At 72.4% G+C, this 111,824-nt stretch carries 106 protein-coding genes and 2 pseudogenes (2 of these 108 running past the window's edge); 44 read left to right on the plus strand and 64 right to left on the minus strand.

Translation table 11 applies throughout. The features are described 5' to 3' along the window. Positions 1–288, minus strand: the 5' portion of a protein-coding gene (locus tag ACGF5T_RS17690; protein ID WP_356611547.1) for a carboxymuconolactone decarboxylase family protein. Its footprint begins 186 nt before the window's first position; only the first 288 of its 474 coding nucleotides appear in the window; it begins with the start codon at positions 286–288; the stop codon falls past the left edge of the window. 164 nt (positions 289–452) lie between these two features. Between ACGF5T_RS17690 and ACGF5T_RS17695 the strand changes: the two genes are divergently transcribed. Continuing rightward, positions 453–923, plus strand: coding sequence for a hypothetical protein (locus ACGF5T_RS17695; protein ID WP_356611546.1), 471 nt, complete (start codon positions 453–455; stop codon positions 921–923). Positions 924–1,030: 107 nt separating this feature from the next. Here the strand turns inward: ACGF5T_RS17695 and ACGF5T_RS17700 are convergent, their stop codons facing one another. Both ACGF5T_RS17700 and ACGF5T_RS17705 read right to left on the minus strand, forming a co-directional pair. Beyond that, complete coding sequence (locus ACGF5T_RS17700) at positions 1,031–1,759, minus strand: NAD(P)H-binding protein (protein ID WP_356611545.1); 729 nt, start codon at positions 1,757–1,759, stop codon at positions 1,031–1,033. A 97-nt stretch (positions 1,760–1,856) separates the two neighbouring features. Continuing rightward, positions 1,857–2,525, minus strand: a complete 669-nt coding sequence (locus ACGF5T_RS17705) for a nitroreductase (RefSeq protein ID WP_356611543.1) — start codon at positions 2,523–2,525, stop codon at positions 1,857–1,859. A gap of 142 nt (positions 2,526–2,667) precedes the next feature. On the opposite strand from ACGF5T_RS17705, the gene ACGF5T_RS17710 reads away from it, so the two are divergent. Then, a complete protein-coding gene (locus ACGF5T_RS17710) occupies positions 2,668–3,330 on the plus strand; it encodes an NAD(P)H-dependent oxidoreductase (protein WP_356611542.1) in 663 nt (220 codons plus the stop codon). A gap of 61 nt (positions 3,331–3,391) precedes the next feature. Here ACGF5T_RS17710 and ACGF5T_RS17715 read toward each other — a convergent pair whose 3' ends face one another. After that, entirely contained in the window at positions 3,392–3,877 is a 486-nt protein-coding gene (locus tag ACGF5T_RS17715) for a MarR family winged helix-turn-helix transcriptional regulator (RefSeq protein ID WP_356611540.1), read from the minus strand. A 189-nt stretch (positions 3,878–4,066) separates the two neighbouring features. Here ACGF5T_RS17715 and ACGF5T_RS17720 point away from each other — a divergent pair, with 189 nt between their 5' ends. Next, positions 4,067–6,067 carry a hypothetical protein gene (locus ACGF5T_RS17720; protein ID WP_366769012.1) on the plus strand — a complete coding sequence of 667 codons (2,001 nt, stop codon included), beginning with the start codon at positions 4,067–4,069 and terminating at the stop codon, positions 6,065–6,067. A gap of 41 nt (positions 6,068–6,108) precedes the next feature. On the opposite strand, the gene ACGF5T_RS17725 is transcribed toward ACGF5T_RS17720, so the two are convergent. Then, positions 6,109–7,128, minus strand: a complete 1,020-nt coding sequence (locus ACGF5T_RS17725; RefSeq protein ID WP_361013218.1) for a LacI family DNA-binding transcriptional regulator — start codon at positions 7,126–7,128, stop codon at positions 6,109–6,111. Between the two features lie 115 nt (positions 7,129–7,243). On the opposite strand from ACGF5T_RS17725, the gene ACGF5T_RS17730 reads away from it, so the two are divergent. After that, positions 7,244–8,095, plus strand: a complete 852-nt coding sequence (locus tag ACGF5T_RS17730; RefSeq protein WP_356611533.1) for a phytanoyl-CoA dioxygenase family protein — start codon at positions 7,244–7,246, stop codon at positions 8,093–8,095. Continuing rightward, the gene (locus ACGF5T_RS17735; RefSeq protein WP_356611531.1) at positions 8,088–9,524 is read left to right on the plus strand and encodes a sugar porter family MFS transporter; all 1,437 of its coding nucleotides are present in this window, start codon (positions 8,088–8,090) and stop codon (positions 9,522–9,524) included. Before ACGF5T_RS17730 ends, ACGF5T_RS17735 begins: the two co-directional genes overlap by 8 nt. 52 nt (positions 9,525–9,576) lie before the next feature. On the opposite strand, the gene ACGF5T_RS17740 is transcribed toward ACGF5T_RS17735, so the two are convergent. The 7 genes from ACGF5T_RS17740 to ACGF5T_RS17770 all read right to left on the minus strand — a co-directional run bounded on the left by ACGF5T_RS17740 (position 9,577) and on the right by ACGF5T_RS17770 (position 13,917). Beyond that, a complete protein-coding gene (locus ACGF5T_RS17740) occupies positions 9,577–10,389 on the minus strand; it encodes a GvpL/GvpF family gas vesicle protein (RefSeq protein WP_356611530.1) in 813 nt (270 codons plus the stop codon). Then, the gene (locus ACGF5T_RS17745) at positions 10,386–10,700 is read right to left on the minus strand and encodes a gas vesicle protein K (protein ID WP_356611528.1); all 315 of its coding nucleotides are present in this window, start codon (positions 10,698–10,700) and stop codon (positions 10,386–10,388) included. Before ACGF5T_RS17745 ends, ACGF5T_RS17740 begins: the two co-directional genes overlap by 4 nt. A gap of 58 nt (positions 10,701–10,758) precedes the next feature. Next, positions 10,759–11,688 (minus strand): gas vesicle protein GvpJ, encoded by a 930-nt coding sequence (locus ACGF5T_RS17750; RefSeq protein WP_356611526.1) that lies wholly within the window; start codon positions 11,686–11,688, stop codon positions 10,759–10,761. Beyond that, positions 11,681–12,148 carry a gas vesicle protein gene (locus ACGF5T_RS17755; RefSeq protein WP_356611524.1) on the minus strand — a complete coding sequence of 156 codons (468 nt, stop codon included), beginning with the start codon at positions 12,146–12,148 and terminating at the stop codon, positions 11,681–11,683. The genes ACGF5T_RS17750 and ACGF5T_RS17755 overlap by 8 nt, the downstream gene beginning before the upstream one ends. Before the next feature lie 213 nt (positions 12,149–12,361). Further along, positions 12,362–12,898, minus strand: a complete 537-nt coding sequence (locus ACGF5T_RS17760) for a hypothetical protein (RefSeq protein WP_366769013.1) — start codon at positions 12,896–12,898, stop codon at positions 12,362–12,364. Positions 12,899–13,035: 137 nt separating this feature from the next. Then, complete coding sequence (locus tag ACGF5T_RS17765) at positions 13,036–13,641, minus strand: class I SAM-dependent methyltransferase (RefSeq protein ID WP_356611520.1); 606 nt, start codon at positions 13,639–13,641, stop codon at positions 13,036–13,038. A 33-nt stretch (positions 13,642–13,674) separates the two neighbouring features. Beyond that, the gene (locus ACGF5T_RS17770) at positions 13,675–13,917 is read right to left on the minus strand and encodes a DUF5133 domain-containing protein (protein WP_356611518.1); all 243 of its coding nucleotides are present in this window, start codon (positions 13,915–13,917) and stop codon (positions 13,675–13,677) included. 262 nt (positions 13,918–14,179) lie between these two features. On the opposite strand from ACGF5T_RS17770, the gene ACGF5T_RS17775 reads away from it, so the two are divergent. Next, entirely contained in the window at positions 14,180–15,025 is an 846-nt protein-coding gene (locus tag ACGF5T_RS17775) for an RNA polymerase sigma factor SigF (RefSeq protein ID WP_383644009.1), read from the plus strand. 169 nt (positions 15,026–15,194) lie between these two features. Further along, positions 15,195–15,650, plus strand: a complete 456-nt coding sequence (locus ACGF5T_RS17780; protein WP_356611810.1) for an ATP-binding protein — start codon at positions 15,195–15,197, stop codon at positions 15,648–15,650. A gap of 39 nt (positions 15,651–15,689) precedes the next feature. On the opposite strand, the gene ACGF5T_RS17785 is transcribed toward ACGF5T_RS17780, so the two are convergent. From ACGF5T_RS17785 to ACGF5T_RS17800, 4 genes are all read right to left on the minus strand, one after another. Next, on the minus strand, positions 15,690–16,661 hold the full coding sequence (locus ACGF5T_RS17785) for a sensor histidine kinase (protein WP_356611808.1): 972 nt from the start codon (positions 16,659–16,661) through the stop codon (positions 15,690–15,692). Beyond that, positions 16,658–17,512, minus strand: a complete 855-nt coding sequence (locus tag ACGF5T_RS17790; RefSeq protein WP_366767901.1) for an MEDS domain-containing protein — start codon at positions 17,510–17,512, stop codon at positions 16,658–16,660. Before ACGF5T_RS17790 ends, ACGF5T_RS17785 begins: the two co-directional genes overlap by 4 nt. A gap of 186 nt (positions 17,513–17,698) precedes the next feature. Next, positions 17,699–18,058 carry an STAS domain-containing protein gene (locus ACGF5T_RS17795; protein WP_356611804.1) on the minus strand — a complete coding sequence of 120 codons (360 nt, stop codon included), beginning with the start codon at positions 18,056–18,058 and terminating at the stop codon, positions 17,699–17,701. Continuing rightward, positions 18,055–19,371: a GAF domain-containing SpoIIE family protein phosphatase gene (locus ACGF5T_RS17800; RefSeq protein ID WP_366767902.1), complete on the minus strand. Its 1,317-nt coding sequence runs from the start codon at positions 19,369–19,371 to the stop codon at positions 18,055–18,057. Before ACGF5T_RS17800 ends, ACGF5T_RS17795 begins: the two co-directional genes overlap by 4 nt. A gap of 267 nt (positions 19,372–19,638) precedes the next feature. Between ACGF5T_RS17800 and ACGF5T_RS17805 the strand changes: the two genes are divergently transcribed. Further along, positions 19,639–23,799, plus strand: a complete 4,161-nt coding sequence (locus tag ACGF5T_RS17805; RefSeq protein WP_356611800.1) for a SpoIIE family protein phosphatase — start codon at positions 19,639–19,641, stop codon at positions 23,797–23,799. Further along, positions 23,799–24,095, plus strand: coding sequence for an STAS domain-containing protein (locus tag ACGF5T_RS17810; protein ID WP_356611798.1), 297 nt, complete (start codon positions 23,799–23,801; stop codon positions 24,093–24,095). The genes ACGF5T_RS17805 and ACGF5T_RS17810 overlap by 1 nt, the downstream gene beginning before the upstream one ends. Before the next feature lie 81 nt (positions 24,096–24,176). Here ACGF5T_RS17810 and ACGF5T_RS17815 read toward each other — a convergent pair whose 3' ends face one another. Further along, a complete protein-coding gene (locus tag ACGF5T_RS17815; RefSeq protein ID WP_356611796.1) occupies positions 24,177–25,124 on the minus strand; it encodes a DUF389 domain-containing protein in 948 nt (315 codons plus the stop codon). A gap of 230 nt (positions 25,125–25,354) precedes the next feature. On the opposite strand from ACGF5T_RS17815, the gene ACGF5T_RS17820 reads away from it, so the two are divergent. From ACGF5T_RS17820 to ACGF5T_RS17830, 3 genes are all read left to right on the plus strand, one after another. Further along, entirely contained in the window at positions 25,355–25,852 is a 498-nt protein-coding gene (locus ACGF5T_RS17820) for a cupin domain-containing protein (protein ID WP_366767903.1), read from the plus strand. An 82-nt stretch (positions 25,853–25,934) separates the two neighbouring features. Continuing rightward, the gene (locus ACGF5T_RS17825) at positions 25,935–27,113 is read left to right on the plus strand and encodes a phospholipase D-like domain-containing protein (protein ID WP_366767904.1); all 1,179 of its coding nucleotides are present in this window, start codon (positions 25,935–25,937) and stop codon (positions 27,111–27,113) included. Between the two features lie 131 nt (positions 27,114–27,244). Beyond that, on the plus strand, positions 27,245–27,619 hold the full coding sequence (locus ACGF5T_RS17830) for an antibiotic biosynthesis monooxygenase (protein WP_366767906.1): 375 nt from the start codon (positions 27,245–27,247) through the stop codon (positions 27,617–27,619). A 100-nt stretch (positions 27,620–27,719) separates the two neighbouring features. Here the strand turns inward: ACGF5T_RS17830 and ACGF5T_RS17835 are convergent, their stop codons facing one another. The 6 genes and pseudogenes from ACGF5T_RS17835 to ACGF5T_RS17860 form a co-directional block, all read right to left on the minus strand. Continuing rightward, on the minus strand, positions 27,720–29,915 hold the full coding sequence (locus tag ACGF5T_RS17835; protein WP_366767907.1) for an FG-GAP-like repeat-containing protein: 2,196 nt from the start codon (positions 29,913–29,915) through the stop codon (positions 27,720–27,722). Positions 29,916–29,962: 47 nt separating this feature from the next. Next, positions 29,963–30,255, minus strand: a pseudogene (locus tag ACGF5T_RS17840) (hypothetical protein); the annotation flags it as partial. 87 nt (positions 30,256–30,342) lie between these two features. Further along, positions 30,343–31,122, minus strand: a complete 780-nt coding sequence (locus ACGF5T_RS17845; protein ID WP_366767908.1) for a hypothetical protein — start codon at positions 31,120–31,122, stop codon at positions 30,343–30,345. A 319-nt stretch (positions 31,123–31,441) separates the two neighbouring features. Then, the gene (locus ACGF5T_RS17850) at positions 31,442–32,776 is read right to left on the minus strand and encodes an enolase C-terminal domain-like protein (RefSeq protein ID WP_366767909.1); all 1,335 of its coding nucleotides are present in this window, start codon (positions 32,774–32,776) and stop codon (positions 31,442–31,444) included. A 43-nt stretch (positions 32,777–32,819) separates the two neighbouring features. Continuing rightward, positions 32,820–34,157 carry a gluconate:H+ symporter gene (locus ACGF5T_RS17855; RefSeq protein ID WP_366767910.1) on the minus strand — a complete coding sequence of 446 codons (1,338 nt, stop codon included), beginning with the start codon at positions 34,155–34,157 and terminating at the stop codon, positions 32,820–32,822. Positions 34,158–34,725: 568 nt separating this feature from the next. After that, complete coding sequence (locus ACGF5T_RS17860) at positions 34,726–35,601, minus strand: LysR substrate-binding domain-containing protein (RefSeq protein ID WP_356611782.1); 876 nt, start codon at positions 35,599–35,601, stop codon at positions 34,726–34,728. 486 nt (positions 35,602–36,087) lie between these two features. Here ACGF5T_RS17860 and kdgD point away from each other — a divergent pair, with 486 nt between their 5' ends. Further along, the gene (gene kdgD / locus ACGF5T_RS17865) at positions 36,088–37,014 is read left to right on the plus strand and encodes a 5-dehydro-4-deoxyglucarate dehydratase (protein WP_366767911.1); all 927 of its coding nucleotides are present in this window, start codon (positions 36,088–36,090) and stop codon (positions 37,012–37,014) included. 81 nt (positions 37,015–37,095) lie between these two features. On the opposite strand, the gene ACGF5T_RS17870 is transcribed toward kdgD, so the two are convergent. From ACGF5T_RS17870 to ACGF5T_RS17915, 10 genes are all read right to left on the minus strand, one after another. Next, positions 37,096–37,659, minus strand: coding sequence for a hypothetical protein (locus tag ACGF5T_RS17870; protein ID WP_392888343.1), 564 nt, complete (start codon positions 37,657–37,659; stop codon positions 37,096–37,098). Positions 37,660–37,815: 156 nt separating this feature from the next. Next, positions 37,816–39,432, minus strand: coding sequence for a fused response regulator/phosphatase (locus ACGF5T_RS17875; RefSeq protein ID WP_366767914.1), 1,617 nt, complete (start codon positions 39,430–39,432; stop codon positions 37,816–37,818). Then, a complete protein-coding gene (locus ACGF5T_RS17880; RefSeq protein WP_366767916.1) occupies positions 39,429–41,315 on the minus strand; it encodes an ATP-binding protein in 1,887 nt (628 codons plus the stop codon). Before ACGF5T_RS17880 ends, ACGF5T_RS17875 begins: the two co-directional genes overlap by 4 nt. Further along, positions 41,312–42,349, minus strand: coding sequence for an ATP-binding SpoIIE family protein phosphatase (locus ACGF5T_RS17885; RefSeq protein WP_392888403.1), 1,038 nt, complete (start codon positions 42,347–42,349; stop codon positions 41,312–41,314). Before ACGF5T_RS17885 ends, ACGF5T_RS17880 begins: the two co-directional genes overlap by 4 nt. Beyond that, positions 42,346–42,765, minus strand: a complete 420-nt coding sequence (locus ACGF5T_RS17890) for an anti-sigma regulatory factor (RefSeq protein WP_392888346.1) — start codon at positions 42,763–42,765, stop codon at positions 42,346–42,348. The genes ACGF5T_RS17885 and ACGF5T_RS17890 overlap by 4 nt, the downstream gene beginning before the upstream one ends. Then, positions 42,762–43,139, minus strand: coding sequence for an STAS domain-containing protein (locus ACGF5T_RS17895; RefSeq protein WP_356611772.1), 378 nt, complete (start codon positions 43,137–43,139; stop codon positions 42,762–42,764). The genes ACGF5T_RS17890 and ACGF5T_RS17895 overlap by 4 nt, the downstream gene beginning before the upstream one ends. After that, complete coding sequence (locus ACGF5T_RS17900) at positions 43,136–43,984, minus strand: STAS domain-containing protein (protein WP_356611770.1); 849 nt, start codon at positions 43,982–43,984, stop codon at positions 43,136–43,138. The genes ACGF5T_RS17895 and ACGF5T_RS17900 overlap by 4 nt, the downstream gene beginning before the upstream one ends. A gap of 616 nt (positions 43,985–44,600) precedes the next feature. Further along, the gene (locus ACGF5T_RS17905; protein ID WP_366767918.1) at positions 44,601–46,433 is read right to left on the minus strand and encodes a cholesterol oxidase substrate-binding domain-containing protein; all 1,833 of its coding nucleotides are present in this window, start codon (positions 46,431–46,433) and stop codon (positions 44,601–44,603) included. A 249-nt stretch (positions 46,434–46,682) separates the two neighbouring features. Further along, complete coding sequence (locus tag ACGF5T_RS17910) at positions 46,683–47,420, minus strand: dienelactone hydrolase family protein (protein WP_366767919.1); 738 nt, start codon at positions 47,418–47,420, stop codon at positions 46,683–46,685. A gap of 99 nt (positions 47,421–47,519) precedes the next feature. Then, positions 47,520–47,681, minus strand: a complete 162-nt coding sequence (locus tag ACGF5T_RS17915; RefSeq protein WP_366767920.1) for a hypothetical protein — start codon at positions 47,679–47,681, stop codon at positions 47,520–47,522. A gap of 171 nt (positions 47,682–47,852) precedes the next feature. Between ACGF5T_RS17915 and ACGF5T_RS17920 the strand changes: the two genes are divergently transcribed. After that, positions 47,853–48,719 carry a GNAT family N-acetyltransferase gene (locus ACGF5T_RS17920; protein ID WP_366767921.1) on the plus strand — a complete coding sequence of 289 codons (867 nt, stop codon included), beginning with the start codon at positions 47,853–47,855 and terminating at the stop codon, positions 48,717–48,719. 231 nt (positions 48,720–48,950) lie between these two features. On the opposite strand, the gene ACGF5T_RS17925 is transcribed toward ACGF5T_RS17920, so the two are convergent. The 4 genes from ACGF5T_RS17925 to ACGF5T_RS17940 all read right to left on the minus strand — a co-directional run bounded on the left by ACGF5T_RS17925 (position 48,951) and on the right by ACGF5T_RS17940 (position 51,299). Continuing rightward, positions 48,951–49,277, minus strand: coding sequence for a DUF1048 domain-containing protein (locus ACGF5T_RS17925; protein ID WP_361015139.1), 327 nt, complete (start codon positions 49,275–49,277; stop codon positions 48,951–48,953). Between the two features lies 1 nt (position 49,278). Further along, a complete protein-coding gene (locus ACGF5T_RS17930) occupies positions 49,279–49,635 on the minus strand; it encodes a DUF1048 domain-containing protein (RefSeq protein ID WP_356611758.1) in 357 nt (118 codons plus the stop codon). Continuing rightward, positions 49,632–49,958 (minus strand): PadR family transcriptional regulator, encoded by a 327-nt coding sequence (locus ACGF5T_RS17935; RefSeq protein WP_356611814.1) that lies wholly within the window; start codon positions 49,956–49,958, stop codon positions 49,632–49,634. Before ACGF5T_RS17935 ends, ACGF5T_RS17930 begins: the two co-directional genes overlap by 4 nt. Before the next feature lie 702 nt (positions 49,959–50,660). Then, positions 50,661–51,299, minus strand: coding sequence for a hypothetical protein (locus ACGF5T_RS17940; RefSeq protein ID WP_356611755.1), 639 nt, complete (start codon positions 51,297–51,299; stop codon positions 50,661–50,663). 236 nt (positions 51,300–51,535) lie between these two features. Between ACGF5T_RS17940 and ACGF5T_RS17945 the strand changes: the two genes are divergently transcribed. From ACGF5T_RS17945 to ACGF5T_RS17955, 3 genes are all read left to right on the plus strand, one after another. Continuing rightward, complete coding sequence (locus tag ACGF5T_RS17945; RefSeq protein ID WP_366767922.1) at positions 51,536–53,122, plus strand: helix-turn-helix domain-containing protein; 1,587 nt, start codon at positions 51,536–51,538, stop codon at positions 53,120–53,122. Between the two features lie 436 nt (positions 53,123–53,558). Next, positions 53,559–54,281, plus strand: a complete 723-nt coding sequence (gene uppS / locus ACGF5T_RS17950) for a polyprenyl diphosphate synthase (RefSeq protein WP_356611812.1) — start codon at positions 53,559–53,561, stop codon at positions 54,279–54,281. Further along, positions 54,278–55,750 carry an oxygenase MpaB family protein gene (locus tag ACGF5T_RS17955; protein ID WP_366767923.1) on the plus strand — a complete coding sequence of 491 codons (1,473 nt, stop codon included), beginning with the start codon at positions 54,278–54,280 and terminating at the stop codon, positions 55,748–55,750. Before uppS ends, ACGF5T_RS17955 begins: the two co-directional genes overlap by 4 nt. 62 nt (positions 55,751–55,812) lie before the next feature. Here the strand turns inward: ACGF5T_RS17955 and ACGF5T_RS17960 are convergent, their stop codons facing one another. Then, entirely contained in the window at positions 55,813–56,481 is a 669-nt protein-coding gene (locus ACGF5T_RS17960; protein WP_366767924.1) for a DUF4232 domain-containing protein, read from the minus strand. Between the two features lie 552 nt (positions 56,482–57,033). Further along, a complete protein-coding gene (locus tag ACGF5T_RS17965; protein ID WP_361015146.1) occupies positions 57,034–57,441 on the minus strand; it encodes a VOC family protein in 408 nt (135 codons plus the stop codon). Positions 57,442–57,588: 147 nt separating this feature from the next. Between ACGF5T_RS17965 and ACGF5T_RS17970 the strand changes: the two genes are divergently transcribed. After that, positions 57,589–58,593 (plus strand): winged helix-turn-helix domain-containing protein, encoded by a 1,005-nt coding sequence (locus ACGF5T_RS17970; RefSeq protein WP_366767925.1) that lies wholly within the window; start codon positions 57,589–57,591, stop codon positions 58,591–58,593. A 59-nt stretch (positions 58,594–58,652) separates the two neighbouring features. Here the strand turns inward: ACGF5T_RS17970 and ACGF5T_RS17975 are convergent, their stop codons facing one another. Then, entirely contained in the window at positions 58,653–60,437 is a 1,785-nt protein-coding gene (locus ACGF5T_RS17975) for an FAD-binding dehydrogenase (RefSeq protein ID WP_356611744.1), read from the minus strand. A gap of 393 nt (positions 60,438–60,830) precedes the next feature. On the opposite strand from ACGF5T_RS17975, the gene ACGF5T_RS17980 reads away from it, so the two are divergent. The 4 genes from ACGF5T_RS17980 to ACGF5T_RS17995 all read left to right on the plus strand — a co-directional run bounded on the left by ACGF5T_RS17980 (position 60,831) and on the right by ACGF5T_RS17995 (position 68,679). Beyond that, a complete protein-coding gene (locus tag ACGF5T_RS17980) occupies positions 60,831–62,297 on the plus strand; it encodes an aldehyde dehydrogenase family protein (RefSeq protein ID WP_356611742.1) in 1,467 nt (488 codons plus the stop codon). 143 nt (positions 62,298–62,440) lie between these two features. Then, the gene (locus tag ACGF5T_RS17985; protein WP_366767926.1) at positions 62,441–64,012 is read left to right on the plus strand and encodes a GMC oxidoreductase; all 1,572 of its coding nucleotides are present in this window, start codon (positions 62,441–62,443) and stop codon (positions 64,010–64,012) included. Next, positions 64,009–66,099, plus strand: a complete 2,091-nt coding sequence (gene betT, locus ACGF5T_RS17990) for a choline BCCT transporter BetT (protein WP_366767927.1) — start codon at positions 64,009–64,011, stop codon at positions 66,097–66,099. Before ACGF5T_RS17985 ends, betT begins: the two co-directional genes overlap by 4 nt. A 195-nt stretch (positions 66,100–66,294) precedes the next feature. Beyond that, on the plus strand, positions 66,295–68,679 hold the full coding sequence (locus ACGF5T_RS17995) for a SpoIIE family protein phosphatase (RefSeq protein ID WP_361015158.1): 2,385 nt from the start codon (positions 66,295–66,297) through the stop codon (positions 68,677–68,679). Between the two features lie 40 nt (positions 68,680–68,719). Here ACGF5T_RS17995 and ACGF5T_RS18000 read toward each other — a convergent pair whose 3' ends face one another. From ACGF5T_RS18000 to ACGF5T_RS18010, 3 genes are all read right to left on the minus strand, one after another. Then, entirely contained in the window at positions 68,720–69,361 is a 642-nt protein-coding gene (locus ACGF5T_RS18000) for a sigma-70 family RNA polymerase sigma factor (protein ID WP_392888359.1), read from the minus strand. A 190-nt stretch (positions 69,362–69,551) separates the two neighbouring features. After that, positions 69,552–70,271: a hypothetical protein gene (locus ACGF5T_RS18005; protein ID WP_356611732.1), complete on the minus strand. Its 720-nt coding sequence runs from the start codon at positions 70,269–70,271 to the stop codon at positions 69,552–69,554. Between the two features lie 230 nt (positions 70,272–70,501). Next, positions 70,502–71,533, minus strand: a complete 1,032-nt coding sequence (locus ACGF5T_RS18010) for a teichoic acid biosynthesis protein C (protein ID WP_356611730.1) — start codon at positions 71,531–71,533, stop codon at positions 70,502–70,504. A gap of 263 nt (positions 71,534–71,796) precedes the next feature. Between ACGF5T_RS18010 and ACGF5T_RS18015 the strand changes: the two genes are divergently transcribed. The 4 genes from ACGF5T_RS18015 (at position 71,797) to ACGF5T_RS18030 (ending at position 75,285) form a co-directional block, all read left to right on the plus strand. Next, on the plus strand, positions 71,797–73,248 hold the full coding sequence (locus ACGF5T_RS18015) for an amidase (protein WP_366767929.1): 1,452 nt from the start codon (positions 71,797–71,799) through the stop codon (positions 73,246–73,248). 81 nt (positions 73,249–73,329) lie between these two features. Next, on the plus strand, positions 73,330–74,007 hold the full coding sequence (locus ACGF5T_RS18020; protein ID WP_366767930.1) for a 2-phosphosulfolactate phosphatase: 678 nt from the start codon (positions 73,330–73,332) through the stop codon (positions 74,005–74,007). 78 nt (positions 74,008–74,085) lie between these two features. Next, entirely contained in the window at positions 74,086–74,703 is a 618-nt protein-coding gene (locus ACGF5T_RS18025) for a hypothetical protein (RefSeq protein ID WP_366767931.1), read from the plus strand. Positions 74,704–74,820: 117 nt separating this feature from the next. After that, positions 74,821–75,285: a hypothetical protein gene (locus tag ACGF5T_RS18030; RefSeq protein WP_366767932.1), complete on the plus strand. Its 465-nt coding sequence runs from the start codon at positions 74,821–74,823 to the stop codon at positions 75,283–75,285. A gap of 45 nt (positions 75,286–75,330) precedes the next feature. Here the strand turns inward: ACGF5T_RS18030 and ACGF5T_RS18035 are convergent, their stop codons facing one another. The 6 genes from ACGF5T_RS18035 to ACGF5T_RS18060 form a co-directional block, all read right to left on the minus strand. Next, on the minus strand, positions 75,331–75,537 hold the full coding sequence (locus tag ACGF5T_RS18035) for a hypothetical protein (protein WP_366767933.1): 207 nt from the start codon (positions 75,535–75,537) through the stop codon (positions 75,331–75,333). A 125-nt stretch (positions 75,538–75,662) separates the two neighbouring features. Further along, the gene (locus tag ACGF5T_RS18040; RefSeq protein ID WP_366767934.1) at positions 75,663–77,063 is read right to left on the minus strand and encodes an FAD-dependent monooxygenase; all 1,401 of its coding nucleotides are present in this window, start codon (positions 77,061–77,063) and stop codon (positions 75,663–75,665) included. After that, on the minus strand, positions 77,053–78,246 hold the full coding sequence (locus ACGF5T_RS18045) for an MAB_1171c family putative transporter (protein WP_356611719.1): 1,194 nt from the start codon (positions 78,244–78,246) through the stop codon (positions 77,053–77,055). Before ACGF5T_RS18045 ends, ACGF5T_RS18040 begins: the two co-directional genes overlap by 11 nt. Further along, positions 78,243–78,860, minus strand: coding sequence for a toxin (locus ACGF5T_RS18050; protein ID WP_356611717.1), 618 nt, complete (start codon positions 78,858–78,860; stop codon positions 78,243–78,245). The genes ACGF5T_RS18045 and ACGF5T_RS18050 overlap by 4 nt, the downstream gene beginning before the upstream one ends. Next, positions 78,857–79,495: a hypothetical protein gene (locus ACGF5T_RS18055; protein WP_356611715.1), complete on the minus strand. Its 639-nt coding sequence runs from the start codon at positions 79,493–79,495 to the stop codon at positions 78,857–78,859. The genes ACGF5T_RS18050 and ACGF5T_RS18055 overlap by 4 nt, the downstream gene beginning before the upstream one ends. Before the next feature lie 227 nt (positions 79,496–79,722). Next, positions 79,723–80,571, minus strand: a complete 849-nt coding sequence (locus tag ACGF5T_RS18060; RefSeq protein WP_366767935.1) for a helix-turn-helix transcriptional regulator — start codon at positions 80,569–80,571, stop codon at positions 79,723–79,725. A 240-nt stretch (positions 80,572–80,811) separates the two neighbouring features. Here ACGF5T_RS18060 and ACGF5T_RS18065 point away from each other — a divergent pair, with 240 nt between their 5' ends. From ACGF5T_RS18065 to ACGF5T_RS18075, 3 genes and pseudogenes are all read left to right on the plus strand, one after another. Beyond that, positions 80,812–81,753: an SDR family oxidoreductase gene (locus ACGF5T_RS18065; RefSeq protein WP_366767936.1), complete on the plus strand. Its 942-nt coding sequence runs from the start codon at positions 80,812–80,814 to the stop codon at positions 81,751–81,753. 158 nt (positions 81,754–81,911) lie between these two features. After that, positions 81,912–82,481 carry a snapalysin family zinc-dependent metalloprotease gene (locus ACGF5T_RS18070; protein ID WP_366767937.1) on the plus strand — a complete coding sequence of 190 codons (570 nt, stop codon included), beginning with the start codon at positions 81,912–81,914 and terminating at the stop codon, positions 82,479–82,481. 115 nt (positions 82,482–82,596) lie between these two features. Further along, a pseudogene (locus ACGF5T_RS18075) lies at positions 82,597–82,750 on the plus strand (cytosine deaminase); the annotation flags it as partial. Between the two features lie 109 nt (positions 82,751–82,859). Here the strand turns inward: ACGF5T_RS18075 and ACGF5T_RS18080 are convergent. After that, entirely contained in the window at positions 82,860–83,204 is a 345-nt protein-coding gene (locus ACGF5T_RS18080; RefSeq protein ID WP_392888368.1) for a hypothetical protein, read from the minus strand. Positions 83,205–83,279: 75 nt separating this feature from the next. Further along, positions 83,280–83,702, minus strand: coding sequence for an STAS domain-containing protein (locus ACGF5T_RS18085; protein WP_366767939.1), 423 nt, complete (start codon positions 83,700–83,702; stop codon positions 83,280–83,282). 106 nt (positions 83,703–83,808) lie between these two features. On the opposite strand from ACGF5T_RS18085, the gene ACGF5T_RS18090 reads away from it, so the two are divergent. Beyond that, positions 83,809–84,165 carry a helix-turn-helix domain-containing protein gene (locus ACGF5T_RS18090; RefSeq protein ID WP_356611704.1) on the plus strand — a complete coding sequence of 119 codons (357 nt, stop codon included), beginning with the start codon at positions 83,809–83,811 and terminating at the stop codon, positions 84,163–84,165. 14 nt (positions 84,166–84,179) lie between these two features. Here the strand turns inward: ACGF5T_RS18090 and ACGF5T_RS18095 are convergent, their stop codons facing one another. Next, positions 84,180–84,638, minus strand: a complete 459-nt coding sequence (locus ACGF5T_RS18095; protein ID WP_356611702.1) for a VOC family protein — start codon at positions 84,636–84,638, stop codon at positions 84,180–84,182. 227 nt (positions 84,639–84,865) lie between these two features. On the opposite strand from ACGF5T_RS18095, the gene ACGF5T_RS18100 reads away from it, so the two are divergent. The 3 genes from ACGF5T_RS18100 (at position 84,866) to ACGF5T_RS18110 (ending at position 88,870) form a co-directional block, all read left to right on the plus strand. Continuing rightward, positions 84,866–85,102 (plus strand): hypothetical protein, encoded by a 237-nt coding sequence (locus tag ACGF5T_RS18100; protein WP_356611701.1) that lies wholly within the window; start codon positions 84,866–84,868, stop codon positions 85,100–85,102. A gap of 200 nt (positions 85,103–85,302) precedes the next feature. Next, positions 85,303–85,956 (plus strand): YceI family protein, encoded by a 654-nt coding sequence (locus ACGF5T_RS18105; RefSeq protein WP_356611700.1) that lies wholly within the window; start codon positions 85,303–85,305, stop codon positions 85,954–85,956. A 157-nt stretch (positions 85,957–86,113) separates the two neighbouring features. Further along, positions 86,114–88,870, plus strand: a complete 2,757-nt coding sequence (locus ACGF5T_RS18110) for a SpoIIE family protein phosphatase (RefSeq protein ID WP_366767940.1) — start codon at positions 86,114–86,116, stop codon at positions 88,868–88,870. Between the two features lie 16 nt (positions 88,871–88,886). Here ACGF5T_RS18110 and ACGF5T_RS18115 read toward each other — a convergent pair whose 3' ends face one another. The 4 genes from ACGF5T_RS18115 to ACGF5T_RS18130 form a co-directional block, all read right to left on the minus strand. Next, complete coding sequence (locus ACGF5T_RS18115) at positions 88,887–89,651, minus strand: DUF1275 family protein (protein ID WP_366767941.1); 765 nt, start codon at positions 89,649–89,651, stop codon at positions 88,887–88,889. Continuing rightward, a complete protein-coding gene (locus ACGF5T_RS18120) occupies positions 89,648–90,712 on the minus strand; it encodes an NAD(+)/NADH kinase (RefSeq protein WP_356611695.1) in 1,065 nt (354 codons plus the stop codon). Before ACGF5T_RS18120 ends, ACGF5T_RS18115 begins: the two co-directional genes overlap by 4 nt. Before the next feature lie 267 nt (positions 90,713–90,979). Further along, positions 90,980–91,456, minus strand: a complete 477-nt coding sequence (locus tag ACGF5T_RS18125) for a spore-associated protein A (RefSeq protein WP_356611693.1) — start codon at positions 91,454–91,456, stop codon at positions 90,980–90,982. A gap of 159 nt (positions 91,457–91,615) precedes the next feature. Continuing rightward, the gene (locus tag ACGF5T_RS18130) at positions 91,616–92,584 is read right to left on the minus strand and encodes a DUF3500 domain-containing protein (protein ID WP_361015191.1); all 969 of its coding nucleotides are present in this window, start codon (positions 92,582–92,584) and stop codon (positions 91,616–91,618) included. 254 nt (positions 92,585–92,838) lie between these two features. Between ACGF5T_RS18130 and ACGF5T_RS18135 the strand changes: the two genes are divergently transcribed. Then, positions 92,839–93,003: a hypothetical protein gene (locus ACGF5T_RS18135; RefSeq protein ID WP_361015193.1), complete on the plus strand. Its 165-nt coding sequence runs from the start codon at positions 92,839–92,841 to the stop codon at positions 93,001–93,003. 125 nt (positions 93,004–93,128) lie between these two features. On the opposite strand, the gene ACGF5T_RS18140 is transcribed toward ACGF5T_RS18135, so the two are convergent. Continuing rightward, positions 93,129–93,704, minus strand: coding sequence for a dihydrofolate reductase family protein (locus tag ACGF5T_RS18140; protein WP_366767942.1), 576 nt, complete (start codon positions 93,702–93,704; stop codon positions 93,129–93,131). A gap of 278 nt (positions 93,705–93,982) precedes the next feature. Between ACGF5T_RS18140 and ACGF5T_RS18145 the strand changes: the two genes are divergently transcribed. The 5 genes from ACGF5T_RS18145 to ACGF5T_RS18165 all read left to right on the plus strand — a co-directional run bounded on the left by ACGF5T_RS18145 (position 93,983) and on the right by ACGF5T_RS18165 (position 101,056). Further along, positions 93,983–95,794: a methylmalonyl-CoA mutase family protein gene (locus ACGF5T_RS18145; protein WP_361015197.1), complete on the plus strand. Its 1,812-nt coding sequence runs from the start codon at positions 93,983–93,985 to the stop codon at positions 95,792–95,794. Further along, entirely contained in the window at positions 95,794–97,971 is a 2,178-nt protein-coding gene (gene scpA, locus ACGF5T_RS18150; protein ID WP_366767943.1) for a methylmalonyl-CoA mutase, read from the plus strand. The genes ACGF5T_RS18145 and scpA overlap by 1 nt, the downstream gene beginning before the upstream one ends. Before the next feature lie 12 nt (positions 97,972–97,983). Next, positions 97,984–98,988: a methylmalonyl Co-A mutase-associated GTPase MeaB gene (gene meaB, locus ACGF5T_RS18155; protein ID WP_366767944.1), complete on the plus strand. Its 1,005-nt coding sequence runs from the start codon at positions 97,984–97,986 to the stop codon at positions 98,986–98,988. A gap of 327 nt (positions 98,989–99,315) precedes the next feature. Further along, a complete protein-coding gene (locus tag ACGF5T_RS18160; RefSeq protein WP_366767945.1) occupies positions 99,316–100,179 on the plus strand; it encodes an alpha/beta fold hydrolase in 864 nt (287 codons plus the stop codon). 433 nt (positions 100,180–100,612) lie between these two features. Beyond that, entirely contained in the window at positions 100,613–101,056 is a 444-nt protein-coding gene (locus ACGF5T_RS18165) for an ATP-binding protein (RefSeq protein ID WP_392888379.1), read from the plus strand. On the opposite strand, the gene ACGF5T_RS18170 is transcribed toward ACGF5T_RS18165, so the two are convergent. Next, the gene (locus ACGF5T_RS18170) at positions 101,010–101,513 is read right to left on the minus strand and encodes a DUF2809 domain-containing protein (RefSeq protein WP_366767947.1); all 504 of its coding nucleotides are present in this window, start codon (positions 101,511–101,513) and stop codon (positions 101,010–101,012) included. The two genes, ACGF5T_RS18165 and ACGF5T_RS18170, sit on opposite strands and share 47 nt — an antisense overlap. A 208-nt stretch (positions 101,514–101,721) precedes the next feature. Here ACGF5T_RS18170 and ACGF5T_RS18175 point away from each other — a divergent pair, with 208 nt between their 5' ends. After that, positions 101,722–101,937: a hypothetical protein gene (locus ACGF5T_RS18175; protein WP_366767948.1), complete on the plus strand. Its 216-nt coding sequence runs from the start codon at positions 101,722–101,724 to the stop codon at positions 101,935–101,937. Positions 101,938–102,080: 143 nt separating this feature from the next. Here the strand turns inward: ACGF5T_RS18175 and ACGF5T_RS18180 are convergent, their stop codons facing one another. The 3 genes from ACGF5T_RS18180 to ACGF5T_RS18190 form a co-directional block, all read right to left on the minus strand. After that, entirely contained in the window at positions 102,081–103,070 is a 990-nt protein-coding gene (locus tag ACGF5T_RS18180; protein WP_366767949.1) for an MASE1 domain-containing protein, read from the minus strand. A 50-nt stretch (positions 103,071–103,120) separates the two neighbouring features. Beyond that, positions 103,121–103,951, minus strand: a complete 831-nt coding sequence (locus ACGF5T_RS18185) for a PP2C family protein-serine/threonine phosphatase (protein ID WP_356611674.1) — start codon at positions 103,949–103,951, stop codon at positions 103,121–103,123. 272 nt (positions 103,952–104,223) lie between these two features. Beyond that, positions 104,224–104,781: a pyridoxamine 5'-phosphate oxidase family protein gene (locus ACGF5T_RS18190; RefSeq protein ID WP_356611672.1), complete on the minus strand. Its 558-nt coding sequence runs from the start codon at positions 104,779–104,781 to the stop codon at positions 104,224–104,226. A gap of 141 nt (positions 104,782–104,922) precedes the next feature. Here ACGF5T_RS18190 and ACGF5T_RS18195 point away from each other — a divergent pair, with 141 nt between their 5' ends. Next, positions 104,923–105,741 (plus strand): siderophore-interacting protein, encoded by an 819-nt coding sequence (locus ACGF5T_RS18195; protein WP_356611670.1) that lies wholly within the window; start codon positions 104,923–104,925, stop codon positions 105,739–105,741. A 124-nt stretch (positions 105,742–105,865) separates the two neighbouring features. Here ACGF5T_RS18195 and ACGF5T_RS18200 read toward each other — a convergent pair whose 3' ends face one another. Together ACGF5T_RS18200 and ACGF5T_RS18205 are read right to left on the minus strand one after the other, a co-directional pair. Next, positions 105,866–106,258, minus strand: coding sequence for a VOC family protein (locus tag ACGF5T_RS18200; RefSeq protein ID WP_356611668.1), 393 nt, complete (start codon positions 106,256–106,258; stop codon positions 105,866–105,868). After that, positions 106,255–106,551, minus strand: a complete 297-nt coding sequence (locus tag ACGF5T_RS18205) for a metalloregulator ArsR/SmtB family transcription factor (RefSeq protein ID WP_356611666.1) — start codon at positions 106,549–106,551, stop codon at positions 106,255–106,257. Before ACGF5T_RS18205 ends, ACGF5T_RS18200 begins: the two co-directional genes overlap by 4 nt. 368 nt (positions 106,552–106,919) lie before the next feature. On the opposite strand from ACGF5T_RS18205, the gene ACGF5T_RS18210 reads away from it, so the two are divergent. Next, positions 106,920–107,438 (plus strand): lytic polysaccharide monooxygenase auxiliary activity family 9 protein, encoded by a 519-nt coding sequence (locus ACGF5T_RS18210; protein WP_366767950.1) that lies wholly within the window; start codon positions 106,920–106,922, stop codon positions 107,436–107,438. A gap of 149 nt (positions 107,439–107,587) precedes the next feature. Beyond that, a complete protein-coding gene (locus ACGF5T_RS18215; protein WP_366767951.1) occupies positions 107,588–108,316 on the plus strand; it encodes a chitinase in 729 nt (242 codons plus the stop codon). A 117-nt stretch (positions 108,317–108,433) separates the two neighbouring features. On the opposite strand, the gene ACGF5T_RS18220 is transcribed toward ACGF5T_RS18215, so the two are convergent. Further along, positions 108,434–109,504 (minus strand): glycoside hydrolase family 43 protein, encoded by a 1,071-nt coding sequence (locus tag ACGF5T_RS18220; RefSeq protein ID WP_366767952.1) that lies wholly within the window; start codon positions 109,502–109,504, stop codon positions 108,434–108,436. A 263-nt stretch (positions 109,505–109,767) separates the two neighbouring features. Between ACGF5T_RS18220 and ACGF5T_RS18225 the strand changes: the two genes are divergently transcribed. After that, a protein-coding gene (locus tag ACGF5T_RS18225; protein WP_366767953.1) for an alpha-N-acetylglucosaminidase crosses the window boundary here: on the plus strand, positions 109,768–111,824 show its 5' portion. It continues 163 nt past the right edge of the window; the window shows 2,057 of its 2,220 coding nt (coding positions 1–2,057); it begins with the start codon at positions 109,768–109,770; its stop codon lies off the right edge, out of view.

The following is a 111,824-nucleotide window of genomic DNA, read 5'->3' on the forward strand; positions in this document are numbered from 1 at the left end:
CTGCTCGGCCAGCTCCAGCGCCGCGCGCTCCGCCTCGGTGAACACGTTCGCCTCACGCCACGCGGCGACCAGGTTCAGCCGCAGCTGGGTCTCTCCGGCGGCGACCGCGTCCTTCGTGTGCATGTCGGTGCAGAACCCGCAGCCGTTGATCTGGCTGGCGCGGATCTTCACCAATTCCTGCGTCGCGGTCGGCAGGCCCGACTCCGCGGCGATCCTGCTGGCGGAGTTGATGTGCCTGAGGATCTTGCCCGCGAAGGCGTTGCCGAAGAAGTTGAGACGCGATTCCATGGTTTCTCCTAGCCGGGTAGGGAGTTACACACTGATGACAGTTCTGCGGGGGAATGTGTGACAGGTATGGAGGACATCGCAGGTCGGAGGGCCGTGGCGAGTACGCGGAAGCGTGGCGGCACCGTGCGTTCCCCCCTTTCGGCGCGAGGGAGGGACCACACCGAGTGAACGCCCCCGACACCGCCCCGGACGAGCCTGCCGAGCATGCGCGTTTCGCCGCCCACCTCCGCGAGCTGGCCCAGGCCACCGGCGCACGGGAGCCGGCCGTGGTGGCACGGGTCCTCGGCGATCCGGACCGGACGATGGCACGGTCCGCCGTACTGCGCCACCTGGACCGTCGGGCCGGCGACCTCCTTCCCGGTCCCGGATTCGCGGCGTGGAGCGAGGCGATGACGCGGGCGGTGGGGGACGAACCGTTCCTCACACGCCGTCTGCTGGAGTGGTCGTTGCTCCGCGTCGTGGTGCGGCAGGGGCCGTGGCGGCCGGACGACCTGCTGGGCGCGTCCGACTGGCTCCAGCTCAGGGCCGCCGCGACCGCGAACGCCGAGGTGCTCCGGCTCCTAGCGGAACGCGGTCGTACCAAGCGGATCCGCCGCACCGCCGGACTCAGCCGCGCGCGGCCGGGGGACCACTGAGCCGCGATCGCACCGGACACCGTCGCCCGCAGGGCGGCAGTGGGGCGGTGGCGCACGGTGTGGCGGGGGCCGTCGGACGACGGCCCCCGCCACCCCCGGCGGCGCACCTAGGAGAGCCAGTCGGTGTACCGGGTGGGAGCCAGGTGGGCGTCCATGTCGGTGAGGACGTCGCCCTTGACGGCCGCGAACATGCCGGCGGTCGGATCGGTGACGACCGAGCGGGTGTCGCCCTTGCGGGAGAGCGTCAGCCTGCCCAGGTCGTCGAGGGCGAAGACCTCGGGTCCGCCGATGTTGCGGATGCCGTTCAGCGGGGCGCCGACGGCGACCTCGGCCACCGCCGCGGCCACGTCCTTCGCGGCGATCGGCTGGATCGGCGTGGCGGGCAGGCGGACGTTCTCGTCGTCGGCCGTCCAGGTCAGGACCGCCTCCATGAACTCCATGAACTGGGTGGCGCGCACGATCGAGTACGGGACCCGACCGCCTCGCAGGAGTTCCTCCTGCAACACCTTGGCGCGGTAGTAGTCCAGCTCGGGCACCTGGTCGACGCCCACGATGGAGAGGATGACGAAGTGGCCCACCCCGCCGTTGCGTGCCGCGGCCAGCAGGTTGTCCATGGAGTCCCGGAAGAAGGCCGGGGACGCGTCGTCGAAGGTGGGGCTGTTCGTCAGGTTGACGACGACGTCGGCTCCTTCCATCGCCCCCTCCAGCCCCTGCCCGCTGAGGACATCGACGCCGGTCGACAGCGAGTGCGGTACCGCCTCGTGTCCGGCCGCGTCCAGCTTCTCGACGACCTGCGAGCCGATCAGCCCGGTACCACCGATCACCGCGATCTTCATGGCGTGCCTCTCCTCTTCTCCGAAAACGTGTGGCTCAGGAACCACTGTGTGGGCGGAGGAGGCAAACGGCGCTTCGAGCGCCGCGAAGGGGGGAGCGTCAGGGGCCGTCCACGAACGTGACCGTCTCCTCCAGCGCGGCCCGGCCCGTCCGGGCGGCGTGCACGGCGCTGTCCTCGTACCCGATGGACATGCCGCAGAAGAGGATCAGGTCGCGCGGGGGTGCCACGGTCTCCGCGACGGTCCTGTGGAACTTCGCCCAAGCCATCTGTGTGCAACTGTGCAGGCCCTCCGCACGCAGCAGGAGCATCACGTTTTGCAGGAACATGCCAACATCGGACCACTGCGGACGGCCCAGATCGCGGTCGATGTAGCAGAACAGCGCGGCGGGCGCCCCGAAGCACTCCCAGTTCGCGGACGCCGCCCTCTGGCGCGCCTCCGTGTCCTTGCGCGCGATGCCGAGGGCTCCGTACCGCTGCTCCCCGAAGGCCGACCGGCGTTCGCGGTACGGCGACTTCAGCTGGGCCGGGTACTGCTCGTACTCCGGTTCGTCCCAGGGGTCACCGGCGGCGAGGCGGGCCCCCGCGCGCTTCTTGAGCGCGGCCAGCGGCCCGCCGCTCAGCACGAAGGCGTGCCAGGGCTGGAGGTTCGATCCGGAGGGCGCCCAGGCCGCGGCGGACAGCACACGCCTCAGCACCTCTTGCGGGACGGGCCGGTCGGTGAAGCGGCGTACGGAGCGCCGGGTCTCGACCGCCTCGTAGACATCCATGAGGACACATCTCCCTGTCGTTCATGATCATGGTTGCGATTGCGACAGTATCATTCGCGACTATCTCGTGTATAACTAGATGCCCGAGCAGCCACAGCCCCGGCTGCCGCCGGGCACCGATACCGCTTTCTGGAGAAGCTCCATGGCCACGCTTCTGCACATCGACTCGTCCGTGTTCCCGACCGAGGCGTCCGCGTCCCGCTCCGTCACGGCCGCGTTCCGTCGCACCTGGGAGGAACAGCACCCGGAGGGCACGGTGATCTACCGCGACCTCGCCACCGACCCCGTCCCGCACATCACCGCCGACGCCTGGTCCGCCGGTTACGCCGACCCCTCCGAGCGCACCGCTCGACAGGCCGCCGCGTTCGCCGTCCGCCTGGAGCTCATCGAGGAACTGGAGCGGGCGGACGCCATCCTGATCGGCGCTCCCATGTACAACTACACCGTCCCGTCCACTCTCAAGGCATGGCTGGACAGCGTGCTCCTGATGGGCCGCACGGCCGGCGAGGCGCCCTCCGCGCAGGGCACGCCGACCGTGGTGGTCGCCAGCCGCGGCGGCTCCTACGCGCCGGGCACCCCGCGCGAGAACTTCGAGTTCGTGCAGAACTACCTGGAGGCCGTGCTCCGCAGCACCCTCGGCCTGGACCTCGACTTCATCGTTCCGGAACTCACCATGGCCCCCCGCAACCCGGCCATGTCCGAGCTCACGCCCTTGTTCGAGACCTCCCGGGAACGCGCCCACGCCGACGCCGTCACCAAGGCCAAGGAACTCACCGAGCGCCTCACCGCGAACAGCGGCGGCTGAACCCGCACGCCGAAGCCCGCACCGCCCCGGCCCACGCCGGGGCGTCCTTCGTCCGGGCGCCCTACTCCTCGCCGCCGCCCGGATGGGCGAGGCGGGTCAGCAGGCGCGTCAGCTGCTCGGAGCCCTCGGGCCCCAGGTCGGCGACCAGCCGCTCGGCGAGTGGCTCGGCGGCGACGTGGGCCGCGTCGAACAGCTCCAGCCCTTCGGCGGTGATCTCCACGGCCCGCGCTCGACGGTCCCCGGGGACGGCCCTGCGCACGGCGAGGTTCTTGCGTTCCAGGTCGTCGACGACCCGCATCACCCCCGCCTTGTCCGTCCCCGTCTCCGCCGCCAGGTCCCGCTGCATGGTGGGACCGCGGTCGACCAGCACGATGAGTACCGCGAAGTGCCGCAGTTCGAGGCCGAGCGGCCGCAGCGCCTCCGACATCAGGCCGGCCGCACGCCAGTGCGCCCGCCGCAGCAGCAGGCCGAGGGCGAAGGGCGAGGCGTCTCCGGGACGGTCGCTCGCGCGCGGCGCGGCGTCCCGGGAAGAAGCGTGAGCGGCCATGACGGCATGCTACAGCCGTCGCTTCACCCGATACCGTCTCACCTGAAACGGGCCATCCCGCCCGCGCGCCGAGGGCCGGGTCGGGCACGCGTCAACCGGTGGAGCACCGGACGTCATGTGACCATCACGCGATTCACTCGTTTGAGAGACAGGTAGCAGCAGATCCCCGGTCGCGAAGGGCGCCTGTCCATGTCACTCGGTCGGTTCCGCAGCCCGGTCGTCACGTCCCGCGCCCGCGTCGAGCGGTCGGAAGCCGTGCTGGTCGAGCAGTACGGCTCCCTCGTACGCCTCGCCTACCTGGTACTGCCGGCGTCGGCCGGACGGCACAGGCGCATCCTGACGGCCCACTCCGTGGTCCAGCGGGCGCTCCCTGGGGCTGGTGGGACGGCACCGCGCACCCCGCGGGTGCCCGCGCCGCGCCGCGGTCCCGCGTCGCCGGCGCCGGCGACGGCCGACCCCCGCAACGAGCTGCGCACGGTGGTCCTGCGGGCCGCGCTCGGCCGCGGACGGCGGGGCCGGTGGCCGCACCGGCATCGGGCCTCCCCGGGGCTGCTCCCCGCGCTGCCGATCGTGATCGGACTGCGGCTGCTGCCCCGGTCGGGCAGCTCCGAGGACATGACGGTGGCCCGGCTGCTGGCGAGCGAGCAACCGGCCACCCGGGGCGCCTACGTCCTGCGCCACATGGACCGGCTCCCGGAACCGGACGTGCTCGACGTACTGCGGGCGGCCGGGGCCGGCGATCCGGAGGGGGCCGTGCGCAAGGCGGACCGGTTACGGCTCGACGTCGGCGGCACGGTGGGTGCCGACTCCGTCTCCCCGGGCCCCAGCGAGCTGGACGCCTGCACGGTGTGGGCCCAGCCGACGGACCTGCTGCGCCGCAGGCGGCGTATCCGGGTGGCCGGTGCCGCGTTGCTCGCCGGCGCCGTCACGGCGACCGCCCTCGTCGTCCTCCACGACACACCGCGCAGCGCCTCCGAGCAGCCGGCCTCGGCACCGGCCCCGCACCTGCTGCGCCGGACGGCTCCCGAGACGTGGGCGGACACCTCCCGCGTCGACTTCACCGCATGGCCGGCCCGCGGCGACCGCACCCGCGACGACGAGCTGCTCGGTCGCGCCCTGGAGACCTGGCGGCGTCCGGCGCGCACGGCGGCGGACGTCGCCCTCGCACCCGGCACGCCGGCCGATCCCCCGCCCCGCTCCCCCCAACTCCTGTACGCGGGCGAGGTGGGCGGGCGGGCCGTCGTCCTCCTGCACGACGGCCTGCGGCTGGCCAGGTACTCCGAGGCGGTCGGCGCCGGTGACCGCGCCCCCGCGCTGTCCGTGGCCCGCGCCGACGAAGCGGACGTGACCACCGCCGCCGCGGTCACCCTGGCGGCGGACGGCGCGACCGCCCGCTACCTGCTGGCCCCCTGGATCGCCGAGGCGGGCAGCCGCGACCTGCTGCGCCCCGACCGGGCGGCGACCCCCCTCGACGTCTCCGCGACCGGCGTGACGGAGCCCGTGCCGGTCGCCCCCGTCGGGGGCGGCTGCGAGCGGCGCCCCGTCCTGCACCTGCGGTCCTCCTCCCGCATCGTGGAGGACCACGCCTTCCTCGTCGCCGACCTCGGCGGCCTCTCCCCCACCCACCTCACCTACACCCCGCTCCCCGGCAGCGGCACTCCCCCGGCCCGCCGGCCCAGGGAGGCGACCGGCACGGCCGCCCTGACCGCGTGGAGCCGACTGGCCTGTGACCTCGGCAGCCGCCCCGACGCCCCGGTCCGCGCGGTCAACCTCTGGGACTTCGCCGAGCAGCGCCTCCCCCGCGGCGGCGGACGCGTCGTGTGGTCGTGCTCCCGTGCGGTCACCTGGCGCGGGGACGGCGACGTCTCGGTGCACCTGCGCACCTCGGGGCCGATGGCCGCCCGGCCGGTGGCGCGGGAGGACGACACGGCCGCGTGCAGCAGGTTCGGCCAGCACGTGGTGGCCGGAACGCGCTGGCGCTCGCCGGGGGGCGACTGGTACGTCCTGGCGGCGGGCAGCCGCGCGGTGACGAGCCTCGGCGTCTCCGGCGACGTGAGGGCCGAGGCCGACGGACGGACCCTGGCCCGACGGGCCGCCCGCGACGCGGAGTTCGAGGTGACCGGCCGCCTGAGGACCGGGGAGGCCCTCCCCGCCCTCCCGGCGGCCCGGCCCGACGCGAACGCGCCGTGACGGGACCGGTCCCGCGCCGCGATGCGGACCGAGGCGGAGACTCAGCCGGTGCGGTGGCCGCTGCTCGCGCGCACGTCGAGGCGGTACGGGACCACGATGTCGAGGGGCGCCACCCTGGAGGCCGGGCTGTATATGCGATCGGCGAGGCACTGCAGGGCGCGCTCGGCGATCTGCCGCTTGTCCGGGACCACGGTGGTCAGCGGCGGGTTGGCGTACCGTCCGTCCTCGATGCCGTCGAAGCCCACGACGGCCAGCTCCCCCGGGACGCCGAGCCCACGCTCGTGGGCCACGTGCAGGGCGCCCAGGGCGAGTTCGTCGGTGAACGCGAAGACCGCGTCCGGCCGGGCCCCCGCGTCCAGCAGTGCCGCCATCGCCGCCGCCCCGTCCCCCCGGTGCAGCGTCGTCACGGGCTGTTCGAGGGCGGGGTCCGGCTCCAGCCCGGCGCCCCGCAGAGCCCTGCGGTAACCCTCAAGGCGCTGGCGGGCCGTCTCGTTGCGCAGATGCGGTTGCGGGCCGATCGCCGCGACGCGCCTGCGGCCCGATGCCAGCAGGTGCGCCGTCGCCTCCTCGGCCGCGAGGACGTTGTCCACGGCGACCCGGTCGGCCAGTCCCCGCGGCTGCCGCTCGCCGAGGAGGACGACGGGGACGTCACGGGACCGGTCGGTCAGCTCCTCGGGGCCGAGAGCCCAGGGGCTGATGATCAGACCGTCGACGAGACGGCCGCCGTCCCCCTCCAGGAGCCGCCGCTCCGCCTCCGGATCGCCGAAGGTCTGGTCGATGACGACGGTCCACGAGCGGTCCCGGGCGGCATGGACGATCAGGCTGGCGAGTTCGCCGAAGTACGGTGAGTACAGCTCCGGGATGGCGAGGCCGATGAGGCCGGTGCGGCCGGCCCGCAGATTGCGGGCGGCGACGTTCGGCCGGTAGCCCAGCTCGTCCAGAGCGGCCTGCACCCGCGCCCGTGTCTCCTCGGCCACCGAGGCCGAACCGCTCACGACATTGGACACCGTGCGGGTGGAGACGCCCGCCAGCGCGGCGACATCCTTCAGACGACTACTCACAGCGGACATCCTCGCACGCTGCGGTGACAGTCTCCAGAATCTTGCGGCCAGCTATTGCAACGTCGCAATCAACGTCGCAACATGGTCGCCGTCCGCACAGCGCAAGGAGGCGCACATGACCGTGCCCGTTTTTCCCGGCATCGACGTCGACGACCTGGACCTCGACGTGTCCGCACACGTGCGGGCCCTGTACGAGGACGGCATCACCGCGTGCAAGGGGGCGTTCACTCCCCAGTGGGCCGACGCGCTCGGCGAGGACGTCGCCCGGGCCTTCGAGGAGGCCCGCTCCCGTCCCGGCGGCGCGGTCGGCCGCGGACCGAACCGCTACTACGTCGAGATCCACCCCGAACAGATCAGGGGGTTCGTGGACCTGGTCGACCATCCCTGGGTGCGTTCCCTGTGCACCGCGACCCTCGGCCCCGACTACCGCATCGTGGAACTCGGTTTCGACGTCCCCCTGGAGGGCGCCGTCAACCAGCCCTGGCACCGCGACTTCCCCATGCCCGAGGAGACCCGCCGCGAACGGCGCCTCACCTCCCTCGCGTTCAACGTCACCACCGTCGACACCGAGGAGGACATGGGCCCCTTCGAGATCGCTCCCGGCACCCAGTGGGACGACAGCGAGGAGTTCGAGCACGGCATGTTCCCGCCCCGCTCCCACTTCCCGCGCTACGCGCAGCGGGCCGTGCGCAAGTACCCGAAGCGCGGGGACATCTCGGCACGTACGGCCCTGACCATCCACCGGGGAACCACCAACCACTCCGTCAAGCCCCGGCCCGTTCTCGTCCTGGGCGTCGACGGGCCCGAGGCGACGAACGGCGACCGGCACGACACCGCGGTGACCCGCGCCTACTGGGAGACACTCCCGGAGCGGGTACGGCGGCACCTGGACTGCCCGGTCGTGGAGGAACTGACGCCGGTGACGCAGAAGCACACCATCGAGGGTCTGGTCATGGGCGATGCCTGAGACCGCCACGGCCGCCCGCACCTCCGACGGCACCCGCTCGTCCGCCGGCCGGCCCACCCAGGTCTACGCGGTCGCGGCCGTGTCCGCCCTGGGCGGGCTGCTCTTCGGCTACGACACGGGCATCATCTCCGGTGCCCTGCTCCACCTCCGCGAGGATCTGGGGCTGTCCTCGCGGGGGCAGGAGATCGTCGTCAGCGTGATCCTGGTGGGAGCCATGGTCGGCGCACTGGGCTCGGGCCGCCTCGCCGGTCGCTTCGGACGGCGCCGGGTGATCCTCTGGGTGGCGGTGGTCTTCGCCGCCGGCGCCCTGGGCGCCGCCCTCGCGCCGGGGACCGGGTCGCTGATCGCCGCCCGCTTCGTGCTCGGCCTGGCCGTGGGCGGCGCGTCCAACATGGTGCCGGTCTACATCGCCGAACTGGCCCCGGCGGCCATCCGCGGCCGCCTCATGGTCCTGTTCCAGCTCATGGTGGCCATCGGGCAGTTGCTCGCCTACCTGTGCGGGTGGCTGTTCGCCGGCAGCGGCGGGTGGCGGATCATGTTCGGGCTGGCCGTCGTGCCGGCGCTGGTGCTCGCCGTCGGCATGCTGCGACTGCCGGAGAGCCCCCGGTGGCTCGTCGAACACGGTCACGAGGAAGCGGCGGCGGCCGTCCTGCGCCGCCTTCGCCCCGGCGACGCGGACGTCGCGGCCGAGATCGGCAGCATCCGCGAGGTCTCGGCCGCAGCCCCCCGCGCGGACCGCCGAGCCCTCACCAGGCCCTGGGTCCGGCCGGCCCTGGTCGTCGCCCTGGGCGTGGCGGCCTTCTCACAGCTGACCGGGATCAACGCCGTCGTGTACTACGCCCCGACGATGCTGTCGGACGCCGGGTTCGGCGACTCGGTCGCGCTGCTCACCGGCATCGGTATCGGAACGATGCTCGTCATCGCGGGAGTCACCGGCGCGATCGCCGTGGACGCCCTCGGCCGGCGCCGCACGATGCTCTGCTTCGTGCCGCTGTCCGGGCTGGCCATGACGGTGCTGGGAGCCGCCTTCCTGCTGGACGACTCACCCGCCCAGCGCTGGACCGTGATCGCCGCGCTGTTCGCCTACATCCTGTTCAACGGCATCGGCATGCAGTCGGTCGTCTGGCTCGTCGCCCCGGAGATCCTGCCGCTGAGCGTGCGCGGCCCGGCGACGAGCCTGGCCACGCTCACGGTATGGGGGTTCGACCTGCTGATCGCCGTGACCGCACTGAGCACGATCAACGCGGTGGGACGCTCGGGAACGTTCTTCCTGTACGCCGCGATGAACGTGCTGTGCGTGGTCTTCGTCGTCCTCAAGGTCCCCGAGACCCGCGGCAGGTCGCTCGAGAGCATCGAGAAGGCGCTACGGGCCCCGGGCAGCCTGCGGCGCAATCTGGAGGACACGGGCCGCCGACCGTACGGCTCCTGACGCCGTGCCGGGCACCCGGACCGTCCGACCGGGCCGGGTGGCCCCACCCGTTTCAGCCCGCCGCGTGTTCCACCGCCGCCTGGGGGCGCGTCTCGGCGAACGAGTACGGGGGCCAGGGGCCGAGGAAGCGGATGCGGAGCGCGGGCTGCCCGGCCTGCGCGTCGCTCAGGACGGCGCCGACCGAGTCGATGTCCTCGTGCCGGACGAGCAGGGCCGCGGACAGGACGTCGGTCTGCGCGGGGTCGCGGTGGCTCGCACCGCGGTCGCGCAGGTCCTCGACCACCGACAGCAGGCGACGCCGGAGTCCGGCGTGCAGCGTGTCCGCGACCTGCCCGGCCGCGTTCTTCTCGCGCTGCTCCCGCTGCTTGGCGAGCAGCCGGCGCATGCCCGGCGACCGGGCTGCCGTCCCGGTCTCCGCCGGGTCGGCGGCGGTACCGCCGGCGGCGGCCGCGGCCTCCCGGTCGAGGGTGACCTCCACGCGCAGTTCGCACCGCCCGGACAGCGCTTCCAACTGCCCGGTGACCTCCGCCTCCTGCTCCCTGACCCAGTCGCCGAGCCGCTGCTCGGCGGTGCGTCCGGACGCGGTGTCGGCCGCGACGAGGACGTTGAAGGTCATCGGCAGCACACTGCCGACCCGTTCCCAGACGGTGGTGACCGCCTCGCTCTGTTCGGCGACCCAGCGCCGTACCCGGTCGTCGTCGCCCTGGAAGGGGGTCGGCGTGGCCTCGTGCACCAGGGCGGCGACGCCGGTGCCCGGCACGGCCACCACGCTCAGGGGCCGCCCGTCGAGACCGGTGACCCCCTCGGCGGCGTCCGGCCGGTCGGGCAGCAGCGCGTACACGTACAGCGCGGTGTTCTCCGTCATCGGCCGGCCTCCTCCGCCCAGCGCTGCGGGTTGATCAGCTTGTCCACGACGTCGTCGACCACCTCGTCCAGCCCGCGGTGCAGGTCGGCGACCGAACCGACGATGCCGTGGTCCTCCTTGATCTGCTCCATCGCCTCGTCCAGTTCCAGCAGGGCGTCGGCGAGGCGTTCGGCCTCCTCCGGGGCGAGGTCGCCGCCGTCGATGCGCCGCATGGCCTGGCGGTCCAGGGCCTCCTGGATCACCTCGACCAGCGTCACGACGAGGGACAGCACCCCGTGCTTGAGGCTCTTCTCGTCGACGGTCAACGGCATGTCGTCTTCCCTTCTCTTTCCTGCACGGTCCTGCTCCCGTTCCCGCCTCCGGTACCGCTCACGCGAGGGCCGGTTCGGGGGCCGCGGACGTCAGCCACCGGAGCCAGCGCTCCGGGTCGTCGGCGGAGAGCCGGATCTCCTCGCCCGCCGTGGTGCGCAGCACGAGGACGCTCCCCTCGCCGCCGGGCCCGTACCCGGCCGCCCGCTCGACCCCGGCCACGGCCGTGGTGTCCAGGACCAGCGCGGGCCGTCCGTCCACGGGCGACTTCCAGGTGAGCCGGTCGGCCGTGAGTCGGGCCCGTCCGCCCCGCCACAACGGGCCGGACCTGCGCGGTTCCTCGTACCAGAGGTGTCCGTCGGCGATCGGCGGCTCGTCCTCCCCGGCGGACCCGGTCGGCAAGGCCGGTGCGAGGCGCCCGGCGAGGGCCTTGACGAGCAGGTCGTGCAGTGCCTCCGGTTCCCTGGCCGAGAGCAGGTCCCGCCGGCCACCGGCCGACCGGACCTCGAGGCGCAGGCGTTCCTCGCCGCCGACCGTCTGCTCCGGCTCCAGCCGGACCGCGCCCACGGCGGAGAGTTCGGTCTGCCAGAGCACCTCCCTGGGCTCCTCGCGCAGCACGAGGAGACGCTGGTCGGTGAGGTACACGGTGCCGGGCCGCCAGCCGTGGTAGACGCCCTCGGTCAGCAGGTGGCCGCCGCTCATCCGGCGGACGACGCTCTCCCCCTCGCGCAGGTCGAGGGCTCGGCGGACGGCGGAGCGCTCGGCCCAGGCGCGGGTGGCCTCGTCCCAGTTGCGCATCATGCCGTACTCCAGCATCGTCTCCATCCCGGCGATGGCCGCCCGCACCGAGACGCCGATCAGCGGGATGTCCGCGACCGCGACGATGAGGTCGAGGTGGAGGACGGCGCCCTTGTTGAGCAGCACCTCGACGAGGTCGTCCAGGGTCACTCTCGGTTCGCGGGTGGGCCGCATCGGGGTCGGGTCAGTCACGCCGCTCGGCCTCTCGTCCGCTCGCGGCCTCCTCGTCGGCCGCGCCGCCCTCCACGGCTTCCTGGCCGTCCGTCTCCTGGCGGCCCGTCAGTTCGGCCTGCCCGCCGCCGTCCCGCAACTGGGCCTGCGCACTGCGCCAGCCGCACCAGGGGCACCACTGGTTCAGCAACTGCTCGACGGCGGCGCGCTTGCCGCACGCCGGACAGGTCTCCTTCTCCTCCCGGGTCTCGCGCCACGCGGCGGTCTCCGTGTCCGTGCCGGAAGGGAACTCCAGTCCGTAGCGGGCGGCCGTCTCGAAGGAGGCGAGGGCCGCACGCAGCCGGATGCCCAGCAACTCGACCCCGGCGACCGAGACCATGATGTCGGCGTTCAGCACCAGGCCCTTGTCCAACAGGGTCTCCACCACATGCGCGAGACTTCCCTCGCCGTCCCGCCGGGGTTGCATGGGGGCCGCGCTCACCGCCGGCACCGTGCGGGCCGCCGGCTCGCGTCCAGGGGCGACCGCGGGAAACCCGCCCTCACTCGGAGTGGTCCTTCCGGGAAAGCTGCTCATTCCAGCCGCCTTACCGGTCTTCCGGCATTCATACACCGTGGCGTGTCGCATCGGATGAGCTCAGCGTCACAGGGGGGACGCGCGGAAGGGGGCCGTGATCCCCGGCAGCCGGCGGACGCGCTACTCGATCAGCGCGTCCGCGGCGATGACCAGGAGCCCGATCAGCATGTCCATGAAGCCCGCCCGGCAGGAGGACGGCCAGCCCAGCCCGGCGGTGCGGGCCGCCGAGACCCCGAACACGAACAGGGCGACGGTGTTGAACAGGAGGGCCACCTCGACCGCCGTCTCCTCCGTCCACCATTCGGCGACCGCTCCGAGCAGGAGGCACACGGTGGGCAGTACGGCGGCCGTCAGCGGCCACTCGGCCAGCACCGCCCGCGCCCTGCTCGGCTTGGCCGACCCCTCTCCCGACGCACGCCGGGCGATGACGTGCGCGTACCCGTGGGCAGCGCCGGACGCCAGCGCGGTGAGCAGGACCCACAACGCGTCCTGCCCGGGATCGCCCTCCTCGCCCGGGACGTCCAGCGCGGCCACCATGGCACTCGCCAGCACCAGACCGAAGATGCCCCTGAACAGCCAGCGTTCGGCGAGCCTCGGATGGAGGGCACCCCTCGGTGCGGCGGGCTCGGGTCGGACGTCACGGGCGCGGTCGGGCATCGCATCGCCTCGGTGCGGAGGGGGAATGGGCCACCTCATGCTCACCCGCATGTCGCCGCCCGGGACGGCGCCACGCTGACCGAGGCACCCACCGGCCCGCACGAGTGGGCCGCCCGGGACGGCACGGCCCCCGGGTGTCAGCGGCGATGGACGCTGACCGCGTAACCGCCCCCCTCGTAGGGGTCGGCGTCCCAGGTGGCGAAACGGTCGGTGAGGGAGAGGCCGGCCTCGGCGCAGTACGCGTCGTACTGCGCCAGGGTGAGGCCGGGCGGCACCGGGAGGTGCTCCCGGTCCAGGCCGAAACCGGCGACGAGGAGGCCGCCGGGGCGCAGGGCCCGGGCCAGTACGCCGGCCACGGCGGCCTCGGTGCCGGGGGCGAGCAGCGGGAAGACGTTGCCCGCCGCGACGACGAGGTCGAAGCCGGGGGTGAGTCCCGCGGCGGCCGGGTCGAAGTCCGACAGGTCGGCCTGGACCCAGGTCAGCCGCGGGGCGGTGCGACGGGCCACGGCGAGCATGGAGGCGTCCTGGTCCACGCCCGCGCCGTCGTACCCGAGTTCGGCGAGCTGGACCAGGACCCGCCCGGTGCCGCAGCCGGCGTCCAGGACGCGCGATCCGGGTGGCACCAGCGCGGCGCACAGACGCGCCTCGCCGTGTACGTCCTGACCTCGTTCGGCGAGTTCCGCGAAACGAGCGGCGTACTGCTCTCCGGACCCGCCGCCGGTCAGCTGCTCCCATCGGTTCATGACGGGAAGCCTATGCCCACCCCCGGCCGTGTCCTACGCGGCCAGGGCCTCCTCCTCACGGGAGACGCTCGTACGGTCGGCGTACTGCTCGAGCAGCGCATCGGCCGTGCGCAGGGCGTCCTCGGCCGTGCGGGCCCCGGTCATCACGCACAGCGTGTAGGTGGTGTCCTCGAGTGTCCTGCTGGTCAGGCCGGTGGGGCACACGTCGTGTTCGATGCGCGCCTGAGCGAACCGAGCCAGGACCGAGCGCAGTTCCTTCTCCGCCGGAATGATCATTGTGGTGCGTCTCCCCTCACAAACCCCGCCGGTAACGGCCTCATGGCACCTGACGGCCTCGATCGGGGACCGGGGCGTGTCAGGCAGAACACCGAATGCCCCACGCCGACAGGTCTACACCCCCCGTCACCGCGCACCTGGCGGCGCCGTCGGAGCGGCGTATGGAAAAATTATTCGTACGGCGTTGCATACACCCCCAGGCCGGGGGTATTGGCCGGGTCGCTGCTGACGAGCAGACAGCTGGAACAGGGAGGGCCCCATCATGGCGACGATGACCGCACGGATCACCGAGCACACCACCACGGGCATGCCGGAGGTGGCGGACCCGTCCAAGGTGGCACCGAAGGACGCGCGGGAGTTGTCGAAGCTCTTCTTCCAGCAGCTGACGGTCCTTGAAGAGGGCACGCCGGAATACCAGTACGCGCGCAACACCCTCATCGAGATGAACATGTCCCTGGTCCGCTTCGCGGCCGGCCGGTTCCGCAGCCGCGGCCCGGAGGAGATGGAGGACATCGTCCAGGTCGGCATGATCGGCCTGATCAAGGCCATCGACCGCTTCGAGCTGACCCGCGAGGTCGAGTTCACCTCCTTCGCGGTGCCCTACATCGTCGGTGAGATCAAGCGTTTCTTCCGCGACACCTCCTGGGCCGTGCACGTGCCCCGCCGCCTCCAGGAGGCCCGCGTCCAGCTGGCCCGGGCCACCGAGGAGCTGCGCAGCCGACTGGGCCGCAATCCCACCACCAAGGAACTCTCCGAGCTGATGAGCCTGCCGGAGGACGAGGTCGTCGAGGCCCGCCTGGCGGCCAACGGCTACAACTCCGCCTCCCTGGACGCGGCCATCAGCGGCAGCGAGGACGGCGAGTCCGCCCTCGCCGACTTCATCGGCGCCGAGGACACCGCCCTCGCCCTGGTCGAGGACTTCCACGCGCTCGCCCCGATGATCGCCGAGCTGGACGAGCGCGACCGCCAGATCATCCACTGGCGCTTCGTGGAGGAGCTCACCCAGAAGGACATCGGCGAGCGCCTCGGCGTCTCCCAGATGCACGTCTCCCGGCTGATCTCCCGCCTGCTGGCCCGCCTGCGCGAAGGCATGCTCGACGCGGCCTGAGCCCGCGGGCCCTCGACCGCGGGCCACCGGGACAGCGGGTGCCGCTCCCTCGCCGGGCGAAAGGCAGTGGGCGGCGGAAAGCGGAACTATCGTAGGGACGGCGAATGTTCCGGCGAAGCGGGAGACGTCGGCGCGCAGCGCATCACGCGGGGGTAACGTGGCGATTGACATGGGTGGGTCAGGGCAGAACGGGCCGTCGATACGACGGGCACCGGACGGCGCGCAGGCGGGTCCGCAGGGGCTCTCGACGACGTTCCGGCGGGAGACCCTGCGGATCGCCGAGGCCCGTCGGGTGGCGGTCGAGTACCTCGCCGCCTCCCAGCGGGGCAGCGAGCACCCCGTCTCCGAGAGGACGACCGGCGCCGTCCAGTTGGTGGTGAGCGAGCTCATCACCAACGCGGTGAAGTACGGGCGCGGGCTCATCGAACTGACCCTGTCCCGCACCGACGACACGCTGACCGTCACCGTGCGGGACGGCGGTACCACGCTGCCGGTCACCAGGTCGGCCGATCCCGGCCGGGTGGGGCAGCACGGTCTGGAGATCGTGGCCGCCCTGAGCCAGTCCCTCGAGATCCGGCCCGAGGCGGCCGGCAAGCGGGTCACGGCGCTGATCGCGCTCCGTTAGGCGGTGTCCGGCCCCGTCCGCCGGACGGCGCCGGGCCTCTCAGCCGAGGCTGACGTGGAGGCGTACGGTCGTGCTGTTCTGAGCTGTGTGCACCTCGAGCAGGTCGCACAACTGGCGCACCACCCACATGCCGTGGCCGCGTTGCCGCTGCGGGTCGGGGGGCAGATAGCCCACGAACCAGCCGGAGTCGTTGTCGCCCGTGCTGGTGACGTCGCACACCACACGCCGGCCCGAGCGTCGCATCACCAGCTCCCCGGCGCCTCCGCCGTGCTGGACCGCGTTGGTGGCCACCTCGTTGACCGCGAAGACCAGACGCCGGGTCCCGTCCTCGGACAGGCCCATCCGGACGGCGGACGCGGCGACTTCGGCCCGCACGGCCGACAGGTCGGTTCCGAAGCGCATGACGAGGTCTCCGTCCTCCGTGCCCAAGGGCTGGAGCGGCCGTCGCCAGCCGCCGTCGGCCGTCGGCTCCACGTACCGGTCGCTGGGCAGGACGGTCGCCGCCGCCTCTATCACCGGATGGGTCCGGCGGGCGCCTGCCACCACGTCCTCCGGCAGGACACGGGTGTCGTACGGGCAGACGATCCAGGCCGGGCAGTCGGCGAAGGCCACGTTGACGGCGGCCTCGTAGCGGGTCCACTCTGCCGTCTCCAGCGCGTCCCTGGAGGTCCAGACGGGCTCACCGATGACGCGTACCCGTCGGTGCCCCCCGGTACCGGTGAGCCGGTCGACGTACCGGTAGTAGTCGCCCAGCGTGCGACCGGGCGTGCGGTACCACTCCTCGGTGTCCCCGAAGTCGATGTGGGCACGGGCCCCGTCGAGGGCCTGCCGCAACAGGTCCGTGTTGCCCGGGGTGGTCACCGCCAGCACGGCGTCGCCCTGTTCCAGTCCGTCCAGGCAGAACGGCACCGTCGCGGCGAGGAACTCGTCGTCGCTGCCGTAGATCAACGCCTGGTGGGCGAGGTTGCCGCCGTGCGCGGGCAGCGGGTCCAGGGTGAGCGTCTCGGTCACGCGGTGGCCCTCCGCGGGGTGACGACCAGGGCCGGCGTCTCGTCGAATCCGACCATGGTGATCACCTGGCAGAGCAGGGGCGCCAGTTCCACCACGTGGAGTCGCCGGCCCGGCTCCAGCCCGGCCGCGCGCCGGGACAGGGCGCGGACCCCGGCGAGGTCGATGAACTCCAGCTCCGTCATGTCCACCCGGAGGTCACCCGGCCAGGACACCGCCGTGTCCAGCGCCGCGGCGAGGGCGTGTGTGGTGCGGTGATCGATGCTGCCGGCCACGCGCAGTGCCCGATGCCCGTCGTGGAAGGTCGGGACCAGTCGGAGCGTGCCGTCGTCGTGAAGGGGCTGGGCCTCCACGGCTCCGGGGTGGCACCGGTCGAATCCGTCCAGCTGCGCGCTGGTGAAGCGCCGTGCGTCGTACTGGCAGATGGCGGACGCCTTCTGCCCGACGAAGACCGAGTTGACCTTGGTCTCGTACTCGCCGAGCCGGTCGGCGCCGGGAACGGCACGCAGGGCCCAGCCCATCTCACCGCTCACCCGGAACCCGGTGTAGCCGCCGGCCAGCGAGTCCCTGACCTCGCGCTCCAGGACGGTCACCATGTCGTCGGCGTCGAAGGAGCCGGACGCCAGGTAGGTCTCGTCGGCCGTGGTGACCACGAGCTGACCCTTCTCCAGCGCGGGACCGGGGTCGATACCCGCCCCGCTCAGCCAGCCGACGACGTCCGCCGGGGCGCACTGGTCGGCGAAGTACATGACCCGCTCACCGCGCTCTATTCCGGCGGACAGGTAGGCCGTGACCACCCGGCGCTGCTCGTCGTCATCGGCGAACGCCAGGCACAAGTGATCACCGTGGTCCATGTCACGGACCCGGCGTTCCGTACGCTCGTGTGTGAGCACTGCGGTCCCCAACCCCTCCCCCACCGCTCCGATCGGCCAAGGCCCCACGTCTCGTGCGGCTGGACGCGTGTACCGGCCAGTCTAGTCCGTCCCCGGCACGCCGACACCGTCGCCGCCGAAGAAGCGGGAGGGCGTGACCGGGCCCGGTCACCCTCCCAGGGAGGCGATGGCGGCCGCGGTGGTGGGGTGGAAGGTGAACACCTGGTCGAGTCCGACGACGGAGAAGACACGCATCTGGTCCGGATTGACCCCGGCCAGGCTGAGCGGAGAGCCGGTCGCCTGTGCTCTCTGGTAGGCGCTGATGAGCACGGTGATACCCGTGGAGTCGCAGTAGGTCAGGTCGGACAGGTCGATGACCACGCCGCTGTCGTCGAAGGGGGCGTCGTTGACCGCCTGGGTGAGGAGCTGGGCGGTGTGGTGGTCCAACTCGCCCGACACCTCCAGGACGAAGGTTCCCGACGGGGTCGCGTGCGGGGTGACGGTCAACAGGTGTTCGGAGTCGGTCACCGGTTCTCCTGGGGACGGGGTTCGATGGGGGCGGGTACGGACAGCGCGAGGACGGCGGTGTCGTCACTGACGCCCTCGCCCAGACGCTCCAGCAGCGCCTCGACCGACCGCAGCAGTTCGTCGGCCGTGCGCGGCGCCGTCTCGGTCAGGTGACGGGTCAGACCGTCCTCGTCGAGCATGGTGCCGTCCGAGGTGCGCGCTTCGGTGAGACCGTCCGTGTACAGCAGGAGGCATTCACCCGGGAGGAGCCGTGTGGTGTTCTGCACGAACTGCGGGTCGGGCAGCATGCCGACGAGCTGTCCCCCCGCCGTCGAGATCGCCTGCACGGCTCCGTCCGCGCGCACCGCGAGGGTGGAGGGATGCCCGCCGCCGGCCAGCGTGATGGCGTGGGAGCCGTCGGGCAGGGGCTGCAGGACGCCGAAGACCGCGGTGCAGTAACGCGGGTCACTGCCCTGGTACTCCCCCTTGAGGACGGCGTCCAGGTTGGCCAGCGCGGTGCACGGATCCGGGTCGTAGATGGCGGCCGCGCGCAGGGTGTAGCGGGTCAGCGAGGTCAGCGCGGCGGCGTCCGCCCCCTTGCCGCACACGTCGCCCAGGAAGAACGCCCACCGGCCGTCGTCCAGGGGGAAGAGATCATAGAAGTCTCCGCCCACCTCGTCCGGCGAGGCCGTGTGGTACGCCGCCGCCACCTGCAGGCCGGGGACGTCGGGCAGGGCGGGGGGCAGCAGCGTGCGTTGCAGGGCTCGGGCGAGGCGCTCCGCCTCGGCGCGCCGCTCGCGTTCGGCCGCGACCGTGCGCATGGCCGACAGCCGCAGCTCCAGCTCGTCCATGACGAGCGCGGCCAGGTCCTGGAGGGCCTCGAGCTGGTCGTCGGTGGGTTTGCGGGGGCGGGTGTCGAGGACGTCCACGGTGCCCAGGCGCTGTCCGTCGGCCGTGATGATGGGTGCGGCGGCGTAGAAGCGGACGCCGAGGTCGCCGCGGACCAGGGGGTGGGCGAACGCGCGGCTGTCGGCGTCGGTGTCGGTCACCACGTAGGGCTCGCCGTGGAGGATGGCCGAGGCGCTCAGGCCGGGCGCGCGGTCGGTCTCGGTGACGCCGCCGATCCCGTGGGCGGCCTTGAACCACACGCGGTCGGTGTCGACGATCGCCACGGTGGCCATGGGCGCGTCGAAGAGGCGTGCCGCCAGGGACGCGATGCGGTCGAAGGCACCGTCGGGCGGGGTGTCCAGTACTTGGTAGCGGCGGACGGCGGCCAGCCGCGCCTCCTCGGCGACCGGCAGCGCCGGGCCGGCCTGCACGGGGCTCGCCGTCATCGTCTCCCCTGCTCCTCGTGTCCGACCGCGGTGACCGTCCGGGCGGTGTGTACCCGGTCGGCTGGCTTATCCTACGAAGTCGTCGCACGTGGTGGGCAGGCCCCCGGGCTTTTCCGCGTACACGGCGACCGCAGTGGCGATGCAGGTGCCTTCCCCCGGTGCTGTCCTCGGGCGGCGGTGGGCGGTCGGCAAGGAGTCAGGCGAGAGACGGCGTCCCGCGGGCCTGCCGTCTCGGTTGCCTGTCGGCGGCGTGAGGGAAGGGGCCCGGTGGAGCGTTCGCACGACGCTGCCTGTGAGACCGCGTCAGCGGTCGGAACAGGCGTGTTCGCTGCCGACCAGGAGATCGGCCAGGATCTGGCCCGCGTGGACTGGTCGGCGACCGCGCTGGGCGCGCCGGAGGAGTGGCCGCAGAGTCTGCGGACCGCGGTGAGCATCCTGCTGTCCTCCCGGTTCTCGATGTGGATGGCGTGGGGTCCGGACCTCACGTTCTTCTGCAACGCCGCCTACCGGCGGGACACTTTGGGCGCCAAGTACCCGTGGGCCCTGGGCCGGCCGGCCGGCGAGGTGTGGGCGGAGATCTGGGACGACATCGGCCCGCGCATCGACACCGTCATGAGTACGGGCGAGGCGACCTGGGACGAGGGCCTGCTGCTGTTCCTGGAACGGGCCGGGTACACGGAGGAGAGCTACCACACCTTCTCCTACAGTCCGCTGCGGGACGACCGGGGCACCGTGGTCGGCATGCTCTGCGTGGTCAGCGAGGACACCGAACGGGTCATCGGCGAACGCCGGATGGCGACCCTGCGCGATCTCGGCTCCGATCCCAGTGTGGTCCGCACCGAGCAGGAGTGGCTCGCCTTCGCCAACCAGCAGCTGAACGGCAACCGGCGGGATCTGCCGTTCACGCTGACGTACCTCCTGGAGGACGACGGTTCCGCCCACCTGGCGGACGCCACGGGACTGGCCGGGGGTCACCCGGCCGCGCCCGCCACGCTGCCGGCCGACGGCTCCGGTGTCTGGCCCGTTGCGGCGCCCGCGCGCGGCGAGTCGGTGCTGGTGTCGCTCGAAGACGCCCCGTGCGGTGAACTGCCGGCCGGCGACTGGCCGCGCTCACCCTCGCAGGCGCTGGTGCTGCCGCTGCTCCAGCAGGGCGGCTCTCCTTACGGGTTCCTGGTGGCCGGGCTGAACCGCTACCGGTCGCTGGACGACGCCTACCGCGGGTTCGTCGAGCTGGTCGCGGGTCATCTCGCGGCGGGCATCGCCAGCGCCCGCAGTTACGAGGCCCAGCAGCGGCGGGCCGAGGAACTCGCGGAACTGGACCGGGCCAAGACGGCCTTCTTCTCCAACATCAGCCACGAGTTCCGCACTCCGCTGACCCTGATCATGGGACCGGTGGAGGAACTCCGCTCGCAGCTGGCCGGCGCCGACGCCCAGGTGAGGGAAGAGCTGGACGTCGTCCACCGCAACGGACTGCGCCTGGGCAAACTGGTCAACTCCCTGCTCGACTTCTCCCGCATCGAGGCCGGCCGGATGCAGGCCCGCTTCGAACCGGTCGACCTGTCCCTGATCACCGCCGACCTGGCCAGCGTGTTCCGCTCCGCCGTCGACAAGGCCGGTCTGGACTTCCACATCGACTGCGCCGAGCTCCCCGAGCCGGTGTACACCGACCGTGGCATGTGGGAGAAGGTGATCCTGAACCTGCTGAGCAACGCGCTGAAGTTCACCTTCGACGGCTCGATCCGCGTGGGCGTACGCGCCGAGGACACGCACGCCGTCGTGACCGTCGCCGACACCGGCATCGGCGTGCCCGCGGCGGAGATGCCACGCCTGTTCGAGCGGTTCCACCGGATCGAGAACGCCCGTTCCCGTTCCAACGAGGGCAGCGGTATCGGGCTGGCCCTGGTCAAGGAGCTGGTGGGGCTGCACGGCGGCACGATCACCGCCGACAGCACCGAGGGAGGGGGCACCTGCTTCACCGTCCGTCTGCCGTTCGGGGCGGCCCATCTGCCCTCCGACGCCCTCGTGCCCTCCCACGACGGCCGGGGCTCGTCGACCGCCGACCCCTACGTGCAGGAGGCGCTGCGCTGGCTGCCGGACGAGGTGGCCTCCGACGCCCGCACCACGGTGACCGCCGCCGATCCTTCGGGGTACGCGACCGCCCCCACCGTCTCCGCGCGTGTGCTCGTCGCCGACGACAACGCCGACATGCGCGAGTACCTCACGCGGCTCCTGGACGGCGCCGGGTACGAGGTGGACACCGTCGAAGACGGTCTGGCGGCCCTGGAGGCCGTCCGGGCCGACGCCCCCGATCTGGTCATCAGCGATGTGATGATGCCCGGCCTGGACGGCCTCGGTCTGGTGGCGGCTCTGCGCACCGACCCGCGGACCGTGTCGGTGCCCGTGGTGCTGCTGTCCGCGAGGGCCGGGCAGGAGGCGTCCATCGAGGGTCTGCAGGCCGGTGCCGACGACTATCTCGTCAAGCCGTTCGCCGCGGCCGAGCTCCTCGCCCGGGTGCGGGCCAACGTCGAGCTGGCACGGTTGCGCAACCATCAGGCGCGCTGGCGCAAGGCACTGGTGGACTCCCTGCAGGAGGCGTTCTTCGTCTGCGACGAGGAAGGCGCCGTCATCGAGATCAACACGGCCTTCACCGACATCCTGGGCTTCGATCCCGAGGGCCTGCCCTACCGGCCGGTGCACCCCTGGTGGCCGGACGCCGAGCGCGACCCGGAAGCGTACCGCGAGGTGGGCGAGGCCTTCGCGCAGGTGCTGAACGATCCCAAGGGGTCGTACACCATTCCGGTCGTGCACCGCGACGGTCACCGGCTGTGGGTGACCGCCACCTTCAACCGGGCGCAGGATCCGGACACCGGACGCCAGGTGACCGTGGGTACCTTCCGCGACGTCACCGCCGAGCACTACAGGGTGCAGCGCGAGAGCGCGCAGGCCGCCCTGAGCATGCGGCTGACGCAGGCGACCAGCCTGTCGGAGGCCCTCGCGGGCTCGCTCACGGTGCTCAAGGACCTGTGGCGTGCCGAGTGCGTGCTGGCCGCGGTCGCGACCACCGGGCAGGAGGTGTCGATGACGGCGACCGACGCCGACCTGCGCTGGCAGGACCTGTCCGCCGAGCGCCGGGAGCAGTTGTCGGGCTGGCTCGACGGGCCGCTGCTGACGCCCGTCGACGACGCCGACGGGGCGGGCATCACCGTCAGCCATCCGGAGGGGTCGATGGTGTTGTGGATCGGCCTCGGCGAGGACCGGCCCTTCGCCGGTGAGGAGAACCGGCTGCTGCTGTCCCTCCTCGCCGGCCAGCTCGCCCAGGGGCTGGCCCGCGCCTACCAGATCGACCAGCAGCGTGAGACCGCGATCGCCCTGCAGCGCTCCATCCTCGGTCCGTCCGACCTCCCCGAGGGCTTCGCCGTCCGCTACGAGCCCGCCACCCGCCCGCTGGAGGTCGGCGGTGACTGGTACGACACCGTCCGGCTCCAGGACGGCCGCATCGGGATCGTCGTCGGGGACTGCGTCGGCCGCGGTCTCGAAGCGGCCACCGTCATGGGTCAGTTGCGCAGCGCGTGCCGCGCCCTGCTGCTGCAGGACTCCAGTCCGGCACAGACCCTGATGGCTCTGGACCACTTCGCCGCCGGCGTTCCGGGCGCGATGTGCACCACCGTGTTCTGCGGGGTCCTCGATCCGGAGACCGGCAGTCTCACCTACTCGAGCGCCGGCCATCCGCCGGGGATCCTCAGCCACCCCGACGGCACCCTGGTCCTGCTCGACGAGGGCCGCTCCCTGCCGCTGGCGGTCCGTCCGGGCAGGGAACGCCCCGAAGGCACCTGTACCGTGCCCGCCCGCGCCACGCTGCTGCTGTACACCGACGGTCTCGTCGAGCGTCGTCGGCGCCCGTTGACGGCGGGCATAGACCAGGCCGGCGAAGCCGTCCAGGCGGGCCGCGACGTGGCGGTCGACGATCTCGCCACACATGTCATGTCGCAACTGGCGCCTTCCGGCGGCTACGACGACGACGTGGCTCTGCTGCTGTACCGCCACCCGGCCCCCCTGGAGGTGGCCTTCCCGGCCGAGTCCTCGCAGCTGGCGCCGGTCCGCAAGGCGCTGCGCAGTTGGCTCGACCAGTGTGAACTCCCCCCGCACATGGTGCAGAACGTCCTGGTGGCGGCCGGGGAGGCGTGTGCCAACGCGATCGAGCACGGCCACCGGGACGCTCCCGGCGACACGGTGCGCCTGCGCGCCGAGGCACTGGTCGACGACCTACGCCTGACGGTGGCCGACACCGGCCGTTGGAAGGCGCCGCAGCCCGTGGCGAACAGCCACCGCGGCCGGGGCGTGGCCCTGATGCGGGCGCTGATGCACCAGGTCACCATCACCTCCGGCACCGCCGGCACCACCGTCGACATGCACACGAGGATTGCCTGATGAGCACGCTTCTGACCCTGACTCCCAGTCGACGGCCCGACGGTGTCCATCAGTTGACAGCCGTCGGTGAGATCGACATGAGCAACACCGACGCGCTCGCCGATGCGATCGAGACGACGCAGGGCCCTCTCGTCCTCGACCTGACCGAGGTCGAGTACCTCGACAGCGCGGGACTGAGCGTCCTCTTCCGCCACATCGACCGCCTCCAGCTCATCGCCACCCCGCTCCTCGCACCGGTGCTGGAGATCTCCGGGCTGTCGGAACTGACCACCGTGCGCGGTCCGGGCAACGCCTGACCGTCCGTCCGGGCGCCCCGGGCCGCGTGTGGCCGGCGCGGGGCGGGCACCGGGCGAGGGGCGTCGGGGCACGGCGGCAGGTCAGGAGTTCTCCGGTTTCCTGAACCGGCTGCGCTGGGTCGCCCACAGGGCCTTCTGGGCGACCAGGGTCAGGGTGCCCGCCACGACGATGCCGAAGAGGTTCAGCAGCAGCTGTTCGCTGGAGCCCACCATCTGGCCGGTGTCACCGAAGCTGAGCGCGACGGCCGCGTTGGCGGCGGCCGGGACCGTGGTGACGGAGATCGCCACGCCCACCAGGGCGCCGGACTTCGCCGAGGTCAGCGACAGCGTGCCGGCGATACCGGCGAGGATCGCCACCACGAAGGAGAAGGCGTCGGGGGCGTAGACGAAACCGGTGTTGGGCCGCTCGCCCTCCAGCATGCCCTCGGTGAACAGGCCGAACCCGGCCATGATCCAGCTGAAGCCCACCGTCACCGCCATCGCCACCGCGAAGCCCACCAGCAGGGCGATCAGTGAGCGCAGCGCCAGGCGCGGGGCACGCTGCACGATGGCGGTGCAGATGCCGGCCAGCGGACCGAACTCCGGGCCGACCGCCATCGCTCCCACGACGAGGATCGCGTTGTCGAGCACCACACCGCAGGCCGCGATCATCGTGGCGATGGTGATGAAGACGACGTAGGTGATGGAGAGGGTCGACTCCTCGTGCGTCGCCTCCTCCAGTTGTTCCCACAGCACCGCGTCGGCGGGCTCGCCCGGCGCGTCCTTCTCCGCGTCGTCGGCGCGCTCGGACAACGACAGGTCGATGTTCCCGGCGGTGATGGCGCCGCAGCGGTCGATGCCCAACGCTCTGAGCCCGCCGACGACTTCGTCGCCGGCCTCCCGGGCCACGTCGCACATGACGACATCGCCCTCGGGTTCGCGGGCGACGCCGGGCAGCACGACCAGGTGGGTGGTGCCCACCGTCCGCTCGATGAGATGGACCACCTCGTCGGTGCGGTCGGCGGGGGTGATCACACGCAAGTGCAGCATCCGGTATTTCTACCGGATGCCGCGAGTGCCGTCACAGCGCGCGCACTCCGTACCGCGGCCGGCCCGTGGTCGTCCCCGCCGCTCCGGCCGCTCCGTGCCCCGTCGCCGGACGGCCTGGGAATTGGCCCAGGGACCGGGCTCCTGATTGCACCACTCACCTGGTCAACTCACCGTCCAGAATGGTGCGTACAAGGGCATCGAGGGAGCCCGCCACCAGGGGAGAGCACGAGATGAGCGACATGCGTACCGATTTCGCACCGGTGGTGACCCGGGCCGACGAGGCGGAGACGACGAGCGACCCCAGCAGCACGATGACGCTGCTGGCCGACTCCGAGGCGACGGGCGGGTTGTTGACCAGTTACCGTTCGACCTTCGCCGAGGGCGCGGTGGGCGCACCGGCGCACTTCCACACCCGGGCCGCGGAGATGTTCTACGTCATCGACGGCTCCCTGCGCGTCCTGACGGGCGACACGGTGACCGTGCTCGGCGCGGGCGACTTCCTGCTCGTGCCGCCGCACACCCCGCACGCCTTCGCCGCGGCCCCGGGGTGCACGGCCGACGTGCTGTTCACCTTCACTCCGGGGATGGCGCGCTTCGACTACCTGCGGCTGCTGGGCCGGGTCATGCGCGGCGAGGCGGGCTTCGAGGAGATCAAGGCGTCCTCGGAGCGCTTCGACAACCACTACGTGGACAGTCCGGTGTGGAACGCCGCGCTGGCCACGGGCTGAACCCCGTGCGCGGTGCCCCCGGGGCGGGGTCAGCCGGAAGTGGATCCGGGCGGGGGCCACCGCCTCCGGAACGTGCGCGGTGGTGCAGGGGGCCGTTGAGGGCCCGGCCGCGTTCGTCGGCGGGATCGACGTCTGCCTGGACCGCTGGGACAACGCCGCGCACGTCGACCCTCCCGTACGGCAACGGGAGCCCGACTTCCTGGGGCAGAAGATCTCGCTGCCCGGCTGGCACGACGTGCAGTGCGCGGTGTTCGGCCCCGCCGTCGGTCAGATCTGGCAGGCTCTGGCGCAACGCTGGAACGACCCCACCCGGCCCAGCCGGGTCGACGACACACCCGCGCCGATCGCCCCCTCGGAGGCGCCCGGGCCGTCACCGTTGTCCGGGACGCAGGCCGTGCAGGTACTGCGCACCCTCACCTGCAACGGGATCTACTCGTTCCTGCCGGGCGGCGAGTTCACCGTCACGGCCGCCTACCGCAAGGCCGTCCGCCGGGCGCGGCACTACATCTACGTCGAGGACCAGTACCTGTGGCCCTCACCCCTCGTCGACGACCTGCGGGACGCCGCCACCCGGGGCGTCCAGGTCGTCCTGGTCACCGCGCGCGACTTCGACGCTCCGGGGCTGGCCGACACCCACAAGGCGCTGCGGGCCGAGGCCCTCCAGCGCATCGCCTCCGTCGCGCCCGCGAACGTGCACTGCTTCCATCTGGAGCAGGCGGCGACCGCGCTGCAGATCTACGTCCACGCGAAGCTGATGATCGTGGACGACCCGTACGTCGCCGCGGGCAGCGCCAACCTCAACTTCCGTTCCCACACGACGGATTCCGAACTGCATCTCGGCGTCTTCGACACCGACCTCACCGACGGCACGATGGGCGGCGCCCCGCACCGGGTCGGCGTGTCCGTCCGTGCCCTGCGGACGCAGATCTGGGGCGAGCACCTCAACGAGGACCCGTCGCTGCACGAGGACGCGCTGGTCGGCCTGGGCCGGATGCCCCCGGCGGGCGGCAGGACCGGGCATCTGGTCGGCTTCCCCGTGCCCGCGCAGGTGCCGGCCGTGGACTGGCGCGAGACACTGCGGGAACTGCTGCGCTCCGTCCAGCACATGGAGCACTGGCAGCTCCTGGCGCCGGTGGTGCTCGGTCCTCTCACGCCCGCCGTCCAGTTGGTCCCGGGTCTGGACCTCGGGACCGTCGCGGACCTGATCCCCGACCCCGAGGGCTTCCTGCGCAGGCTGCTGAACCCCCGGACCGTGTGCTGAGCGGCGCCGGGAGCCGGGTGCCGCGCGTTCACCCCGCCGTCCGGGCCGCGGGTGGGCCCGCGCCGATACGCCGTCCGAGGATCGGCACGAGGAAGGACGCGCGACGTCGCGTACCGCCTTACGGTGGCGTCATGGGAAGTCATGCGCAGGACGCGCCCGCCGGACCCGTCGGGCCTTACGAACCGCCGTACTACGTCGCCGTCTTCACCACGGTGCGGACCCAGGAGCAGAGCGGTTACGGCGAGACGAACGCACGCATGGAAGAGCTCGTGAAGGACGTCCCCGGCTACCTGGGGATGGACCACGCGCAGACTCCCGGCGGGCTCGGCATCACCGTCGGGTACTTCCGTGACGCCGAGGCCCTCACCAAGTGGCGGACCAACGCCGAGCACCGCGCGGCGCAGAGGCGCGGGCGAGCCGAGTGGTACCGGAGTTACACGCTGCACGTGGCCAAGGTGGAACGGAGCAGCGGGTTCACGCGGGCGCAGGAGCCGTCGACGGAGTGACCGACCGGGTGCCCGGCCCTCGGAAGGGCCGGGCACGGAGCGGGTGTCCGGCGTGACGCGGGCTGGGCCGACGGGCGGGCCCGGCCGCGCGTCGCCGGTGTCAGACGACGGGCTGCTGGGCGCCGGCGGGGCGGTCCAGGCCCATCGGCTGGCGGCCGAGGAACGGGGCCTTCCAGGAACCCGTGCCCCGGTAGAGGTAGTTGCCCTGGGGGCTGAAGGCGGCCAGGTCGTTCCGGCCGTCGCGGTCGGCGTCACCGACCGCCACGAGGTGGGTGTAGGGGCCCCACCCGGCGCCGATCCGCGTGCGGGGCGCGAACGTGCCGTCGCCCTTGCCCAGGTAGAGCCAGAGGACCCCGTCCTTGTCCCGGGCGACGAGGTCTCCGGCGGCGGCGCCGCCGATGTCCCCGACGGCCGTCAGGTCGTTGAAGGCGCCCCAGCCGCCGCCCACCGTCTTGCGCGCGGAGAAGGGCGCGGTGGCGTTGCCGGTGCCGGGGTAGAGCCAGAGCACTCCGGAGCGGTCGGTGGCCAGGAGGTCGTTGCGGCCGTCACCGGTGAGGTCGGAGCCGCCCGCGACCTTGTCGTAGACCTGCCAGCCGCCGCCGACCTTGGCCCGGGTGGCGAAACCGCCGCGGCCGTTGCCCTGGTAGAGCCACAGGACACCGGACGTGTCGCGGGCGACCAGGTCGCCGACCTCGGATCCGCCGAGGTTGCCGGTGGCCTCGATGCGGTCGTAGACGTTCCAGCCCCCGCCGACGAGGACCTTGGCCTCCCCCGCGCCGAGCTGTCCGGCGCCGGTGCCCGCGTCGAAGCGGGTGTCGCTGCGCCAGAGCCTGCCCGCGGCGTCCCGGGTGAGGACGTCGGGGGTGCCGTTGTCGTTGAAGTCGTGCGGCTGCCCCTTGCGGCTGACGGTGAAGGCCCCGTCGGCGACGGCGGCCGGACCGATGCCGTTGAGGGGCGCCGCCACGGCCTCCCAGGTGTAGGCACCGTTGGGGGCGGCCTCGGCCCCGGCGGCGACCAGTCCGTTCCAGTCCAGCGTGACGGACGGGGTGGCGGGGTGCTTCGCGGTGGCGACGACCGTCTTCCCGGTACGGACGTGGCGGAGCGTGATCGCCACGTCGACGTTGCTCCGGGACAGGTCCCAGCGCAGGGACGCCGACCCACCGTTCTGGTCGAGGTCGACGACCGCGGGGACGGTGTTGCCGGTGATCTCGACCTTGGTGGGTGCGTCGGCGTTCGCCACCCTGGTGACGACGGGTGCGCCCTCGTCACCGGCGGTGATCTTGAACAGTCCCTCGCCGTCCGCGACGGTGCCGCCGCGCACGTACAGGCCGTCGGGAGCGGCGGCGGACGAGGTCAGGTGGTCGAGCAGCTTCACCGAGGCGCCGGTGGCGGGGTGGTACGCGGTGACGGCGTGCAGGGGGTTCGGCGCGGCGGCGGAGATGCCGTCGGCCTCTCCGTACACGACCCAGCCGCCGACCAGACCGACCTGGAGGTCACTCGCGTACGCGGGGGTGACCGGGAGCTGCCGTACGACGTCCGTCGCGCGGTCCAGGAGGAACACCGCCGGGGTGTCGGTGCCGTCGCCCTCGGTCCAGACGACGTGGGTCCCGGAGACGGCGAAGTCGCCCCCGGTGGAACCGGCGGTCCTCTCGTGCGTCTCGTGGACGGAGCCGGTGGCGAGATCGATCAGTGCCCACTTCTTCAGGGCGCCGTCGGTGAAGGTCACCAGCGCGTCCTCGGGGGTGCCGGGGGTGATCGAGAAGTCCTTCGCACCGGCCGGCAGCCCGGTGACGGTCTTCACGCCCTCGTCCGCGGTGTGCTTGCGCAGCTTGACGGTCCCGTCGGTGTCGACGGTCGTGAAGATCGCGTTCGCCGCCGAGCCCGCGTACCGCGGGTCACCGGCCAGGTCCCCGACGAAGACGTCGAACGACGACAGCGTCTTGAGGTTCCGCTGCTGGATACCCCAGCGGCCCTCGAAGACGAGGTAGTCCGCCGTGCGCGTCGAGCGGAGGTGGGTCCGGGGCCCGTAGCCCGTCCCGGCGACATTCCCGTAGCGGGTCCAGCGTTTGTCGAGGGACCCGTCGGCCTGGGTCACGAAGCCGGTCAGACCGGCGTCGACCAGCTTCGCCTTCTTCAGGAAGGGCATGGAGACGACATCGGAGGCCGCCGTGTCCGCCGCCACCGCCGCGGGGGCGGCCGTGGCCGGCACGGACAGGACGCCCACGCCGGGCGTCACGGTGAGGACGGTGGTGACGGCGACTACCAGCCGACGTCGGGTCGATCGGGCCAGGGGCACGTGATTTTCCTTCTTGACGCAACAGGCGCACCATGCGCCTCTCAGCCCTATGACTCACGACGGAACGAATGGTTGTACGAACGCAGGCAAGTTTTTCCCGGCCCTCTCCGCGGGGACACGAACGGCTGGTGAGGCCGTGCCGCGTCGGGGACGGTCACCCGGCGTGCGTGCAGGGCGATCTGCTGCAGCCGCTGATCATCTCGCCGGCCTGCTGGGCGTCGAAGAGACGCGCGGCGTACTGCGGCGGCAGCGCGACGGTCAGGTGCCGGACCCGGCTCTCGTCGGTCGAGCCGACCGGTGCGGTGTAGCCGATCCGGGCCCGGGTGTCGATGACGATGCCGACCGGCGGATGACGGCCTGCCACGAGGCGGTGTGAATCTCGGGCGGCCACCACGGGCGAGGCTCCCCGAGCGTCCGCATGCGTTGTTTACGGCCGACGTACGGGTTCGGTGCGTCCCACGGGTGGCATTCCGGCCAAGGAGGTGCCTGGCGCGTCGGAGCTATTCGTCACCGGCCCCATCGTCCCGCCTCGGGCCACGCCAGCCGGTGCCTGCTCTCCGGCTGCCGTCGCCAGCCATGTCCGCCAGACGTGACGTGTGTTGGGCACCTCCGGACGATCCAGGAGCCAGAGAACGTAGCCGGCATGACGCTGTGCCCATGGGCTGTCCGAACGCGCCGCTCTGTCCAGCCTGCCGCGCAGGTCCTCACCGTCCACGGCCCGGGCCACGCGCACGTACTCGCGGTCCTTGCAGCGATAGGGTCGCCGCACGATGGTCTCGACCAGTTCCGCCAGCTTGCCCCTGACCGCGTCATCGTGGTGAGCGGCAGCCACGTCGCGAATGAGGCTCTCCTTCGTGCCCCATGACTTGGCGTACCGTGTCCACTCCTGCGGATACCTCGCCTCCCATTCCAGGAAGCACAGCGCGTAGGGAAGACCCGGCCATGTGCCGATGCCGGAATCGCGTGGTCGGTCCCACAATCCGCCTGGCAGCGAATGCCGCAGGGCCTTCTGGAAGCGTCTGTGCGCCACCTGCCGCCCCAGCGGACACCTGCGCCGCCACGCCCTGTTGTACCGATCCAGAGCGTCCTGGGCGCTTCTTTCGGCGTCCGTCAGACGGGCCAGCGCAACAGCGCGTTCGGCCGGATCGCTTGCTGTCAGCCCGAACGCCCATCCCAGCCGCTCGTACCACACGTCGGCACCGTCCACGCTCACTCCCACGTCCGCGTCACTCTTCACCCGGCACTTCATGCTCCACCTCGAGCGCCGTCGCCGTCACTCGCCCCGGTCATGCGCAGCGCCGTCCGACGTCGGCAGCGCGTGACGAGGACTACGCCCCTGTCTTACACATCCGTCGTGAAGGTCTCGACCCGCTTCCCTACAGCCTGCCCTGCACAAACGCCAGGTGTCGTCGAGGCGCCGCCGGGTGGCGGACCCGGCCCAGCATGCCGGGCCGGGCGGTAGACGTGCCTGGCGGTATACGTCCCTGGCGGCGCGTGGAATTCCGCCACGTCGTGGCAGCCGGTGCCTACCGCACGAGGCAGGGCCGTTTGGCGTCGAACTCCCAGCCGGGGACCAGGTACCGCATGCCGAGGGAGTCGTCCCGGGCGCCGAGCGCCTTGGTCCGGTAGAGCTCGTGGGCGGCGAGCAGCCGGTCCATGTCGAGCCGCACACCCAGGCCGGGTGCGTCGGGCACGGCGATCTCGCCGTCGACGATGCGGGGCGGGTCGACGGTGAGGCGTTCCAGGCCCTCCTGCCATATCCAGTGCGTGTCCAGGGCGTTGTACGCGCCGGGTGCCGCGGCCCCGCAGTGCGTGACCATCGCGAGCGAGATGTCGAAGTGGTTGTTGGAGTGGCAGCCCCAGGTCAGTCCCATCGCGTCGCACAGCTGCGCCACCCGGACGGAGCCCTGCATGGTCCAGAAGTGCGGGTCGGCCAGCGGGATGGAGACCGACTGGAGGGCGAGGGCGTGGGTCATCTGCCGCCAGTCGGTCGCGATCATGTTGGTCGCGGTGGGCAGGCCGGTCGCGCGGCGGAACTCGGCGAGCACCTCGCGCCCGGAGTAGCCGTCCTCCGCCCCGCAGGGGTCCTCGGCGTAGGCGAGCGTGCCCACCAGGGGTGTGCACAGTTCGACGGCTTCCTTCAGCGACCAGGCACCGTTGGGGTCGAGGGTGATCCGGGCCTCGGGGAAGCGGTCCTTGAGCGCGCGTACGGCCTTGACCTCCTCGGCACCCTCCAGGACGCCGCCCTTGAGTTTGAAGTCGCGGAAGCCGTACAGGTCGTAGGTGGCCTCGGCCTGGCGGACGATCGCCTCGGGGGTGAGGGCCTCCTCGTGGCGGATCCGGTACCAGTCCACGTCCGCGTCGTGGCCCCGGACGTACTCCAGGTCGGTGCGGTCGGGGTCGCCCACGTAGAAGAGGTAGCCGAGCATCCGCACGGAGTCCCGCTGCCGGCCGTCTCCGAGCAGGGCAGCGACGGGCACGTCGAGGTGCTGGCCCAGGAGGTCGAGGAGCGCGGACTCGACGGCGGTGACGGCGTGGACCGTGGTCCGCAGGTCGAAGGTCTGGGCGCCGCGGCCACCGGAGTCACGGTCGGCGAAGCGGTCCGCGATCTCGCGCAGGACGCGCTTGTAGTCACCGACCTTCGCGCCGACCACGAGGGATTCGGCGTCGGTGAGAGTCCGGGTGATCTTCTCCCCTCCCGGTACCTCACCGAGGCCGGTGCGCCCCTCGGAGTCCGTCAGGACGACGATGTTGCGGGTGAAGTAGGGGCTGTGGGCGCCGGAGAGGTTCAGTGCCATCGCGTCGCGGCCCGCCACGGGATAGACGGAGAACGCGGTGACGGTCGGCTGGTTCCTGGTCATGTCTTCTTGGACTCCTCGTGTTCGGTGGTGCGGCGGCCGGTGGTCACAGGCTGAGGACGTCGAGGGCCCGTTCGGCCACCAGGACACCGCCCAGGCCGAGGACCGACAACACGGTGGTGTAGGTGGTGCGGACCTTGATCGCTTGGATGACGGACAAGTTGAAGTACTCCTTGAAGAGCCAGAAGCCGGGGTCGTTGACGTGCGAGAAGGCGATCGAACCGCAGGAGACGGCGAGCACCATCATCTCGGGATGCACACCGCTGTCGGCGAGCAGCGGCAGCACCACGCCGGAGGCCGTGACGACGGCGACCGTGGCGGACCCCAGGGCGACCCGGAGGATGGCGGCGATGAGCCACGCCAGGACGACGGCGGAGATGGACCAGGAATGGGTGAGGTCCTTGATGTACTCGGATATGCCGCCCTCCACCAGCACGTTCTTGAAGGCCCCGCCGGCTCCGATGACCAGCAGGATCATCGCCATGGCCTTGACCGCCGAGGAGCAGGACTCGCTGACCTCCGCCAGGCTCCGCCCTGTTCGGGGTCCGAAGGCCCAGACGCTCAGCAGCAGGGCCAGCAGCAGCGCGATCGGTGCCGAACCGATGAACGCGACGGTGTTGAGCAGCGGGCTCTCCCCGGACGCGGCCATGTCGGTCACCGCTGCGCCGGCGATCAGGACGACGGGGAACAGCGCCACGCACAGCGACCAGCCGAGGCCGGGCATCTCCTCGTCGCTGAACCGGCGTTCACTGACCAGGCCTTTGGGGATGGTCGGGTTCATGGCCTTGACGAACGGCAGCCGCGGCCAGAGCAGCGCGATGAACGCGCCGACCGGCACCGCGATGAACAGACCGTAGAAGAGGGTCAGTCCGACGGAGGCGTCGAAGGTGGCCGCGACGGCGGTGGGGCCGGGGTGCGGCGGAAGGAAGCTGTGCATGGTGGACAGGGCGATCGACATCGGCAGCCCGACCCACAGCAGGTTCGCGCCGGTGACCCTGACCAGGGTGAACGCGATGGGCACGACGATGATGAAGGCGACCTCGTAGAACATCGTCACGCCGATGAGCATGGAGGTGACGACCATGGCGACCTGTACCCAGCGGGGCCCGAAGGCGTCGAGCAGCTTGTCGGCGATGCGCTGGGCGGCACCGGAGTCACCCATGACGCGGCCGACCATGGCACCGAGTCCGATGGTGAGCATCGTGTCGCCGATCTGACCCCCGATGCCTTCGGAGAGGACGTCCGGGATATCCGTCACCGGGATGCCCTGGACGACGGCGACACCGACGGCGACCAGGAGGAGCGCCGCGAAGCCGTTCAGCTTCAGCCTGGTCATGAGGAGTAGCAGAACCAGGACGCTGATTCCCACTACGAGAAGTGGCATGGCAGTTCCCCTTTGAACTGTGGTGTGGGTAGCCGGGCCCGAACGCCGCAGGGGTACGGCACGACTCCGGTGAGGGCGGAGCGGGATGCTCGGACGCGGGTCCGCGGCCGTCCGGGGAGCCGGGGCGGCGGTCCGGTGCGGGCACGCCGCACGGAGGGGCGGTGTGCCGGGGCGAGCGCGGGTACGACGTGCGGTGGTTCGGGTCGGGTGCCGGCGACCGCTGGTGGGCCGGGCGGTCACCCCGCGTGTCACCTCACGCGTGACCGGGGTGTCCGACGGCGACGGCTCCCGTGCGCGGACCCTCGCGGCCGTCGACGGTGATGCGCGGGCGTGGTGGTTCCGAGGGCGGCTGGTGCCGCCGGCTCGTCCTGCCGGACGAGATCGAGCATGGACAAATCTCCTAGACCTGGGAGGAGGGCGACAGCGGGCGCCGCCTACGGTCCGAGCCACGCGGCCGGTGGCTGAGTTGACCGTAGAGTTGGTTCTGATTCACGTCCATGTCGAATTTTGTTGCTTGCCATACCTTTCCTGGATGACCGTTCCGTGAAGGCGACGCGTCAGGCCGAGGTCACAGGTGCCGGAGCAAGGCGTCGAGTGCCGGATTGTCGTTGTCGGGCCGCCATACGAGGCTCAGCTCCACCGGCTGCGGATCCGGCAGGTCCACCGTCCGGAAGACGACCCCGCCGTAGCGCATCCGGGCCGCGGCCTCGGGCACGAGGGCGGTGCCCCAGCCGCCGTCGACCAGCGCCAGGATGCTGTGCACCTGCGTCAGGTACTGGGTGAACACGGGGCGAGCCCGCGCGGACCGGAAGATGCTGATCAGCAGTTCGTGGAAGTAGCGGGCCTCGATGGGCGAGTACATCAGGAAGTCCTCACCGTCGAAGTCCTCGATCCGCATCGGCCCGTCCCCCGCGGCCAGCGGATGAGCGGCGGGGAGGGCGGCCAGCAGCCCCTCCCGGAGCGCCGTGCGGGCGGACAGGCCGGCCCCCGTGCTCGTGGGCCGGATCAGCCCCAGATCGAGCGAGCCCTCACCGAGGGCCTTCAACTGGTCCCGGGTGACCAGCTCCTGAAGCAGGATCTCCACTCCGGGCAGCGCCGCCCGGGCGGTCTTCAGCAGGGAGCCGAGCGCGGAGTGGGCACTGGCCGCCGTGAACCCGACGGCGAGGGCCCCCGCCTCACCGGTGGAGACCCGGCGGACGGCGAGGGCAGCCTGCTCCGACTGCCGCAGGATGCGGCGGGCCTCCCCCAGGAAGGCGCGGCCGGCCGGGGTGAGGCGCACGCTCCGGTTCGTGCGGTCCAGCAACTGCACGCGCAGCTCGCCCTCCAGCAGCTGGATCTGCCGGCTCAACGGCGGCTGCGTCATGTTGAGCCGTTCCGCGGCGCGCGTGAAGTGCAGTTCTTCGGCGACGGCCACGAAGCTCGTCAGCTGAGCGAGAGTGAACACTGATGCTCTCCAGGTATCGCGAGATCCAAAAACTGTGTTGGACGTGAATCATTCGCGACCGTAGCGTCGGACGTGGACAGACGGCGACCCTGCGCATGCCTCGGTCGCGGCCCGCGACCGGCGGGGGCGTCGCACTTCGGAGCACGCAACCATGGTTCGAACCCGGCACCGTCACCGGGGTGCCTCCCCCGGCCCACCCACCCTCGCCCGGAGGTAGGGCCCGACCCGGCCCGGCATCCACCGCACCTCCTCGGCACCACCCACCGTCATGTCTCCGCCGGCGACGGGCCGGTGCCCGTCACGCCGCTGCCGGGCCCCGGCCGGACGACGGCCGCAGGGCCCCGGCGCGGGCGGCGTCGAGAACGGACAGCCGCGCTGCCCGCGCCGGCACCACCGCGCGGCGGACCACCGGGGGCGAGGCCCGCCCGCGACACCCCCCGCACTCGCTCACCGCCACACCACCGCCACGACCATCAGGAGCACTCCATGACGTCCTACTCCCCGGATGAACTCGGCCACCGGATCGGCTCCGGCCTGCTCTCCTTCCCCGTCACCCACTTCCACGACGACCTGTCCTTCGACGAGGACGCCTACCGGGAGAACATCGCGCGGCTGTCCAAGTACGACGTCGGCGGCCTCTTCGCCGCCGGCGGGACGGGCGAGTTCTTCTCCCTCACGCCCACCGAGGTCGAACGGGTCGTGGCCGCCGCCGCCGACACCGCTCCCGGCGACACGCCGATCCTGGCCCCCGCCGGATACGGGACCGCCACCGCGGTCGAGTTCACCGCGGCAGCCGAACGCGCCGGCGCCGACGGCGTCCTGCTCTTCCCGCCCTACCTCACCGAGGCGGACCAGGAAGGGCTGGCCCGGCACGTCGAGGCCGTCTGCCGGTCCACCTCGCTCGGTGTCGTCGTCTACAGCCGCGCCAACGCCGTCTACGCGGCGGACACCCTCGCCCGTCTCGCCGACACCTGCCCCAACCTGGTGGGCTACAAGGACGGCGTGGGCGACATCGACACCATGACCCGCATCCACGCCCGGCTCGGCGAACGCCTCACCTACGTCGGCGGTCTGCCCACCGCCGAGACGTTCGCCCTGCCCTACCTGCAACTGGGCGTGACCACCTACTCCTCGGCGATCTTCAACTTCGCGCCCGAGTTCGCCCTCGACTTCTACGCCGCCGTCCGCGAGCGCCGACAGCCGGACGTCACGCGCATGCTGTCGGACTTCGTACTGCCCTACACGGAGATCCGCAACCGCCGGGCCGGGTACGCGGTCAGCATCGTCAAGGCGGGTATGACCGCCACCGGTCACGGCGCGGGCCCGGTCCGCCCCCCGCTCACCGACCTGACCCCGCTCGAACTGGACGAGCTCCGGAACCTGATCGCCACGTTGCCCGGCACGGCGACCTGACCCGGGCCCTGCGACGCAGGGCGCGAGCGCGTGAGACGCCGGTCGGGCGTCGGCTGAACCGGGCCGCTGAAGAACACGCCTCTATGCGTACGAGTCGATGCCGATCGAGTACGCGGCACCAGAGGTCAGGTCGGAGCGGCTCTCATGGCCGTCTTCCGCGAGGGACTCGGCGGTGAGGAAGACGATCCGCAGGCTCATGGACTCCTTGACGAACCGCAGGTCGTCGGGCGCGGCGTCGGGGTCCGGACTCCAGCCTTCCCGGGGGGCCGCTGCCCGGTAGTGCGCGGCCACCTCGGCCCGTGTGCCGGGGAAGGCGTAGATCCGCTCGGCGGACACCACGACATCGCCGCTGTCCGCCCAGCAGCCGGTGTCGACGGTCTCGAACCCCCGCGCAGCAGTGGCCTCGTGGGGCTTCGAGTCGAGGATGTCGAGCGTCGCTGTCTCCGTGATCCGCGCGTCCGTCCCCTCGCAGTCCCGGGCGAGATCCATCAGCGAGCAGCCGCTGAGCATCGAGGCTGCCAGCGCGGTCGCGAGGAGGAGGGGTGTCGGCCGGGTGCACGGCGCGTGTGAGGGCCCGGCAGGGTCCGGGGTGGGAAGCGCGGCGACGGGCCTGCACGTCATGGAGCCGGCTCCGGAAGTAGTCACGGCCCGGTTCTACCAGATGAACTCGGTCGCCTTCGGTCGGGCACCGGCTACAGCCAGTCCCCGTACCGTGCAAAGCGCGGAGATCGTTGAAGCCCAGGCAGTCGGCGGCCCAGTAAGGACCACGTGCGACGGAGGAGACAGGACCTGCGCGGGGCCCTAGCGCTGTCCTGGAGGCTTAGGGGCGTTGAGGTGTACGGCCATGATGGCGATGTCGTCGCTGCCGTCCGGAGGCAGGCGGTCCAGGAGGTCGTCGCACACGTCCTCGGGTAGCCGCGGGGCCCGGGCCAGGACGCCGGCCAGGGAGTCCAGGGACTGCTGCAGGTGGATGTGGCGGCGTTCGATCAGGCCGTCGGTGACCAGGAGCAGGAGACTGCCGGGTTCCGCCGTGACCCGGTGCGCCGGGGGGTGGGGCAGGCCGAGGCCGAGCATGGGCCCGTGCTCCTCGACGTAGACGGCGGTGCCGTCGGGGGCGCGCACCAAGGGCGGGAGGTGGCCGGCGTTCGCGATGTGCAGGACGTCGGAGGCGTACTCGATCAGGACGACGCAGAGGGTGACGGCGGTGCCGGGTTCCACGGAGGTCAGCAGGTGGTCGAGGTGGGAGAGGATGACGTGGGGCGGGTGTCCCTCGATGGCGTAGGCGCGCAGGGCGTGTCGTACCTGGCCCATGACCATGGCGGCATCGAGGGAGTGTCCGGCGACGTCTCCGACCGCGACGACGAGGCCGCTGGTGGTGCTGATGGCCTCGTAGAAGTCGCCGCCGATCTCGGCGCGTTCGCTGGCGGGGAGGTAGCGCACGGCCAGGTCGGCGCGTGTGGTGCGGGGCAGGTTCTCGGGCAGGAAGCTGCGCTGGAGGGTGAGGGCCAGGGCGTGTTCCTCGCTGTAGCTGCGCAGCGCCTCCAGGGCGAGGGCGCTGGCCCGGGCCAGTTGGTGCAGGAGCGGGTCGTCGTCGTCGAGGGCGATGGCGTCCGCGGGGACGAGGATGACGACGGGGGGCCGGTCGGACTTGGTCTGGCCGACGACGGTGTGGCGCCGTGCGGGGTCGCGGAGCGGTACGGGCAGGCAGGCGGGGTCGGGCAGGCCGTCGTCGGCGTCGGTCCGGGCCTCGGCGCGATTCTCGGGCGCGGGGGCGGGGTGCACCCGGGTCTCGGCGGTGGCCGGGCTCCCCTGCCCGCCTGCGGTGTGGGCGACCAGGGCGTCGCCCTGCGGGGTGTGGAGGAAGGCTGCGGTGTCGCAGCGCAGGACGGAGGCGGCTCCCTCGGCGGTGGCTTTGATCAGTTCGTTCGCGTCGGTGGCGCTGTAGACGGCCAGGGTCGCGCGGTTGAGCAGGTGCAGCCGTTCGGCGAGGAGTTCGGCGCGGCGGCGGGCCCTGGCGTAGCGCAGGGTCGCCGTGACGGTGGCGAGGAGTTCTCCGGGTGCGATGGGCTCGACGAGGTAGGCGTCGGCGCCGCGGTACAGGCCCCGGGTGCGGTCGTCGGCCGAGATGGCTGACGCCGAGATGTTGATCACGGGCATCGCCGCGGTGGCCGGGTTCTTCTTGATGTGCTCGCAGACCTCGAAGCCCGTCATGTCGGGCAGGCGTACGTCGACGATGGCGATCTCGGGAAGCTCTTCGGGGGTGCGCAGCAGTTCGAGTGCGCGGGTGCCGTCCTCCGCGGTGGTGACCCGGTGCCCGCCGCGCTCCAGTGTGGTGGCCAGGACGTAGCGGTTGGTGGGGTCGTCGTCCACCACCAGGATGCGGGCCGGGGCCTGGTCGTCGGAGTGCTGCTGGGTCATCTGTCTTCCTCGAGCGGGTACGGGGTCGCGAAGAGGGAGGCCGCTGGGGAGGCGGCCCGGGCGCTGGTCCGGGTCAGTGCCGCGGCGAGGCCGGCCGGGGTGAGGCGGCCCTTGTCCAGCACGGCACGGACCGGTTCGATGCGGGCGACCGGCACCTCGCCCGGGTCGGTGGCGGTGAGCACGACCACCGGGATGTGGGCGGTGGCCGGGTCGGCGGCGAGCAGGCGCCGTACTTCGTAGCCGTCGAGTGCGGGCATGTCGAGGTCGAGGAGGACGGCGTCGGGACGTTCGCGCCGGACGGTCTCGACCGCGGTGGTGCTGTCGGTGACGGAGGTGACGCAGGTGACGAGCCGGCCGATGAGTGGCCGGAAGCCGGCCAGGAACGCCTGGTCGTCGTCCACGACCACCACGGACCATTCGGCGAGGGGTTTCGCGGGCGCCCCGGCAAGGTCCGGCTGCGGGGCGGCGGCCGGTTCGCGGGGTGCGGGGGCCGTCCTGTGGCCGTCCCGGGAAGTGAGGAGGGAGGGGGTGAGGGCGGGGATGTCGACGACGACGAGGGTGCCCTGTCCCGTCTCGCTGCCGAGGCTGAGCGTGCCGCCCAGCGCTTCGGTGAGTCTGCGCGCGTAGGGCAGGCCGAGACCGGTGCCGGTCCGTCCCCGCTGGTGCTGGCCGGGGACCTGGTAGAACTCCTCGAAGACCCGCTCCTGTTCCTCGGGCGGGATGCCGACGCCGGTGTCGCGGACCTGGAAGCGGAAGCGGCGGTCCTGGCCGGTGCCGTGCTCCGTGACGTCCACGGTCACCGAGCCGTCGGTGGTGAACTTCAGGGCGTTGGAGAGCACGTTGCGCAGGATCCGGGTGAGCATGACCTCGTCCGTGACCAGTGCACCCGCCTGCGTGTAGTCGGGGATGCGCAGGCGCACTCCGGGCTGCGTCATGCTCTGCAGGGTGCCGCGCAGCTGATGGAAGAGGGCGCGCAGGTCGGTGTCGACGGGATGGGGTTCCAGGCGGCCGGCCTCGGCCTTGGCGACGTCGAGGAGTTCGTCCACGAGCGCCAGGAGGGTGTTGCCGGAGGCGTGCACCAGCGTGACCTGCTGGCGCTGCTCGGCGGAGAGCGGTTCGGCTTCGGGGGCGAGCAGGAGCCGGGTGAGGGCGATGACGGCGTTGACGGGCGAGCGCAGTTCGTGGCTGACGTTGGCCCAGAACCGCGTCTTGTACTCGTTCGCCTGCTCGAGCTGGCGGGTCTTGTCCTCCAGTTCCGCGTAGAGCGCGACGACACCGCTGTTGGTCTCCTCCAGTTCGCCGGCCAGTTCCGAGTACAGCGCCAGGACGCCGGTGTTGGTCTCCTCCAGTTCGGTGTTCAGGCGCTGCAGTTCGTCCTGCTGGTGCTGTGACTCCTCCAGCGCGGCCAGCAGTTGGCGGTTCTGGGAGCGGAGCGCCTCGATGAGGTCGGTGCCGCCGTCGGTGGCGAGCAGCGTGCCGCGCAGGTGGTCCGCCAGGACCGTGAGGGGTCGGGTCAGCGCGGTCGCGCGCTGTTCCAGGACGAGTTCCCGGCCGTCGTCGGTGCGGGAGGTGCGGCAGTCGTCCAGCAGCCGTGACGCCGCGGCCAGCAGGGAGGCGGAGGGCTGCCGCTCTCCCTGCCAGCGAAACCGGAGGGAGAGGACGGCGTCTCCCGCCCGCTCGGCCAGCGAGAGCCGGGCGGTGAGGGCGGCCGCTCCCAGGAGGTGCTCTCCGGCTTCGCTGACGACGGTGGACATCCGCACCAGCGGGCTGCCCGTCAGGTCCAGTGCCCGGCATGCCACCTGGGTGCGGCGGCGCAGGGTGACCACGTCGCCCCCCTCCCGCAGGGCGAGCGTGAACACCTCCTGGGACGGGCCGCCGGTCATGGCTGTCGGTGCACGGCCACGACGATTCCGGCATCGTCCCTGCGGACCGCGGCCTGGCTGAAGATCTGGGCGGCGACGATCGAGGAGTCGTGGGCGAACAGGCCCGGGAAGTCGGCGGGCTTCCAGCGGTCGCTCAGGCCGTCGGAGTGCATGATCAGGGCGGCCCCGGGAGGCAGGGCCGCTTCGAAGGTACGCGGCCTGGGCAGTTGCACACCCGCGATGCCCGGCAGGGACGGCAGCCCCGTGCGGCCGTCGGGTGACGCCACCAGGGCCGCGATGTTGCCGGCTCCGCTGAGCCGGACCCGCTGGGCGGCGGCTTCGACCAGCGCGATCGCCACCGCCGCGCCGCGCGTGTTGCGCAGCGCCAGGTGGACGTCCTGGAGGACGTCGGCGGGGGACGACTGCCGGCTGCCGCGGAACGCGCTCCTGGCCCGTTCGCTGGCCTGGGCCGCCAACGGGCCGTGGCCCAGGCCGTCGCACATCATCAGCAGCATCGCGTCAGGACCGTCCGCCGTGCGCACGGCCCAGGTGTCGCCGCACGTCTGCTCTCCGCCCAGCGGACGGGTCAGGCCGCCCGCGTCCAGCGGCCCGGGCAGCGGGTTCGGGCCATCGGCGTCGGCCCAGAACCGTGCCTGGACGACGGTGCCCCGGCCGGGCAGGGAGTGGATGCCGGAGACGTCCGCCATCCGCGTGATGGTCCCCAGCCCCAGGCCCAGGCTCCCGGAGGCGGACGTCCCGTCCCGCAGGGCGTGGGGCAGGTTGCTGATGCCGGGCCCACTGTCGAGGGAGAGGCATTCGACGGCGGCGCGGCCGCGGGCCCGGACGATGCGCAGGGCCATGGAGCCGTCGTGCGCGTACTTCAGCAGGTTCGTCGCCATTTCCGTCACGCACAGTTCCAGGCTGGCGACCTGTGTCTCGGGCAGGCCGAGGCTGCGGGCGAGCTGTCCCGCCTGGCGGCGGGCGGACGCCGCCAGGGCGATGTCCGCACGCAGCCAGTGGACGTCGCCGGCCTCGGCGACCAGGGTGGCGTTCACCGGTTCCACTTCACGATGGTGACGGTGGTGCCCTCGGGGCCCGTCTGGATGTCGAACTCGTTGACCAGGCGCTGGGCCCCGCTCAGGCCCAGGCCCATGCCCTTGCCCGAGGACCAGCCGTCGGTCAGGGCCTGCTCGACGTCCCGGATACCCGGTCCCTCGTCCCGGAACTCCACGAACACTCCCACGCCCCCCTGGCCGGCCACCTCGGCGGCACGGACGACGCCGCCCCCGCCGTAGACCAGCATGTTCCGTGCCAGTTCGCTCGCAGCGGTGACGAGCTTGGTCTGATGGACCAGCGAGAGGCCGCTGTGCTGCGCGAGGATGCGCACGACCTGCCGGGCCTGGACGACGTCCTTGCTGGTCGCCACCGGAACGCTCTCGAACGTCGTGTCCCCGGTCACGTAATCCTTCATGCGTGGCCTGAGCCGGTGGTGCTGAGACGCCGCAACAGCTTCAGCCCCCGCTCCAGGTTGAGCGCGGTACGGACCCCCTGCAGGGACAGCCCCAGCTCCACGAGCGTCATCGCCACCGCGGGCCGCATGCCGACGACCACCGTCTCCGCGCCGAGCATGCGGGAGATGGAGGCGTTCGTGGCGAGCATGCGCCCGACGAAGGAGTCGACGATCTCGAGTGCGGAGATGTCGATGACGACACCTTTCGCGCCGGTCGAGACGATCTGCTGCGACAGGTCCTCCTGCAGGTCCAGCACCATCTGGTCCTCCAGGTCGATCTGGATGGACACCAGGAGGATCTCGCCGATCTTGAGGACGGGTACGCGGTCGGTCACAGCAGGCCCCGAACGTCGTCCTCGGCGTCCTTGGCGACTTCACGTACCGCCTGACGCAGCGCGTCCGCGAGGGAGGCGTTGGTCTGGATGTCACCGAACTGGATGCCCAGGGCGACGATGGTCTGGGCAATCTGCGGGCGGATGCCCGAGATGGTGCACTGTGCGCCCATCATGCGTGCGGCGACCACGGTCTTCAGCAGGTGCTGGGCGACCTGGGTGTCGACGGTGGGGACGCCGGTGATGTCGATGATCGCGTGCGTGGAGTCGGTGTCGACCAGGGTCTGCAGCAGCTTCTCCATGACCACCTGGGTGCGCGCCGAGTCGAGCGTGCCCACCAGCGGGACGCCGACCACGCCGTTCCACAGCTGGACCACCGGCGTCGACAGTTCGAGGAGCTGCTCCGCCTGCGAGGAGATGATCTCCTCGCGCGTGCGGACGTACGCCTCGGTCGTCAGGAGGGCGAGGCCGTCCAGGAGCTTGGCGAACTGCAGGTAGGCCCAGATGCCGTGCTCGTCTGCCGTGAGGGCCGGCTCCAGGACCGCCTTGAGCGCGAACACGCTCGTCGCCGTCTCCGTCGGAGTGAAGCCCTGCCGGGCCCGGCTGCGGGAGAGTTCGATCAGCAGGCTGCGGGTCTCCGCATAGGCCTCGCCCCGGGCGTCGAGACCGCCCGCCGCGATGGCCTGGACTATGGCCTCGTACAAGTCGCCCAGTTCACGACGCATCTCGGCGACGCTGAGCCTGCCTTGAAGAGCCTCACCGACAATGGCGCCCCACTGCGCGAGAAACTCGTCCCGGTGCGAGGTCAGAGTCTCGATCAGCAACTTCGTATTGTCTTCCGGTGCCACGTCGCCCCACTATGCGATTAAGTGAATGTTTGGTCAAAGATACGGCATGAGGCCTCCGACCAAGGGGCTCAGGCGAGTCTGCTCCCGCGGTGACCGTGAGCGGAAAGCCTTGACCGGATGGCCTGCTGTCGGTCTGACGGGCCCGGGCCGGGGAGGCAGACGCGGGTCAGCCGATCAGCCGGTAGGACGCGGCTCGAAGCGCGGGGTGCCGACGGGTGAGGTCGGGGCCCGCGCGTTGCCGGCGGACCCGGTCGCCGCTCGCGCCCCGCAACGTTTTCGGGCGACGTGGACACCGACCGCTGACACCGGCTGCGGCTCAACGAGCGTGGACTTCAGGTGCTACCGCGAGTACGACCGCCGCGGTGCGGACGAGCAACGGTGCGGCCGCCGTCATCGAAGTACGCCGCGCTGTACCACGACATATGTCATGGGGTCTGTCCGGCCTCGTCGACCATGCCGGAGTCGATGAGGGCGACGGAGGTGACGGCGGTCCCGGCCTTGCCCCAGGCGTTGTCCTCAACGAGGACTGTGCGTTCGCCCAGCATGTGAGCCGTGCTCCTGTCGGAGATCCACTCCGTGCGTGCGCCGTCGTGCGTGCCTGGGACCGTTCGCTGCTTCAGCGCAGCAGCGCGTCGAGGAAGGGGCTGGAGATCACGTGGTGGGGGTCGAGGCGGTTCAGGGTCGCGACCGCCTCGTCCCAGCCCGGGCCGCCTCCGGCGCGCAGGGCGGCGGGGACGGTCCGGGTGAGGACGTCCGGGTCGGACCATGCGGCGGTGTCGGTGTAGGCCCAGCCCTTCGACCATTCCACCCGTACGGTCGCCCGGTCTCCGTCCAAGGCCAGGAGGAACCGCTCGATGTCCCGGTAGAAGCGGTGCAGGGCGGGTGTGGTCGGCAAGGAGAGGATGTCGATCCACACGGCGGTGTCGACGTCCGGCCGGTCCGGGCGCGGTCGCAGGGCGGACAGCAGCGGTGGCCGGGCTCCGGGGACGCCGCACACGGCGGGGTCCTCCAGGCCGGTCACCCGGATCTCCACCTGGCCGTTGACCGGGTACTCGCCACGTGCGGCGTACTGGGCGAGAAGCGTGCGGTAGAAGTCGGCGAACTGGCTGACCACCCACTGCAGGTCGGCGCGGCGGGTGAGGACGGCGTAACCGTTGGCCGTCTCGCGCAGGGTGGTGGGCCGCACGTACTCCAGCAGGTTGCGGGAGGCTCCCCAGAGGTCGGAGCGGAGCCCGCCCGCCAGCAGGTGGGTGAGTACGTCGCCGGTCAGCACGTCCCGCACGAGGGTTCTCGACAGCAGGACGTCGGTGATGTCACCGGTCAGTGCGACCTTGGCCAGCAGGTACTGGACCTGTCCGAAGAGCGGGGCGCTCGCCCAGGCTCCGGAGACGAGTGTCCCGGCGAGCCGGGCCACCGGCTCGGGAAGGGAGTCGGAGAAGGGGTAGTTGTACGGCCCGTCGACCGCCCGGGAGGCGAAGGGCCGGTCGGGGGCGACGCTCCATACCTTCAGCCAGGGCTTGTCCGTGAACGCGAACCAGATCGCCTCCACCCGGCCGGTCCTGTCCACGAAGGAGGCCAGGGTTCTGGTGCCGGGCGGGGCCCCTGGGGCGGCGAAGAGTTCGGTGGCGGGGATGTCCAGGAAGGACCGGCAGCGCAGGTTGTGGTCGGTGCCCATCCGCAGCACTGCCTCGGTGACGAGTGAACGACCGAGGTGGGTGAGGAGCGCGTCGCAGTCGGGATCGGCCCGGTGGACCGTCCGCAGGATGTAGCGTCCCGCGCCGTCGTCCCAGACGACCGCGGTCAGTTCGGTGACCAGGTTGCTCATCGAGCCGTAGCCGTGCCCGGGTGAGGGGTTCTCACCGTTGGCGGGGACGGCCGTTCCGTGCGCGCCGATGGCCAGCGCCCCACCGACGGACAGTTCCCCGGGAGCGGGTGCGGCGACGACCCCGTAGCCGTGCGCGCCGGCGAACGCGAGGAGTCTTTCCAGCAGGGCGCCGGTTTGGACCCGGATCAGGGCCGAACCGTCGGCGTCCTGTCGCTCCAGCGACATCCCGGTGAGGTGTGCGGTGGTGTCCACCAGGACGACACGGGCCGCGGCGGGTGTGCCGTCGGCAACCGTGAGCGGAGCCCAGCCATGCCGCTTGCCCTGGGCGCGTACCGTCCAACCGGCACCGTGCGCCCAGTTCACGACGTCGAGCAGGTCCTGCGGGGTACGTGGCGCGCAGGTCCACAACTGGTCGGCGCGGATCTCACCGGCCCAGTTCTCGTAGACGCGCCGGAAGACGTCGAGCCCGGGCGGGAAGCCGGACGGTGAGGGGACGTCGGCGTAGGCGCTGTCCGGACGGACCACTCCACGCCACAGCCAGGCCCCGCCGCCCGCGGCGATGGACGAGGCGAGCAGCCTGCGCCGCGACAGTCCGCCGTCCTGAAGCGAAGAGTCGTCCGTCATCCCGAGAACCTCCCCTGGTCCCGCTTCACTTCGGACCGGCCCTGGAGGGTCGATCGAGCAAGGACGCTAACCGGCCGACGAAGAGACCTGTAGTCATATGGTCGTTCGAACTACACGATCGAGTGACAATCGGGCGAACACGTCCTCCGAACGTCCGTCACATGTGGTGTTGCTTCGAGGACTTGAGGCTCGGCAAGGACCGTGCGTGCTCAACGCGGACCAGGCCTGGCGCCAGGCTATCTGCCTTGGTCATGCCCGCGGATTCTCCGTCAGGGGGAGGCACTCGGCGAGCAGGTCGACGACGTCGCGCCAGGCTCGCTGCGCGTGCTGTGGGTGGTAGCCGACTCCGGGGACCGTGGGGTGGTCGACCGGCGGGTGGTGGAAGGCGTGCAAGGCGCCGCCGTAGACCGTGAGGCGCCAGTCGACGCCCGCGGCCTGCATCTCGGCGGTGAACGCGTCCCGTTGTGCGGGCGACATGATCGGGTCTTCGGACCCGACGCCGGCCCACACCGGGCAGCGAATGCGCGCTGCCTCGCCCGGTCGGCCGGTGGTGGTGGCGTTGACTGTCCCGATCGCGCGCAGGTCGACGCCGTCGCGCCCGAGTTCCAGCCCGACGGCTCCGCCGGTGCCGTAGCCGATGGCGGCGATCCGGTCGGGGTCGGCCCGCGGTTGGGTGCGCAACACGTCGAGCGCCGCATGGCCGATGCCCCGCATCCGGTCGGGATCAGCGAGCAGCGGCAGGCAACGGGCCAACATCTCCTCGGGGTCGCCCAGATAGCGGCCGCCGTGCAGGTCGAAGGCCAGCGCTACGTATCCCAGCTCGGCGAGAGCATCGGCCCGGCGGCGGTCGACGTCGCTGAGCCCTATGCCCTCTGGTCCGATCAGCACTGCGGGGCGGCGGTCGACACCGGCCGGGAGCGCGAGGTGGCCGATCATCGTCAAACCGTCGGCCGGGTACTCGATCGTACGCGTCGTAATCGTCGTCACGAGACGGGACTGTAGTGATCGCCGAGCCCGGTCGGCCGGAGTTCTGCCCTTGGCAGACAGTGCGCGTGTCCCTCCGGGGCACGGGGCGAGCGCTCAGGGTTACACCAACCTCTCACCCTTCTTCTTCGCTTCACGCCGCTGGCGGACCATACTCCCCACGGCGACTCCGACCACGGCGACGACCCCCAGGATGATCGTCGCCGGCATGGAGTCGTCGCTGTCGATGCCGAGTTCGGCGAGTCGGCGTGCCCTGGCGAGCAAGGCGGCGTCGGGGAACCGCCGCAGGACCGGCAGCCGTTGTGACGCCGTTCCGGGTCGCGGGGTTGTTCAAGCGGTGGGCGTTCGGGGTGGGCAGCGGGCGAAATGACCCTGAACCGTGTTCAGTTGCTGAATCTTGGCACGGTGCCTTCCCAACGCCTCTACACTGCGCGGGTGATCAACGACCTTCCTGCGGGACTTACCGCCCGGCACCCCAGGGCCGAGGATCACCTGCGGGTGCTGGCCGTGCTGGACAGGTGGTGGGGCGGGCTCAAGGGCGAGGCTGGGGCAGTCGAACGCGCGCTGCTGCTTCCGCGCCTGTACTTCCAGCATTTCACCACCACCAGTTTTCTCATCGAGCGCTCCGACGGAGAACTCGCCGCGTTCCTCGTCGGCTTCTTCTCGCAGACCGAACCGGACGTCGCCTATGTGCACTTCGTCGGTGTCGACCCGGCGCAGCGCGGACTGGGGATCGGGCGCGCCCTCTACCGGGCCTTCTTCGCCCTGGTACGAACCCACGGCCGCCGGTATGTGCACTGCATCACCAGCCCTCAGAACACCGCCTCACAGGCCTTCCACGCCCGCCTCGGGTTCATCGCCGCACCCACCCAGCGGGACTACGACGGCCCCGGACTCGACCGCGTGGCCTTCACCGTCGACCTGGCCCGGGAGCCGGCCCTCCCGACGCGCCGGCTCCGCGTGCTGGACGCGGTCCTGACCGTGGAACACCGTCCCAAGAGCGGCGAGCCGGACGGCGACGACTGGCTCACCCTGGTACGAGCGCCGGAAGGGCTGACGGTGATCCGTCCTGCGGACGGTTCGGTGTCCCCGGTCGATCGCTGGATCGCGCTGTACGACGCCGATCCGGACCACGGACTCGACGAGCCGGGCCTCCTGGCCGCCGTCCTCGCGCCGTTGGCCCGTGCCGCGATTCCGGTGTTCGCCACCTCGACCTACCACGCGGACCTGGTACTTGTTCCCGAACAGCGTCGTGACCAGGCGCTGGCTGTCCTGCGCTCGGCCGGGTACGAGATCGGCTGATCCATACCGCTGGGGGCCCCAGCCGTCCGGCGGGGGTGCACACCTCTCCCGAGCCGGGCCGTTGTGCTCGGGCTCGTCGTGGCGGCCGGTGCGGGTGGCGCTGTCAATGGCGACCGGTTCACCGGGGCCGCTGTCCCTAACGGACGACGGACTGACGTGGCCGTCAACGCGTCGTGCGCAGCCGCAGAGGGCGGCGGGGCCCGGCAGCGTCGTGAACCGGTCCGGTGGCCGTCACTGCCTGGCCGCGCCGGGTTTTCCGCCGAGGGATGCCTGGTAGGCGTCCGCGTAGGTGGGAGAGTCCTTGATCAGGTCGTCGCAGAATGCGGCGACATCGGTGCCGATGAGTTCCAGGACTCCCTGGCCGGTGGCGGCTCCCTCCTCGAGGAAGTCGACGATCTGAGGGAGCAGGGGCCCGTCGGACAGGCTGACCGGTCCGACCTTGAACAGGTACTTCTGCATCTCCCTGTAGACGATCCGGTAGTCCGGTGGGAGTGCCTTGACCCGGGCGACGTGCGCCCGCCACTGCTTCTTGCCTTCGACGATGTCCTGGATGCTCACGTCAGCCTCCCAGCCGGCTCAGTTTCCGTGCGACGTTCCGGTTCAGCTGCTCGCGCCACCGGTCGCGATATGTCCGGGCCCCTGCTCCGCCGGCCAGGGCCGTGCAGAAGCCCTGGATGTCGTCGCCGAGCACCTCGTGGACGCTCTGCCCGTCCGCTGCCGACACTTCGAGCAGCCCCAGGGCGGAGTCGAGGAGCGGTGTCAGGTTGCGGCCGGTGAAGTCCCCGTAGGGGAAGAGGTGAGCGACGATCTGGTCCCACGCCGCCCGGTAGTCGTCCGGCAGCTCTGCCACCCGGGCTCCGAACGCCTTCCAGTCCCTGGTGAGATCGCTGCCGGTCGCCTTCTCCCAGAAGTTCATCTCCCGCCCTCCTTGAGCCTGTCGATGCGTGATGAGAGGTACTGCCATTTCGTCCAGAACCGTGCGCGTTCCTCGCGTCCGGCGTCGTTGAGCGCGTAGAACTTGCGCGGCGGGCCGACCCCGGACGGCCGCTTCGTCACCTGGACGAGCCCGTTCCTCTCCAGCCGCAGCAGGATCGTGTACACCGTGCCCTCGACGACGTCGGCGAAGCCGAGCTCGTTCAGCCGGCGGGTGATGGCGTACCCGTAGGTTTCCTCGCTGCCGATGATCTCGAGCACGCAGCCTTCGAGCGTGCCCTTCAACATCTCCGTCAGGTCGTCCATCACGGGTGCTCCTCAGCCCTGCCGGTACTACGTGGTACCGGGTACCGCTACACGGTATCACTGAGTAGTGGACGGGGGCGGTCTCTCCCCCGAGCCGGCTCCCCTGGCGCGGCCCGCGGCGCGGCTGCACCCGCGGCCGGGCGCGCCTTCGGTCGGGGACAGTTCGCCAGGGCGGGCCGTTGCTGTGGCCGACCGGGGAACCATGGACGCACCGCGAGGACGTGCAGCGGGGCTCCGGGGGGGGTGCACGTCGCCGGCGGACACACGGCTCGACAGGCGCAGACAGGACCGCCTCCACCCTGATCCCCAGAGCCACGACGGGACGCCGGAGGAGAGTGGCATGCAGGAGCGCAACGCCGCGGCGTTCATGGAGCGACTCCATGCCGGTCCGCCCTGGCCCGCGGAGAGCCCGGTCTCCATGCTGCCCGTCGCGCAGCTGTCCGTGCGCGATGTTCCCGGACCGCCAGAACAGTGCGGTCGCAGGCCTGGCGTCCGGTGGCGGACCGGAGCAGGTGGCAAGCAGCCGAGGCATACAGATCTACGTCTGCCCGGTCTCCGCCGCGCATCCGCACACCGACCTGGTCCAGTGAGTCCCAGCCCGGGGTGCGGCGGCCCCGTTCCGCGGGGGCGTGGGTGGGGCGGGGCCGTCCTTCCGACCCCCGTGGCGAAAGGACGGCCCCTGGCTCTGTGGTGGTGGACCGGTCAGTACAGCTTGTCGACGGCCGTGGTCGTGGTCTTCTTGAAGGCGGTCACCGGCGCGCTCCGGAAGTCGCCCATCTGGCCCCAGCCCACGACGGTGACGGTCCTGCCGTCCCGCCCGACCGACAGCAGGGAGACGTCGTTGGCGCCCCAGGACGTCTCCGTGTGCAGGCCGCGGACGCGGGCGCCCTCCTCGACCGGCAGCTTGCCGTAGTCCCGGCTTTCGGCCTCGACGTCGGGCGAGGCCTCCTCGATGCGGTCGGCGCAGGTGCGGATCAGGTCGTCGTAGTGCTTCGCCAGGGCCTTGGCGTGGGCGGCCGTATCCGTCACGACGGTCAGCTGCACGGCGTTGGTGTCCAGCTCGGTCCAGAACTGCCGGTGCCGGTAGTCGTAGGAGGGCACGCCCTCCGTGCTGACGCAGCCGCCGAGTGCCTCCGGGAATCCTTCGGTGACCGGCCCGGCACTCCAGGACGACGTCGGGTGCGGCGGCAGCTGGGAGGCCGACAGGAACTTGGGCGCGGCGGTCTTCGGCTTTGCGGTCGTCGGCGCGGCGCCGGCGGCTGGTGCCGTCAGGACCGTGCCCGCCGCGAGGGCGGCGACGGCGAGTGCGGTGAGAGCGCTCGTTCGAGTGCGGAGCGACATGGGTGTTCCCCCGTGAATGGGTGCGTGGACGTGGATGCCGCGGCGAGGCCGGCTGGTCGGCCCGGGCCTGGCCGGTGCGGTACCCGAAGCATCAGCGGTCACCGCGGGCGGGCGCAACAGCCGACGGCCGATCGGACACGGTGGAACCATCCCAGCCCATCTGACGTGCAGGTCTATGGGGTGCCTGGGACGGTGTCCCGGGCCCGGGCGGGGACGTGAGGGGACAGGGAGGGCTTGTGTCGGCACAGGACGGCGGCGACGGCTACGACAGTATCGACGCGGTGGCGGAGTTCGCGGCGCTGCTGCGGGCGCTGAAGGAGCGGACGGACCGCAGTTACGGCTCGCTGGCCCGCCGTCTGGGGATGAACACCTCGACGCTGCACCGCTATTGCGCGGGCGACGCGGTGCCGCTCGACTTCGCCCCGGTGGAACGCTTCGCGGCCCTGTGCGGGGCGAGTTCGCAGCAGCGTCTGGAACTGCACCGCCGTTGGCTCCTGGCGGTGGCGGCCCGCCGCCGGCCCCGTGCGGCGGGGGCCGCGCCGAGCGCGCCCGATGCCGTGGCGGCGGAGGTGGTCGGCGACCCGGCGGGTGGAGCGGGCACGGCGGACACAGCGGTGAACACGGCGGAGACAGCGGTGGAGGGGAGCGCCGGAGCGGACGCGGCACCGGAAGCGGACGAGGCACCGGGAGGAGACGCGGCGCCGGAAGCGGGTGACCGGCCGGCCGCCGAGACGACCCCTGCACCCGGCCCGCACGGGGCATCCGCACCTCCCGAGCCGCCCACCCCGGTCGAACCCGGCGAACCCGGCGAACCCGGCGGACCCGGCGGACCCGGCGGACCGCAGAGCGCGCCCGCGTCCTCGCGCCGTCCCTGGCATCGCCGTAGGCGTCTCGTGGCCGGGCTGGCCTCCGTCTCGGCCGTGCTCGCGACGCTCGGGGCGCTGTCCGCGCTGCCGGAGGGGCGGCCGGCGTCCGGCGGCGGGCCCGCGCAGGTCGCCGCCACGGCGTCCGGTAGGGCGTCCGGTACGGCGGCGTCCGCTACGGCGGGGGCCAGGGCGCCTGAGCGACGGGGCGCCTCGCCCGGCCCGAGCGGTGCCCCCGCCTCCGAGCGGCCCCCGGCCTCCGCCACCCCGAAGGAGCAGCAGGACACCTCCCGCCCGCCCGGTGCGGCATCCGCCCCGCCCAGCGGCGAACAGCCCGCCGGACTACCGCTCACCTGGTCCGTCGACTCCCAGGCCTGGAAGCTCGGTTGCGGTCACGACTACGTCATCGCCAAACCGCCGGGCCAGGTCCCCCCTCCCCCGGCCCCGCAGGACGCGGCGCCCTGGGCGGCGACGCAGAGCGCCGTGCACGGCGGCGAGACGCTCGTGCGGCTGTCGGTGCAGGGGCGCAGCGACACGGCCGTCGTACTGGAGGCGCTGCGGGTGCGCGTGGTGGGCCGTACGGCGCCGGCCGAGGGCAACGCCTACGCCATGGACCAGGGTTGTGGCGGCGCGGTCACTCCGCGGTACTTCGCCGTGGACCTGGACAAGGACCGCCCCTTGGCCCGCGCGGTCGCCGGAAACGACTCCGGCACGCCGATCCCGGCCGTGCGCATGCCCTACCGCGTCTCGGCGCGGGACCCCGAGGTGCTGCTGGTCACCGCCGGGACCAGTACGTGTGACTGCCGCTGGTACCTGGAGCTGGACTGGTCCTCGCAGGGCCGCACCGGCACGGTGCGCATCGACGACGACGGCCGCCCGTTCCGCACCAGCGCCATCGAGGGCCTCCCCCAGTACGCGTACGACACCCTGGCGCGCCGGTGGAGCCTCGCGTCGGAGTGAGGGCGGGGCGGCCGTGGCCGAGGGCTTCGTGGACGTGCGTGCTCCTTGCCGGTCGCACCCTCCAGGAGCCGTACGGCGGGTCCTGCCGCCGTGGCACCCGGGAGCCGGGCGGGGCCGGGCCGGGCGGCGGTCGATGGCGCCGACCTCTGCCGGACTCGAACGTACGAGCCAAGGGTGACGGCCCTGTCTTCGGCCGGTCAGGGCCCCTTTCACGCTGTCAGACTGCCACTGGCGAAGGCTCTGGCCGGGGTGTGGGATCGGGCAAGACGGGGTGGGCGTGACCAAGCACGGTGCCATCGATCATGGTGCTGCGGACGAGACGGGGCCGCAGGGGGAAGACCGCGGTGTTCCGCGGGCACGCGCGGCCGCGGAGGAGCGGCCGGGCGAACGGGAGGGTGGTGACGGGTTCGACGAGAAGCGGCGGGAGGGGCGCCCGGTGCGCGGGGTGCCGCGGCACGTGGCCTGCGTGATGGACGGCAACGGACGGTGGGCGCAGCGGCGTTCGCTTCCCCGCACCGCCGGGCACCGGGCCGCGGAGACCACGGTCATCGACACCATCGAGGCGGCCCGGGCCGCCGGTGTCGAGTGGCTCAGCCTGTATGCCTTCTCCACCGAGAACTGGAACCGACCCGGACCCGAGATCTCGTTCCTGATGCGTCTGGTGCGCAGGGTCGTGCGCAAACACGCGCCGTTGCTGCTGGCCCGTGGCATCCGCTGCCGGTTCCTGGGGGTCGCCGACCCGCGCATCCCCCGCGAACTGAGCCGGGACTTCGACGACCTGACGACCCTGACGGCCGGCAACCGGGGGATGACGCTGACCGTCGCCTTCGACCACGGGGGGCGCCGGGACATCGTGGAGGCCGCGCGGTCGCTGATCCGCAGCGGGACGCCCGCCGAGGAGGTGACCGAGCGGCTTTTCGCGGGCCACCTGCCCTTCCCCGACACCCCTGACGTGGATCTGGTCATCCGCACCTCCGGCGAGCAGCGCATCTCCAACTTCATGCTCTGGCAGGTCGCCTACGCCGAGTGGGTCTTCCCCGAGGTGCTCTGGCCGGACTTCCGGGCCGCTGACTTCCTCGGCTGCCTGCACACCTACCGGTGCCGTGACCGCCGCTTCGGTGGCGTACCGGCCGCGACGGACGGAGACCGTTTCCGATGAGCGACACCACGACAACGGCCGGCGAGGCGCCCCTGTTCGGGCCGGAATCCACGTTCGGTTCCTTCTTCGACGACCCGCGCTGGGCCCTGGCCATGATCCGCGCCACCGTGCTGGAGGCCGCGCACCCGCAGATCGGCGCCGCCCTCGTCGACCACTCCACGTTCCTCGCGCATCCGTGGCGCCGGCTGCGCAACACCTTCCTGAGCATGCGGCGCATGTTCGGCGCGGACGCTTCGGTACGGGAACGGGAGGCCGCCCGGCTCAACCGGCTGCACGCCCGGATGAGCGGCTCCGACTCCCGCGACCGCCCCTACGACGCGACGGACCGGGCCGCCCGGGCCTGGGTGGTCGCCACGCTCTTCGAGAGCGCGGTCACCATGTGCCGGCTGAGCGGCCAGCCGCTCGACCAGGACACGATGGAGCGGATGTACGCCGAGTACCGCGCCTTCCTCGCCGCGCTGGACGGCGACGCCACCGCGCTTCCCGAGGACCTGGGCGGCTTCTGGCGGTACTTCGACGGGGTCGTCGAGAACGAGCTGGAGAACACCGAGGCGGCCCGCGTCATCCTCTACCGGCTCTTCGACCACCTGCCCGCCCCGGCGCTGCTGGACGGTGCGCCGGCCCTGTGGGCGGCCGGTCGCAGCGTCGCCGGTCCGCTGCTGGGCGCGATCACCGTCGCCTCGCTTCCCGAGCCGTACCGGCGCCGGGCCGGTCTGCCGGAGATGCCCGGAGCGCCGGCCCTCATGCAGGGGGCCTACCTGGCCGCCGGCCTCGCCCGCTTTCTGCCGCAGGGCTGGATCAACGCCGAAAGCATCATCGAGGTCCTCTCCCTCTCCCCCGGCAGCGACGACCCCCGCGCCCGGACCGTGGCCGCGCTGCGCTCCCGGATGAGGCGCGCGGCAGCCCTGCTCCGCCTCCTGTCGCCGCTGGGCGGCGATCCCTCTCCCGAGCCGGACCGGGCAGCCTCCGCCCCGGGCGGCCCGGGAGAGGGCCGGCGTGCGGCGGAGGACTTCTTCCGGGAGGTGCTGGACCAGACCGGCGACGGCCACCTGGACTGGCCCGACCTCGCGGCCATGGCCCGTGAACTGGCCACCCGCCTCGACCTGGACGAGCCCGAGGAGACCCGCCTCTACGACGCCTTCGCCGCCTGGTGGCGCGAGTTGCAGGCCGCCCTCGACACGGACGGCGACGGCCGGGTCAGCGCCGTCGAGTACGCCGCCGCCCTCCCCTCCCTGGCCGGGCCGGCACTCATCCGCGCCGCCGAGGTGCTTTTCGACGTCACCGACAAGGACGGCAGCGGAACCATCGACGCCGACGAGTACCGGGCCCTCTTCCGCACCGCATTCCACCGCGACCTGGCCACCGTCGACGGCACCTGCAGCCGGAGCGCGTTCGTGGGCGACTTCCTGTCCTTCATGTCGGGGCGCCGCACGAGCACCCCCTACGATCCTCTCCTCGCCGACGCCTGATACGGGTCCACGTCGGCGGCAACCCTCGGTGCGGCACGCGGCGTCGCCGCCGACGCGACGGGTCAGCTCGCCCCGCCCTGGCCCGCGCTGCCCATCGGGCCGACCCGCACGGGCGTGCCGGTGCTGTCGGTGACGGGCAGGGTGGCGGCACCGGGCCAGGCGAGGGTGACGGACTTCGTCTCGTCGGGCGGTGTCACGACGAGCCCGGTGATGCCGACGCCGGAGCCGCCCGTGTCGTTGAGCGGGTAGGTGATGCCGAAGGACACCGACGCGCCGTCCTTGAGGACGAGGGAGTAGGCCTTCTGACCACTGCGCTCGGCGGACAGCTCCCCTTCGTCGGTCTTCAGGTCGACGCCCGCGTAGCCGGCCAGGGCGCAGTCCCGGCCGCCGCCGTTCTTGAACGTGACCGCGACCGACCCCTCGGGGTCGCCGTCGATGGTGGCGTCCGTGGCGGTGACCTCCAGCTCGTCGGTGCGGCACTTGCCCGCGCCGGCGTCAGAACCGCTCCCGGCGGCCGTCTCCTGCCCGCCCGAGCCCTCGCCGGCGGAGTCCTTGCCGGCTCCCTGGTCCGAGGAGCCCGAGCCGGAGCCACCGCCCGCCGAAGACCCGGAGGACCCGGAGGACGCGGCCGGTCCGTCGCCCTGCGCCGTGCCGTCATCGCCGTTGCACGCCGTGAGCGAGAGACCCGCGGCGACGACCAGGGCGGTGAAGGTGAGCTTGCGAACGCGCATCGGTTCTTCCTCAGTCTCGTGGGAGGTGCCGCCCGCTCGGCACGGTTCGGTCCGGGTGGGCGCTTGTGACCACCAAGAGCCGCCCGGCCCGCCTGCCCGTTCCGCCCGCCTCCTCCCTAAGACATCCCTGTTACAGGCCTGGCCCTGCGCAGCGCGGTCCACCCCGTCGGATCAGGCCCCCTCCCCGGTCCTCGACCGACGCCGTCGGCACGGGAGTACGGGGTGGTGACTCAGTGACCTCACCGCGCGCAAGGAGCGTCGGGCCACCGGCCGGGGCGCCGGTTCCGGCCATCGTGGGCCATGAGGCACGCGTACCGGGCGCCGGGACAGACCCGTGACCCGGCGGATCTTGACCACACCGCGGTCCACGACCCCGACTTGCCGTGCCGCGGGGTTCCGGTGCCCGTCGGGAGGTGCCCGACCGGACCGGGCATCGGCCCGGAGCACGCCACGCGTCGGATCCGGAGGACGCCACGCGTCCGTCCCGGAGCACGCCGCGCGTACCGGGAGCCGACGGCGACCGCCGGCTCCCGGACGTTCGTCGGGCCCCGGTCAGCTCTGGGCCGCGGCGGGGTCCATCCACATGACTTCCCAGGTGTGCCCGTCCACGTCGTCGAAGGCACGGCCGTACATGAACCCGTGGTCCTGGGTCTCACCGGTGACCGAGCCGCCGGCGGCGACGGCCCTGTCGACCAGTTCGTCGACCGCCTCCCGGCTGGACGCGCTCAGCGCGAGCAGCACCTCACTGGACGTCGTCGAATCCACGATCTTCTTCTTGGTGAACTCGCCGTACTTGCGGTGGGTGTGCAGCATCAGGGTCACGGTGTCGCTCAGGGGGATCGAAGCCGTCGTGTCATCGCTGAACCGGTCGTCCAGGGCGTACCCCAGGCCGGTGAAGAACTTCTTCGACGCCTCCAGGTCGTCGGCGGCCAGGTTGACGAAGAACATCTGCTGGTACACGGGTTGGGTCCCTCTCATGAGTGGCTCGCAGGCCAGGTGCCGTCGCATCGCGGGCCGGCCGGTGATCGGAGCCTAGGAACCCATCGCGGCCTTCGGACGTCGATTCGATCAGACTCGAAAACGTCCCGGCACCTCCAGGAGGCCCGCTTGATCCGGCTGCACATGTCCGCCGAGCGACTCGCCGGCCTGCGCTGGGCGGTGTCCCCGGTGGGCGAGCTGGCCGCCGCGCTGGTCACGGTGGCGGAGGCCAGGACGGCGGCCCACCCGGTCCTCCGTCGTCTGCGGGCCCTGCTGGACTCGGGCCACCTGCCCACGCTGGCCGCCGTCACCCGCGGCTACACGGCCTACCTCCCGGAGCTGCTCACACCGGCGCCCCGCACCTTCCTGCCACCGGTGGAGGAGCAACTGCACGCCGTCGCCTCGACACCCACGAACACCGTGAACGAACAGTTCACGGCATTCCTGACCGGGGGCGCGGCGCGCAGGGACCGGTGCCCGTGGCTCGGCGAGCATGAGTTGCAGCAGGCCGACGCGCGGGTGCGCGGCCGCATCGAGAGGAACGAGCACGACCTGCGTGAGCGGCTGGCGGGCGAACTGCACTGGTTGTGGCAGCGGACGATGGCGGCCCGCTGGGACGCGGTCACCGCGGGCTTCGAGGGTTTCGTCGAGCGGCAGAGCACCCTCGCCGCACGGGAGGGACTCGGCGGCGCGCTCGCGGGCCTGCACTCCTCCATGTGCTGGGACGAGGGGTCCCTGCGGATCGACTCCCCCCTCGACGGCGAGGTGAGCGGGCATCACCCCTTCACGCTCGTACCGAGCCTCTTCCTGCCCCGCATCGGCCTGCACGCGCCCCTGCACCGCGGCGGAGCCCAGCTCGTGGTGCCCGTGAACGCGTCACCGGACACGAAACCGGTCATGGCCCCGGTCCTCGGGGCCACCCGCCTGGCGATCCTGCGCAGCCTCGCCGAGCCGCGCACGACCACGGCGTTGGCCGCCCGCCACCACCTCACCGCCGCCACGGTCTCCTTCCACCTCTCGCGCCTCCTGGCCGCCGACCTGGTCCGCCGCGAGCGCGAGGGGCGGTACGTGTACTACCGCCGCACCGCGAGGGCCAGGGCCCTGCTGGACACCGCCCCGCGGCCGGCCCCGTGACCGCGCCCGGCCACTCGGAGGCCGGCTCGGCGGAGCGACCCCGTTGCCCCCCGCCGGCGTCAGGTCGCCGTCGCCGCGGCCGCCGCCCGCCCGGTCAGGCGGCCGGAGAAGAGGCAACCGCCGAGGAAGGTCCCCTCCAGTGACCGGTACCCGTGGAGGCCGCCACCCCCGAACCCCGCCACCTCGCCGGCCGCGTACAGTCCCGGGACGGGTTCGCCCGACGCGTTCAGGACGCGGCCACTGAGGTCGGTCTGGAGGCCGCCGAGGGTCTTGCGGGTGAGGATGTTGAGGCGCACCGCGATGAGGGGGCCGGCGTCCGGGTCCAGGATGCGATGGGCGGAGGCCGTCCGGCTCAGCGCGTCCCCGGGATAGGCGAGGGCGTTGCGGATGCCCATGACCTGCACGTCCTTGGTATACGGGTTGTCGATCTCCCGGTCGCGGGCCTGGATCTGGCGCTCCAGGTCGTCGTGCCGGATGAGACCGTCGCCGGTGAGCTTGTTCATGCCCCTGACGAGTTCCGGCAGACTCGTGGCCACGACGAAGTCCACACCGTTCTTCTTGAACTTCTCGATCGGTTCCGGTGTCTGCCAGATCCGGGAGAGGAGCTTCCAGACGTTCTTCTCGGTGAGGTCCGGATTCTGCTCGGAGCCCGAGAGGGCGAACTCCTTGGCGATGATCTTCTGGGTGGTGACGAACCACGAGTAGTCGTACCCGGTGTCCGTGATGGACTTCAGGGTGTGCAGGGTGTCGTAGCCCGGTATGTCGGGGGTGTCGAAGCGTCTGCCGGTGGCGTCGAACCACAGGGACGACGGTCCGGGCAGGATGCGGATGCCGTGGCCGGGCCAGATCGGGTCGTAGTTCCTGAGGCCCTCCGTGTAGTGCCACATCCGGTCCGGGTTGACGATGCGTCCGCCCGCGGACTCGGTGATCGCCAGCATGCGCCCGTCCACGTGCGCCGGAACGCCGGTGATCATGGTCTTGGGCGGTGTCCCGAGGCGGTCCGGCCAGTTCCGCCGGACGAGGTCGTGGTCGGCGCCGATGCCGCCGGACGTCACGACGACCACGGGGGCACGCAGTTCGAACTCGCCCACGACGGTGCGCGAACTCGGTTTCCCCCGGGACACCGTGCTCGGTTCCAGGACGGCGCCCCGCACGCCGGTGACCGTGCCGTTGGTGGTCACGAGGCCGTCGACGCGGTGCCGGAACCGGAAGACGACCCTGCCGGCGGCCCGCGCCGCCCTGACCTTCTTCTCGAACGGTTCGACGACGGCGGGCCCCGTCCCCCAGGTGACGTGGAACCGGGGCACGGAGTTGCCGTGCCCGTCCGCCAGCCCGCCGCCGCGCTCGGCCCAGCCGACGAGGGGGAACCACTGGACGCCGAGGCCCGCGAGCCAGGAACGCTTCTCGCCCGCGGCGAAGTCCACGTAGGCCTCGGCCCACTGGTAGCCCCAGTGGTCCTGGCCGGTGGGGTCACCGACGCCCCGGTCGAAGCCGGCCGTGCCGAGCCAGTCCTGCCAGGCCAGTTCGCGGGTGTCCTTGATGCCCATCAGGCGCTGCTCCACCGAGTCGACGAAGAACAGGCCGCCGAAGGACCAGAAGGCCTGACCGCCCAGCGAGGCCTCCGGCTCTTGGTCGAGGAGCAGCACCTTCCGTCCGGCCGCGGCGAGTTCGGCCGTGGCCACCAGGCCGGCGAGGCCGTGACCGACGACGATCGCGTCCGCCTCCTGCGCCTCGGCGGCGACGGCGGGCGCGGTCTGCGCCAGAGCGGCCGCGGCGAGCGCGCCTCCCGTGGCGGTGAGGGCGTGGCGGCGAGTGATCCCGGCAGGTGCGGACGGATTCTGCATGGGCTGCCTTCCGACGGCGTACGGAGGAGGAGCGCGCGCCACGACTGCGACGGCGGGAGGCCGACGAGGATGACGAAGTGATGAGGACGGCGAGGTGACGCGGGTGTTACCGACGGTAGCCCAGTCGGTCCGCCACGACCAGAGTGCTGCGTGAGGCGGCGGCCCCCGGGCCTCGGCACACCGGCGCTCACCGCACCGCCCACCCGGGCGGGGGCCCGTCCGGGCGAAGAGCCCGCACACGTCGCCCTCGGGGGACCGCGACGGAGCCTGCATGGCCACGGCGAGGGGTAATGTCGCGATTTGCCAGGGTGTGCCCTGTTCCCGTTCGTGGGGAGCGTGGTCACCGTCGCCGCAGCGGCCCTGACGACGCCCGGTCCCACAGGAGGTACCCCCGTGAGCGATCTGTACATCGACGGTGAGTGGACGCGGGCCGCGGCCGGCGCGCGGCGGGAGGTGCTCAACCCGTACGACGCCTCCGTCGTCGGCACCGTCGACGAGGCGGACGCCACCGACGCGGACCGCGCGGTACGGGCCGCCCGCCGTGCGTTCGCCGAGGAGGAGTGGGCGGACGCGCCCACCCGCCGACGGGCCGACCTCCTGCTGCGCGTCCACTCCCTGCTGCTGCGCGACAAGGAGGAGATCGCCCGTACCGAGACCCTCGACACCGGCAAGACACTCACCGAGTCCCGCGTCGACGTGGAGGACGTGGCGAACGCCTTCCGCTACTACGGCGAACTGGCCGACAAGGACGGCGGGCGCGTCGTGGACGTCGGCCCGGACGTCCTCAGTCGTGTCGTCCACCAGCCGGTCGGGGTGTGCGCGCTCATCGCCCCCTGGAACTATCCGCTGCTCCAGGCCTCGTGGAAGGTGGCACCGGCGCTGGCCGCGGGGAACACCCTCGTCCTCAAACCCAGCGAGGTCACTCCGCTCACCACGATCGCCATGGTCCGGCTGATCGAGGAGGCCGGGGCGCCGCGGGGCGTCGTCAACCTGCTCCTGGGGGCCGGCGGGACGGTCGGCGCCGCGCTCACCGGCCACCCCGAGGTGGACCTGGTGTCCTTCACCGGCGGCCTCGCCACCGGACGCGCCATCATGGCCGCGGCCGCCGAGGGCCCGAAGAAGGTGGCCCTCGAACTGGGCGGCAAGAATCCCAACGTCGTCTTCGAGGACGCGGACTTCGCCACGGCCGTGGACCATGCGCTCAACGCCGCGTTCCTGCACTCCGGACAGGTCTGCTCCGCCGGTTCCCGGCTGCTGGTGCAGGACACCGTGCACGACGCGTTCGTCGAGGCCCTCGCCCGCCGGGCCGCGGCGATCCGGCTGGGCAGCGGCCTGGAGGAGGGCACCGAGAGCGGCCCGCTCAGCTCCGCCGAGCACCGTGCCAAGGTCGAGGCGCACATCGCCGCCGCGCTGGAGGAGGGCGCCCGGCTCGTCACCGGCGGCGGGCGTCCGGACGATCCCGCGCTGGGCCGCGGCTTCTTCGTCCTGCCGACCGTGTTCGCCGACTGCGACAGGTCCATGCGCATCGTCCAGGAGGAGGTGTTCGGCCCGGTCGTCACCGTCGAGCGCTTCCGCACCGAGGACGAGGCGGTGGAACTGGCCAACGACACCCGCTACGGCCTGGCCGGCGGTGTGTGGACCTCCGACGCGAGCCGCGCCCAACGCGTCGCCCAGCGGCTGCGGCACGGCACCGTGTGGATCAACGACTTCCACCCGTACGTGCCCCAGGCGGAGTGGGGCGGCTTCGGACACTCCGGCGTGGGACGGGAGCTGGGACCCGCCGGGCTGCGGGAGTACCAGGAGGCCAAGCACATCTACCAGAACCTCTCCCCCGCCCCCTCCGGCTGGTTCAAGGGCTGAGCGGGCCACGGTCCCCACCCCGCCGGGCGGGACACGGTCCCCGCCCCGCCGAACGGGACGCGATCCCCGTCCCGCCGAACGACACGGGCCCTCCCGCCCCGCCGCAAGACCGCCGCAGATCGGCCCCGGAAGAAAGGCACCCCATGGCCGCCACCACCCCGCACGGCCCGGAGACCTCCTACGACTACGTCATCGTCGGCGGCGGCACCGCCGGCTGCGTGCTGGCGGCGCGCCTGAGCGAGGACCCGGACTGCCGCGTCTGCGTCATCGAGGGCGGGCCCAGCGACGTCGGCGACGACCGGATCCTGCGGCTGCGCAACTGGATCAACCTGCTCGGCTCGGAGTTCGACTACGGCTACACGACCGTCGAGCAGCCGCGCGGCAACTCCCACATCCTCCACTCGCGGGCCCGCGTGCTCGGCGGGTGCTCCTCGCACAACACGCTGATCAGTTTCATGCCCCTGCCGCAGGACCTCGACGACTGGGTGGCCCGGGGCTGCGCCGGCTGGGACCCGGGGACGGTCCTCCCCTACCGCGACCGGCTGCGCACGCGGATCGTGCCGGTGGCCGAGGCGGACCGCAACCCGATCGCCAGGGACTTCGTCACCGCCGCCGCACGCGCCACGGGCGTTCCCGTCGTCGAGGACTTCAACGCCGAACCCTTCGCCGACGGCGCCGGCTTCTTCTCCCTGGCCTACCAGCCGGAGGGCAACCTGCGTTCCTCCGCCTCCGTCGCCTACCTGCACCCGGTCCTGGACCGCCCCAACCTCACCATCCGCCTGGAGACATGGGCCCACCGCCTGCTCACCGACGAGGCCGGACGGCTGACCCGTGTCGCCGTCCGGGGCCCCGACGGCCTGCCCGCCGCCGTCCGCGCGGAACGCGAACTGCTGCTGTGCGCGGGAGCCATCGACACCCCGCGCCTGCTGATGCTCTCCGGCTACGGGCCCGCCGACCAGTTGCGCGCCCTGGGCATCGAGGTGCGGGCCGACCTGCCCGGCGTCGGAGAGAACCTGCTGGACCACCCGGAGTCGGTGATGGTCTGGGAGACGGCCGGCCCGCTGCCGCCGAACTCCGCGATGGACTCCGACGCCGGGCTGTTCCTTCGGCGGGAGCCGGACCAACCACGACCGGACCTGATGTTCCACTTCTACCAGGTGCCGTTCACGGTCAACACCGAACGCCTCGGCTACCCGGTTCCGGAGCACGGGGTGTGCATGACGCCGAACGTACCGCGGGCCCGGTCCACCGGGCGCATGTGGCTGCGCAGCAGCAACCCCGCCGAACATCCCGCGCTCGACTTCCGGTACTTCACCGACCCCGAGGGCTACGACGAGCGCACCGTCGTCGACGGCCTGCGGATCGCCCGCGAGATCGGCGCCACCGACCCGTTGCGCGACTGGCTCGTACGGGAGGTGGCGCCCGGCCCCGACGTGACCTCCGACGCCGCCCTGTCGGAGTACGGGCGGCGGGCCGCGCACACCGTCTACCACCCGGCGGGCACCTGCCGGATGGGCGCGCCCGAGGACCCGATGGCCGTGTGCGACCCGCAGCTGCGGCTGCGGGGCGTGGACGGCGTACGCATCGTGGACGCGTCGGTGTTCCCGTCCATGCCCACCATCAACCCCATGGTGACCGTGTTGCTCGTCGCCGAGCGGGCCGTGGACCTGCTCGCCGGTGGGCCCGATGGGGCGGGCCGGGAGGCGGGCCGGTGACGGAGCAGGATGCCCGGGACGACCGCCCGGCGGACTCGGGCACGCTCAAGCCGGTGGTCTTCTTCGGCTCGGCCGCGCTGATCCTGGCGCTCTCGATGTGGGCGATCATCTCGCCCTCCGGGGCCGAGAAGGCCATCGGGGTGGCCGTCGACCGGATCTCGTCCTGGTTCGGGTGGTACTACTTCCTCGCCGCGACGCTCTACCTGGTCTTCGTCGTCTTCATCGGTGTGTCCAAGTACGGCACGGTCAAGCTGGGACCGAAGCACTACAAGCCGGACTACGGGCTCTTCGCGTGGGCGGCGATGCTCTTCGCGGCGGGCATCGGCATCGACCTGATGTTCTTCTCCGTCGCCGGTCCGGTGAGTCACTACCTCACGCCGCCCGAGGGCTCCCCGGAGACGGTCGAGGCGGCGCGTCAGGCGGTGGTGTGGACGTTGTTCCACTACGGCATCACCGGCTGGGCCATGTACGCCCTCATGGGCATGGTGCTCGGCTACTTCGCCTTCCGGTACCGGCTGCCGCTCGCGATCCGCTCCGCGCTGTACCCGGTCATCGGCCGCCGCATCCACGGGAGGATCGGTGACACGGTCGACCTGGCGGCCATCATCGGCACCGTGTTCGGCATCTCCGTGTCGCTCGGCATCGGCGTCGTCCAGCTGAACTACGGGCTGAAGGTCCTGTTCGGCGTGCCCGAGGGGCTGCCCGCGCAGATCGGCCTGATCGTGGTGGCGGTGGTGATGGCCACCGTGTCCGCCGTCTCCGGTGTGGACAAGGGCATCCGTCGCCTGTCGCAGCTCAACGTCCTGCTCGCCGTCCTGCTGATGCTCTTCGTCCTGGTCGTGGGCGAACCCTTCAGACTGCTCAACGCGCTGGTGCAGAACATCGGCGACTACATCAGCGGCTTCCCCTCGATGACCCTGAACACGTTCGCCTACGACCAGCCCACCGAGTGGCTGAACGCGTGGACGCTGTTCTTCTGGGCCTGGTGGATCGCCTGGGCCCCGTTCGTGGGCCTGTTCCTGGCCCGGATCTCCCGCGGCCGCACCCTGCGCCAGTTCGTGGCCGCGACGCTGGTCGTCCCGTTCCTGTTCACCGGGCTCTTCCTCTCGATCCTGGGCAACAGCGCGCTGTTCGTCGTGCGGGACGGCAACACCGAGTTCGGCCGGACCGCGATGGAATCGCCGGAGCAGGCGTTCTACGGGTTGCTGGAGCAGTACCCGGGCGCGACGTTCAGCGCCGGCCTCGCCACGTTCGTGGGGCTGCTGCTGTATGTCACCTCCGCGGACTCCGGCGCGCTGGTGATGGGCAACCTCAGCTCCGAGCTGCCGACGCCGGTGACCGACGCGGCACCGTGGCTGCGTATCTTCTGGGCGGTGGCGACGGGGCTGCTCACGCTCGCCATGCTCCTCGTGGGCGGTGTGCAGGCCCTGACCGACGCCACGATCATCATGGGTCTGCCCTTCTCCGTCGTCATGTTCCTGATCATGATCGGTCTCTACCTGGCGCTGCGTACCGAGCGCATGCGGGAGGAGGCCCTGGCCACCTCGCTCCCGGCCTCGCTGTCCGGCCGCACCACGCAGCAGGGCCCGCCGGGGACCCGCAACTGGCGGCGACGGCTCGCACGGGCGACGACCTTCCCCGGCCGCAGGGCGGCCCTGCGGTTCGTCGACGAGGTGTGCCGGCCCGCCTTCCAGGACGTCGTCGGGGAACTGCGGGGGCAGGGCGCGCCGGCCGAGTTCCTGGAGGACGAGAGCGAGGAGAACGGTCTGCCGCACGTGGGCCTCCAGGTGCCGATCGGCCCGAGCGACGTCTTCGTCTACCGGGTCTGGCCGGTGGAGATGCCCACCCCCGGTTTCGCGACCCGTTCGGTCAGCACCCACGACAGCTATGTGCGGTGCGAGGTGCAGCTGGCCGAGGGGAACCAGGGCTACGACGTGATGGGCTACACCAGGGAGCAGCTGATCGCGGACGTCCTCGACCACTACGAGCGCCATCTGGAGTTCCTGCGGCTGCATCACGAGGCGGCGGCCCGGTCGGCCCTGCCCGACCACCGTCCCGACGACCCGGAGGCCCACCTGCCCGAGTAACGGGCGACCGGGCTGCGCGCGGAGAGCGCGGCCGCGGGCGTGCGTCAGGCCCGGACCGGGGGCGTGAACGGGACCGTGCCGCGGGCCACCGCTGAGCGGTGACGGGCCCCTCCCCGGCCGGCCCGGCGCCCTGCGGTTGTGCCCGTCGGTGGGACGGCGGATTCTGTAGGGGACGAACGGGGCTGGTACGGGCCTATGACTGGATGGACCGCCGACGAAAGCGCTGATTTCCGGGGCCCCCTCGACATCTCCAGGGCGGCCACGATGGTCGTCGACGCCCAGGACACGGTCATCGGGTGGAGCCCGGCCGCGGAGCGGCTGCTGGGCTACGCGCCGCAGGAGATCGTCGGCCGGCCCCTGTCCGCCTTCCTGTCCAGCGGCCCCACCCCCTCCGTCCCCTCGCTCCCCCTGCGTCTGCGGGGGGACGAGGTCCGCACCGCCCGGAGCCGGGAGGGGCGCGAGGTGGTCGTCGCCACCGCGGCGTGCCCCCTGCCCGGCGCCGGCACGGCGGTACGCGTCCTGGTCGCCACGGAGCTGAAGCGGCTCAGGGTGTGGGACGCCCGGCTGGCGCTGCTGCACGGGCTGGCCACCCAGTCACCCGTGGGGCTGGCCATCTACGACACCGAACTCCGTCTCACCTGGTGCAACGCGGCCTACGAGCGGGAGATCGGCCGACCCTTCGCCGAGTTCCGCGGCCTGCGGGCCGACGAGCTGTACGCGGAGGGACGGTTCGTGACCAAGGGGCACCCGCCCACCCTGGACGCGGTCATGCGCCGTGTGCTCGCCACCGGGGAGCCCTTCCTGGACCTGCACTTCCAGGGCCGGCCGCCCAGCGACCCGGAGACGGACCACCTCTGGTCCTGCGCCTACTACCGGCTCCAGGACGCCGACGGCCACGTCCTCGGAGTGTGCGAGGACGCCTTCGACATCTCCGACCGCCAGAGGGCGCAACAGCGGCTGGCCCTGCTCGTCGAGGCGGGCCGCGGGATCGGCAGCACGCTCGACGTGACGGTGACCGCACGGAAGATCGCCGAGGTGGCGGTGCCGGAGTTCGCCACCCTCGTCACGGTCGACCTGGCGAGCGACGTGCTGGAGGGGGAGGTGCCGGCCACCGAGGCCTCGGCTCCCCTGCCCCTGGTGCGGGCCGCCCGCTGCCCGAGCGTGGACCACCACGCCCGGAAGCCCGACGTGACGTCCCCGTCGTCCCGTGTGGAGTACCCGTCCGGTTCGCCCCAGGACCGCTGCCTCTCGTCGGGCGGCCTCGTGCTCGACGACACGACCCTCGTCGTACCGCTCCGGGCCGGTGGCGGCATGCTGGGCCTCGTCACCTTCGTCCGCGGCGCCGGTTCGGCCACCTTCGACGGCGGTGAGGTGGCGCTGGCCGAGGAGCTGGTAGCCCGTACCGCCGTGTCCATCGACAACGCCCGCCGCTTCACCCGCGAGCGCAACGCCGCCCTGACGCTCCAGCGCCAGTTGCTGCCGCAGCAGCTGAGTGAGGGCTCGGCGGTGGAGCTGGCCTACCGGTATCTGCCCACGGACGACGTGACCGGGGTCGGCGGGGACTGGTTCGACGTGATCCCCCTGTCCGGGAGCCGGGTCGGGCTCGTGGTCGGGGACGTGGTCGGACACGGGCTGCCGGCCGCCGCCACCATGGGTCGGCTGCGTACGACCGTACGCGCGTTCGCGCAGCTGGACATGGATCCCGTGGAGCTGCTGTCACGGCTCGACGACCTGGTCGCCCAGTCGGCGGAGGAGCAGTGGGGCGGGACGGGCACGCCGGACGGCGGGCACCCGGACGTGACGACGGGGGCGACCTGTCTCTACTCGGTCTACGATCCGGTGTCGCGACGGTGTGTCATGGCCCGGGCGGGCCACCTGCCACCGGCGGTCGTCGATCCGGACGGCCGGCTGTCCTTCCCGGAGCTGCCGGCCGGTCCGCCCCTCGGTCTCGGCGGCCTGCCGTTCGAGTCGGCGGAGATCGAACTGCCCGTGGGCAGCCTGCTGGCCCTCTTCACGGACGGCCTGGTCGAAGCGCGCGACCACGACATCGACCATGGCCTGACCACGTTGGGGCGGGTGCTCAGTGACCGGCACGCGTCCCTGGAGGAGCTGTGCGACCGGGCCGTGGCGGAACTCCTCCCCGGCGGCTCGACGGCGGACGACACCGCACTGCTGCTCGTCCGCACCCGCGAACTGGACACCTCGCAGGTCGTCGAATGGGAGCTTCCCGCCGAACCGGTCACCGCGGGCCGCTTCAGGGACCTGGCCACCGGGCAACTGGACCGGTGGGGACTGGAGGAGCTGTCGTTCACGACCGAGCTGGTCGTCAGTGAGCTGGTGACCAACGCGGTCAGGTATGCCGCCGGGCCGGTACGGGTGCGCCTCATCCGGGACCGCACCCTGCTGTGCGAGGTCGCCGACACCGGCCACACGTCACCGCACCTGCGTCACAGCAGCGCGGACGACGAGGGCGGGCGGGGCCTGTTCATCGTCGCCCAGCTCGTCCAGCGGTGGGGGACGCGCTACTCCGGCACCGGCAAGACGATCTGGACCGAACAGGCCTTTCCCGCCCCGCAGTAGCACTGCGGGGCGTCGGCGTCGTTTCTCGGACCGCGCCCTGTCAGGCGGTGGCGCCGGGCGGTTCGGTCCGCTCCGCCTCGTTCAAGGCCCGCAGCAGGGAGGCGCGGGCCCGGGCGACGCGGGACCGGACGGTGCCGACCGGGCAGTCGCTGAGCGCGGCCGCCTCCGCGTAGGGAAGGCCGACGAGTTGGGTGAGGACGAACGCCTCGCGGCGCTCGTCGGGCAGCGCCGCCAGCAGTTCCCCGAGCGCGATGCCGTCGTCGAAGCCCGGCAGGCCGCGCTCCTGCGCGCATTCGGCAAGGGTCTGCCAGTCGTCGGTGTCGGCGAGGCGCGGCCGGGCGGAGGCGTGCCGGTGGCTGTCGACGACCGCGCGCCGGGCGATGGACAACAGCCAGGTCCGGGCGGAGGAACGGCCCTCGAAGCGGTGCAGGCTGCCGAGCGCCCGCAGGAACGTGTCCTGGGCCAGGTCGTCGGCGGTCTGGGGATCGGCGCCGAGGTAGGTGACGAAGTGGCGTACGTCGCGGTGGAGGGCGCGTACGAAGTGCTCGACGGCCTCCGTGTCACCGTCGCGGGCGGCGAGCGCCCAGGATGTGGTCGATGCGTCCGCGGACGTCCTCGCGTCGCGGCCGCGCGGGATCTGTGCCGTCATGTCGCTTGTCTCGGGCAGGGCAGGACTGATCACCTGGTGTCCTTCTCGGGAGTCCGGACGCCCGGCACGCGGGTGTCCGGCACCCGGATCCGGCCGCGTGCGACGCGGGGCGGATCCGGTGACGGTGTGGGAGTGGCGGGCGGGTCCGCGCACGGCGGCGTACGCCCGTCGCCCGAGCCGCCCGGGCGCGCTGCGCCGTGGCGGTGTCGGGGAGCCGGCTGTCTCAGGCGACAGCGGTCCCCGCAGGCGGGCCCCGAGAGGTGATCGCGTGCGCGAGGAAGAGCCGGCGCGGCCTCCGTGCCGGGCGGCCACGCCGGGCGAGGAGGCGGGGCCGGTGCGGGAGCGCGGCAAGGGCGAGGCCCGGCCGCAGGGGGGCGGCCAGCCATCCGGCGACGGCCCGCAGGACGCGGAAGGCCGCGCGTTCACCGTGCGCGAGCCACAGGCCGCTCAGCAGCGCGGCCAGCAGGTGGGCCGCCGTCATGCCCGTGGACGACATCCCGCCCATGGTGTGGCCCATGCCTGCCAGGGAGTCCGCGACATCCGTCGCACCCGTGGTGGAGGCGCCCTGTGTCATGGAGTGCAGGGCATGCCCCATGTGCGCCATGGACGCCGTGTGGTCCGTGGGAGGGGTGCCGTCGGCCATGCCTCCCACGGAGGCGGACGGCGCCGGGACGCCGACCGGCACCGACCGCTCCTGCGCGTACGAGAACCAGGCGTGCAGGGCGCTCTGGGCGGCCACGGCGACCGAGGAGACGAGCACCGGCCCGCGCTCGCGGCCGGCCAGGGACCACGCCGCCGTCCCGGTCACCGCCGTCGCGGGGGCCAACGCCCACCAGGGCACCGAGGCACCCGACATCAGGACGTGCCCCAGGGTGGCGAGCAGCACGCAGACGGCCGCGAACACCGCGGCCCTCGTCGTGCGCGAACACCACCCAGCATGCATGGCGGCTCATCCTCGCATCCCTGGCTCCGCCGTCGTGGGGGGATACGGAGCGGTACCCCCGCCGACACTCAGCACTGTCCCGGTGAGGGACGTCACAGTAAGGACCGGGAGCCCGCATCGGGTGCGGGGCGACACCTGCGCGGGGGTGCGACGCGCGAGGTGGTACGACACGTGAGGGGGTGCGGTCGGCGAGGCTCCGCGCCGACGAGCGGCCGCCGGTCGGGCACTGCTCAGACCAGCGCCTTCTTGTAGAAGATGCTGGAACGCCGGTCGCCCTCCAGCCCGGTGGCGAAGCCGATGAAGAGGCGCGCCTCACCGGCGTCGGTGCGGTAGATCGCCAGGCCCTCGGGCTCGCGGTGGTGGAGGGTGGAGCCGGCCTTGGTGAGGACGGGACCTTGCTTCACGGTGCCCGTGTTGATGTCGACGCTGGTGACGTAGGAGTTGCCGTCACCTGTGGGGGTGCCGTCGCCCGGGTACGCGTCGCCCGTCAGGTAGTACATGTACGAGCCGTACAGGGTGTAGCCCTGCGGCGTGCCGGGGATCGTCGGCTGCTTGAAGTCGACCAGCGGCGCACCGAAGTCGCGCGTCCTGAAGGCGGAGAGCGGGTACACGGCGATGCGCTTGCCGGCGCTGGTGTGGTACCGCACGATCATGCGCTGGTGGACCGGGTCCACGGAGCAGGTGTACTCGGTGGCGCCCGGGATCGGCCGGTGGGCGGCCGAGGCGGCGGGTGAGCTGAGGGTGGTGCCGCCGACGTAGTCGATGGGGGCCAGGGCGGTGCCGTAGCCCCCGGTGTTGGCGGCGCACTCGATCCACAGTTCCGTGCCGGAGCCGCTCGGCAGCGCCGCGAAGGCGACGCCGTGACCGAAGCCGTCGAGGTGCATGTACGAGAGGTGGTTCCCGTCGAAGTCCATCTTGTTGATGCACAGGTCACCGGCCGAATCGGGGCTTCCGCTGCGCTTGGTCGCCACGAAGAGGAACTTGTTCACCCAGTCGAAGGCGAAGCTCTGCTGGACCCGGGCGCCGTGCGTGTTCTTCGAGCGGAAGAGGTCGTGCGACGGCTGGGTGAGATCGAACCGCTGGGTGGCGGGCAAGGCGGCGGAGGCGCTCTGCGCGCCGAGTCCGAGCCCGAGCGCGGCGAGCGAGGCGCCGGCGCCGGTACGTATGAGGGCGCGGCGGGAGAGGGGGGAGCCGGGAGAGCGGTTGATGGAGGACTCCAGGGCATGAGCGGTGCGACGGACGCGTGATGCTATCCGTCGCACCGGTGACGCGACGGGCCGGACCCCGGGGGGAGTTGGGGCCGGCCGCCGCTGTGCCCGGGGCCACCGGTCCCCACGGCCGGCGCCCCACGCCGCTCGGTCACGAGACCCTTCGCCGGACGGATGGGCCTCCTGGACCGCCTCGCCCTCCACTCGGCCCGGAGGGCGCTCAGCGCGTCCTCGACCCGGTCGAGGGTGTCGTCGGCGCCCCCTTGCGCGAGGTGGCGTTTCGTGGCCCGGCGAGGGGGCTCGTACCGTCCGTCTCCATGGACTGGAGCTTCTGTACCGCCGAAGAACAAGCGGCTGCCCTGCGCGCCGGCGAAGTGACCTCGGAGGAGCTGACCGAAGAGGTCGTCTCCCGCGTCGAGAAGGAGGACGGGGCGGTCAACGCCGTCTGCGTACGGGACTTCGACCGTGCCCTGACCGCGGCGCGCGAGGCCGACCGGGCGCGGGCCCGCGGTGCGGACCGGCCGCTGCTCGGCATACCGGTGACGGTCAAGGAGTCCTACGACGTCGCCGGTCTGCCGACGACCTGGGGTATGCCGGCCCACCGGGACCACGTGCCGGCTCAGGACGCGCTGCAGGTGTCCCGGCTCAAGGCCGCCGGCGCGGTGGTGGTCGGCAAGACGAACGTACCCGTCGGACTCCAGGACGTGCAGACCTTCAACCCGCTCCACGGCACCACCAACAACCCGTGGCATCACGGCCGCACGGCGGGCGGCTCGTCCGGCGGCTCGGCCGCGGCCCTGGCCTCCGGCTTCGGCGCGCTGTCCATCGGCTCCGACCTCGCGGGATCGCTGCGCACCCCCGCCCACTTCTGCGGCGTCCACGCGCACAAGCCGACCCTCGGGCTCGCGGCGAGCCGTGGCATGGTGCGCCCGGGGACGCCCGCCCTGCCGACCGAGCTGGACCTGGCCGTCGTCGGCCCGATGGCGCGCTCCGCCCGTGATCTCGCCCTCCTGCTCGACGTGATGGCCGGTCCGGACCCCCTGACGTTCGGCGTGGCGCACGCCGTCACCCTGCCGTCCGCGCGCCACGACCGGCTGCGCGACTTCCGGGTCCTGGTCCTCGATCAGCATCCGCTCATCGCGACCTCGTCCGCCGTGCGGGCGGGGGTGGACCGGGTGGCCGGCGTGCTCGTCGAGGGTGGTGCCCGGGTCGAGTGGAGCAGTCCGCTGCTGCCCGACCTGACCGAATCCGCGCTGCTCTACACGCAGTTGCTGTTCTCGGGCGCCACCGCGCACTTCCCCGTCGAGTCGTACGAGGAGTTGCGGGCCCGGGCGACCCGCCTGGACGCACACGACCGGAGCCTCGACGCGACGCGGCTGCGCGCCATGGTGCTCAGCCACCGCGACTGGGTCGAGGTGGACCGACGCCGTGAGATCCACCGGCACGGCTGGCGGCGGCTCTTCGCGGAGTTCGACGCCGTGGTGTGTCCCGTCACCCCGACCCCCGCGTTCCCGCACGACCACCACCCCGATCCACGAGAGCGCCGGATCGATGTCGACGGCGTCGCGTACCCGTACTTCGACCAGCTCGTCTGGGCCGGGCTGCCCACGATGCCCGGCCTGCCCGCCACCGCGGTCCCGGCGGGCGTCTCCTCCGAGGGCCTGCCGGTGGGGGTGCAGATCATCGGCCCGATGTTCGAGGACCGCACCCCGCTGCGCCTGGCGGAACTGCTCGACCGGGAGACCGGCGGCTTCCGGGCACCGCGGTAGGGCGCGCGCCGTCGACTACCTCCGTTCCGTGCTGCCGACCGGGGGGTAGCGGACCGCCACCGGGTACGCGATCATCGGCCCGTGGACACTCGCTACGCAGCCATTCACGAGGTGGTCGAGACCCCCCAGGTGGCGGTCGTGGTCGACGTCATGCGTGCGTTCACCGTGGCCGCCTGGGCCTTCGGCCTGGGGGCGGAGAAGATCGTTCTCGCCGAGTCGCCGGACGAGGTCCGGGCGCTCAAGGCCCGGCATCCGGACTGGGTGGCGATCAAGGACGGTCCGCCCGCGCCCGGGTTCGACGCCGTCAACTCACCGGGCTTGCTGCGCTCCCTCGACCTCACTGGACGGACCGTCGTACAGAAGACCACGGCCGGGACGGTCGGCGCCCTCGCGGTCAAGGACGCGCCGCTCGTGCTGTGCACCGCGTTCGTGGTGGCCGAGGCGACGGCGTCGCTTCTGCGGTCGTCCGGGGCGGACAGCGTCACCTTCGTGGTCACGGGCGAGGACGGGCGGGCCGACGAGGACCTGGCGTGCGCGCAGTACGTCGCTCGCCGGGCCACCGGGGCAGAAGCGGATGCCGCCGAGTTCCTCCGCCGCGCCGCCGCTTCGCGTGCCGCCGCCGAGCTGACCACGGGCGTGCGCCGGGGAGCACACGCCGATGACGTGGCCCTCTGCCTCGAGATCGACCGCTTCCCCTTCGCCATGGTGGCGGTCGCGGAAGGACCGCTCATGGTCCTCCGCCCGCGCACCGTGCGTTGACGACTCCGACCGAGCGGCTGGTCCGGGCGGTGGCACACCGTCCGCCCCACCGCTCACGCTCTCGGTACGCTCGCGTGCATGGGGCTGGACATCACCGTGCTGATCGCCGACTGGGCATGGTTGGGCGGCGTCCCGCCGAGGGAGCGGCTGTCACGGCTGCGGGAGGCCTGGTACGCCGACGAGACGGGACTGTGGGACGACGACGCGCCGGCCCCCGAAGGGGACTGGGTGTGGCCACGGGGGCGCCACAGCGCCTCCTTCGCCGTCTACGAGTTCCGGGGCACCCTCGGCTCGTTCAAGCCGCACTTCTGGGCCGTGGAGCGCTGGGAGTCCGTGCGTCACCGTGCCGACCCGCCGGTGCGGACCGCGGTGGACCCGCTGCTGCTCGGGCTGGTTCGCGAAGGGCTGGACGACACGAGCGGACAGGCGCGACCGGGGTTCTTCGGTACCGACCCCGCCACCACCCGCGGACTGCTGCTCGCCCATCCGCCCGACGGTGTGCGGGAACTGGCCGCCCGGTGGGACGGGGCCCGGCGCCGGCTCGGCGGGCTGCGCGGCGCCTTCGACGAGCACGCCGCCGCTCCCGGCGGGTGGGTCGGTGACTTCGACGGGTTCACCGGCCTGCTGACCGACTGGGGTGATGTGCTGTCCGAAGGCGCCCGGCGGGGCTGGGGGGTCGTGGGCCTCAGCGGGTGACGCGTGGTCCGGCACCCGTGCCGTCCACCGCCTTCCCCCGGCTCGCCTCAGCGGCACGGCCGGGCGGTACGGGCACCGCGTCCGGCCTGTCGGAGGTGGCCACTAGCCTTGCGCGCCATGGGCATTGAGATCGATGTGGTCGCGGCTTACCCGGTCGACGACGAGGTGGAGAGGGTCCTCGGGCTGGCCGAGACGCTGGGCGAGCCCGTCACCGTCACGTTCAGGTGGGAGGGACGCGAAGAGGAGCACGCGGTGCTCGTGCCCGCGGCCACGCTGGCGCTCTGGGAGCACTGGGCCCCCGGCCCCCGCCCCACGAGGGACACCGGGGGCGGGGGCCAGGATGCGGCGGAGAGCGCGCGACACGAACTGGCCCATCCGGAGGAATTCGGCCCCTACACGCTCTTCCGGCGGCGGGTGGGAGGGCGGACGGCTGTCGCACGCGAGGGTGCGGTGGTCGCCGAGTTGCTCCTTCCGGAAGAGGCCCACTGGCTCCGGGAGAAGGCCCGCGAGGTCCGCCAGGGGTTCATGGACCCGCAGCAGAAGGCGGCGTTCGAGGAGTTCCTCGCCCGGCAGAGGCACTGAGCGGCGCCCCTCCTGCCGTACGCGCTGGGCGGGGGCGGCACCCGGTCACTGCGGGCAGCCGCCGGCGCAGAGCACACCGACCGTCCCGCCGACGCCGTCACCGGCCACTGAGGGGACGATGTGGCTGGTGGTGACCGTGGGGATCCCGCCGGCCTCCCGGGGCAGGGAGGCCGCCACGGCCTGAGGGACGAGGGCGGAGAAGGCCGCGGTGGTCATGAGAACGGCTGCCACCACGCGCTTGCACGGACGCATCAGGACTCCTCGATCGGTGATCGGCCGACGACGTGCGGCGGCCGGGTGTCTCCCCGGCCGGCCGGTCGAGGGCGGGGGACGAGGGTACGGCGGCTCCCCCGGCCCCGCTCCCGCTCCCGCCGAATTCAGGACAGGGCGCTCTTCCGCTCGGCGTCGCTCAGGGGCGGGCCCTGCAGTGGCGGCTTCTTCGGGCCGAACAGCATCGGTAGGAGCATGTCGGGCGAGAACAGGCGAGTGGGGCGCTTCTCCAGACTCATCACATCCAGCAGGGCGCCCAGCGCACGCGGATGGGCGGCGCCGGTCTCGACGGCACGGTCGACGTAGCGGGCCAGCAGCCGCTCGCCTCCGGTGAGCGGAGTGTCCGTCGCCCCCGGGTAGAGGGCGTCCTGTCCCACCGCGAGGTCCCAGGCCGCGCCGACCGGACGGGCCGCGGCGCGCTGGAGGCGCCTCGCGGTGCCGGGGGCGGTGATGCTCGTGGTCCTGAGGACCGCGCGTACCGCGAGGGCACACTGCGCGCCGACCGTGAGGCCGTGGCCGTACACGGGGTTGTAGCCGGCGACGGCGTCTCCCAGGACCACGAACCCGGCGGGCCACTGCCTGGCCTTCTCGTAGTAGCGGCGGGTGTTGGCGGTGGACCGGGAGGTGGCCACGTCGCTGATCGGTTCGGCTTCCTCGAGGAGTTCGCCGATGACCGGGTCGCCGAGACTCCGTGCGAAGTCGACGAAGGCCTCGGGGTCGCCGCTGGGCTCACCGCCCCGCGTGCCGGAGAGGGTGACGATCCACCGGCCGTCCTCCACGGGCAGGATGATGCCGCCCCGGCCCGGCGCCTTCGCGGGGTTGGCCTGGACGTTCACGATCGGAAAGGCCAGGTCGGCGGTGGTGTGAGGGGCGTGGAAGACACGGGTTGCGTAGGTGACCCCGGCGTCCACCGTCCGTTCGGCGGGGTGCGGCAGGCCCAGTTCCGCGAGCCAGCGGGGGGTGCGGGAGCCGCGCCCCGAGGCGTCGACGATCAGGTCGGCCGGCAGCGTCGACTCCGCGTCGCCGTCGCCGTCGCGGACGCGGACCGCGGTGACGCGGGTGGCGTCGCCCACCGGTCCCAGTGCCGTGGTGTCCTGCCGCAGGGTGATGCGCTGGTCCGCGAGGACATGTGCGCGCAGCACGGCGTCCAGCAGGTCCCGGGAGCACACGAGGTTGCGGTGGTGGGTCGCCAGGAACCGCCTGAACCAGACCTCGTTGGGCGCCCGGGAGACCATGTCGCCCATGATGTGCGCCAGGCGTCCGCCGCGGGCGACGACCTCGTCGACACTGCCCGGGAGCAGTTCGTCGAGGGCCCGCACTCCCCCGCTCCACACGAGGTGCGCGTGCCTGGCCTGCGGTACGCCGCGGCGGGCTGTCGGTCCGTCGGGCAGGACGTCACGCTCGACGAGGACGACGTCGGCGAACTCCGCGAGGGCGGCGGCGGCGAACAGGCCGGTCGCGCTGGCCCCGATGACAACGGCTGTGGGGCGGCTCGTGCTAGGAGGCATCTGTGTTGGCGCTTTCTGTTCTGGTCACCCGTCGAAGGATGCCGTCGATGAGGCGGGGCTGCCGCAGGCTCTGGGAGATCTCGTCGATGTGGTCGCTGACATCGGCGCCCAGCTGCCGCTTCCCGAAGGTCACCCGGGCCGGCGTCTCGTCGCGGTGGGCCTGGAGGGCCGCCCGGACGGTGACGGCCCCGGCGAGGCCGCGTGCCCCGGCCTCGTCGAGACCGGCCGGCGTGGCGTCCCGCGCCCGCCGGTGGAGGTCCCGGTCCAGGTAGGGGGCCAGGATGCGCAGGGCGTCGTGGATCCTCTGCTGGCGCTGTACCAGGCGCAGGCCCAGGGGCATCCGGCGTCCCGGCCGGGCAGGGACGGGCGACGGCACCACGTCGCGGACGGCCGACCACAGCGGGCGCAGCTGCCGGTACTCGCGCCGCTCGCGCAGCCGGTTCTGCAGGGAGGGCCCGACCTGGGGCACGATGAACCCGACGGCGACGAGGATCGCTTCCAGGAGGGCGAACGGCGGTGCGACCCGGGTGCTGAGGCCGTCCCAGTCCTGGCCCGACCAGCGCGCACCGAGCGCGAGCGCCTTCGCCGCGTCGAAGAGGACGCCCGAGGCGAAGCCCACCTGCAGGCAGACGACACCCGACTTCAGCCAGCGGTTCTCGATCCTCGGCCACCACTTCCACAGCATGTAGGTGGCGACCAGGGACGACACCATGTGCGCGAGCAGGTACAGCAGGATGTGCTCACGCATCCAGGGCGTGCCCGCGTAGTAGGTGTCTAGGTCGTAGATCCGTGGTTCCGGCACGTCGGCGAGCAGGAACGTCGTCCACAGGCCCACGACGACCCCGGCGTAGATCCAGTAGACGTTGCGCATCCGCTGCCGGCGCCGCGGGGACGGCTCCTCCCTCCACCGCATGATCATCGTCAGTCCGGTGGCGCAGAAAGCGGTCAGGAAGCTGTACGCCCAGGGCGACGCGATGTTCGGCACCCCGGTCAGCTCGTTCAGACGGTCGATGTTGCTCGGCGTGATGACCACGAGGACGACGGTGGCGAAGCTCAGCAGCAGGGTGGTGGCGCGGACGTCGGGATCGCGCCAGGCCCGGACCAGGGTGGGGAACTTGAGGACCAGGGCGAGCAGGAGCAGCGCGGTGGGGAGGGCGTAGGGGATGTGGAAAGGGGCGTTCACAGGATGCGGCCGCCGCGGTGGAGCAGCGAGAGGTTGATGCGTCCCTCGACGGTCGCGGCGCTGACCGGCCCCTCCGCGTAGCGTCCCTTCATCCAGGAGCGCACTTCCCGGCCGAAGAGCAGGCCGAAGGTCTCCGCCTCCACCTCGTGGCGCGAGACCGTCTCCGCTCGTGCCGCCACGGTGAGGACCGCCTCGCGCGGTACTTCGCTCGGCGCGAGGATCTGCTCGACGGCCCGGCGGACGGCCTCGGGGTGCTGCCGGGCGGTGAGGCTGCGGGCGGCGCCGTGCAGCCCGGCTATGTGGTGGCCTCGGTCCTCTTCCTCCTCGTGCCAGAGTTCGTGGCCGAGGATGACCAGTTGGGCCAGGGGAGCGGTGTCCTCCTCGACCACGATGATGGAGCGGTCCCCGAGGTCCAGTCGGGCACCCGACACGTCCACGTCGGCCAGGTCCTTGGGGAACCTGCTGAATCTGAGGTCGATCGGCCGTCCCTTGCGGACGCTCATGGCCCGGCAGAACTCCCGCATGACGTCGCGTGGGTCGGCCGGCCGGCTGAGTGTCCTCGACGCCTCCGCGCCGAGGGCGCTCAGCAGTGACCTCATGGCTTTGCCGCTCATCGCCCGCCGTCTCCCCCCTGAGGCAGCACCGACCTCAGAACTCCTTCCAGGAGGCGCTCCAGTTGCGCCCGTGGAACCGACCCGTGCATCCGCAGGTCGGAGCTGACCACGCCGTACCGGTCCAGCAGTGCCGCGACCGGGTCCACCTCCTGCAGGGCCGCCTCCGGGCCCAGGTGCGGATGCTCCAACTTGTGTGCCAGTGAGCGCAGTACGCGTGCGAGCGCCTCGTCGGCCGGCGCGGTGAAGAACGACTCCCCGCCCTCCACGCCGAAGAATCCCACCAGGTGGTGCAGGAGTTCCACGTTCGGCGTCTTCCTGCCGTCGCAGACCGCGCGGGCCCATACGTCGGAGATGCCGGTGCGTGCGGAGACCTCGGCCGCCAGGTCTCTCATGATCGTGCCGTGGCGACGCAGGTAGGCGTCGCTGAGCGCCTTGATACGTCCGCGGACCCGTTCGCTGACCGTGTCGTCGGGCGGCCTCCCGCCCGCGAGCAGCTGTCGGACGACGCTCTCCGGCAGGGCCGTCGTGGCCGCCAGCACCGAGGGATCGAGGAACTGGGCACGCGTCAGGCCCTGGTCCTCGACGGCTCGGTCCAGGCGCCGCACGGTCCGGGCCAGCGAGGTCTGCGACTCCAACGATCTGCTCCCTGATGGCCGAGGCGCCGGAACTGCGTGGCAGCGTACGCACAACTCCGCACGGTGACAACGATCGTTTATCGGCCATCGGCGATCGTTGACCGCCTCACCCACCCTGCGCGTGACGGCCGTTGCGGCGCCGTCCCGCTCCGAGGCGGTGGCGCCCGCGACCGAGTCCGTCCCGTCCGGAGACCTTCCCGCGGTGGGGCTCGTCGCCGCACCGGGGGTCAGCGCAGTGCCTGCGGGCCGATGACCGCGAGGAGGCGCAGTCGCTCGTGGCTCTCGCCTCCCGGTACCGCGGTGTAGACGACGAGGCGGTGCGACTGCTCCGGGTCGAGGAGTATCTGGCAGTTCAGTTCGAGGGCGCCGACCTCCGGATGGACGAACCGCTTGACGTGGTGCGGACGGACACCGACCTCGTGCTTCTCCCACAGGACGCGGAACTCGTCGCTGCGGGCGAGGAGCAGTTCGGCGTACTGAGCGGCTCGGGAGCCCGGGCCCCGCAAGGTGGCCACTTCGCGGAGGCCGGACGCGAACATGCGGGAGAGGAAGGCGTGTTCCGCCGGCGCGTAGCGCTCGCGGGTCACCGGGTCGGTGAACCAGCGGTAGCCGATGCTGCGCGCCGGGCCGGTGTAGCAGGTCGCGTCTCCGGTGAGGGCGATGCCGAGCGGGGTCTGCCGCAACGTCTCCCCCAGCTCGGTGACGACCTCCGCGGGGGTGTCGCCCAGCCGGTCGAGGACGCGCAGCAGGCCGGGGCTGATGTGTTCACTGACGGTACCCGTGCCCCGGACGGGCGGGGCGTGACCGGCGAGACGGAACAGGTGGTCCCGTTCGTCGAGGGAGAGGTGCAGGCCCTGCGCCATCGAGGCGATCATGGACTCGGACGGCTGCGGACCGCGCCCGCGCTCGATGCGGGCGTAGTAGTCGGTCGACATGTGGCACAGCTCGGCGACCTCCTCCCGACGCAGGCCGCTGGTCCTGCGCCGCCGTCCGCGCGGGAGACCGACGTCCTCGGGTTGCAGCAGCTCCCGTCGGCGCCTCAGGAACGCCGCGAGCCCGGCCCGGTCGATGTCCATGCGTCTCTCCCTCTCCTACCGATCCCTTTGTAACGCGTGACCGAGCGCTCATCCACGGATTGTCGATCCCCCTCTCCGGCGCCGCCGGCCGCCGGCGTCGGGCGGCCGGCCCGCGTACGCCCCGTCCCCGCCCCTCGGCGGACCGCAGCCCGGACCCGCTCATCAGTGGATCGAGAGGTCCTGGACAGGCCCGGTGGCCGGGGACACCTTGGGGCGACGACATCGTGAGGGAGTGCACCCATGCCACACCGAGACACCGACATCAGCGTTCCCGATCTGACCGGGAAGCGTGCCGTCGTCACCGGAGCGAGTGACGGGATCGGGCTCGGCATCGCCATGCGTCTGGCCGCCGCCGGCGCGGAGGTCGTGATGCCGGTCCGCAATCCGCGCAAGGGTGAGGAAGCGGTCGCCAGGATCCGGGAGCGGTCGCCCCACGCGACAGTGTCCCTGCGCGCCCTCGACCTCTCCTCGCTCACCTCCGTCGCGGAATGCGGCAAGACCCTGCTGGACGAGGGCCGCCCCGTCCACCTCCTCGTCAACAACGCCGGCGTCATGACCCCGCCCCACCGGCAGACGACCGCCGACGGCTTCGAGCTGCAGTTCGGCACCAACCACCTGGGCCACTTCGCCCTGGTCGGCCACCTGTTGCCGCTGCTCCGAGCCGGCCGGGCCCGCGTGACGTCCCAGATCAGCGTCGCCGCGAACCGCAACGCCATCAACTGGGACGACCTGGGCTGGGAGCGTTCCTACAACGGCATGCGCGCCTACAGCCAGTCGAAGATCGCCCTCGGTCTCTTCGGACTCGAACTCGACCGGCACTCCCGAGCGGCGGGCTGGGGCATCACGAGCAACCTCTCCCACCCCGGCATCGCGCCGACGAGGCTGCTCGCCGCCCGCCCCGAGGTCGGCCGCGCCGAGGACACGCTGGGCGTACGCCTGATCCGTGCCCTGTCCGCCCGCGGCATCGTCGTGGGGACGGTGCACACGGCGCAGCTGCCCGCCCTGCTCGCCGCCACGTCCCCCGAGGCCGTCGGCGGGGGCTTCTACGGGCCGAGGGGGCCGGGGCACATGGGTGGCCCCCCGGCACCGCAGAAGCTGTACGGCCGTCTGCGCGACGCCGGGGAGGCACGGCGCGTCTGGCGGATCTCCGAGGAGCTGGCGGGTGTTCACTTCCGGGGATAGGACGTGGCGGGACCGATGAAATCCGCGGCGGTGCGGTACCCGGCAGCCGGATCGGCGGATCGACGGGCCGGATTGACGGATTGGCAGCGGCGTGACGTGGGCAGGGAGGCAGATGATGTCATGAACGCGACTACCTTCCCCCCACAAGGAGGTCGACCATGCACGTCCGCACCCTGACCGGCGGCCTGGCCGCGACTTTGCTGACGTCCCTGTCCCTGCTCGGAGGCCAGGCCTTGGCCGCCGAGCCGTCCGAAGGCTCCGCGCCCCCCGCTGCCGCCGGCCGGGTCCTCACCTACGACGCGAGCGGCGCCGCGGAGTTCAGGTCCGCGGTCGATCGCGGCGCGGCGATCTGGAACGAGAGCGTCGACAACGTGGAACTCCGCCCGGCCGCATCCGGGCAGCGCGCCAACATCCGCGTCCTGGCGGACAACGGCTGGCCGCGCGCCCTGCCCGGCTCCCTCGGCAACGGCACCGTCTACATCGGGCGCCAGGCCGTGAACCAGGGGTACAACACGGTGCGCATCTCGTCCCATGAACTCGGCCACATCCTGGGCCTGCCGGACCGCAAGCCCGGCCCCTGCTCCAGCCTGATGTCGGGCTCCAGTGCGGGCGTCCCCTGCACCAACCCGTACCCCAACACGGCCGAGAAGGCCGAGGTCGAGGGCAACTTCTCCGCGACCTCACGGGCCCCGGAACCGGCCTTGAGGCCCGTCCTGGCCGGAGACTGACCGAAGACTCCGCGAGCAGCCGCCACGACGCGCGCCCCACCTCGTGACCACGGGACGGGGCGCGCCGTTCCGCGACGCGCCGACCGGCTCCAACGCACCCGGGCCCTGTCCCTGCATGGGCCTCCCCCCGGCCGACCTGGGACCGGGTTCGCCGGCCGACTTCGTGCTGCTGCGTGGCGAGTGCCTGCCGCAGGTCGTGGTCGACATGCCCCAGCGCGACATGGTCGTCCACGGAAGGCCGGGGGGTCGCCCGCGACGGCGAGCTGGTCCGAACGGGCCCCGGGGACCCACGCCCCGCCCCACGACGGACGACGGACGGCACCGGCTCGCGCCGGCCGCGATGCGATGCGATGCGGTGCGTTCCAGCGCGTCGGGGCATCAGGGCGGAAGCCGGTGGGCCTCCTCCGCGTCGAGGGACGCGAGTCCCTCCTCCCAACGCCGGCGGCGCTCGTCCTCGCTCTGTTCCCACCAGGGGGTGCCCCGCTCCCCCAACGCGATCTTCGCCCGGTGCACCCGCGCCCGCGCATGGCGCTCGGCCTCCGGGTCGCCGGCGGTCGTGGCCGAACGCACCGCGCGACGGGCCGACATCAGGTGACGCCGCAGCCGGGCCGCCGCCTCCTCGGGTACGGACGGGTCGGTCGCCCGCCACTTGCGTCCCCGCACGACGACGAACCGGCCGTCGGGGGTCCTGTCCGGCGGCTTCTTCGCTTCCACACGGGCCATCCTGCCCCGCGCTTCCCGACACCACCGGCACCGACGTGCCCGCCGGCCCGGTGCTCGAAAGGATCTTGAGGGAACCTAGCCGAGAGCGGCGTCCTCCACCGTCCCGCGCACCTTCAGGATGGTGTCGACGCCGGTGAGTTCCAGGATCCGTTGGAGCTGGGTCGTCGGCGCGGCCACACGCAGATCGGTGGCCAGGTGGGTGTGGATCAGGAGGTTGAGGAGTGTCGAGTCCGCGAACGCGATCCCGGAAGCGTCCACGACCACCTTCTCGTGCTTGGCCGCCGCCACCTCCATCGCCTCCGCCAGCGGCGTGATGGAGTGCATGTCGTAGGAGCCGTTCGCGACGACGACCCACGCGTCGTGCCACTCGTACTGCACCACCGCCGCCCGGCCCGGAACGCGTACGCCGGTCGGTACGGCCGGCATCCCCCGCTCACCGTCGGCATCGACCGCTCGCCCGTGTGTCGCGGCCTCTGCTCCGGCCTCGTCGATAGACACCCTCGGGTCCCTCCTGTGATTCTCCCGTGGGGGATGGCGTCATCCGTTACGCGAAAAGTATGTCACGTATTCTGCATCAGGCAAAGATGGTCCTACAATGCTGTGCATGGTTGGAGTATCTGAGTCGCACAGCGGATGGACGTTCATCACCAACCACGCACGCGTACTGGCGGCCATCGCCGACAACCCGAACATCCGGATCCGCGACATCGCCGCCCGCTGCCGGCTCACGGAGCGCGCCGTCCAGCGGATCATCTCCGATCTGGAACAGGACGGTTACCTGTCCCACACCCGCGACGGGCGCACCAACACCTACCGCATAGACCCGGACAAGGTCCTGCGTCATCCGGCCGAGGCGGGCCTCACCGTGGCCTCACTGCTCTCCCTGCTGGTCCAGGACGAGACCGACCGCATCGGTCAGCCGGGCCCGCGGCCCCTGATGGACGCCAACAGCGCCCGCTGACGACCGTCAGCCCGTCATCGTCGCGGACGATCCCACTCCTCCCCCGGCTTCGGGTGCGCCGAGGAGACGAAGAGGCAGAACGGATGACCCGAGGGATCCGCGAGGACGTACAGCGGCTCCTCCGGATCGTCGGAGCGGTCGAGCAGGAGTTCCGCCCCCAGCGACTCGGCCCTCAGACGCTGGCGCGCAAGCGCCGCGGAGTCCGGCACGGTGAGATCGAGGTGCGCCTGCATCGGAACGTCGTGCAGCGGCCACGTCGTCCGGGGGAGCCGGTCCACCAGCTGGAAGGCGAGGCGGTTCGTTCCGTCGGACGTGCGCAGTACGAGCCAGTCGGGTGTGTCCGGCGCGCCGTCGGCCGGGGGCTCGTCCCCCGGCCGGTACGTCAGACCGAGCAGGTTCCGGTAGAACTCGGCCAGTTGCCTGGCATCGGTGGTGTCCAGCACGGTCTGCAGCAGCCGGGGGTACTCGTCCATGGATCCTCCGCGTCGCCTGTGTGTTCCGCTCCCCTGCCGGTTCCCCGTCGGAGGCGTTACCCACGCGGCCGGACCGTCGGGCGTCCGGGGAGGGCGCGGCCGCGGGTGCGCGGCGGCCCCCCTCGGCGCCGCCCACTCCCCCCGAGCACCCCGGGCCTCCCGGCCGCCTCGTGACGCCCGCGGGTCGGGGACGGGGCGTCGCCGGGTCCGGGCCTAGGATCGGCGGCGTGGACATTCCCGAGGACCTGATCGTGCTTGAGCGGGCGACGGAAGAGCAGCGTGCCCGGCTCGCCGGACTCGACGGCGAGGAGTTCGACGCGCAGCACCGGGCCTGGCGTGCGGCGGCCCAAGCCGCGCAGGCCGCGATCGCCGACCACGCCGCGGTCAGCGGCCAGTCGGTGGAAGGAGTCGAGAGAGCGGTCAAGCGCGCCGTCCGGCAGGCGGAGGAGGATCCCGCCGGATAGCCCGGCGGGACACCGGCCCTCACCCCGCCTCGGCGTGGTGGCCCCGAGGCGGCGCCGGGCAGCAGCACCGGACTCATGTCGATCTTGTGCAGTTCTGCGGTCGGCATCATGGAACCCAGACGAGGTCAGACATCTTGCCGCGTCCTCCCGGTCGGCTCCGTGATAACACCAGGTGACCGACTCGGAAAGGCCACGACTCCATGGGTATCTTCAGCCGCCGTCAGACCGCCGTCATCGACCCGCCGCCGGCTGTCGACTCCGACCGCCCCCTCGGGCGGACCGCGGCGACCGACGCCACGCTCGACCCGGCACTGCGGGCACTGACCGGACACTGGACCATCGACCGCCCGCACAGCCGGATCGGCTTCTCCGTGCGGCACGCCATGGTCACGACCGTCCGCGGGGCCTTCGCCGACTACGACAGCACGCTCTACTTCGACGGGGCCCGGCCTTCCGAGTCCCGGGCGGAACTGGTCATCCGCGTCGCCAGTGTCGACACGGGTGTGGAGCAACGGGACGGTCACCTCGTGGGCCGGGATTTCTTCGACGCGCGCCGCTATCCGGAGATGACCTTCCGCAGCACCTCCACGGTCCACGAGGCGGGCGAGAGCTTCCGCATGACGGGGGACCTCACGATCCGCGACCGGACCCGGTCCGTGGAGATCCAGTTGGACTACCTCGGCTCCGTCATGGACCCGTTCGGTTACGAGCGCGCGGGCTTCGACGGCACCACGACCATCGACCGCAGGGAGTGGGGTCTCGTCTACAACCAGCGGCTCGAGGCAGGCGGCAGCATGGTCAGCGAGAAGGTCCGGCTCCAGTTCGACATCTCCGCGATCCGCGCCACCGGATAGCTTTCCCGGGCCCGCTCCCGCCGTGCGCCGAATCCTCGGCCACGCGCCCCCCGATGAGACGCCCTACCGCCACACCGACGCGCGCCACCGCCGCACCCACGCCCTCCTCGGCCGAGTCCCCGGGCGACGTACCGTCGGATAATGTTAGAAAGGGTATATGTCTGGGCGTTCCGCTCGATCCCTGCGCGCAGGTCGGCCGCCCGTCGACCTGGCCGGGGAAGGCGAGGGCCCGCACCGCTGGTGGCGGTGGCGCGGACACAGCGTCGCCGGGCAGGTCCTCTTCCTCCAGGTCGTGCTCGCCGTCCTGCTGATCGTGGCGGCCGCCGTCGGGGTCACCGTACAGACCCGCAACGACACCGAGCTGGACGCGCAGGAGCGGTCACGGGCCGTCGCCACGGCTCTCGCGCGGTCCCCCGGGTTCGTCACCGCGCTGGAGTCGCGGGACCCCACCGCCGCGCTGCAGCCGTACGTGGCCACGGCCGACGAGGACACCGGGGTGGACTTCGTCGCCGTGATGGACACGGACGGCACCCGCTTCGCCGACACCGATCCGCGGCTGATCGGCGAACCCGCGGACGACGTGCGGCGGGCGGCCACCGAGGGGGCGTTCTCCGAGATCTACGAGGGCGACCCGTCGGATGCGGCCCGGGCGGTCGTCCCGGTCACGGACGGCCGGGGCACCGTCGTGGGGCTCGTCGCGGCGGGCGTGACCCTGGAGACCGTCGGGGACTCATTGGAGGGGCAGGTCCCGATGATCCTCGTGGCGGGAGCCGTCGCGCTGGCCCTGGCCGTCGGCAGCGCCGCGCTGGTCAGCCGGCGGCTGCGCCGGCAGACCCGCGGGATCGGGCCGACCGAGATGACCCGGATGTACGAGCACCACGACGCGGTGCTGCACGCCGTCCGCGAGGGCGTGCTCATCGTGAGCGGCGACGGCCGCCTGGTACTGGCCAACGACGAGGCGCGGCGCCTGCTGGAACTGCCCGAGGACTGCGACGGGCGGCCCATCGCGGAGCTGGGCCTGGACGCCGCCATCGTCGACCTCCTCTCCTCCGAGCGCTCCGTCACGGACGAGGTGCACCCGGCCGGGGACCGGCTGGTGGCCGTCAACACCCGGCGCACGGCCCCGTACGACGGGCCCTCGGGCAAGGTGGCGACCCTCCGGGACACCACGGAGCTGCGTGCGCTGGCCGGTACGGCAGAGGTGGCACGCGAGCGGCTGAAGCTCCTGCACGAGGCGGGGATGCGCGTCGGCACCACCCTGGACGTCACCCGTACGGCCGAGGAGCTGGCGGACGTCGCCGTACCGCGGTTCGCGGACTTCGCGACCGTGGACCTCCTGGACGCCGTGACGCGCGGTGACGAGCCCAGCGGCGCCGCCACGGAGCTGCGGCGGACGGCCCTGCGCGGGATCCACGAGGAGCATCCGTTCCGCCCCGTGGGGAGCGCCGTCGACCCGGTCGCCGCCCCCGACCTGCCCACCGCCACCGGCCCGGCCGAGGGACGCGCCGTACTGGAGGCCGACCTGACCGACGCCCGGCATCGGGACCCGGCGGGCGTGGACCGGGTCCTCGCCGCCGGCGTCCGCTCCCTCGTCTCCGTACCGCTCCAGGCCCGCGGCGTCCCACTGGGCCTGGCCCGCTTCTGGCGGAGGGAGGGCTCGCCTCCCTTCGACGCGGAGGACGTCACCTTCGCCGAGGAGCTGACCGCCCGCGCCGCCGTCGCCATCGACAACGCCCGCCGCTTCACCCGCGAGCACATGATGGCGGAGGTCCTGCAGCGCAGCCTGCTGCCGCACGTCCTGCCCCGTCAGGACGCCGTCGACATCGCCCACCGCTACCTGTCCGCGCAGGCCCGGGTCGGCGGCGACTGGTTCGACGTCATCCCGCTGCCCGGCGCCCGGGTCGCCCTCGTCGTGGGGGACGTGGTCGGGCACGGGATGCACGCCGCGGCGACGATGGGACGGCTGCGCACCGCCGTGCACAACTTCTCCACCCTGGACCTGCCCCCGGACGAACTCCTCACCCACCTCGACGAGCTGGTCAGCGGCCTGGACCAGGAGGATCCCGACAACCCGGACGGCGAGGGGATCACCGGCGCCACCTGCCTGATCGCGGTCTACGACCCCGTCTCGGGCGCGTGCAGCGTCTCCAGCGCGGGTCACCTCGCCCCCGCGCTGGTCCACCCGCAGGGCACCGTGGAGTTCCCCGACGTGCCCGTCGCGCCGCCCCTGGGCCTGGGCGGTCTCCCGTTCGAGTCCACGGAGCTGCACCTGGCCGAGGGCACGAGCATCGTCCTCTACACCGACGGCCTGGTCGAACAGCCCGACCAGGACATCGACGCGGAGCTCGACCTGCTGCGCGGTGTGCTCGCCGATTCGGCCGGCACCACTCCGGAGGAGACCTGCGAGGCGGTGTTCGGCCGGATACTCCCCGAGCACCGGCGCGACGACATCGCGCTGCTCGTCGCCCGCACCCGGCTCCTGGACCGCTCCCGCGTCGCCGACTGGGACGTCCCCCTCGACCCGGCCGCCGTGAGCACCGTACGCAACGCGTGCAGCCGCCAGCTGTCCGCCTGGGGCCTGGACGAGATGGCGTTCGCCACCGAACTGGTCCTCAGCGAGCTGCTCACCAACGCCATCCGGTACGGGTCGGACCCGGTCCACGTGCGGCTGCTGCACGAACGCACCCTGATCTGCGAGGTGTCCGACGGCAGCAGCACCTCCCCGCACCTGCGCCAGGCCGCCATCACGGACGAGGGCGGGCGGGGCCTGTTCCTCGTGGCCCAGCTCGCACGGCGCTGGGGCACCCGGTACACGCCCACCGGGAAGGTGGTCTGGACCGAGCAGTGCCTGGCCGACCAGCAGGTCCCCGACCTGGCGCTGCTCGCCGGACTGGACGACGTGTCCGAGCTGTGACGGCGCCCCCCTTCCATCAGCCGGCCGTGCCCCGCTCCCGGCCCGCACGCCCGAAGGCCGGACCGTGCGGGGCGCCCCCGTCGGTGCGCCAGAGGAGCCAGGCGCCGGTCACCAGGACGGCCGGGGCCACGGCAGCGACGCCGTGCAGCCACCGCTCCAGCAGGGCGAGCCCGGCGGCGCCGGCGACCAGGAGTCCCACGGTGGCCGGAGCCCGCCACCGCAGGCGCCCCTCGGTCACCGCGTCCGTCACGGCGTGGGTGAGCAGACCCGTCAGGTAGGCCGTCGGCGCCCGGGCGCCCAGAGCCACCAGGACTCCGGCGTTCTGGCATCCCATCGCCGCGGACAGCAGGACCAGCAGGGTGGTGCGGACCCAGCCGCCGGGGTGGCCGTCCAGCCGGAGCCACCAGGCGGCGACCGCCCAGAGCAGGAGCAGTTCCAGGAGCAGGAAGTCCGCCGCCGCGGCTCGCCGGGCCCGCCGGACGCGGGCGGCCGCCCAGCCGCCTGAGGCCGCGCCCAGTACGTAACCGAGCACCGCCAGGCCCGCCAGGGCCGCCGGCGCCGCGTCCGCGTGCCCGACGCCGATCCCGACCAGCGCGGAGTTCGCCGTCACCACGCTGGTGAAGACTCCGCCGAGCGCCAGGAAACCCAGCGCGTTGACCGCGCCGGCGCTGAAGGTGAGGAGCCGCGCGGCCCACACCTCCCGTCCCGGCCCTGCGCCGGAGCGCCCGGTGCCGTCTCCCCCGCCGGTCCGCTCCTGGTCCCGCCGGGGCCGGGGCGTCACGCCCCCGGAGCCGTGGGCAGGGGCAGGGCGAGGTGGGCGAGGTCGCCGGGCGGCGGTGTGCTCACCGGCCACAGCGGGGCCGGGGTGCCGTCGGCCACCGCGGCCGGGGCGTCGGTCAGGCGCATGCGTTCCCGTAGCCGGCCGTAGAAGTCCACGGGCCCGAGCCGCACCGCCCGCAGGCGGCGGGATGCCGCGTAGACGCCGAGCCAGTCCCCCGGGTCGAGGACGCCGCGCAGCTGCCCGTCGATGCTGACGGCGGCCTGCCCGGACCGTTCCAGGATCCGCAGTCCGACCGGCTCGTCCGGTGCGGCGACCACCGAGCGGTCGAACGTCATGTGCGGGGCGACCGGTGTGAAGACGAGCGCTTCCGCCCGGGGCGAGACGACGGGCCCGCCCGCGGCGAAGCTGTAGGCGGTGGAACCCGTGGGGGTGGCGACCACCAGGGCGTCGGCGGAGTAGGAGGCCAGCAGGCGGCCGGAGACGTAGACGCCGACGGAGACCTGCCGGTCCCGCGCCAGCTTCTCGAGCACCACGTCGTTGAGGGCGGACACGTTGAGGGGAATGCCCCACTCGTCGCCGCTCTCGCAGTCGGTGCGGACCCGGGGTGGCGGCAGCAGCGGTCCCCGCCCGTAGCGCAGCAGTGCCTCCATGGCCTCGGGCACCTCCAGACGGCGGGACGCCCGCAGGGTGAGCAGCATGCGGCTCTCCGGGTCGACGTCGCCGTCCCGGACGGCATCGAGGGCGGAGCGCACCGCCGGTGCCGGGATCTCGGTCAGGAACCCGACCCGTCCCAGGTCGACGCCGAGGATCAGGGCGCCGTTCTCGGCCGCCAGCCGGGCGCCGCGCAGGAAGGTGCCGTCACCGCCCAGGGTCACGACGAGATCCGGGTCCCCCGCCGCCTCCATCTCCTCCCGCGCGCTGTGCCGACCCTCGTCGCTCCAGACGTCGATGTCGGCGCACCCGACGCCGTTCTCCCCGCACCAGTCCCGGACGTCCCGCGCCGCCGCGGCGGCGCCCTCGCGCCCCCCGTGCACCACGAGTCCGACCCGTCCGATCGCCACAACCGTCTCCCTGCGCGTTCGCGAAAAGGTGCCCGGGGTGTGCTGGTGTGCTCTGTTCGCCGCGACCGTCGGTTCCGGCCGCCCGGGGCCGCATCCACCGGCCCCGGCATCTTCGCCGACCGTCGCGGCTCGGCGGGCCGCGACATGCCGGGGCCGGCACGGCCGGTCGGCGGTCCGCGGACGGCGTCGGTGCCGGGCACGGGGGCCGTCGCGTGCGAGGGCTCCGCCGGACGGCGGAGCCCTCGGTCGGTCCCGGCAGGCGCGGTCTCACCGTTCGCCGGCGAACCAGTCCTTCTGCGGGGCCTTGGCGGCGAGCGCACCGCAGTTGGAGCCGTAGTTCCAGGCCTGCAGGTTGTCGATGACCCCGCCCCACTCGACGCAGGCACCGCGCGCGAACACGTACACGGGTCCCGCGTACGAGCGGTACTCACCGGCGTCGTACTGTTCCTCGCCGGTGTCGACGTTGCGTACGTAGGCCACCATGTACTTCGGAGTGCCGGCACTGTTGCGGATCGTCACGGTGCAGTTCCTGCCCGTGGACGAGTTGTAGGTGAGGTACACGGTGCCGGTGCTGCCGACCGGCATGGAGTTCACGACCTTGTAGCCGGAGCCGCAGACCCCGTTGTACGCCGCGGTCGCGCCGGCGGTCGCCGCGCCGGCGACGGGAGCCGTCGCCAACAGCCCCGCCCCGATGGCCCCGACGGCGATCAGTGTCGCCCCGACGGCTTGTGTCGAACGCTTCATGGCACCTCGATCCGTGAATCGACTGGCCTCCCCATGGTGTTGCTGAAGCCACCTGTTGAGACCTTTGCACCCGTTCGGTGGTTGTACGCCGTTCGCCACTTTTCCAGCATCCGGGCACCGAATCGTCGGCTTCGCAGGCCGGGGTGCGCGCGGGCCGCCTCACCCGTGCTGCTCCGTGTAGTGCGCGCGGAGCAGGTCGGCGCCCCAGTCGTGGCGGACGTGCCGCCAGACGGAGTGGGCGTGGTTGCCGTCGTCCTGGGTGTTGTCGTACTCGATGAGCAGGTCCGGGCCCCGGACGCAGTAGTAGTGCCGGTCCCCCGGTTCGCGGCCCCCCGCCCACGCGAACGAGAGGGTGTCCAGCCCGTGTGCCACGACCTCGGACCAGCACTCGCGCGCGTACGCCTCGGGCGCCCGGTCCAGGTAGCGCCGCACCAGGCGCTCCACCAGCCGCTGTTGACCGGGCGACATGTCACCGTGCGCCAGGCCGGCCGGCAGCAGATCCGGATCGGCGAAAGGGTCGTCGCGGGTCAGGATGTCGTCCGGAGGCACGGCGGCGAAGACGGCCCTCGACCTTCGGCCGGCGTCCAGGTCCGTGACCAGCTCCCGCGCCAGGTCCTCCTCCGGGCCCAGCAGCCGCCGCCCGGCCTGAGGGCCGTGCGCGACGCGAGCGGGCTCCGCACCGACGAAGTGCGGCGTCACCCGCAGCCCCTCCCCCGTGACCAGTACGTGGACGGCGAGGTGATGGCCGTTCATCCGCCAGCCCCAGGGGTCGTCACCGTCCGGGTCCCCGAGCAGGCGCACCCAGTAGCGGTCGGCCCCCGCGGCGCCGACGGTGGCGCGGCGGTGGCGCTCCACCTCGATCGCCCCGCGCGCCAGGTCCGCGCCCGGTGTGCTGTGCGCCGTGGTCAGCAGCGCGTCGACGGCCTCGCGTTGCCGGGTGTCGAGTCCCTCGGTCGACAGGCCGGGACGCGGGCCGGGCAGATAGGTCCACTCCCGCAGCGCGGGCGCGTCCAGCCGGGCGGGCCACTCCCGCAGCTCGCGCACCTGCTCGGGCTCGAGCACGCGCAGCAGCGCGCGTACCGCCTCCCTCATCTCGGCGGCCGTCGCCCGCGATTCCCGCACGTCCACGTCTCTCCTCCCCGTCGGCGCCCGCTGGGGCGCTCCCGCGGGGCGGTGGCGCCCCTGGTGCCCCATGGTGCGTCATCCGGAGGTGCGGGGACACCGGATCACCTGGGCGCGTCCCCGCCCGCCCCGGCGTCGGTACGGGTCCTGCGCCCCCGCTCCGCTCGTCCTGCGCCGAACCGGTGAACCGACCCCTCCGTTCCGGTGAGGACCGTGTCCGGCCGCGAATCCCCGCCGGGGAGGGCGTCGTTCGGCGGGGCATGCGACAGATCAAGCACGTCACCCTGATCCTGACGACCACCGCCGCCACCCTGGCCGCAACCGCCGCCTCCGCCCACGCCTCACCGTTGCCGGGCGGCGGAGCCGGTCAGGCCCTGCCCGCCCTGTACGCCATCCTGGCCTTCGTCCGGCGCACCCTCGGCTGACCCCCGGGGCGTCGGCACGGCCGGTCCGCGCTCGGCCCGGTGCGGCCGGCCGACGCACTCGGGATGCCCACTCACGGGGGGAGCGGCTCACGGCCGGGGCCCGGGCGGGGTGCGCCGGCTCCGGTTCAGTGGAGGGTCGGCCGGTAGACGAGCTCCTGGATGTGACCGTCCAGCGTCCGGTGCTCGACCAGCTCCAGGTCGAAGTCGGCCGCTCCCCCGAAGACCGGGTCCAGCCCGGTCCGGCCGGTGATGACGGGGAACAGCGTGATCTGGACCCGGTCGACCAGGCCGGCGGCCATCAGCGCCCGGTTCATCGACAGGCTGCCGTGCGAGCGCAACGGCACCGGGGACTCCTCCTTGAGCCGGGCGACGACGTCCACGGCGTCGCCCTTCACGACGGTCGCGTCCGGCCAGTCCAGGGGTCCCTCCAGCGTCGTCGAGACCACGGTGGTCGGCAGGTTCCGCATCCGGGTGACCCAGGGGTCGCGCACATCGGATTCCTCGGTGCTCGCGGCCAGCATCTGCGCGAAGGCCCGGTACGTACCGGCCCCGAAGACCATCCGCTGCTCCGGGCCGTAGAGGGCGAGGCGGTGGTCGAGCAGCTCGGGGCCCTGCTTGCCCCAGTAGCCGGACCAGTCGCCGCCGGCGGCACCGTAGCCGTCGAGACTGGAAAAGACGTCGAAGGTGTAGGTGGCGGTCACGTCGTCTCCTCGGTCGGAAATATCGGTGCGGGGGCGGTTCGGCGGTCCCTCCGCGTGCGGTCCGGCGACCGTCCCACCCATGAGACCCGGCAGGCCGCCGGAACTCATCGCTCCACCGGCCGGCGGGCGGCCCCGGCCACTCGAACGGCACATGCGTCATGGCCGAGTGCGCGCAGGGCCGGGGGGGGCGCCGACGACGCACGTCACACCGGCGGAGAGAACAACCTCACACCGGCCCGACCTGCTGCTCGTCTGCCGGCCTGACCTAACATCCGAGCATGACGCTCCTGCCTGACGACGGACTCGCCCTGGCGGCCGAGTTCCCCGACGCGACACACGAGCAGTGGCAGCACCTGGTGGCCGGTGTACTGCGCAGGTCGGGCCGGGAGGTTCCGGACGACGAGGCGGAGGACGCCCTGTCCACCGCGCTGGAGGACGGACTGCGGGCCCGTCCGCTCTACTCCGCGCGCGACGAGGCGCCGGGACCCGGCCTGCCGGGCTTCCCGCCCTTCGTGCGCGGCAGCCGCCCCGAGGGCTGCGCCGTAGGCGGCTGGGACGTGCGCCAGCGGCACGCGTCGGCCGACCCGGCGGCGGTCCTGACCGACCTGGAGAACGGCGTCACCTCCCTGTGGCTGACCGTCGGCGGGTCCGCCGGCATCCCCGTCACCGCGCTCGACCGCGCCCTCGACGGCGTCCACCTCGATCTGGCCCCGGTGGTCCTGGAGGCGGGCGACGCGTTCGAGCCGGCCGCGCGGGAGCTGCTGCGGATCCACGAGGAACGGGGCGTCGCCGCGGACGCCGTGCGCGGCAACCTGGGGGGCGACCCGCTGGGGCACGAGGCCCGCTCCGGAGGGCCGTACGACAGCGGGGCCGTGACCGAGGCGGCCCGGCTGTGCGCCGCGCGCCACCCGGGGCTGCGAGCGCTGACCGTGGACGCGCTGCCGTACCACGAGGCCGGCGCCTCCGCGGCGCAGGAGCTGGGCTGTTCCCTGGCGACGGGCCTGGCCTACCTGCGGGAGCTGACCGCGGCCGGACTGGACACGGCTCAGGCCCTGGCGCAGCTGGAGTTCCGGTACGCCGCGACCGCCGACCAGTTCCTGACCGTCGCCAAGCTGCGCGCGGCGCGGCGCCTGTGGGCTCGGGTGGCCGAGGTCTGCGGGGCGCCGAGGAATGGTGCGCAGCTCCAGCACGCGGTGACCTCGCCGGTGATGATGACGCGCCGCGACCCGTGGGTGAACATGCTGCGCACCACGGTCGCCGCCCTGGCCGCCGGGGTCGGGGGCGCCGAGGCCGTGACCGTGCTGCCCTTCGACGACGCGCTCGGCCTGCCGGACGCCTTCGCCCGGCGTGTCGCCCGCAACACGTCCACCATCCTGATCGAGGAGTCGCACCTGGCCCGGGTGATCGACCCGGCGGGCGGCTCGTGGTACGTGGAGCGGCTGACCGATGAACTGGCGCACGCCGCCTGGACGTTCTTCCAGGAGATCGAGCGGGCCGGCGGGCAGGCGGCCGCGCTGCGCTCCGGGACGGTGGGCGAACGGCTGGCACAGACGTGGGCGGTGCGCAGCAAGCAGCTGGCGAAGCGGCGGGAGCCGGTCACCGGGGTCAGCGAGTTCCCGCACCTGGACGAGAAGCCGGTGGTGCGCGCGCCCGCGCCCGAGCCGCCCACCGGGGGTCTGCCCCGGGTGCGGCGGGACGAGGCGTTCGAGGTGCTGCGCGCCCGCTCCGACGCCCATCTGGCCGCGACCGGCTCCCGCCCGCGCGTCCACCTGACCGCGCTCGGCCCGGCCGCCGCGCACAGCTCCCGGCTCGCCTTCGCCGCCAACCTCTTCCGGGCGGGCGGCATCGAGGCCGTCGCCGAGGGCGGCTTCGAGGGCAGCGGCGCGCGGGAGGTGTGCCTGTGTTCGAGCGACGCGCTGTACGCGGAGCAGGCCGAGGACACGGCCGCCGCGTTGCGGGAGGCGGGCGCCGAGCACGTGTTCCTCGCCGGCCGCCCCGGACCGTACGCGGGCGTGGACACCTTCGTGTTCGCCGGCTGTGACGCGGTCGCCGTACTGTCGGCGACCCTCGACCGCATGGGAGTGCGCTGATGTCCATCCCCGACTTCTCGGCGATCGAGCTGGGGGCTCCGCCCTCCGCCGCCGGCCCCGACGAGTGGCGTGCCGCCGTGAAGAAGGCCGCCGACGGTGACGACCTTGTGTGGCGGACACCGGAGGGGATCTCGGTCAAGCCGCTCTACACCGGGGACGACCTGGAGGGCCTGGACTTCCTGGACACCTACCCGGGCATCGCGCCGTACCTGCGGGGCCCGTACCCGACGATGTACGTCAACCAGCCCTGGACCGTCCGCCAGTACGCCGGCTTCTCCACCGCCGAGGAGTCCAACGCCTTCTACCGGCGCAACCTGGCGGCCGGGCAGAAGGGCCTGTCGGTCGCGTTCGACCTGCCCACGCACCGGGGCTACGACAGCGACCATCCGCGGGTGACGGGCGACGTCGGCATGGCGGGGGTCGCCATCGACTCGATCTACGACATGCGGCAGCTCTTCGACGGCATCCCGCTGGACCGGATGAGCGTGTCGATGACGATGAACGGTGCCGTGCTGCCGGTGCTGGCGCTGTACATCGTCGCGGCGGAGGAACAGGGTGTGCCGCCGGAGAAGCTGGCCGGGACCATCCAGAACGACATCCTCAAGGAGTTCATGGTCCGCAACACCTACATCTACCCGCCGAAGCCGTCGATGCGGATCATCTCCGACATCTTCGCGTACACCTCGAAGCGGATGCCCCGCTACAACTCGATCTCCATCTCCGGCTACCACATCCAGGAGGCCGGGGCGACGGCCGACCTGGAGCTGGCGTACACCCTCGCCGACGGCGTCGAGTACATCCGGGCCGGGCAGGAGGCGGGGCTGGACGTGGACGCGTTCGCGCCCCGGCTGTCGTTCTTCTGGGCGATCGGCATGAACTTCTTCATGGAGATCGCCAAGTTGCGCGCGGCGCGGCTGCTGTGGGCGAAGCTGGTGAAGCAGTTCGATCCGAAGAACGCCAAGTCCCTCTCCCTGCGCACCCATTCGCAGACCTCCGGCTGGTCGCTGACCGCGCAGGACGTCTTCAACAACGTCACCCGCACCTGCGTGGAGGCGATGGCCGCCACCCAGGGACACACCCAGTCGCTGCACACCAACGCCCTCGACGAGGCGCTCGCCCTGCCCACCGACTTCTCCGCCCGCATCGCCCGCAACACCCAGTTGCTGCTCCAGCAGGAGTCCGGCACGACACGGGTGATCGACCCCTGGGGCGGCAGCGCCTACGTCGAGCGGCTGACGTACGACCTGGCCCGCCGGGCCTGGCAGCACATCCAGGAGGTGGAGCGGGCGGGCGGCATGGCGCGGGCCATCGACGCCGGCATCCCCAAGCTGCGGGTGGAGGAGGCCGCCGCCCGCACCCAGGCGCGGATCGACTCCGGGCGGCAGCCGGTGATCGGCGTGAACAAGTACCGGGTGGAGTCCGACGAACAGATCGAGGTGCTCAAGGTCGACAACTCCTCGGTACGCGCCCAGCAGATCGCCAAGCTGCGGCGGCTGCGGGAGGAACGGGACGAGACCGCCTGCCGGGACGCGCTCGACGCACTCACGCGGGCAGCCGGCGGCGGGGGCAACCTGCTGGAGCTGGCGGTACGGGCGGCTCGCGCGAAGGCGACGGTCGGGGAGATCAGCGACGCCCTGGAGAAGGTGTACGGACGCCACGCGGGCCAGATCCGTACGATCTCCGGTGTGTACCGCAACGAGACGGGCGAGTCGCCGGCCGTGGAGCGCACCCGGGCGGTGGTGGAGTCCTTCGCCGAGGAGGAGGGCCGCAGGCCGCGCATCCTGGTCGCCAAGATGGGTCAGGACGGTCACGACCGGGGGCAGAAGGTGATCGCCACCGCCTTCGCCGACCTCGGCTTCGACGTGGACGTCGGCCCGCTGTTCCAGACCCCGGCCGAGGTCGCCCGTCAGGCGGTCGAGGCGGACGTGCACATCGTCGGGGTGTCGTCCCTGGCGGCCGGGCACCTCACGCTCGTCCCGGCGCTGCGCGAGGCGCTCGCCGAGGAGGGGCGCGAGGACATCATGGTCGTGGTCGGCGGGGTGATCCCGCCGCAGGACGTGCCGGTCCTGCTGGAGATGGGCGCGGCCGCGGTCTTCCCGCCGGGCACGGTGATCCCGGACGCGGCTCGTGACCTGGTCCGGCGGCTGGCGTCCGACCTCGGACTCGGCGAGCTGTGAGCCGGTGACCTGATGGCTCTCGATCTCGACGCGTACGTCGAGGGCGTCCTAGGCGGCAGGCGCGCGGTCGTCGCACGGGCGATCACCCTCGTCGAGTCCACCCGCCCCCAGCACCGGGCGCTCGCCCAGCGGCTGCTGACCGAGCTGATGCCGCACGGCGGCAGGGCCCGGCGGATCGGGATCAGTGGCGTGCCGGGCGTGGGCAAGTCGACGTTCATCGACGCCTTCGGCACGATGCTGACCGGTCTCGGGCACCGGGTCGCCGTCCTCGCCGTCGACCCGTCGTCGAGCCGCACCGGCGGCTCGATCCTCGGCGACAAGACCAGGATGGAACGCCTGGCCGTCGACCCGGCGGCGTTCGTCCGCCCCTCCCCCACCGCGGGGACGCTCGGCGGGGTCGCGAAGGCGACCCGCGAGTCGATCGTGGTGATGGAGGCCGCCGGCTACGACGTGGTGCTGGTGGAGACGGTCGGGGTCGGCCAGTCCGAGACGGCCGTCGCGGACATGGTCGACTCCTTCCTGCTGCTCACCCTGGCCCGCACCGGCGACCAGTTGCAGGGCATCAAGAAGGGCGTGCTGGAACTGGCCGACGTGATCGCCGTGAACAAGGCCGACGGCCCGCACGAACGCGACGCCCGCGCGGCGGCCCGCGAACTGGCCGGTGCCCTGCGGCTCATGCACGGCCAGGACGCCTTCTGGACACCCCCGGTGCTCAGTTGCAGCGCGCGCGAGTCGGCCGGGCTCGACGCCGTCTGGGACCGCTTGGAACAGCACCGCACCCTGCTCGAGACCACCGGCCGCCTCGCCGCCAAGCGCCGTACCCAGCAGGTCGACTGGGTCTGGGCCATGGTCCGCGACGAGTTGCTGGGCCGCCTGCACGCCGACCCGGACGTGCGTGCTCTCGCCCCACGGCTCGAACAGCGGGTCAGGGAGGGTGAGCTGACGGCGACGCTGGCCGCGGAACGCATCCTGGACGCCTTCACGGGCGACGCGGCCGCCCCCTCGGCTCCCGCCTGACGTCGCCGGCGGACCAGGGCCGCCGCCTCGCGCGCCGCCGGTCGTGACGCGCGTGCGCGGCATCCTCCTCACCGCGCCGCCTCGGAGTCGGTCGCCGTCCGGCTCCCGGAGTCACTCGCCGTCCGGCCACAAGGGTGACGCCGGGCCCCGCTACCTCCCGCCCCGCACCCGGCCGCCGACGCGGCCTCCGTCTGATCCGGGCCGCGGGCCGCCAGGGGCGGGAAAGCGGAGGGATTCGGACCGGTTGCGCCGCTGATCTTCCGCTGCGTAGGGTCCGTTGATCCATCGGGCAGCCGTTCGCTGCCCCGGCCTGAGAGTGGGTAGACCATGCAGCCGACGTTCGTACTCGTACACGGCGCCTTCGCGAATTCCTTCTCCTTCGCACCCCTTCAGGCCGAGCTCGGTCTGCTGGGGCACCGTTCCGTCGCCGTGGACCTCCCCGGCCACGGCTTCGCGGCGAGTTACTCGCACGCGTACCAGGCACCGCAGGACGCCGAAGGTCTCGCGACCGCGCCGGGCTCCCTGAAGGGGGTCACGCTCGCCGACAACGCGGCGCACGTGATCAGCGTCCTGGAACGGGCCAAGGAACACGGGCCGGTGATCCTGGTCGCGCACAGCCGGGGCGGCGTCACGGCCACCGCCGTGGCCAACGCGCGCCCGGACCTCATCGACCGCATCGTCTACGTCGCCGCCTGGTGCCCGGTCCGTCTGGACGTGAACGACTACTACGCCGAGCCGGAGATGGCCACGGTCGACGCCGCCTCGGTCGGCCTGGCGATGGCCGGGAACCCGGCGGAACTCGGGCTGCTCCGCGTCAACTTCCGCACCGCGGACCGTGACGCCCTCGCGGCGCTCAAGGCCGCCTTCCTCGCCGACGGCACCGAGGAGGAGTTCCTGACCTTCCTGAACACCTTCCAGCCCGACGAGAACCTCGACGTCGGCGGTGCCGACGACCGGGCGCAGGCGGCGACCTGGGGCCGCGTCCCGAAGACCTTCGTGCGTCTGGCGGACGACGCGAGCATGCCCCCCGTGATGCAGGACCGGCTGATCCGCGAGGGCGACGAACTCACACCGGAGAACCCGTACGACGTGCGGACCCTCGCAGGCAGCCATCTGAAGTGGCTGGTCGACCCGGCACCGTCGGCCCGCGTACTGGGGGAACTGGCCGCGCTCACGGCCGGGGCCGCCTGACCGCGCGAGGAACCGGGAGGCCGGACGGCCCGGCGATGGCACCGGTGCGCGCGGGTGCCCGCCGGGTCGGGGAAGATGGTGGCGCCCACCCTGTCCCGCCGGCGAGGAGAGTCCGCGCGGATGCCTGCTTCCGCCCCCGGCCCGAGACAGCCGACCATCGCCGACGTCGCTCACGTCGCGGGGGTGTCGCGCACGACCGTGTCCCACGCGCAGGCAGCACGCTCGGACTGAAGCCGCGATCCGGCCCTGGACGGAGAGCCGCATCGATGTGGCCGAATCGATGTGGCCGCAAGTATGTGAGGCGCCCGCCGAGGCGTCGAGGCCGACCGGGCCGGGAGAGGGCCGCCCCACTGCGTGGACATCGCCGCTTCAATCCGCGCCCCGGGGGTAGTCGCGACGCAGTGAAGTCGAGCCGGGATGGGGACCGCAGTGGATGACCGGGATGGGGGCCGCAGTGGATGATTCGTCGCTACGGGCAGTGGGGTGGGCGCGTTCGCTGCCGATGCAGACCGGCCCGAAGACGGCACGTGACTGGGCGCGCAAGCACCTGGAGACCCTCGACTGGACGGCCGGTGCCTCCGAGACGGTGGACGCCGTGCTGCTCACGGTGTCCGAACTGGTCACGAACGCACACGTGCACGCCCGTTCGCACGCTCAGTTGGTGATGACCTGGGACGGCCGCTGCCTCCATGTGGCCGTCCACGACGCCTCCAGCACGCTGCCGCGCGCTCGGCCGCCGAGCGAGGAACGTCTCGGCGGGCGGGGGATGTTCCTCGTCGACGCCCTGGCCGACAGCTGGGAGGCGCATCCGTGCCCGGACGGCAAGACGGTCATCGCCTGCTTCCGTCCTCCGTCGGTGGCGGCGGACGCCCACTGACCTCCGTCCCGCGGAGCCGGCGGCGCGCACCCGGTCGGGCCGGGCGGGCGGCGCGGCGCGCCAGATGTCCGGCCGACCAGCCAGCCGCCGCGCCGACCGCGTACCAGAACAGGTCGGGTGCGTCGAAGGTGGAGCCGAGGACCAGGCGGGCCGCCGTGCTCCGCCGGGACAGCTCCGCCGGAAGGTCGCTCAGCTGCAGGAACTCGACACCCCAGCTCAGGGCCAGGGCGACGGCGGCGGCCCGCGGTGCCGTGACGCGGGGAGCGACCAGGACGACGAGGGTGAACAGCAGCAGGGTGTACAGGGCGTCCCCGCCGTACTTGGCCACCTCCCCCTCCGCCGCGGCCCTGAGTCCCAGCCCGGCGGCGACGGTCGAGACGGCGGCCACCGCGGCCACCGCACGCGTACGGAGCAGGACGCCGTCGGCGTCGGCGCGTGGGCCGGAAGGGTGGACCATGCGGTCATTGTGCTGGACGCCCTCGTCAGGGCCGCCGGGAGGTCCGCCGGCGGAGGTCGCCGGGCGCCCCCCGTGGTCCGCCGGGTGTCCGCGTCGGGTGCGCTGCGCCCAAAAGGGTGGCCGGAGGCCGTGTCGAACGGCCGCCGTGGGACCGGTTGGCCATCCTGGGCCGGTACCGGCGCCCATCCCCCACCCTAGGAGCACGGCCATGCCCACGGACTCTGTCGGACGCTTCCTGGCGGCTCTGGACCCGGACCACCGGGAAGCCGTCCGTGCCCGGTCCCGCGAGGAGCAGGAACGCCTGGCGCAGGAGTGGGAGCGGGAGCTCCAGGCGGACACGGACCTCGACACCCTCGACGAGTTGTCCCCGTCGGCGGCGGAGGGTGAGGCGGCCCGACGGGTCATGGGGACGGAGAGCGACTGAGAGCCGGGCGCCGGGGCCGGACGCCTCCGCGACCGAGAGCCACCCCGCGCGCGGAACCGGCGTCACCGCCGGGGCCGGCCCGTACGCGGCGCGGACGCGGCCGCCGTCCACGGCAGAGGGCCCGCACGACCGCGTCCCCGCGCTCACCGGGCGTCCCGGCCGGGTGTCCCCGCATTTCCGGAGCCTCCGGCGTTGAGGTGCTGCAACGCCTCGACCAGCTCGTGACAGGCCCGCTCGACCGACCGCCTGGTGTTGAGCTGTTCGCTGATGACGGCGGAGAGCAGGAGCGCGGTCAGCCCCAGGGTCCCGTTGAACGCCTGCAGTTTCATCATGATCTCGACATCGGTGAGCCCGCCGAAGGAGCCGGTCTCCTGCCTGGCCGCGACGGTGGCGGTCACGGAGGCGAAGAGGGCGCACGGCATCCCGCCCGCCAGCTGGAACCGCAACGCGGCCCAGACGAGCAGCGGGTACACGAGGAACAGGGCGCTGACCGAGCTGTACGTGACCATCGGGACCAGGACGCACACGACGAGGGCGAGGCCCGCGGCCTCGATCCACCGGCCCGACGGGGGCGGCCGGCGTGCCCGGTGCAGCAGGAGCAGCAGGGGGGTGACGAGGACGACGCCCATGGCGTCTCCCACCCACCACGCCAGCCAGACGAGCCAGAAGTCGTCGGGAGCGAGTTTGTCCGTCAGGACGAGTACGCCGACGCCGGATCCCGAACTGATCAGCATGGCCGTCAGCGCTCCCAGGAACACGAGGGCGAGGCCGTCGCGCAGACGGCTCAGGCTCACCCGGAACCTGACCGCGCGCAGCATCAGGCAGGCACACACGGGTGCGACGGTGTTGCCCAGCACGATCCCGACGGCCGACAGCCCGGGAACCGTGAGCGACGCGACGACCAGCAGGGCGCCGATCGCGATGCCCGGCACGCACCGGAACCCGAACAGCAGCAGACAGGTCAGCGCGACGCCGGTGGGGGGCCAGATCGGGGTGACGACCGCTCCGTCCGCGACGAGCCGCTGTGAGAGCCCCAGTCGCCCCGCCGCGTAGTAGCAGACGGCGACGAGCAGCGTCTCGCAGGCGAGGACGACCGGTCGCGGCCATGCACGGATACCCACCACAGCAGCCATCAGACACCGAGGCGGCCGAGTCAGCGATCCCAGACGTGCCCCGGCCCGCCCTACGGCGTAACGCCGCGACCGTCGTGGCCCACGACGAGCACGGCGGCGTCGTCCTCGTGTCCCACCAGCTCCGCGTTCTTCAGTACGGCTGCCGCGAGCGAGTGCGCCTCCATGCCCGCGACGGCGGCGATGCCCGCGAGCCGTACGACCCTCGCAAGTCCTTCGTCGACGCTCAGGGACGGCCCTTCCACCACGCCGTCCGTGAGCAGGACGAAGACGCCGCCCGTGTCGAGCTGGTACCGGGTCACGGGGTATTCGGACCCCCGCAGGATGCCCAGCGGCGGTCCCCCCTCGTCCTCGGAGACCTCGGCCTTGCCGTCCGCCGTGGCCCAGACACAGGGAATGTGCCCGGCCCGCGCGCTCTCCAGCTCGCCGGTCGCCGGGTCGAAGCGCATGAACGTGCAGGTGGCGAAGAGGTCCTTGTCCAGGGTCAGGAGGAGGTCGTTCGTGCGGGCGAGCAGGTCGCCCGGCTCACTGGTGACGGAGGCCAGCGCCCGCAGGCCGACGCGGATCTGGCCCATGAAGGCCGCCGCGTCGATGGCGTGGCCCTGGACGTCTCCGACGGAGAGGCCGATCCGGCCGTCGGGGAGGACGAAGGCGTCGTACCAGTCGCCGCCCACGTTGAGTCCGGCGTACGCGGGGGAGTAGCGGGCGGCGAGGTGGATGCCGGGGACGACGGGCAGGTCGGCGGGAAGCATGTCGCGCTGCAGGGCGATCGCCAGTTCCATCTGGGACCGGCGCAGCTCGGCCAGCTCCCGCGTCCGGGTGGTGAGCGACGCCAGCCTGGCCAGCAGCTCTTCACCGTCAGGTGCGGGACGCCTTCGGAACATCCGCCACTCCCGAGCCGGGCCGCCTCCGTTCGGGCGTCACCGTGCGGTTCGGGGCGGCCCGGAGACCGGCTCCCGGCACGCTCGTCGCGGAGGCCCGAACACTTCTGGTCGCACATCACCCGGGGGCTTCTCGTACGCGCCCCGAACAGTGCAAGTCTCTCATTCACCCCCGGCAGGGGCATGCCGAGGCCGGCGGGGCGGCCGCGTGGAGGGCGACACCGTGAGGGCTCGGCCCTCGCGGACCCTCGTCACTCCTGGCGGAGCCGCTCGCGTCAGAACGACCAGCGCGTGTGGGTGTACACCCCGTCGTCCCGGCCGAATCCGTACGCCGCGGCCGGGGCGAGGGCGAAGACCACCACGTCCCCCTTGCGGACGTGGTCCCCCATTCCGTGGAAGGTGCCCTCGGGCGCGGTGATGTGCGGGCCGTACTTGGTCTCGTGCGCCTCGATCACCCGTTCCAGTACCGCCGGGTCGGTCACCCGCACCGCCGTGCCCTCGACGACCAGGTCGAGTCCTTCGGTGAGCGAGTTCCTTCCGGTGGTCAGCGCACAGTGCCCGTCATGAGCGAGGTTGCGCGCCTTCTGTTCCTCGGGACCGGTCGAGAAGTACAGCACCCCGTCGCTCCAGGCGGCGATCACGGGGGTGACGTGCAGTCGGCCGTCGGGCCGCACGGTGGACGCCCAGAAGATCTCGGCCTCGTCCAGTCGTCGCAGGGCCTCGGTCCACTGCGTGGCGGTCACGGCCTCGGACCCTGGACGCGGGTTGAGCGCGGAACTGTAGCGGGCGTCGAGCTCGGCGGTGGGTCGCGCCGCGGATCGCTGTTCGGGCATGACGGACTCCTTTCCCTCCCCATGTCGACCCGCCGGCGGCGCGTGAATCATCGCTCGGCCGGAATTCGGTGGAGCGACGGGAAGCGGGCTTCCGTACGGGTGCCCACCGAACCACGCGGAAGTTAGGCTAGCCTTGCCTTCATGGCCAAGGTTCGTCGGCTCACGCCGCAGCACCCCCGGATGTTCCACGCCCGCGTCGTACGCGCGGAACGGGTCTCCCCGTCCATGCAGCGCGTGACGGTCACCGGAGACAGCCTCGCCGAGTTCCCGTGGGCGGGCTACGACCACTGGTTCCGGCTGTTCTTCCCGCTGCCCCGCCAACAACGGCTCCGGCTGCCGGAGTTCACCGGTTCGCAGTGGTGGCAGCCGTATCTGGCGATTCCCGAGCACGAGCGGCCGCACTGCGCCAACTACTCGGTGGCGGACTTCCGGCCGCGGTCGGCGGAGCTGGACATCGACTTCGTCGTCCACCGCGGTCCGGGAGGCGAGATCGAGGGCAGGGCCGCGATCTGGGCCTGCCAAGCCGGTCCGGGTGACACCCTCGCCCTGCTCGACCAGGGCATCCTGTTCGACTGCCCGCAGGGCGCCTCCGAGGTCACCATCGTGGCCGACGAGACCGGACTGCCCGCCACGGCGAGCATTCTCCGGTCCCTGCCCGCCGGCACCGTCGGACGGCTCATCCAGGAGGTCCCGACCCCGGACGACCGGCGCGCACTCGACGCCCCGGCCGGCGTGTCCGTCTCCTGGGTGGTACGCGAGGACCGCACCGCGGTCCCCGGCGCGGGCGCGCTCCGCGAACTGCGGCGGCTCACCTCCGCCGCCGCGACCGGGTACGCCTTCGTCGTCGGCGAGTCGATGCTGGCCACCGAGGGACGCAGGCACCTGCACCGTGCGGGGCTGCCGAAGGACCGCATCACCTTCTCGGGTTTCTGGAAGCACGAGAAGGCACAGGCAGCCTGACCGGCCGCCGGGAACGGGCACGCACCCGCCCCGCACGGCGGCGGCACGCCCGCCGGCACCCCCGGTGACCCGGCTCCCCGTCCACGGTCCCTCGCGCCGGGGGGTGCCGGGAACCGCGAGGCGCCTACTGCTCCTGTGCAGCGATCTGGATCAGGTTTCCGCAGGTGTCGTCGAAGACCGCGGTGGTGACCGGGCCCATCTCCAGCGGTTCCTGGGTGAAGTGGACGCCGTGGCCGCGCAGGCGCTCGTACTCCGCCTTCACGTCGCCGACCGCGAACTGGGCGAGCGGGATGCCGTCCTTGACGAGTGCGTCGCGGTAGGTCCGCGCGGCCGGGTGGCCCGCGGGCTCCAGCAGGAGTTCGGTGCCGTCCGGCTCCTCGGGGGAGACGACGGTCAGCCACCGGTCCTTCTCCCCCACCGGGACGTCGTGCTTCTTCACGAAGCCGAGGATCTCCGTGTAGAAGCGCAGGGCCTCGGCCTGGTCGTCGACGAAGATGCTGGTCAGGCGGATTCTCATGGGGAGCTCTCTTCCGGTCCGTCGGGTGGGGGCCATCGCTCGGCGATCTGCCGCAGCGGGGCCGTGTTCAGGTCGTGGTACTTGTAGCGGCCCTCGCGGCTGGTCTCCACGAGCCCGGCCGCCTCCAGCACCGCGAGGTGCTGGGAGACCGCCTGCCGCGAGATGCCCAGCCGGTGCTTCATGCTCAGTCGCGAGCAGATCTCGAACAGTGTCTGCCCGGACCGCTCCGCGAGCTCGTCCATGATGATCCGGCGCGTCGGGTCGGCCAGGGCTTTGAAGAGGTCGTCGGCCACACGCCCCATGATAGGCAAGGCGCCACTTGCCTATCAAGTCGAGACCCGTCAGGCGGCGAACCGGCACCCGGATCACCGAGGGGCACGCCGTCCGCCCTCACGACACCCGGACACCTCACCGACCCCCGCACGCCACACCCTTGACACGGTCATGTCGGCCGCTTGTATGGTCTAGTCCAACAGAACTCGCCGTTCCGCTTGGAGAGTTGACCCCTGTCCGGGCAGCGCTCCCCACCGGAGCGACGAGTGTGCCCACCTTCGCGTCTCTCGATCCCCCCACTCACGAGAGGCCGGACCCGACGTGCGCGTCACCCCCCACACCTGACCGCGCGTGCTCCGGGGTCGGCCTGAGCTGAAGGAGTTTTCCCATGCACGCAGGCAGGAAGACCGCCGTACTGATCGGCGCGGCCCTCGCCCCCGTCATCGCCGTCAGCCTCCCCGCCGCCTCGGCGAGCGCCCACGGCTACATCTCGAACCCGCCCAGCCGCCAGGCCCAGTGCGCGGCGGGCACCGTGTCCTGCGGGGACATCACCTACGAACCCCAGAGCGTCGAGGGCTCCAAGGGCCTGACCAGCTGCAGCGGCGGCAACAGCCGCTTCGCGGAGCTGGACGACGACAGCAAGGGCTGGGCCGTCACACCGGTACCCAGGAACGCGACGTTCTCGTGGAAGCTCACCGCCCAGCACGCCACCAGCACCTGGGAGTACTACGTCGGCGGTCAGCGGATCGCCCTGTTCGACGACGGCGGCGCCAAGCCCGGCGCGGTGGTCGACCACCAGGTGGACTTCGGCGGCCTGAGCGGCCGGCAGAAGGTGCTCGCCGTGTGGAACGTGGCCGACACCGACAACGCGTTCTACGCGTGCATCGACGTCCACGTCGGCGGCTGACGGCTCCGATGAAGGAGGCACCCGGGGGCAGGAGCCCCGCCCCCGGGTGCCGGAACCGTCCCGGCCGGGGGCGGGAGCGTACGGGGAGCACACCACCGCCCCCTCTTCCTCGGCATGCCGTACCCCCACCTGATCAGGAGTCGACCACCGTGCACCGTCGTACCTTCGCCCTGCTGGCCGCCACCGGCGCGGCCGCCGCCCTCTGCACCCTGACCCTCGCACCGACCGCCGCCGCCGAGAAGTCCGACGCACGCGCCGCCGGATTCGTGGTCACCGAGGCGCAGTTCGACGAGATGTTCCCGAACAGGAACTCCTTCTACACCTACAGCGGTCTCACCGCCGCGCTCAGCGCCTACCCCGGCTTCTCGAACACGGGCGACGACACGGTGAAGAAGCAGGAGGCCGCCGCCTTCCTGGCCAATGTCAGTCACGAGACCGGCGGGCTCGTCCATGTCGTCGAGCAGAACACCGCCAACTATCCGCACTACTGCGACACGACCCAGCCGTACGGCTGCCCGGCCGGCAACGACAAGTACTACGGGCGCGGCCCCGTGCAGCTCAGCTGGAACTTCAACTACAAGGCCGCCGGCGACGCCCTCGGCATCGACCTCCTCAACAACCCGGACCTGGTCCAGAACGACGCGGCCGTGGCCTGGAAGACCGGCCTGTGGTACTGGAACACGCAGAGCGGGTCCGGCACCATGACACCGCACGACGCCATGGTCGACGGCGCGGGCTTCGGGGAGACGATCCGGGCCATCAACGGCAGCCTGGAGTGCGACGGCGGGAACCCCGCCCAGGTCCAGAGCCGGATCGACAACTACCAGCGCTTCACCCGTCTGCTCGGCGTCGCCCCCGGGGACAACCTCGGCTGCTAGGGCGTACCGCTCGACGGACACGGGCGTCGTGCCCCGCGGAAGCCTCCGCGCGGCACGGCGCCCCTTCCACCGGGTCACCCGGTGGCCCACCTACGAGCCGGCGCCGGCCCCGCGGTCCTACTCGAAGAACTTGAGGCTCCAGCCGGTGTCGCTGCGGGGGCCGGGCACGCCGGAGCGGCTGTAGGTCGTCCCGCCCCACCAGCAGAAGGTGCCGGTGTACCAGTAGCGGTTCTCCCAGGCGTACGGCGTTCCCTTCGCGACCGCGTGGAACATCAGGGGGAACCGGGGACCGGCGGGCGGGCTCGTGGCGATGTCGCCGTCCAGCAGGACGAAGCTGTGGTGGCCGGGGCCGTCGACGTGGAGCGTGGGGTCCCAGCCCGGCATCATGGTGGAGCGGTGGGAGCCGAACAGGCAGCCGTTGGACTTGTACCAGTCCCACACGTAGGTCGGGTCACCGCCGGCCCGCAGCCTCAGGTCGGCGAGGCAGTACTGGTCGCTCCAGCTCCCGTTGGCCGAGTACGCGATGTGCAGCTGCCCGTTCGGGTCCAGGACGGGCTCGGGCCCCTCGTTGATGAACGGGTTGCCCACCACGCGCTCCCAGCTCTCCCGCGGCTGCGAGATGACGTACCGCGCGCCGGTCGGCGTGGTCGGGCTGCTCATCCGCGCGATGTAGAGGTTCTGCTCGACGTCGGTGTCGCCGGCCCAGCCCGACCAGACGAACCAGCGCTGCCCGGAGAAGGTGAACAGGGTCCCGTCGATGGCCCACTTGTCGTCGGGGAGGGCCAGACGCGTCTCGGCGGTGTACCCGCTGTCCGCGGTGGCCGAACTGATCACGTACATCCGGTGGGCCGCGCCGCGCCCCGCCGCGAAGTAGATGTGGTAGCGGCCGCCGTCCCGCACGATCTCGGGCGCCCACACCTCGCCGCGGTCACGGGTGTCCCACCAGACCTGCCGAGCGGGAGCCGACGCCAGGGCCGCCGTCGACGCGGCCTGCCGTACCACGATGCCGCCAGCGGCGGACTGCACCGAGACGTAGGTGCCGCCGACCCGGATCACACTGGGGTCGGCGGCCCGCAGGCCGGTCTGCTCCGCCTGGGCGGGACCGCCGGAGGACAGGAGCAGCAGGACGGCGAGGACACCGGCCGAGGCGGCGGCGACGGCGCGGAAGAGGTGCCGGACAGGCTTCATGTTCCCTACCTCGGTGGGCTCCACAGGGTCTGCGTGTCCGCGGCCGCTCCACTCCGTGTTCCACCGCCTCCTCACCGGGCCGCGTTTACATCGATGGAAGGAGACGTGCCCAGCATCCCGATTCGTACTGGACATGTCAATGCGGTGGGCGTGGCCGGAGGTGCGCCGCACGGAGCAAAGGGGCCGAGAGTCGGTCTTGACCGGTGACCCTCCGCCCTCCATATTCACGAACACACCGTCGACAACACGGACAGAGGTGACCGGTGAGAAGCCTCAGACCCTGGGCTGCCCTGTACGCGGCCGTCGCTCTCGTCCTCCTCACCACGGCCCTGCGGCCCGTCCCCTCCCCCGCGGCGGCCGCTCCCGCGGGCGAGCCGGCCTTCGCCACCCAACCCGCCAGGGCAGCCCTCGCCCGGCTGCTCCCGCGCCACGCCGCGCAGTTCACCCTCGTCGCCGTGGACCGCCCGGCGTCCGGCGACTGGTTCGGCGTCTCCGGCGGCGCCGGACGGGTACGCGTGCAGGGCACCAGTCCCGCCGTGCTCCTCAGCGGCGTCAACTGGTACCTCAAGCACACGGCCCACGTGGACCTCGGCTGGCCCGGCCGGAGCACGGCCCGTCTGCCCCGCACCCTGCCCGCCCCCGGCGAGCCCGTCCGCAGACAGGCCTCGGTACCGCACCGCTTCGCGCTCAACGACACCGATGACGGCTACTCCGGCGCCTACCGCGACTGGGCCGACTACGAGAAGCAGATCGACCTCCTCGCCCTGCACGGCGTCAACGAGGTCTTCGTGCAGATGGGTGCCGACGCCGTCTACTACGAGACCCTCCAGGAGTTCGGCTACTCCGAGGACGAACTGAGGTCCTGGATCCCCGGACCGGCACACCAGCCCTGGTGGCTGATGCAGAACATGTCCGGCTTCGGCGGCCCCGTCTCCGAGCGCCTGCTCCGGGACCGCGCGGACCTCGGCCGCCGGATCGCGGACCGGCTGCGCGAACTCGGCATGACTCCCGTACTGCCCGGCTACTACGGCACCGTGCCTCCGGGTTTCACCGAGCGCAATCCCACCGGTCCGGTCGTCCCGCAGGGTGACTGGGTCGGATTCGAGCGGCCCGACTGGCTCGACCCGCGCAGCGCGGTCTTCCCGAAGGTGGCCGCCTCGTTCTACCGTCACCAGCGGAGGCTGTTCGGTGCCTCGACGATGTACAAGATGGATCTGCTGCACGAGGGCGGACGGCCCGGGAACGTACCCGTGCGGGACGCCGCGCAAGCCGTGATGAAGGCTCTCCAGACCGCCCGCCCGGGCGCCGTATGGACTCTGATCGGCTGGCAGAACAACCCGTCGACGCAGATCATCGACGCCGTCGACAAACGCAGGCTGCTCATCGTCGACGGTCTGTCCGACCGCTACGACGGCCTCGACCGCGAAGCCGCCTGGCACGGCGCGCCCTACGCCTTCGGCACCATCCCGAACTTCGGCGGACACACCACCATGGGTGCCAACACCGCCGTCTGGGCCGAGCGGTTCGAGCAGTGGCGCACCAAGGCGGGGAGCGCGCTCGCGGGCATCGCCTACATGCCGGAGGGCACCGGCGGCAACCCCGTCGCCTACGAGCTGTTCACCGAACTGGCCTGGCGTACGGGACCCGTGGACCAGCGGAAGTGGTTCGCCGGCTACGCGGAACGCCGCTACGGCGGCCCCGACCCGCATGCGAGTGCGGCGTGGGAGCTGCTGCGCGCCGGCCCGTACAGCACCCCCTCCGGGACGTGGAGCGAGTCGCAGGACAGCCTGTTCACCGCGCGGCCCCGGCTCACGGCCACCAACGCGGCGAGCTGGAGTCCCGGCGCGATGAGGTACGACCCGGAGACGGTACGCCGGGCGCTGGCCGAGCTGCTGCGGGTCGCACCGGCCCTGCGCAGCACCGACGCCTACCGTTTCGACCTGGTCGACGTCGCCCGCCAGGTCCTGGCCAACCACAGCCGGACCCTGCTCCCGCAGATCAAGGCCGCCTACGACGCCGGGGACCTGCCCCGCTTCCGGGAGCGTGCCGCCGAGTGGAAGAGGAGCCTCACGCTGCTGGACCGGCTGCTCGCCACGGACACCCGCTTCCTCCTCGGCCCGTGGCTGGAGGACGCGAAGTCCTGGGGCCGTACGGAGGCGCAGAAGGCCGCCGCCGAGTTCGACGCACGCTCGATCCTCACCACCTGGGGGCACCGCTCCGGCAGCGACTCGGGCGGCCTGCGGGACTACGCCAACCGGGAATGGTCCGGACTGGTCTCCGACTTCTACGCGATGCGCTGGACCACGTACCTCGACTCGCT

It is taken from the genome of Streptomyces sp. NPDC047853, from assembly GCF_043204535.1.
Taxonomy (GTDB): Bacteria; Actinomycetota; Actinomycetes; order Streptomycetales; family Streptomycetaceae; genus Streptomyces.

What these genes read in the sequence shown, in the direction of transcription:
- ACGF5T_RS17700 (WP_356611545.1), bottom strand. Translation starts at nt 1,759, where the DNA reads ATGAAGATCGCGGTGATCGGTGGTACCGGGCTGATCGGCTCGCAGGTC.
- ACGF5T_RS17705 (WP_356611543.1), bottom strand. Translation starts at nt 2,525, where the DNA reads ATGGATGTCTACGAGGCGGTCGAGACCCGGCGCTCCGTACGCCGCTTC.
- ACGF5T_RS17710 (WP_356611542.1), top strand. Translation starts at nt 2,668, where the DNA reads ATGGCCACGCTTCTGCACATCGACTCGTCCGTGTTCCCGACCGAGGCG.
- ACGF5T_RS17715 (WP_356611540.1), bottom strand. Translation starts at nt 3,877, where the DNA reads ATGGCCGCTCACGCTTCTTCCCGGGACGCCGCGCCGCGCGCGAGCGAC.
- ACGF5T_RS17720 (WP_366769012.1), top strand. Translation starts at nt 4,067, where the DNA reads ATGTCACTCGGTCGGTTCCGCAGCCCGGTCGTCACGTCCCGCGCCCGC.
- ACGF5T_RS17730 (WP_356611533.1), top strand. Translation starts at nt 7,244, where the DNA reads ATGACCGTGCCCGTTTTTCCCGGCATCGACGTCGACGACCTGGACCTC.
- ACGF5T_RS17735 (WP_356611531.1), top strand. Translation starts at nt 8,088, where the DNA reads ATGCCTGAGACCGCCACGGCCGCCCGCACCTCCGACGGCACCCGCTCG.
- ACGF5T_RS17740 (WP_356611530.1), bottom strand. Translation starts at nt 10,389, where the DNA reads ATGACGGAGAACACCGCGCTGTACGTGTACGCGCTGCTGCCCGACCGG.
- ACGF5T_RS17745 (WP_356611528.1), bottom strand. Translation starts at nt 10,700, where the DNA reads ATGCCGTTGACCGTCGACGAGAAGAGCCTCAAGCACGGGGTGCTGTCC.
- ACGF5T_RS17760 (WP_366769013.1), bottom strand. Translation starts at nt 12,898, where the DNA reads ATGCCCGACCGCGCCCGTGACGTCCGACCCGAGCCCGCCGCACCGAGG.
- ACGF5T_RS17765 (WP_356611520.1), bottom strand. Translation starts at nt 13,641, where the DNA reads ATGAACCGATGGGAGCAGCTGACCGGCGGCGGGTCCGGAGAGCAGTAC.
- ACGF5T_RS17770 (WP_356611518.1), bottom strand. Translation starts at nt 13,917, where the DNA reads ATGATCATTCCGGCGGAGAAGGAACTGCGCTCGGTCCTGGCTCGGTTC.
- ACGF5T_RS17775 (WP_383644009.1), top strand. Translation starts at nt 14,180, where the DNA reads ATGGCGACGATGACCGCACGGATCACCGAGCACACCACCACGGGCATG.
- ACGF5T_RS17780 (WP_356611810.1), top strand. Translation starts at nt 15,195, where the DNA reads ATGGGTGGGTCAGGGCAGAACGGGCCGTCGATACGACGGGCACCGGAC.
- ACGF5T_RS17790 (WP_366767901.1), bottom strand. Translation starts at nt 17,512, where the DNA reads ATGGACCACGGTGATCACTTGTGCCTGGCGTTCGCCGATGACGACGAG.
- ACGF5T_RS17800 (WP_366767902.1), bottom strand. Translation starts at nt 19,371, where the DNA reads ATGACGGCGAGCCCCGTGCAGGCCGGCCCGGCGCTGCCGGTCGCCGAG.
- ACGF5T_RS17810 (WP_356611798.1), top strand. Translation starts at nt 23,799, where the DNA reads ATGAGCACGCTTCTGACCCTGACTCCCAGTCGACGGCCCGACGGTGTC.
- ACGF5T_RS17815 (WP_356611796.1), bottom strand. Translation starts at nt 25,124, where the DNA reads ATGCTGCACTTGCGTGTGATCACCCCCGCCGACCGCACCGACGAGGTG.
- ACGF5T_RS17820 (WP_366767903.1), top strand. Translation starts at nt 25,355, where the DNA reads ATGAGCGACATGCGTACCGATTTCGCACCGGTGGTGACCCGGGCCGAC.
- ACGF5T_RS17830 (WP_366767906.1), top strand. Translation starts at nt 27,245, where the DNA reads ATGGGAAGTCATGCGCAGGACGCGCCCGCCGGACCCGTCGGGCCTTAC.
- ACGF5T_RS17850 (WP_366767909.1), bottom strand. Translation starts at nt 32,776, where the DNA reads ATGACCAGGAACCAGCCGACCGTCACCGCGTTCTCCGTCTATCCCGTG.
- ACGF5T_RS17855 (WP_366767910.1), bottom strand. Translation starts at nt 34,157, where the DNA reads ATGCCACTTCTCGTAGTGGGAATCAGCGTCCTGGTTCTGCTACTCCTC.
- kdgD (WP_366767911.1), top strand. Translation starts at nt 36,088, where the DNA reads ATGACGTCCTACTCCCCGGATGAACTCGGCCACCGGATCGGCTCCGGC.
- ACGF5T_RS17875 (WP_366767914.1), bottom strand. Translation starts at nt 39,432, where the DNA reads ATGACCCAGCAGCACTCCGACGACCAGGCCCCGGCCCGCATCCTGGTG.
- ACGF5T_RS17880 (WP_366767916.1), bottom strand. Translation starts at nt 41,315, where the DNA reads ATGACCGGCGGCCCGTCCCAGGAGGTGTTCACGCTCGCCCTGCGGGAG.
- ACGF5T_RS17890 (WP_392888346.1), bottom strand. Translation starts at nt 42,765, where the DNA reads ATGAAGGATTACGTGACCGGGGACACGACGTTCGAGAGCGTTCCGGTG.
- ACGF5T_RS17905 (WP_366767918.1), bottom strand. Translation starts at nt 46,433, where the DNA reads ATGACGGACGACTCTTCGCTTCAGGACGGCGGACTGTCGCGGCGCAGG.
- ACGF5T_RS17930 (WP_356611758.1), bottom strand. Translation starts at nt 49,635, where the DNA reads ATGAACTTCTGGGAGAAGGCGACCGGCAGCGATCTCACCAGGGACTGG.
- ACGF5T_RS17935 (WP_356611814.1), bottom strand. Translation starts at nt 49,958, where the DNA reads ATGGACGACCTGACGGAGATGTTGAAGGGCACGCTCGAAGGCTGCGTG.
- ACGF5T_RS17940 (WP_356611755.1), bottom strand. Translation starts at nt 51,299, where the DNA reads ATGTCGCTCCGCACTCGAACGAGCGCTCTCACCGCACTCGCCGTCGCC.
- ACGF5T_RS17955 (WP_366767923.1), top strand. Translation starts at nt 54,278, where the DNA reads ATGAGCGACACCACGACAACGGCCGGCGAGGCGCCCCTGTTCGGGCCG.
- ACGF5T_RS17960 (WP_366767924.1), bottom strand. Translation starts at nt 56,481, where the DNA reads ATGCGCGTTCGCAAGCTCACCTTCACCGCCCTGGTCGTCGCCGCGGGT.
- ACGF5T_RS17975 (WP_356611744.1), bottom strand. Translation starts at nt 60,437, where the DNA reads ATGCAGAATCCGTCCGCACCTGCCGGGATCACTCGCCGCCACGCCCTC.
- ACGF5T_RS17985 (WP_366767926.1), top strand. Translation starts at nt 62,441, where the DNA reads ATGGCCGCCACCACCCCGCACGGCCCGGAGACCTCCTACGACTACGTC.
- ACGF5T_RS17995 (WP_361015158.1), top strand. Translation starts at nt 66,295, where the DNA reads ATGACTGGATGGACCGCCGACGAAAGCGCTGATTTCCGGGGCCCCCTC.
- ACGF5T_RS18005 (WP_356611732.1), bottom strand. Translation starts at nt 70,271, where the DNA reads ATGCATGCTGGGTGGTGTTCGCGCACGACGAGGGCCGCGGTGTTCGCG.
- ACGF5T_RS18015 (WP_366767929.1), top strand. Translation starts at nt 71,797, where the DNA reads ATGGACTGGAGCTTCTGTACCGCCGAAGAACAAGCGGCTGCCCTGCGC.
- ACGF5T_RS18025 (WP_366767931.1), top strand. Translation starts at nt 74,086, where the DNA reads ATGGGGCTGGACATCACCGTGCTGATCGCCGACTGGGCATGGTTGGGC.
- ACGF5T_RS18030 (WP_366767932.1), top strand. Translation starts at nt 74,821, where the DNA reads ATGGGCATTGAGATCGATGTGGTCGCGGCTTACCCGGTCGACGACGAG.
- ACGF5T_RS18035 (WP_366767933.1), bottom strand. Translation starts at nt 75,537, where the DNA reads ATGCGTCCGTGCAAGCGCGTGGTGGCAGCCGTTCTCATGACCACCGCG.
- ACGF5T_RS18040 (WP_366767934.1), bottom strand. Translation starts at nt 77,063, where the DNA reads ATGCCTCCTAGCACGAGCCGCCCCACAGCCGTTGTCATCGGGGCCAGC.
- ACGF5T_RS18050 (WP_356611717.1), bottom strand. Translation starts at nt 78,860, where the DNA reads ATGAGCGGCAAAGCCATGAGGTCACTGCTGAGCGCCCTCGGCGCGGAG.
- ACGF5T_RS18060 (WP_366767935.1), bottom strand. Translation starts at nt 80,571, where the DNA reads ATGGACATCGACCGGGCCGGGCTCGCGGCGTTCCTGAGGCGCCGACGG.
- ACGF5T_RS18065 (WP_366767936.1), top strand. Translation starts at nt 80,812, where the DNA reads ATGCCACACCGAGACACCGACATCAGCGTTCCCGATCTGACCGGGAAG.
- ACGF5T_RS18070 (WP_366767937.1), top strand. Translation starts at nt 81,912, where the DNA reads ATGCACGTCCGCACCCTGACCGGCGGCCTGGCCGCGACTTTGCTGACG.
- ACGF5T_RS18080 (WP_392888368.1), bottom strand. Translation starts at nt 83,204, where the DNA reads ATGGCCCGTGTGGAAGCGAAGAAGCCGCCGGACAGGACCCCCGACGGC.
- ACGF5T_RS18090 (WP_356611704.1), top strand. Translation starts at nt 83,809, where the DNA reads ATGGTTGGAGTATCTGAGTCGCACAGCGGATGGACGTTCATCACCAAC.
- ACGF5T_RS18095 (WP_356611702.1), bottom strand. Translation starts at nt 84,638, where the DNA reads ATGGACGAGTACCCCCGGCTGCTGCAGACCGTGCTGGACACCACCGAT.
- ACGF5T_RS18105 (WP_356611700.1), top strand. Translation starts at nt 85,303, where the DNA reads ATGGGTATCTTCAGCCGCCGTCAGACCGCCGTCATCGACCCGCCGCCG.
- ACGF5T_RS18110 (WP_366767940.1), top strand. Translation starts at nt 86,114, where the DNA reads ATGTCTGGGCGTTCCGCTCGATCCCTGCGCGCAGGTCGGCCGCCCGTC.
- ACGF5T_RS18125 (WP_356611693.1), bottom strand. Translation starts at nt 91,456, where the DNA reads ATGAAGCGTTCGACACAAGCCGTCGGGGCGACACTGATCGCCGTCGGG.
- ACGF5T_RS18135 (WP_361015193.1), top strand. Translation starts at nt 92,839, where the DNA reads ATGCGACAGATCAAGCACGTCACCCTGATCCTGACGACCACCGCCGCC.
- ACGF5T_RS18145 (WP_361015197.1), top strand. Translation starts at nt 93,983, where the DNA reads ATGACGCTCCTGCCTGACGACGGACTCGCCCTGGCGGCCGAGTTCCCC.
- scpA (WP_366767943.1), top strand. Translation starts at nt 95,794, where the DNA reads ATGTCCATCCCCGACTTCTCGGCGATCGAGCTGGGGGCTCCGCCCTCC.
- meaB (WP_366767944.1), top strand. Translation starts at nt 97,984, where the DNA reads ATGGCTCTCGATCTCGACGCGTACGTCGAGGGCGTCCTAGGCGGCAGG.
- ACGF5T_RS18160 (WP_366767945.1), top strand. Translation starts at nt 99,316, where the DNA reads ATGCAGCCGACGTTCGTACTCGTACACGGCGCCTTCGCGAATTCCTTC.
- ACGF5T_RS18165 (WP_392888379.1), top strand. Translation starts at nt 100,613, where the DNA reads ATGACCGGGATGGGGGCCGCAGTGGATGATTCGTCGCTACGGGCAGTG.
- ACGF5T_RS18170 (WP_366767947.1), bottom strand. Translation starts at nt 101,513, where the DNA reads ATGGTCCACCCTTCCGGCCCACGCGCCGACGCCGACGGCGTCCTGCTC.
- ACGF5T_RS18175 (WP_366767948.1), top strand. Translation starts at nt 101,722, where the DNA reads ATGCCCACGGACTCTGTCGGACGCTTCCTGGCGGCTCTGGACCCGGAC.
- ACGF5T_RS18180 (WP_366767949.1), bottom strand. Translation starts at nt 103,070, where the DNA reads ATGGCTGCTGTGGTGGGTATCCGTGCATGGCCGCGACCGGTCGTCCTC.
- ACGF5T_RS18185 (WP_356611674.1), bottom strand. Translation starts at nt 103,951, where the DNA reads ATGTTCCGAAGGCGTCCCGCACCTGACGGTGAAGAGCTGCTGGCCAGG.
- ACGF5T_RS18190 (WP_356611672.1), bottom strand. Translation starts at nt 104,781, where the DNA reads ATGCCCGAACAGCGATCCGCGGCGCGACCCACCGCCGAGCTCGACGCC.
- ACGF5T_RS18195 (WP_356611670.1), top strand. Translation starts at nt 104,923, where the DNA reads ATGGCCAAGGTTCGTCGGCTCACGCCGCAGCACCCCCGGATGTTCCAC.
- ACGF5T_RS18200 (WP_356611668.1), bottom strand. Translation starts at nt 106,258, where the DNA reads ATGAGAATCCGCCTGACCAGCATCTTCGTCGACGACCAGGCCGAGGCC.
- ACGF5T_RS18210 (WP_366767950.1), top strand. Translation starts at nt 106,920, where the DNA reads ATGCACGCAGGCAGGAAGACCGCCGTACTGATCGGCGCGGCCCTCGCC.
- ACGF5T_RS18220 (WP_366767952.1), bottom strand. Translation starts at nt 109,504, where the DNA reads ATGAAGCCTGTCCGGCACCTCTTCCGCGCCGTCGCCGCCGCCTCGGCC.